The following is a 111,066-nucleotide window of genomic DNA, read 5'->3' on the forward strand; positions in this document are numbered from 1 at the left end:
GCCGTGACCACCGCGTAAAACCAGGTCGCCGTGACCATCGCGCCGTTCAGCCGCCGAGCCGATACTCGCCGCCGCGCTGCAGCGCGCGCTGGTAGGCGGGCCGCGCATGGATGCGCTGCAGGAAGGCGGACAGCCGCGGATGACGTGCATCCAGCCCGCCGCGCGCAGCGAAGGCTTCCAGCGGAAAACTCAGCTGGATGTCCGCCACGCTGAAGCGGTCGCCGACGAACCAGTCGCGCTGGCCCAGCTCGCCTTCCAAGTAGTCGAGATGGAGTTTCAGTTGCGGATCGACGAAACCGCGCTGCGCCGTGCGCGCGATGCGCTTCGCCACCGGCCTGGTGTAGAACGGCATCGGCGCCGCCTCGACGCGCCGGAACACCAGCTTGAGCAGCAGCGGCGGCATCGCCGACCCTTCGGCGTAATGCAGCCAGTAGTTGCAGCGCAGCCGTTCGGGCGTGCCGTGCGCGGGAATCAGCGTGCCGGCGCCGTGGCGATCGGCCAGGTACTCGACGATCGCGCCGGATTCGGCCAGCGTGAGTTCGCCGTCCGTGATGACGGGCGACTTGCCCAGCGGGTGCACCGCGCGCAGCTCCGCCGGGGCCAGCATGGTCCCGGGATCGCGCAGGTAACGCTTGATCTCGTATGGCAGGCCGAGCTCTTCCAGCAGCCACAGGATGCGCTGCGAGCGCGAGTTGTCGAGATGATGGACGGTGATCACCCGTGCATCAGAACGTACCGCACCGCCAGCTGCAAGCTCGGGGTTCCGGCACCGCGATCCGCGACAGCCCCGACCCCCCGCGTTCGTCGGATGCCTCCGCCGTCACCACGTACGTCGCGCCCTTGTTCAGTGCGTGCAGTTCCAGCCGCGTCGGCGGGCCCGCGAAGCGCTGATTCGTCTGGTGCTGGCGATCCGCGGAGATCTCCCGGCTCGCGATCAGTAGATCTCGCCCACGCAGCAGCGCAGGCTGCCGCCGGCCTTCTCGATCTCGCCCAGTTCCACTGCGCCGATGGTGAAGCCGTAACCGGCCAGCGCCGCGCGCTGTGCGCCGGTGAGCGAGACGGCGGCGCGGGCGCTCATCCACACGCGCTCGTCGGAGAGCGTGATGGCGTTGCCGGCGAACGCCTGCTTCTGTGCCGGCGTCAGCCAGATCGCGCGATCGCCATACGCCGTGGCGATCGCCTGTGCCGCGGCCGGATCGCGGAAGCCATCGGCCGCGATGATCGCCGCGCGGCTGGCGAGCAGAGTCAGCAACACGTTGGTGTGGTATTCGGCGTCGGCCAGCTCGAAACAGTAGGTCAGGCGCAAGTCGAAAGCCTTGTGCATGGCTTGCGCGCCAGCCATGTCGCAGCGTTCGCTGAGGCCGCAGTAGCCGACGCCGCGGGCGCGGTCGATGACCAGCGAGCCGGTCAGTTCGGCGACCAGGCCCTCGCAGCCGGACAGGTCGATCTCGTCATAGCCCAGCACCTCGCCGAAGAAGGCGCGGATGTCGTGGCGTTCGGCCTCGCGCTGGCGCACCGGATGGCGCATGCGGCCGACGATCAGCCGCCCCGGCGCGGTGGCGAACACATTGTTGGGGAACACCGCGTCAGGCGTTGCCGGATCGCCGGGGAAGGTGATCACCGGCACATCCGCGCGCAGTGCCTGCGCCAGCGCTCCGTGCTGGGCCAGCGCCTTGAGCGGGTCGACCGCCAGGTTCATGTCCATGTAGCGGTTGTCGCGTGCCGATTCCGCCGCCAGGGCGAACTCTGCCGGGGCCACCAGATAGGCGGCGCGCGCCGTGGCGGCGGCGCCGTCCCGTGGCGCGAGTGTGGCGAAGGCGTGCAGGAATTCGCTGGGCGACGTGGTGATCAACGGGACGGCTCCATGGGTTCTCGCGGGCTGGCAGCATATCCGTTCCCGTCCCCGGGCGCGCTTCGTTGACGCGCCCTTGCCACGGGCGCGGATAGGGTCGGGCTTCCACTGGTCAGTGAGGGCTGTCGCATGGGCCAAAACGCACCCAGCGTCCTCGTCCGCGAGGACGACATCGATCGACTGGAGGCACTGGTGCACCAGCTGCCTGCCAATGGCCACGTGGTGCTGTTGCTGAGCGATGGCAGCAGTTGCGACGGCGTGGTCAGCATGCGGCCCAGCGTGCAGGTGTTTCGCGACCCGCAGGGCCGCGAAGGCATCAACGCCGAGGTGCAGCTGGAGCGCCCGGATGTTCCGACGTGGCACCAGCGGGTATGGCTGGATCGGATCAGGCGGGTGGAGCACGTCGATTCGATCATGGCCAGCGAGAGCTGAAAGCATCCCGCGCGGTTGCACCGCGACCGCGGATCGTTCCAAGCTAGCCGCTGCCCTTCGCCTGGTATGCCGTCGATGAATCGCGTCCTGCTCCGTTGTGCCCCGCTGGTTTTCTGCGCCGTGCTGTTCGCCGGCTGTTCGCAAGGCCCGGGCACGCCCGAGCTCACCGCGCAACAGCAGAAAGCCGCGGCCGATGCCGCCACCGCGGCGCGCAACCTCGACACCTATCGCCAGTTGCTGAAACTGCACAACGACGAGATGGTGGTGACGATGGGCAAGGACATCGTGCAACGCTTCCCGCACAGCGATGCGGCGAAGGAAGTGATGCAGACGTTGCCCGCGATCGAGAAGCGCTACAAGGAAAACAGCGAAAAGAACCGGCTGGCCGCGCTGTGGACCTACCAGGTCGCGCCGATGGCCGGCGGCACGCAATCGACCGCCAGCATCTACAGCCAGGGCGACGACGGCGAGCCGGTGCGGCTGGTGCTGCGCCGGCATACCAGCTGGGGCCAGAGTGCCTTCCTCTATGGCAGCAAGCCCGGCTTCGTGTGCCGCGGCAACTGCACCATCACCGGCCAGGCCGACGGCAAGCCGGTGCGGATCAAGGCATTCGCCCCCGACGGCGGCGAACCGGCGCTGATGATCCGCGACGACAAGGCCTTCATCGCGCTGCTGGAGAAGACCCGCAAGCTGCAGCTGGACGTCACCCAGGTGGAGGGCACCAGGGATCGTCACCTGGTCTACGAAGTCGGCGGTTTCGACCCTGCCAGGTGGCAGCCGGTGCGCAAGGCGGGCAGGCGCTGAGCGTCGCGCGGTACACGTCACTGCGGGTTGGCGCGTTGTCCGTGATGTCTTTCCGTGGAGGATTCGCCATGTCCACTGTTCGTTCCTGCCTCGTTTTCGCGCTGGTTGCCGTGCTGGCCGCCTGCTCCAGCGTGCCCCTGGCGCAGCGCGAACGGCAGCGCGAGGCGGCATACGCCAGCGCGGCCGGTGCGCCGGTGCGCAGTTTCCATTTCTTCACCCTGTGGTCGTGGGAGCCGCTCGGCGACCACCAGGTGGTGGTCTACACCCGGCCGAGTCAGGCCTGGCTGCTCGACCTCGACGGCCCCTGCCAGAACCTGCCGTTCACGCAGGCGATCGGCCTTACCTCCAGTTCCGGCACCGTGTTCAGCCGCTTCGACAAGGTGCTGACCGGCGGGCCGTACGCGCCCTGCGTGATCTCGCAGATCCGGCCGATCGACGTCAGGCAACTGCACATCGCGCAGGAGACGCAGCGCCAGATCGACGCCAAACCGCGCGAGACGCCGGCGGCCGACCACTGAGAAAACCGCTGCCGTCAGCGCACGATCGTCACCGGCACGTGCGCGCGCGCCAGCACGTTGCCCGAAACCGAGCCCAGCAGCCAGCGCGCCAGTGCACCGCGTTCGGTGTGGCCGATCACGATGTGATCCACGCCGTGCTCGTCGACCTGGCTGAGCAGCACGTCGCCGGGGCTGCCGTGGGTCAGCTCGATGTCCACCAGCTGGGCCGAGTCCGGCACGATCGTGGCCAGTTCGGCCAGCAGTTCCTGCGCACGCTGGGTGCCGGAGTCGGCCATCATCAGCGCGCAGGCGTCGGCGCCGCCTTCGCTGACCTGCAGCACCCACACCACGCGCACGCGGCCGCCGGTGCAGCGGGCCAGCTCGACCGCGAACCGGAATGCCCGTTGCGACGCATCCGAGCCGTCGTAACCCACCAGGGAATACTTGATCATCTCGATCTCCTTGCGCTGCGAGGCCCACCCTACGGCGAGCGCACGCCGCGAGGCAACCGTCACGCCGCGGTGCGCCTGCAGATGAACGGTGGTTCATGACCCTGCACGCGATTGTCACGCCGCGATGCACACGATTCGCACGTCGTTGCCGCAGCGCAACGAGCGGGCGGCCGCCGTGGCCAGAGTTCGGTGCCGCCTTCCATCCCTGCATTACAAGGAGCAAAGTCCATGATCAAGTCCACCTTTGGAATGGCCGCCCTGGTGCTGGCCTGCGCCGGCGCGATGACCGTGCTGCCGGCCGGCAACGCCCATGCCGCCGACGCCAGCGTGAAATGCGACATGGTCTACAACCTGTCCGGCTGGTCGTTGCTGTACAAGCACGCCGAAGGCACCGGCAGCGTCACCTGTGACAACGGCCAGCACGCCAACGTCAAGATCACCGTGGTCGGCGGCGGTCTCACCGCGGGCAAGTACCGCATCAACAACGGCAAGGGCGAGATCAGCAACGTGCACGGCATCGCCGATGTCTTTGGCGACTACGCCCAGGCCGGCGCCGAGGCCGGCGTGGTGAAGAGCTCGCAGGCGCAGGTGCTGACCAAGGGCACCGTCTCGCTGGCGCTGGCCGGTACCGGCGAGGGCGTCAACCTGGGCGTCTCGGTGGGCAAGTTCACCATCAGTCGTCCCTGATCGTTTCCGCCAGGAAAGCCGCGAGGGCGCCCGTCGGGCGCCTTCGTCTTTTCAGCGGCGCTACACTGCGCAGGTCGCCCCGTTTTTCGTCGTGGAGAAACCGCCATGCGCCGCCTCGCCCGCCTCGTCATCCTGTCGCTGTTGTGCGCATTCGCGGCTCCGGTGTTTGCCGCCGGCCCGCAGGTCGGCCAGGCCGCCCCGGCGTTTCGCCTGCAGGACCAGGCCGGCCATTGGCGCAGCCCGGCCGACTACCACGGCCACTGGCTGGTGCTGTACTTCTATCCCAAGGATTTCACCCCCGGCTGCACCACCGAGGTATGCACTTTCCGCGACGACATCGCCAAGCTGCGCCAGGCCGGTGCCGACGTGGTCGGCGTGAGCCTGGATGACGTCAAGTCCCACGCCGAGTTCGCCGAGAAATACCACGTGCCATTCCCGCTGCTGTCCGACGCCGAGCGCACGGTCGCCACCGCCTATGGCGTGCTGACCTCGCGCATGGGCATGCACTACGCCAGGCGCACCACCTTCCTGATCGATCCGCAGGGCCACATCGCCAAGGTCTACACCGACGTCGACCCGGAGAAGAACTCCGCCCAGGTGCTGGCCGACCTGGCCACGCTGAAGGCGGCATCCTGATGCCGGTGGCGATGCGCGCGGAGCCGCTGTCGCGCGGTCGCCGGTTCATGCTGTGGCGTGTGCTGGTGTGGCTGTTGCTGCTGCTGGCGGCGTTCGGTTGCGTGCAGTATCTCAGCCACGCGCAACTGCTGTGGAGCCAGCGCCACGCCTACGCCGCCGACAGCGCCGCCCTGCGCACGCTGCACCGGCTGCTGGCCTGGGATATCGCCTACCTGCTGGCCGCTTTCACGTTGATCGTGCTGTGCGCCGGCTGCATCCTGCGCCAGGCCTGGGCGCGCCCGGCGATGCGCGTGGCCGCCGCGGTACTGGCGCTGTGGATGCTGGCCAGCGGCGGCGCCATGCTGGCGCAATGGCCGCAGCTGCTGCAGGCCAGCCGCGACGCCCTGGGCCAACTGCACGACCAGGCCGCCCTGCAACAAGCCGTGCTGCACGCGCGCCGCAGCTACCTGCTGGCGCTGGTGCTGAAAGGCCTCGCCGTGCCGGTGCTGCTGTGGCTGAGCTGGCGGCTAGGCACGCCGGCGGTGCGCATGCAGTTTCACGCGCGGCGCTGAGAAGTCCGGCTGCGCAAAAGCCACGGAAGCATCTTCGGGCGAAACAGGCTGCCCGACAGCCAGGGGGAGAAACAATGAAGCGCTGCATGCTTGTCTTGTGCTGCATGATGTTGGCTGGCGTGGCCTTTGCGAACGGGCGCGACGACCTGCGCGACCGCGTGCAGGCGAGCATGCTGGTCACCGGCACGATCGAAGTCGCGCCGGACGGCAGTGTCGTGACATACACGGTCGATCACCCGGACAAGCTGCCACCGGTGGTGAAGGACTTGCTTGCCAGGGCCGTCCCGGCGTGGAGGTTCGAACCGGTGACGCGTGACGGCAAGGCGGTCGGAGCCAAGGCACCGATGGGGCTGCGCGTCGTGGCGAAGCCGGTGGGTCATGGCGGCTACGCCCTTGCCGTGGCCAGCAGCTGGTTCGGGCATTTGAACGACGAAGGCAGGCACGAGGCCGCGGCGGACGACTTCACGTACAAGCATCGGTTGTCGGTCGCGTACCCTTCCGATGCGGCGAGCGCCGGCGTATCCGGCACGGTGTATGCGCTGCTGAAAGTGGGCCGCGACGGCAAGGTCATCGACGCGGCGGCGGAGCAGGTGAATCTCCGCATTCGTGCCAGCGAGAGGGACATGGCGACATGGCGGAAAAAGCTGGCGGATGCTGCCTTGCGTGCCCTGCGACGCTACACATTCCATGTCCCCACGACGGGCCCGGATGCCGCCGAACCTTATTGGCTGGCCCGCGTCCCCGTGGATTTCGCCCTCCATGGATTCCATGCGCCGAAAGTTGCGCGGAAAGCGGATTACGGCCAATGGCAGCCCTACGTCCCGGGCCCGCTGCAGGAGCCGGACTGGGCCGACAAGCGCCGTCTCGCGGGGAGCCCGGATGCCACGCCCGAGGATGGGTCGCTGCTCGCCGACATGTCATTGCACCTGCTTGCACCGCTCGGTGGCAGCTGACCCGTTGCGCGGCGTGCGAGGCGTGCTGGCGAAGGCGCCTGAGCGGCGCGGTATTCCGTTCAGCACGGGTTGGCGGGTAGCTCGGTATCCATGCAGGTTGTCGTTTAAGGAAGATTGCCGATGCGCGTCCTGCTTTCAGCAGTGATCGCTGCCGCCGTGCTGGCGGCGATGCCCGTGCAGGCGCAGGACCTGGCGGCGACCTGCCACGCCAGCAGCAGCTATGACGTGACCCTGCAGCCGCAAGGCGTGCTGTTCGACCGCTCCACGCCGGCGCCGACGCGGGTGGAGCTGCACGACGGCAGCCTGCGCACGGATGGCGTGGCGGTGGTGTTGACGCCGCCGCAGCAGGATCGGCTCAGCGTGTTCCAGCGCGACCTGCAGGCGCTGGCGCCGCGGGTCCGCCAGGTGGCGCAGAGCGGCGTGGACATGGCGGCGCAGGCGTTGCGCGAGGAAGTGGCCGGGCTGGGCTTGGCGGCGGCGACCCGGGCCGAGTTCGACCGCCGGCTGGCCGCGCACGCGAGCGAACTGAAACAGCGCATCGCGCGCAGCCAGAGCACGCACGACTGGCAAGGCGACCTGATCCAGCAGTATGCCAACCAGGTCAGCGCCGACCTGATGCCGCTGGTCGCCGGCGATCTCGGCCAGCAGGCGATCGACGCGGCGCTGGCCGGCGACCTGCAGAGCGCGGCAGACCTGCGCGATCGCGCCGGTTCATTGGTCACCACCTTGCAGCCGCGCCTGCAGCAACGCATGCAGGCGCTGCGTCCGCAGATCGAGGCGCTGTGTCCGTCGATCCAGCGCCTGGCGCGGTTGCAGCAAGGCTTGCACGACGCGCACGGCCAGCCGTTGAACCTGCTGCATGTGGACGCGACCTCCGGCGCATCGGCGGCGGCGCCGGCGGATTGAATCGCCGCGCCGGCTTGCCCGTCGCGTGTCGCCACGTGAAGATGGACGTCCTTCATCGCAGGCTTCGGGCGAGGTGCGCATGGCCGTGCAACCGCGGGACGTTCTTGATTTCTGGTTCGACCTGGCGCATGCCGCGCACTGGTTTGCGAAGGATACCGCGTTCGACGAGCAGATCCGTCGACGCTTTGCCGTAGCGGCCGACGACGCCGCGCAGGGGCGCCTCGATGCGTGGGCCAGCAACCCCGCTGACTGGCTGGCGCTGCTGATCCTGCTCGACCAGTTTCCGCGCAATCTCCATCGCGGCGATGCGCGGGCCTGGGCGGCCGACGTCAAGGCGCAGCGCATTGCCTTGTCGGGCCTGGCCGGCGGTTTCGATCAGGCACTGCCGCCGCTGCAGCGGGTGTTCGCCTACCTGCCACTGGAGCACGCCGAGGACATGGGCTTGCAGCAGCGCGCGGTGACCTTGTTCGAGGCGCTGCACGCGCAGGCGCCCGTCGCGGAGCGCGCCCGCTTTGCCGAATTCCTGGACTATGCTCGGCGCCATCGCGAGGTGATCGCGCGCTTCGGCCGCTTTCCGCATCGCAATGCCGTGCTGGGCCGCGACAGCACGGCCGCGGAACGGGAGTATCTGGCGCAACCGGGCGCAGGCTTCTGACCGATCTGCGCGAGCACAACCTCCATCACCGACCAGGGAGCAGGTCATGCGCAAGATTCTCATCGTTGTCCTCGGGTTCGCCCTCGGCACGGCCGCGCAGGCGTCCAGCACCTTGCGCGTCGGCAGCCAGGTGCTGGTGGCTGGCGACAGCCAGGAGCGGGTGGTCGAGCTGCTGGGCAAGCCCTCCTCGAAAGTGCATCCGCATCGCGCGCGACACTCGCGCCGGCGCGTGCAAGTGCTGGAGCGCACCGACGGCGGCGAGCGCTGGCGCTATCGGCGCGAGGGTCACATCACCGTGGTCACGATCGTGGATGGCCGCGTGGTCGACATCGACGACCGCAAACTCTGACGCGACGAGTCGCAAGCGTTTCCCTGATGGCCGATTTGCTAGGCTGTCGCGGCCTTGTCGCAACGAGTCGATGTCATGCACGATTTTCTGGAGCAACTGCTGGGCAGCACGCTTTCCGAGGGCGTCATCCAGGCCGGGCTGAACCTGCTGGTGGCACTGGTGATCCTGCTGGTCGGGATCTGGCTGGCGGCGCGGCTGGCCAATTTCAGCCAGCGCGCGCTGCAGCGCGCCGCGGTCGACGTCACGCTGGCCGGTTTCCTGCGCAACCTGATCTACGGCGTGCTGGTGGCGGTGCTGATCGTGATGGCGCTGACCAAGGCCGGCGTGCCCTCGGCACCGCTGGTGGCGGCGCTCGGCGCCGGCGGGCTGGCGATCGGCCTGGCCCTGCAGGGCTCGCTGAGCAACCTCGCGTGGGGCGTGCTGCTGGTGGTGTTCCGGCCGTTCCGCGTCGGTGACTACGTCAGTGCCGGTGGCACCGAAGGCACGGTGCAGAGCATCAACCTGATGCATACCCTTGTTCTGTTGCCGGACAACCGCGAGGCCACCTTGCCGAACGCGAAGATCGGCAGCGACGTCATCGTCAATTTCAACCGGCGCGGCACGCGGCGTTTCGAACTCAAGCTCGGCATCGGCCATCGCGACGATACCGACCAGGTGATGGCAGGGATCGTGCGCCTGCTCGAAGCGGACGCGCGCGTCCTGAAGGACCCCGCGCCGGGCGTGTGGATCGACAGCCTGGCCGGCCAGACGGTGAACCTGGTGGTGCGCGGCTGGACCTCGAGCGCCGACGGCTGGAACACGCAAACCGACCTGCTGCGTGCGATCAAGCGGCAGATCGACGCCGGCCAGATCAGCATCCCGACCGCGCCGCTGGATGTCCGGCTGATGGGCGATGCGGCGGCGTCCGCGCGGGACTGAGCGCGGACGCTACTGCAGCGTCACCGCACGCCGGTTGTCACTGGAGACCTTGTCGATCAGCTTGTTGTACGGGTCGATGCCGGCCACCGCGGGCTTGCCGTCGACGGTGACGGTGACGGTGCTGTCGCCGTCACCGACCATCCGTTTCTCCAGGTACAGCGGCTTGCCTTCGATGCCGGCGCCTGCGGGCGCGGCGAACACGCCGACCTCGATCGGGAAGTCGATCTTCCCGCGGGTTTCCTTGCCCTTGCCGTCGACGTGGATCTTGCCGGCGTGCAGCTTCATGGTCACCTCGTACTTGCCGTCGGGCAGTTTCTTCGCGGTGGCGTCGGTCATGCGGTTGTCGAACAGGGTGATCTTCCAGAAGAAGTCGCCCAGCATCGGCTGCCACGTCGGGCCGAGGTACTTGCCCAGCGCGTCGACGAAGATCTTCGAGGTCACGTAGGGCGGCTGCTGGAAGCCGTAGTCGACGAGGAACTGCTTGAGGAAGGCGTCGAGCCTGTCCTCACCCACGTAGTCCTGCAGCGCGTAGAAGATCAGCGAGCCCTTGCGGTAGTGGATGTAGGGCTGGTTCTCCACCTTGGCCAGCGGCTCCTCGGCCACCTTCTCCGTGGCGCGTCCGGTGAGGTACATGTCCAGCTCGTACTTGAGGAACTTGCGCATGTGGTCGGCGCCGTACTTGTGCTTGAGCACCATCAGCGAGCTGTACTGCGACAGCGATTCGCTGAGCATGGTCGAGCCCTGCATGTCGGCGCCGATCACCCGGTGCGCCCACCACTGGTGCGCGATCTCGTGCGCGGTGACGTCATAGACGTAGTCGATGCGGCTCTTGTCGCGCAGGTCGGCGATGAATCCGATGGATTCGGAGAACGGAATGGTGTTGGCGAAACTCTGCGCGAACGCCATGTAGCCCGGGAACTCCAGGATGCGCAGCTGCTTGAACTGGTACGGCGTGTAGTGGCTGTCGTAGTAGGCAAGCGAATCGCGCGCGCTCTCCAGCATGCGGTCCACGTTGAAGGCATGCGCGGGGTCGTGATAGACCGACACCTTCACCCCGCCGACATCTTCGCTCTTCACGGCATAGCGCGCGGAAAGATAGGCGAAAAAGTTCAGCATCGGCTGCTGCATCACGTAATGGAAGTAGCGGCGATCGCCCTGCACCCACTCCTTCTGCAGCGTGCCCGGCGCCAGCGCGATCTGGTCGGCGGCCGTCGACACCGTGGTGTCGAAGCTGATCCAGTCGGCGTCGTGGCTGATGTAGGTGTTGGCGCGCGCGGCCTGGTCGCCCAGCGGCGGCATGCGCGGCACGTCGAGCCTGAGGCCGTACTTCCTGCGGTCATTGCGGTCGGTGAGCTGGAACCGACTCTGGTAGCCGAACTGGGGCAGCGTCTGGTTGTTGAAGAAGGTGCCGTTGTGCACCAGGAAGGTTTCGCCCGAGTCGTTGGTGAAGCCCCTGGGTGCGTAGTCGAGGGTGAAGTCGAAGGACATCGACGCGCCCGGCGCCAGCGGCGTCCTGAGCCGGTAGATGGTCACATTGAGGCGCTTGTCCTGCTTCACCGTGTCGTGCGGCGCGAAGTCCAGCGTCGTGGGCGCGAAGCCGTCGGCATGGTTCACGAACAGCTCGGTCACCGGTACCGCGAGCTTGTTGGTGAGGGTGTAGTGCCCGCGGATGAGCAGCTTGCGCTGGTAGGGGTAGATGTCCACGTCGGCCTTGACTGCCGTGATGCGCGGCTGCGGCATCGTGGCGTATTCCGCATAGCGCTTTTCGTAGTCGGCCTGTTCGCGTTTCTGCTCCGTGCTGCTGGTGTAGGTGTTGAGCACGTGGGTGTTGTAGTAGATGAAGCCGCCCAGCCCGGCGAAGCCGAGCAGCGACAACGTCAGCACCGCGGCCAGCGCCGGGTTCGCCCGCGCGCGCGCCTCGCGCAGGCGGCCGCGCCAGCCGGCACCGGTGCCGCGCACCCACAGCAGCGCGGCGAGCACCAGCAGGGCCAGCGCCAGGCAGCCCCAGTACGCGTTGAACCACAGCGCGCCGACGATGAAATGGCCGAAGCCGTTCATGTCCGAGTACGGCACGCTGGGCGCGCTGCCGTAGTTGTAGAGGTTGTCTTCCCAATGCAGCAGGCTGAAAGCCAGTGAGCTGACCAGCCACAGGATGCTGAGCAGATACGCGGCGAACTTGTGGTTGCAGACCACCTGCAGGAACAGCGCCAGCGCCGCCACCAGCACGAACGGGATCGCGTACAACCCCAGCATGCGCAGATACAGCCACGGTTCGATATGCGTGTAGCCGTGGGCGAGTTGCCAGCCCATACCGACCAGGGCGCCGGCAAGAAGCATCAAGACGATCACCGCAAGCAGCGCGCCGAGCTTCGCCAGCATCGCCACCCAGTCGGGCGCGGGGAAGGCGTCGCTCACTCCGGCCATGCCGTGCGTGCGTTCGCGCCACACCAGTTCGCCGGCGTAGAAGATCACCACGATCATCAGCGACAGGCTGAAACTGCCGTTGATGGTGGCGAGCACCTGGTGGGTGACCGGCCATACCGGCGTGCCGTAGACCAGGCCGGCCGTCGACAGCGAGACGAACATCACCGCCAGCGCCAGCAGCAGCAACACCAGGAACGCGGCGCCGCGCAGCACGCCCAGCGTGTCGAACACGAACTGTGCACGCAGCTGCGCCAGTCGTGCGCGACGGTCGTTGCCGATGGAAACTTTCGGCAACGCGAGCGCGCTGCTGCCGGCCTGCGGGCGCAGCATCGGCGGCTCCGCGCGTTTCTTGCGCCGCGGCAGCTTCAGGCCTTCGCGGTCGGTGCGGAACAGCGCGAACGCGGCCACCAGCAGCAGCGCCGACACCGCCAGCCACAGCAGGCGGTTGAACAGCAGCACGCCATCCAGCGCGGGCAGCAGGTGGTTGGTCTGCTCGGCCGTCCAGTAGCGGGTGACCAGGCCAACGGTGCGCCCGCCGAAGGGATCGAGCATCGCCGCGAGCCAGCGGTTGTCGAGGTCGCGGCTGAGTGCGCCGACGATGCCTTGCAGCACGAAGTAGGCGATCACGCCGATGTAGCTGGCCAGCAGCGAGCGCGTGACCGTGGCCAGCAGGAACAGCAACGCGGCGATGAACAGCAGATTGGGCAGCACCAGCACGCCGAAGCCCCAGGCGTAGCCGCGCCAGTCGGGCGCGCCCATGCGCGCGGCGTCCACCCACGGCATCGCGCCGCCCAGCGCAATGGCCAGCGCGCAGGCGGCGAGGATCGCCACCAGCACCAGGTAGCCGGCCAGGAAGCGCCCGCCGAGGAAGGCCTTGCGGCTCATCGGCGTGGCGAACAGCAGCTCCGCCGTGTTCTGCTCGAAATCGCGCGTGGCGGCGGCGGCGATGAACACCACCACCAGCAGGATGCTGAACACCGTCATCACGTCGAGCAGGCGCGCGATCACCAGTGGCGCGTTGCGCGTCACGTTGCCGGTGGCGCCGGCCACCACGATGGCATCGGTGCTGGCCAGTGCGAAGGCGATGCCCACGGCGGCGGCGAGGATGACCCAGAACAGCGGCGCCCTGAGCTGCTGGCGCCATTCGAAGCGGAGGATTTCGAGCAACATGGCTTCCTTCCCGATGGGCGACGTCAGGCGGCGCGCGCGGTGGCCTGCGCGCGCAGGCGGCCGAAGTAGACGTCTTCCAGGTCCGGCGCCACCGGTTCGAAGCCCGCTTCGGGCCGCTCGTCGGCGAGCACGTGCAGCAGGGTGCGCCCCGCGGCGAGGCGCGTGGAGAGGATGTTCATGCGCGCGCGGTAGCCGTCCAGCTCGGCCTTGTCGATGCTGCGCCGCCAGACCCTGCCCTCCAGCGCACGGATCGCCTCGTACGGTTCGCCGGTCAGCAGCACCTGGCCCTGGCCGATGATCGCCATGCGCGAGCACAGGTCGGTGACGTCCTCCACGATGTGGGTGGACAGGATCACCACCATCCGCTCGCCCAGCTCGGCGAGCAGGTTGAGGAAGCGGTTGCGTTCTTCCGGATCGAGGCCCGCGGTGGGCTCGTCGACGATGATCAGGCGCGGTTCGCCGATCAGCGCCTGGGCAATGCCGAAGCGCTGGCGCATGCCGCCGGAGTAGGTGCCGAGCTTGCGCTTGCGCACGTCCCACAGATTGACCTGGCGCAGCAGCGCCTCGACCAGCTCGCGCCGCTCGCCCTTCACGGTGACGCCCTTGAGCACGGCGAAGTGCTCCAGCATGGCCTCGGCCGAGACTTTCGGATACACGCCGAACTCCTGCGGCAGATAGCCAAGCAGGCGGCGGGTGGCCTGCTTGTCGGCGAGCAGGTCCATGCCGTCCAGCGTGATGGTGCCTTCGTCCGGGTCCTGCAGCGTGGCGATGGTGCGCATCAGCGAGGACTTGCCCGCGCCGTTGGGACCGAGCAGGCCGAACATGCCGGCCGGGATGTCCAGCGACACGCCGCGCAGCGCCCGGACGCCATTGGCGTAGGTCTTGGAAAGGTCACGCAGGATCAGCATCGAGAAGGTTCCTGTGCCGCGTGCTGCGGCTTGTCATGGCATCAGGGTAGGGCACGAACGCGAACGCCGCGCCCGCTCAAGGTAATGCATACGCCTGCGAATGGAAGGTGCCGTTGGTATGGCCCGGCATGGCGCCGCCCGGGCGCACCGCGCGCGCCTTGGTTATGATTGACGTCTTGACTGGCGCCGCGCCATCCCCGAGCGCCGCACCAAAAGCCTTGCAGGAGTCATCATGGCCGACCTCAAAGAAGCCCGCGTCCCCGACATCGGCCACGACGGCGTGCCCGTCATCGAAGTACTGGTCAAGGCCGGCGACAGGGTCGAGAAGGACCAGAGCCTGGTCACGCTTGAATCGGACAAGGCCACGATGGAAGTGCCCGCGCCGTTCGCCGGCACCATCAAGGAGATGAAGCTCAAGGTGGGCGACGAGGTTTCCGAGGGCGCGGTGATCGCCCTCATCGAAGCCGACGGCGCAGCCGCCGAAGCGCCTGCCGCCAAGCCCGCCGCCGCAGCGCCGGCGCCGGTGGCTCCCGCGCCTGCCCCGGCCCCCGCCGAACCGAAGCCCGCCCCCGTCGCCGCCCCGGCCGCCCAGCCGGGCCACGCGCCCGAAGGCGACGTGTCGCCGCAGGCGCGCCCGCCGATGGATGCCAGCATCGTGATGCCCGGCGACGCGCCGTACGCCAGTCCCGCCGTGCGCGCCTTCGCGCGCGAGCTGGGCGTGGACATCCGCCAGGTCAAGGGCAGCGGCCGTGGTGGGCGCATCCAGCGCGACGATGTCAGCGGCTATGTCAAGCATGCGCTGGCCTCCGGCGCGCGGCCGTCGAGCGGGGCCAGCGCTGCGGTCGGCGGCCTCAGCCTGCTGCCGTGGCCGAAGGTCGACTTCGCCAAGTTCGGCGCGATCGAGGAGAAGCCGCTGTCGCGCATCCAGAAGATCTCCGGCGCGAACCTGGCGCGCAACTGGGCGATGATCCCGCACGTCACCCAGCACGAGGACGCCGACATCACCGAGATGGAGGTGTTCCGCAAGCAGCTCGGCGCCGAGAACAAAGACCTCAAGATCAGCCCGCTGGTGTTCCAGATCAAGGCGGTGGTGGCTGCGCTGAAGGCGTTCCCGCAATTCAACGCCTCGCTCGACGAGTCGGGCGAGAAGCTGATCCTGAAGAAGTACTTCCACATCGGCATCGCGGTGGACACGCCCGACGGCCTGGTGGTGCCGGTGATCCGCGATTGCGACAAGAAGGGCCTGCTCGACCTGGCCCGCGACCTGGCCGAGATCTCGAAGAAGGCGCGCGACAAGAAGCTCGGCCCGGCCGAGATGTCCGGCGGCTGCTTCTCGATAAGCTCGCTCGGCGGCATCGGCGGCACCTACTTCACGCCGATCGTCAACGCGCCGGAAGTGGCCATCCTCGGCGTCTCCAAGTCGGTGACCAAGCCGGTGTGGAACGGCAAGGAATTCGCGCCGCGGCTGATCCTGCCGCTGTCGCTGTCGTACGACCATCGGGTGATCGACGGCGCGCTCGCCGCGCGCTTCGCCAGCTTCCTCGCCAATCAGCTCGGCGACATCCGCCGGCTGCTGCTCTGACGGGGGCGATGACCATGGCGAACACGATCGAGATCAAGGTTCCCGACATCGGCGGCCACGACAGCGTGCCGGTGATCGAAGTGCTGGTGAAAGTCGGCGACACGGTGGCGACGGAACAGAGCCTGATCACGCTGGAGTCGGACAAGGCGACCATGGAGATTCCTTCCAGCGCCGCCGGCGTGATCAGGGAGCTGAAGCTCAAGGTGGGCGACGAGGTTTCCGAGGGTGCGGTGATCGCCGTATTGGAAACCGACGGCGCAGCCGTCTCGCCGTCCCCCTCTCCCGCTTCGGGAGAGGGCAGGGGTGAGGGTGCGGGGTCGCCGGGCAGCCCCAACGAAGAAGCGACCAAGAGCAGCCAGCCTCCTGCGAGCACCCGCCCCTCACCTCAATCTTCTCTCCAGGGGAGAGAGGAAGCGAAGGCGCCGCAGGCGGCAGCGGCATCGTCCAAGCCCGCCGACATCGAGTGTCAGCTGGTCGTGCTCGGCTCCGGCCCCGGCGGCTACTCGGCAGCGTTCCGCGCCGCCGACCTCGGCGTCGACACCGTGCTGGTGGAGCGCTATGGCACGCTCGGCGGCGTCTGCCTCAACGTGGGCTGCATCCCGTCCAAGGCACTGCTGCATGCCGCCGCGGTGATCGACGAGGCCGCGGCGATGGCCGCGCACGGCGTCAGCTTCGGCGCACCGAAGATCGACCTCGACAAGCTGCGCAGCTTCAAGAGCAAGGTGGTCGGCCAGCTCACCGGCGGCCTCGCCACGATGGCGAAGCAGCGCAAGGTGCGCACGCTCGTGGGCACCGGCATGTTCGTGTCGCCGCACGAGATGGAAGTCCAGACGGCCGAAGGCACGAAGCTGATCCGCTTCGAGCACGCGATCATCGCCGCCGGTTCGCAGTCGGTGAAGCTGCCGGCGTTCCCGTGGGACGACGAGCGCGTGGTGGATTCCACCGGCGCGCTGGAACTCAAGGACGTGCCGAAGAACCTGCTGGTCGTCGGCGGCGGCATCATCGGCCTGGAAATGGCCACGGTGTACTCGGCGCTGGGCAGCGCGGTGACCGTGGTTGAGTTCATGGACCAGCTGATCCCCGGCGCCGACGCCGACCTGATCAGGCCGCTGGCCAAGCGGCTGGGCAGCAGGCTCAAGGGCGTGCACCTGAAGACCAAAGTGGTCAGCGCCAAGGCGACGAAGAAGGGCATCGAGGTCGGCTACGAGGGCGACAGCATCCCCGAGACCACGCTGTTCGACCGCGTGCTGGTCGCGGTGGGCCGCTCGCCGAACGGCAACAAGATCGGTGCGGACAAGGCCGGCGTGGCGGTGAGCGAGCGCGGCTTCATCAACGTCGACACGCAGATGCGCACCAACGTGCCGCACATCTACGCCATCGGTGACCTGGTCGGCCAGCCGATGCTGGCGCACAAGGCCACCCACGAGGCGCACGTCGCGGCGCAGGCCGTGGCCGGGCAGAAGAGCCACTTCGACGCGCGGGTGATCCCGTCGGTCGCCTACACCGACCCGGAAATCGCCTGGGTCGGCGTGACCGAGCGCGAGGCGAAGGAGAAGGGCCTGAAGGTCGGCGTCGGCAAGTTCCCGTGGGGCGCCTCGGGCCGTGCCATCGGCATCGACCGCACCGAGGGTTTCACCAAGCTGATCTTCGACGAAGACACCCACCGCATCGTCGGCGCCGGCATCGTCGGCGTGCACGCAGGCGACCTGATCTCCGAGCTGGCGCTGGCGATCGAGATGGGTGCCGAGGCGGCCGACATCGCGCTCACCATCCATCCGCATCCCACTCTGGGCGAGTCGGTCGGCATGGCGGCGGAAGTCTACGAAGGCACCATCACCGACCTGTACCTGCCGAAGAAGAAGTAGGCAGGGCGGTGGCGGAAAGCGGAAGCCCGGGGTGATCCGGGTTTTTCCGCGGGCAGATCCGAAGGTAGCGCGAGCGCCGGGCGCTCAAGGCAGCGAGGCCGCCATGTCATTGAAGGTATGCGTCGCCGGCGCCACGGGATGGGCCGGCTCCGAACTCGCCCGTGGCATCGCCGCGGCCGGGGACCTGGCACTGCTGAGCGCGGTGTCGCGTCGCCATGCCGGGCAGCTGCTCGGTGACGTGCTGGGCGAACCGCGGCTGGCGGCGCCGGTGTTCGCCACGACCACCGAGGCACTGGCGCAACCCTGCGACGTGTTCGTCGAGTACACCCATCCGGACAGCGCCAAGGCGAACATCCTCGCTGCGCTGGAGCAGGGCGCGCACGTGGTGGTGGGCACCTCGGGCCTCACCGACGCGGATTACGCGCAGATCGACGCGCTGGCGCGCGAGCGGCGGCGCGGCGTGCTGGCCTGCGGCAACTTCGCGCTGACTGCGGTGCTGCTGATCAAGTTTGCCGAGATGGCGGCCAAGCTGATCCCGCAGTGGGAACTCATCGACTACGCCGGCGCCGGCAAGCCGGACGCGCCCAGCGGCACCGTGCGCGAGCTGGCCACACGCATGGGCAAGGTGCGCCAGCCGCAGCTGGAGGTGCCGCTGGAGCGGACGGTCGGCCTGCGCGAGACGCGTGGCGGCACGCTGGCCGGCAGCCAGGTGCACGCGTTGCGCCTGCCCGGTTTCGTGCTCGGCGCCGAGGCGATCTTCGGCCTGCCGGACCAGACCCTGACGATCCGCCACAACGCCGGCGGCAGCGCCAAGCCCTACGTGGACGGCGCGCTGCTGGCGATCCGCAAGGTGCCCGGCCTGCTCGGCCTGCACCGCGGGCTGGACGCCGTGCTGGATCTGTAGGAGCCCGCTGGCGGGCGATGCTTTTACGTCACGCGACGAAGAGCATCGCCCGCCAGCAGGCTCCTGCAAGCCGGGTGGAAGGGCATCGTGGCCGGCTCAGTTTGGCCGCTTCCCTATCTGCCGCTGCCATAGTCCCAGCAGCCACGACGCGCCGAGGCAGCCGCCCAGCGCCAGCAGCCAGTGCGTGGCCGGGGCGTGCGGGGCCGGCAGCAGCGCCGCGAACGAGGGCAGCCAGGTGCCGCCGTAGATCGCCACCACCGCGCCCGCGGCCACGGCCAGGGCAATCGCCAGCGCCAGCGTCAGCAGGGATTCGACCGAGCGACCGGCGGGACCGGCCGCGACCCGCGCAGCCAGCTGTCGCGCGAAATCCGCCGGCAGCGCGTCCGGCAACGGTTCGCGCAGGGTGCGCGCGAGCAGGCGGTAGCGTCGGCTGCGCGCATCGTCGCCGGTGGAGTCGAGCTGCAGGCGCTCGCGCCGCATGGCGTTTTCCTGCGCCAGCCATTCGCGCTCCTGCGCGGCGTCGTCGAAGGGCGGGATGTGGTCGTCGATGTGCTGGATCATGCTGCAACTCCGGTCCGTGTTTCGAGCGCACCGCGCAGGCGCAGGCGCGAGCGGAACAGGTGGCTCTTGATGGTGCCGTTGGCCAGTCCTGTCATCCGGGCGATCTCCGGAATGGTGGCCTCTTCGAGGTAGTACAGGGTCAGCAGCGTGCGCTGCAGGGGCGGCAACTGCTCGATCGCGGCGTGCAGGTGCCGCGCCGTTTCCTCATCCGCGCAGGCCGCCTCCAGGTCGAAGCCGTCGCCGATGTTTTCCACCAGCGCGTAGTCGTCGCTGTCGTCGCTGGGCTCGACCAGCGCAATGCGCTTGTGCTGCAGGTGGCGCAGCGCGATGGTGTACGCGACGCGGCCGATCCAGGATTTCAGCGCGCTCTCGCCGCGGTACTGGTGCAGGCACTGGTGCACGCGCAGGAAAGTGTCCTGGCACAGCTCGCGCGCGTCCTCCGGGTTGCGCACCATGCGCTGGATGATGTGCCAGCACAGTCCCTGGTGTTCGCGCACGAGGCGTTCGAACGCGCCCGGCCGGTTGGCCAGCACGGCGTCGACCAGCTCGCGGTCGGGGCTGCTGCGGATGTCATCCATGGGCAATGGATACGTGCCGGCGGGAAACGGTTGCGGCGATCTTGCTGCAACCGTCCGGTGAAAGCCCGTATCCAAGGTCACGAAGGTCCACCATCCGCCACCGAGGAGTCACCCCATGAATTTCGAAGCCCTGATCCCGATCAGCCTGTTCGTCTGCATTGCCTATGCCATCAAGGTCGTGGTCGACGCGCGGGTGCGCCAGCGCATGGTCGCCGCCGGTGGTTCGGCGGATCTGGTCGACTCGGTGCTGCGCGACGAGGAGCTGCGCCGGCGCCATTCCTCGTTGCGCTGGGGCATCGTGCTGGTCGCGCTGGCGCTCGGCTTCGGCCTGATCCAGTGGTTCGGCTGGCAGGACGTCACCCCCGGCATGGTCGCCGTGCTGGCCGGCGCCACCGGCCTGGGCAACCTGGCGTTCTTCGCGATCTCGCGCAAGCTCGCCTGAAGCTGGTTCAATGGCGGGCATCGCCGCGCTGTCGGCATGCCCGCATGAGCCGGTCGCGTGAACGAACAACTGCTGTTCAACCTGGTGGACCTGGCCGGCACGTTCGCGTTCGCGATCAGCGGCGCGACCGCAGCCAGGCGCGGCAACCTCGATCTGTTCGGCATCCTGGCAATCGCCTTCATCACCGCGTGCGGCGGCGGCATCGTGCGCGACCTGTGCATCGGCGCGATCCCGCCGGCCGGCCTGTCGGACTGGCGCTACCTGTTCACCGCCGTGGTCGCCGCGCTGCTGACCATCGTGGCCTATCCGTGGGTGGAGCGGCTGACCTATCCGGTGCGGCTGTTCGATGCGATGGGGCTGGGCCTGTTCGCGGTGTATGGCGCGCACAAGGCGCTGGCGTACGGCAACAACGCCGAGGTCGCGATCCTGCTCGGCATCGTCACCGCGGTCGGCGGCGGCATGGCGCGCGACGTGCTGCTGACCCGCGTGTCGATCGTGCTGCAGCGGGAGATCTACGCTTCGGCGGCGCTGATCGGCGCCGCACTGACGGTGCTTGGCGAACATCTCCACTGGCCGGCGGTGTGGGCGACCTGGCTGCCGATCCTGGTGTGCTTCGGCCTGCGCTTCCTGTCGCTGCGCCTGCACTGGAACCTGCCGCGCTTCGGACGCAGCAAGCCGCACTGACGTGCCGCTCTTCCTCCCGTGCGCGACACGCACTGCCATTGGTCACCTTTGCCCGGTTGGCATCGCATGCTAGTTTTCCGGATTCGGGCGGGGAGCCCGTCATTCCAGGGAACTGCTACATGACTGCAGCGAGCGTGCGCATCGAGTCCGTCACCAAGCGTTTTTCCGGGCACACGGCGGTGAACCGCCTGTCCATGGAAATCCCCGGCGGCGGCATCTTCGGGCTGCTTGGCCCCAACGGCGCCGGCAAGTCCACCACGATCCGCCTGATCATGGGCATCCTGGAGCCGGACGAAGGCAGGATCGTGCTGTTCGACTCGCCGCACAACAGCCGCGCGCTGTCCCAGCGCATCGGCTATCTGCCGGAAGAGCGCGGGCTGTACAAGAAGATGAAGGTGCTCGACCACCTGATCTTCCTGGGCGAGACCAAGGGCATCGGCCGCGCCGACGCGCGCAAGCGCGCGCAGGCCTGGCTGGAGCGGCTCGGCGTCAGCGACTGGGCGCAGAAGAAGGTCGAGGACCTGTCCAAGGGCATGCAGCAGAAGGTGCAGTTCGCCGGCGCGCTGCTGCACGAGCCCGAGCTGGTGATCCTCGACGAACCGTTCTCCGGCCTCGACCCGGTCAATGCGCAGGTGATGAAGGACATCGTGGTGGCGATCGCCGCCGAGGGCCGCACCGTGCTGTTCTCCACCCACGTGATGGAGCAGGCCGAGCGCATGTGCGACCGCATCGCGATCATCGCGCGCGGCGAGATGGTGGTGAACGGCACGGTGGCGCAGGTCAAGGAGGATTTCGGCGGGCGCCACGTGGCGCTGGGCTTCACCCACGACAAGGCGCGCGCCGCGAACATCCTGGCCGATCGCGCGCTGATCGCCCGCGTCGACGATTATGGTGCCTCCGCCGAGCTGCAGATGGCCGATGGCGCCGACCCCGAACAACTGCTCGCGGCGCTGGTGCGCGAAGGCGTCGGCCTGCGCCGGTTCGAGGTGGTCGAACCGTCATTGCATGCCATTTTCATCGCCAAGGTCGGCGCCGAAGCCGCCACCGCCCACGCCGGAGTCGCCGCATGAAGAAGATCATTGCCGTTGTCCGCCGCGAGTTCGTCGAACGCGTGCGCACCAAGGCGTTCGTGATTTCCACCGTGCTGCTGCCGGTGTTCATGGTGGCGATGGTGCTGTTGCCCGCGCTGATGATGAGCGGCGGCGACCGCACCAGCCGCGTGGCGCTGGTGGACGCCTCCACCACGAATCTCGGCCAGCGCGTCAGCCAGGCACTCGGGTCGGAAAAGATCGGCAAGGGAGCCGACGCCAAATCGCGCTACACCGTGCAGGTGTTTCCGGCTACCGGCGATGATCTTGCCAAGGTGCGCGACGGGCTGATCGCCGAGACCGGTTTTTCCAGCAGCAAGAAGAAGGATGGCTGGAACGGCGTGCTGGTGCTCACCGACGAGACGCTGGCCACCGGCAAGCTTGCCTACTACGGCGGCAATGTCGGTTCGCTGGAAGCCATGAGCAAGTTGCAGCGCGTGGTGTCGAGTGCGCTGACCGGCGTGCGCCTGGCCAAGTCCGGCGTGGATACGGCTCTGCTCAAGGAGGCGATGAAGCCGGCCGACATGGACACCACCAAGGTCACCGACGGCAAGCAGACCGGCCAGAGCGGCACCGAGTCGTACCTGATCGCGTACTTCATGGGCTTCATCCTGTACATCGCGATCCTGATCTACGGCCAGCAGACGATGACCTCGGTGATCGAGGAAAAGACCTCGCGCATCATGGAGGTGCTGACCTCGTCGCTGACCCCGTTCCAGATGCTGCTGGGCAAGGTGCTCGGCGTGGGCCTGGCCGGGCTGGCGCAGATGGGGATCTGGGGCGGCACCGCGCTGGTGCTCAGCAGCCAGCGGTTGCCGCTGGCCGGCATGTTCGGCATGAGCGCCGATGCGGCGCAGAGCTTCCCGATCCCGAGCATGCCGCCGGGGTTGCTGGTGGTGTTCCTGCTGTATTTCGCGCTGGGTTTCATGCTCTACGGCGCGCTGTACGCGGCGATCGGCGCGATGTGCAACACGATCCAGGAGACCCAGCAGTACGCGATCTTCGTCACCGTGTTCATCATCGTGGGCTTCTTCGCGGTGTTCGCCCTGATCAAGGACCCGACCGGTCCGCTTGGCGTGACGATGTCCTACGTCCCGTTCTTCGCGCCGTTCACGATGCCCGTGCGCTGGTCGCTGACCTCGGTGCCGCCCATGGAACTGGTGTTGTCGCTGACGCTGATGGTGCTCGCCCTGCTGGCCTGCGTGTGGCTGGCCGCGCGGATCTACCGCACCGGCATCCTGATGTACGGCAAGAAGCCGTCGTGGGGCGAGCTGTGGCGCTGGATCAGGGCGTGATGCGGGTTCAGATGCGGTAGGCGACGGTCTTCATCAGCATCGAGCTCACGTGCATCAACTGCGGCAGGGGAAATGGCAGCTCGATGCCGCCACGCTGCTGCGCGGCTTCGGCGTGGCGGATCTCGTCGGCCTGCATGGTGGTCAGCACCGCGCGCGAGCGCGCATCCTGCGGCGGCAGCTTTTCCAGGTGTTCGGCCAGGTGGGTTTCCACCTGACGTTCGGTTTCCACCACGAAACCGAGGCTGAGCGGGTCGCCGGCCAGTGCGGCGGCGGCACCGATGGCATAGCTGCCGGCGTACCACAGGGGATTGAGCAGGCTGGGGCGGCTGTGCAGTTGCTGCAGGCGTTCGGCGCACCAGGCCAGGTGGTCGGTCTCCTCGCTCGCGGCGTGCAGCAGGTGTTCGCGGTTGTCGGCGTCGCGCGCCAGCGCGGCCTGGCCCACGTAGAGCGCCTGGGCGCAGACCTCGCCGGTGTGGTTGACCCGCATCAGGCCGGCGGCGTGGCGGCGCTCGGTCTCGTCCAGGTCCGACTCGGCGATGCCGGCGGCGGGCGAGGGGCGTGTGGCGGGCGGCGTGCCCGCGATCGCTTCCAGGGCGCGTTCGCCGGCCATCAGCAGGCGATCGAGGCGGCTCAGGTGACGGATGCTCATGGTCTTCCAGGCGGCGGGCAGGGGCGGGACTTCTCAAGCCCGCCGGCGTTCATGCTATCATTGCCGACTCACAGCTCGCCGGCCGGTGGGCTTGCGCCCTGGATGACAGCTCCGCTATCATCTTGCGCCTTTGTTCCACCGAAGCATGCTTCCCATCATGGGTACCGCCTCCCGGCGGTCGACAGGTATTTGAAATGAAAACGTTCAGCGCCAATGCCGACAACGTCAAGCGCGACTGGTTCGTGGTCGATGCCACGGACAAGACGCTCGGTCGCCTGTCGACCGAGATCGCCCGTCGTCTGCGCGGCAAGCACAAGCCGGAATACACCCCGCATTGCGACACCGGCGATTATATCGTCGTGGTCAATGCCCAGAAGGTGCATGTCACCGGCGCCAAGCTGGACGACAAGATGTACCACCGCTTCACCGGCTACGTCGGCAACCTGAAGACCATGAGCCTGAAGGACCTGCTGGCGACCCACCCGGAGCGCGTGATCGAGATCGCCGTCAAGGGCATGCTGCCGAAGAACCCGCTGGGCCGCGAGATGTACCGCAAGCTCAAGGTGTACGGCGGCGCCGAACATCCGCATACCGCACAGCAGCCGCAGGCGCTGGAGATCTAAGGAAATGAGCATGACGACCCAGCAGAATTACGGCACTGGCCGCCGCAAGACCTCCGCCGCCCGCGTGTTCCTGCGCAAGGGCAGCGGCGCCATCGAAGTCAACGGCAAGTCGCTCGAGCAGTTCTTCGGTCGCGAGACCTCCTGCATGATCGTGCGCCAGCCGCTGGAACTGACCGAGAGCACCGGCAAGTTCGACATCAAGGTGACGGTCGCCGGTGGCGGCATCACCGGCCAGGCCGGCGCGATCCGCCTGGGCATCGCCCGCGCGCTGGTCGAGTACGACGAAAGCCTGAAGTCGCCGCTGCGCAAGGCCGGTTTCGTGACCCGCGACGCCCGCGAGGTCGAGCGCAAGAAGATCGGCCTGCACAAGGCCCGTCGTGCGACCCAGTTCTCCAAGCGCTAAACTGAAGCTCTACAGCCCCGTCGCCAAGCGGTAAGGCACCTGACTCTGACTCAGGCATTCGGTGGTTCGAATCCATCCGGGGCTGCCAAATCCGATCGAAAGCCCGCCTTCCGGCGGGCTTTTTCGTTGGCGCGGCCGGTTGTGGCAGCGATACGCAAATTCGCAGAAAATTACGTGATCTGGCGCGGCCTTACCCTTTTTTTCTGCATTGCAGCAGCGTAAAATTCCCGCTTTCCACGCTGTGAAACCTCGATGACGCCAGCCACTGACGATCCTGTCGGGCACGCCGACGTGCGCACGGTCGGCAGCACCGACGCGCTGCCGATCGCCCCCGCCCTGGGGCTGTCGCTGGATGCGGCGCGGATGCCGCGCAAGTCCACCCTGGTCAACCACCGCATCCTGCTGATCAGCGTGCTGGCGGTGATCCTGGGCGTGGCCTCGGCCTACGTGGCGCAGCTGCTGATGCTGCTGATCAACCTCATCACCGACCTGTGCTACTACGGCCGCATCTCCGACGTGATCGGGCCGAACGCGAGGCCAGGTTCGTTCGTGTTGTCGCCGGCCGGCACTGCCATCGGCGCCTGGGTGATCCTGATGCCGGCCATCGGCGGCCTGACTGCCGGCATCATGGCGCGCTGGGGCTCGCGCGCGATCCAGGGTCACGGCATCCCCGAGGCAATGGAGCAGATCCTCACCAACGAATCGAACATCCCCGCGCGGATGACCTGGCTCAAGCCGGTGTCCTCCGCCTTCGCCATCGGCACCGGCGGCCCGTTCGGTGCCGAGGGCCCGATCATCTCCACCGGCGGCGCGCTGGGTTCGCTGATCGGGCAGTTGCTGCGCGTCACCGCCAACGAGCGCAAGGTGCTGCTGGCAGCCGGCGCGGCGGCGGGCATGGCGGCGGTGTTCGGTGCGCCGGTGGCCTCGCTGGTGCTGGCCGTGGAGCTGCTGCTGTTCGAATTGCGCCCGCGTTCGCTGATCCCGGTGGCGCTGGCCACGGTGACCGCGGTGGGCGTGCGCTACGCCAGCTACGGCGCGGCGCCGGTGTTCCCGATGCCCGACGTGCCCGAGCCCGGCAGCCTGGCGCTGGCGGGTTTCGTGCTGATCGGCGGGCTGGTCGGCTACGCCTCGATCTGGGTGACCCGCGCGGTGTACGGCGTCGAGGACCTGTTCGAGAAACTGCCGATCCATTGGATGTGGTGGCCCGTCATCGGAGCACTGGTCGCCGGTTTCGTGGGCTGGATCGACCCGCGCACGCTGGGTGTGGGCTACGACAACATCGACGCGCTGGTGCAGGGGCATTTCGGCCTTGCCGTGCTGCTCAGCTTCGGCGCGCTGAAATTCATCTCCTGGGTGATCTCGCTGGGCAGCGGCACCTCCGGCGGCACGCTGGCGCCGCTGTTCATGATCGGCGGTTCGCTCGGCGCGGCGCTGGCCATCGGCTTCAACTACGCGCTGCCGGCATTCCACATCGACCTGCGCATCGCGGCGCTGGTGGGCATGGCGGCGATCTTCGCCGGCTCCTCGCGCGCACTGCTCACCGCCGTGGTGTTCGCCTTCGAGACCACGCGCCAGCCGGCGGCGCTGTTGCCGCTGCTGGGCGGCTGCACGGCGGCCTACCTGATCTCGGCGTTGATCATGCGCAACACCATCATGACCGAGAAGATCGCCCGCCGCGGCGTGCGCGTGCCCTCGGAATACGCCGCCGACTACCTGGAGCAGGTCAGCGTGGGCACGGCCTGTTCGCGCGACGTGGCCACGCTCAAGACCACCCAGGCGCTGGCCGAGGTACGTCGCTGGCTGAACGACGAGGCGCCGCACTCGCACCACCAGGGTTTCCCCGTGGTGGACGAGCGCGGCCGCGTGCAGGGCGTGCTGACCCGACGCAGCCTGCTCGATCCGCAGTGGCATTACACGCTGACCCTGGGTGAGCTGATCACGCGGCCGCCGGTCGCGGTGAACGAGAACCACTCGCTGCGCGAAGCGGCCGACCACATGGTGGCCGAGAGCGTAGGCCGCGTGGTGGTGGTGAGCAAGGACGACCCGCACAAGCTGGTCGGCATCCTCACCCGCGGCGACATCCTGGCCGCGCACGGCAAGCGGCTGCGCGAGGCGCGCTACGCCGGACGCCACATCAAGCTCGGCAAATCGAACAAGCCAAGCCCCGCCGCGTAGGGCAGGCACGGTCCGCCGCCCTCCCGCGAGCACCGACGACAGCGGCGCGCCGTGGGTGCCGCTCCGACTTACATCTCGCGATCGCCGACCAGCACCACGTCGGCCGGCCGGCGCGCGAACAGGCCGACGGTGACGATGCCCGGGAGCTGGTTCAGCTGCTCCTCCAGTCCTACCGGGTCGGTGATCTGCCAGCCGTGCACGTCGATGATCCAGTTGCCGTTGTCGGTGACCACGCCATCGCGCCATACCGGATTGCCGCCCAGCTTGACGATCTCGCGGCCGATCAGGCTGCGCGCCATCGGGATCACCTCGATCGGCACCGGGAACTTGCCGAGCAGCTCGACCCGCTTGCTGGAATCGATGATGCAGACGAACTTGTCGCTGGCCGCGGCGACGATCTTCTCGCGCGTGAGCGCCGCGCCGCCGCCCTTGATCAGCCGCTTGTGCCCGTCGCACTCGTCGGCGCCGTCGATGTAGATCGACAGCGGGCCGGTCGCGTTGAGGTCGAGCACCGGGATGCCGAGCTTCTTCAAGTGCGCGGTGGATTGCTCCGAGCTGGACACCGCACCCTGGATGCGATCCTTCAGGTCGGCCAGTGCGTCGATGAAGAACGCCACGGTGGAACCGGTGCCCACGCCGACGATGGCGCCATCCTCGACATAGCGGATCGCGGCTTCGCCGGCCTGGCGTTTTTCGTTGGCGTTGCTCATGGGGGTGCGGTCCCGAAGAAAACCGCATTATGGCGGTCAGCAGTCCGCGCGGCGAGCACGGCTCTTGCGGCTCCCGATTCAGAGGGCGGGCAATGCCACCCTGCGAGCGGAGCCCGGTGGATGCGGGTCATCACTCGAGAGCGAGGATGTACTCCCAGTGCGCCGCCTCCACCGGCATCACCGACAGCCGGTTGCCCTTGCGCAGCAGGGCCATGCCCTCCAGCGCGGGATCGCCCTTGAGCTCGTCCAGGCTGATCGTGCGCTTGAGCTTCTTCACGAACTTCACGTCGACCAGCATCCAGCGCGGGTTGTCGCGCGAGCTGCCGGCGTCGAAGTACTTGCTCTTGGGATCGAACTGGCTGGGATCGGGGTAGGCGTCAGTGGCCACTTCGGCGATGCCGACAATACCGGGTACGGCGCAGTTGGAGTGGTAGAAGAACACCTTGTCGCCGGGACGCATGCCGTCGCGCATGAAGTTGCGCGCCTGGTAGTTGCGCACGCCGTCCCAGGGTTCGCGCTTCTTGCGTTTCAGGTCATCGATCGAGAAGGCGTCCGGTTCGGACTTCATCAGCCAGTGGTTCATGCGGCGTGCTCCGGCGAGTCAGGATGGTCGGGACCGGTGCGGTTGCAGTCGATCAGTTCGCGTTCGGTGGCGACGAAATCCAGCGGCACGTCCCAGTCCTGCTCATCGATCTCGGGCAGTTCCTGGAACGCATAGGCGATGCCGACCAGCAGTGGTTCGGTGGGGCGCACCTGTTCATTGAGGAAGGCGAAGCCGCGGTCGTAGTAGCCGCCGCCGTGGCCGAGCCGGTTGCCGCGGCGGTCGAAGCCGAGCAACGGGACCAGCACCAGGTCTAGCTGGAACGGTTCGAACAGTTCGCCCGGCTGCGCCGGTTCGGGAATGCCGTAGCGGTTGGCCTCCACCGCGTCGCCGGGCTTCCAGGCGGCAAAGCGCAGCTGCCGGCCCGGGCCGGTCACCGGCAACAGAAACTGCTGCCCGCGCGTGGCCAGCGGCGGGATCACCAGGTTCAGCGGCAGCTCGCCGTGGCTGGCCCAGTAGCCGGCGACCCGCTGGTCGGTGAAGTACTCCGGAAGTTGTTCCAGGCTGCGGCGCAGACCCTGCGCGGCCGCGATGCGTTCGGTGGGGGGCAGTGCGCGGCGCCGCTCGGCCAGGCGCTGGCGAAGCTCGCGGCGTTGGGCGGGGGCGTCCACGTGTCGCTCGGCTCCGTCATGGGTGCGCCCTGTTCGTCATCCGGCAATCCGGATGACGAACAGGGCGGGAATCAAGTGGCGTAAACCGCAATGCCGCTGCCCACCAAACGACCTTGATCCACGATGGATCAGGTGGGAGGGCAACATGGCCTCGAGGCTTTCCGCACGCGGCGGACATGCACAACAGCCGATGTAGAGCCGACCCGGGGCCGTATTTAGGAACAAGGCAAATGTAAGAGTGTGCTGGCGAACACCGCAGAAAACGCCGAGGTCAATTCTAGGCGCTTGCCCGGAAATGTCCACCGTTCGCCACGGCGCGGCGCGCGCCGTTCAGGACTTGGCCGGGTCGCCTTCGAGCGCCGCGCTGAGCTTGCTGCGCAGGCTGGCCAGCCCGTCGCTGAGGCGCTGGTTCTGCCCCTCGTGCTGCTTGCGCAGGATGATGAACTCGTGCGCGACGCTGATCGCCGCGAGTACGGCAAGGCGCTCGAAGCCCGGTGCCTTGGCGTGGGCGCGCAATTCGCGCATCTTGCGGTCGAGGTATCCGGCCGCTTCCAGCAGGCCTTCGCGTTCTTCCGGCGCGCAGGCGATCAGGAATTCGCGATCGATGAGTCGCAGCGCGACCGGTTCAGTGCTGGACATGGGTTCGGTCAACCGTTGCTCTCAAGCGATTTCAGCCGCTGGATCATCGCCTCGACCCGGCTGCGTGCCTGCTCGTTGCGTGCCAGCAGGCCGGCGCGTTCGCCGGAAAGCTGCTCCTGGCTCTGGCGCAGGCTGCGGTTCTCCTCGCTGAGCCGGCGCACGGTATCGAGCAGGCGATCCATCTGCTGGCCCAGGGCGGCCAACTCTTGCTGGACAGGGTCAACATGGTCTGGCGTGCTCATGCGCGAAACTATAGCAGGACGCCGGCGGATTTCCGCCTCGTGGCGCACGCTGCCGGCAGCGTGCGGCGGCTGCATTAAACTTGGCTCACTGACCGCAGGACAAGCGCCGTGACCGATACCGACGAGATGGACCACGAGAAGCTGCAGGCACTGGTCGTGCGGCTGCGCCTGGGCACCAGCGCCAGCGAATTGCATGGCTCGCTGACCGGCTACCTGGCCGGTGGCGGGGCGGTGGGCGGCGATGCGCTGCTCGGCGTGCTGGAACTGGATGGCGAGGCAACCGAACCCACCGCCGCGGACCGCGCCGAACTCGATGCACTGGCACGGCAGAGCCAGGCGGCGCTGGTCGATGCCGAGCTGGGCTTCGAGCCGCTGCTGCCGGCGGACGACCGCCCGCTGCACGAACGCGCCGACGCCGTGGTGGAATGGTGCCGCGGCTTTCTCGGCGGCTTCGGCCTGGCCGGCGCCGCCGTCCAGGCGTCGCTGTCGGGCGAGGCGCAGGAGGTACTGCGCGACCTGGGCACGATCGCCGGCTCCTCGTTCGATTTCGGCAACGAGAGCGAGGACGAGGACGCGCTGATCGAGGTGCACGAATTCGTGCGCATGGCGGCGATGCTGCTGTTCGCCGAGTGCGGCGCGCGCGATGGCGTTGGCGGGAACACCGTGCATTGAATGCTCCCACGGCCAGCCTGGCGGGGCTTGCGATCGCCGCCGAGGAGTTCGCGCGTCGCCGCCGCCAGCTGATGCAGATGGCCGGCCCCGACGCGGTGCTGCTGGTGGCCGCCGCGCCCGAGCGCATGCGCAACGCCGATGCGGCGTGGCCGTATCGGCAGAACTCCGACTTCCACTATCTGGCCGGCTTCCCCGAGCCCGATGCCGTGCTGGCGCTGCTGCCCGGACGCGCGCATGGCGAGGCGGTGCTGTTCTGTCGCGAGCGCGACATCGAGCACGAGCGCTGGCACGGCCCCAGCATCGGCACCGAGCAGGCGGTGGCGGCCTGGGGCATGGACGATGCGTTCCCGATCGACGATATCGACGACATCCTGCCCGGCATGATCGAGGGCCGCGCGCGGGTGTACTGCCACTTCGGCCACGAGCCCGCGTTCGACGCGCAATTGCTGGGCTGGATGCGCCGCCTGCGCCAGTTGCGCGGCGGCGGCGTGGTGCCCAAGGAGTTCGTCGCGCTGGGCCACTTGCTGCACGATCTGCGCCTGTTCAAGTCGCGCGCCGAACTCAAGCTGATGCGCGCTTCTGCAGCGATCGCGGTGGAGGCGCAACTGGCCGCGCTGCGGCTGGCGCGGCCGGGTCGTCACGAGTACGAGGTCGAAGCCGAACTGCTGGGCACGATCCGCCGCCACGGCGCGGTGCCCGCGTTTGCGCCCACCGTGGCCGGCGGCGCGAATGCCTGCGTGATGCACTACCAGGGCAATCGCGCACCGCTGCGCGAGGGCGAGCTGCTGTTGATCGACGCGGGCGCGGAACTCGATTGCTACGCCTCGGACATCAGCCGCACGTTTCCGCCCAACGGTCGCTACAGCCGCGAGCAGCGCGCGCTGTACGAGGTGGTGCTGGCCGCGCAGCTGGCGGCGATCGAGCAGGTGCGGCCCGGCCTGCCGTTCAACGCCGCGCACGGTGCGGCGGTGCGCGTGCTGAGCGAAGGCCTGTGCGCGCTCGGCCTGCTCGACGGCGATGCGGACGCGGCGGTCGCCAGCGGCAGCTACCGGCGGTTCTTCGCCGCCAAGACCGGCCACTGGCTGGGCCTTGACGTGCACGACGTGGGCGACTACCGCATCGACGGCGAATCGCGCCTGCTCGAACCGGGCATGGTGCTGACGGTGGAACCGGGGCTGTACGTGGCGCCGGACGATCGCTCGGTGGCCGAGCGCTGGCGCGGCATCGGCATCCGCATCGAGGACGACGTGGCGGTGACCCGCGACGGCCACGAGGTGCTGACGGCGGCGATGCCGAAGGACCCGGTCGAGATCGAGGCGCTGCTCGCGGGGCGCTGATCCCCACGCGGCGAAACGCCACGCGGCGTACCGCCGCGCACCACGAGGCGTGCACGTTTGCCGGCTTATAGTCGGGCGATCCAAGCCGCAGGCGATGACGATGACGGCCGAGTTCCTGTCGCGGATCCAGTTCGGTTTCGTGATGTCGTTCCACATCCTGTTTCCCGCGTTCACCATCGGCCTGGCCAGCTGGCTGGTGTTCCTGGAGGCGCTGTGGCTGCGCCGGCGCAGCGAGATGTTGCGCGACCTGTACTTCTTCTGGCTCAAGGTGTTCGCCGGCTCGTTCGGGCTGGGCGTGGTTTCCGGCATCGTGATGAGCTTCCAGTTCGGCACCAACTGGGCCGGCCTCTCCACCGTGGCCGGCAACGTGCTCGGGCCGCTGCTCAACTACGAGGTGATGACGGCGTTCTTCCTGGAGGCCACCTTCCTCGGCGTGATGCTGTTCGGCTGGAATCGCGTGGGCCACGGCACGCATTTCTTCGCCACCTGCATGGTCGCGCTGGGCACGCTGATCTCCAGCTTCTGGATACTGGCGGCGAACAGCTGGATGCAAACGCCGCAGGGCTATGCGGTCGTCGACGGGGTGATCCATGCCACCGACTGGTGGGCGGCGATCTTCAACCCGTCGTTCCCGACCCGGCTGGTGCACATGGTGCTGGCGTGCTTCCTGAGCACGGCGCTGGTGATCGGTGGCGTGGCGGCGTGGTATCTGCTGCGCGGCATCTGGCAGGACAAGGCGCGGCTGATGCTGCGCTGCGCGCTGGCGCTGGTGGCGTTGGTGATCCCGTTGCAGATCTTCGTGGGCGATCTCTCCGGCCTGGTGGTGCGCGAGTACCAGCCGGCCAAGCTGGCGGCGATCGAGGCACGCTGGACCACCGGGAAAAGCGTGCCGCTGACCCTGTTCGCGTGGCCGGACGAGAAGGCCGAGCGCAACGATTACGCGCTCGACGTGCCGCACCTGGGCAGCCTGATCCTCACCCACAGCTGGAGCGGCGAAGTGCAGGGGCTGAAGGATTTTCCCGTGCACGACCGCCCGCCGGTCGCCGCGCCGTTCTTCAGCTTCCGCATCATGGTCGGCCTCGGCGTGCTGATGTTGCTGCTGGCACTGACGGGCGTGCTGCTGTGGTGGCGCCGGCGCCTGTTCGAGCACCGCTGGTACCTGCGCTGCTGGATCGCGATGATGCCGGCCGGTTTCATTGCCCTGCTCACCGGCTGGTACACCGCCGAGATCGGCCGCCAGCCGTGGGTGGTCTACGGCGTGATGCGCACCGTCGACGCCGCCAGTCCGGTGGCAGCCTCCAGCGTGCTCACCTCGCTGGTCGTGTATTTCGTGACCTACATGATCCTGTTCGGCTTCGGCAGCTGGTACCTGTTCAAGGTGCTGCGCCACGGTCCGGAGGCGGCACCGCCGCGATTCGGCGCCGAGGCCACCGCGGCGCGGCCGCTGGCCGTGGTCGACGATGGCGGGGAGGACTGAGCATGGAACTTTCCACGACGCTGCCGGTGGTGTGGTTCCTGATCATCGGCTTCGCGATCATGATGTACGTGCTGCTGGACGGTTTCGTGCTCGGTATCGGCATCCTCACCCCGTTCGCCGATGACGAGGCGCAGCAGGAGCTGATGATGAACACCGCCGCGCCGATCTGGGACGGCAACGAGACCTGGCTGGTGATGGGCGGCGCCGGGCTGATGGCGGCGTTCCCGCGCGCCTATGCGGTGATCCTGTCCAGCCTGTACCTGCCGGTGCTGGCGATGCTGATCGCGCTGATCTTCCGCGGCGTGGCGTTCGAGTTCCGCTTTCGGGCGCATACCTCGCGACGCATCTGGGGCGTGGGGTTCCACCTGGGCTCGGTGGTTGCGGCGTTTGCGCAAGGCCTGATGCTGGGCGCCATCGTCGAAGGCATGCCGGCCGAAGGCGGCAAGTACCTGCACGGCGCGTTCGCCTGGTTCAGCCCGTTCGCGGTGATGACGGGCATGGCGCTGGTGTTCGGCTACGGCCTGCTCGGCGCGACCTGGCTGGTGCTCAAGACCGAAGGCCGGCTGCAGCGCATCGCGCGCGACCTGACCCGCCCGCTGATGCTGGCGGTGATCGCGTTCATGGTGATGGTGAGCGCGTGGCTGCCGTTCCTCGATTCGCGGTTGATGGATCGCTGGTTCGCCTGGCCGAACTTGCTGTATCTGTCGCCGCTGCCGATCCTCACCGTGGCAGTCGCCGCCTGGTTGTGGCGCGCGGTGCTGGCCAATCGCGAGGTGGCGCCGTTCGTGCTTGCGCTGAGCTTCTTCGCGCTGGGCTTCCTCGGCCTGGTGGCCGGCATGTGGCCGAACATCGTGCCGCCCGACATGAGCATCTGGGACGCCGCCTCGCCACCCTCCAGCCAGGGTTTCGTGCTGGTCGGCGCGGCCGTCATGATCCCGGTGGTGTTGTTCTATACCGCGTACTCGTACCGCGTGTTCCGCGGCAAGGTGCGCGCCGGGGAGGGGTATCACTGACTCGCGGGTGAGGTCACGCGGCGGCGAACGCGTTGCGGGTGAGATTCTCCGGCTCGCCCTCGGTGCACACCACGTCGTCCTCGATGCGGATGCCGCCGTACTGCTTGAACGCCTCGACCTTGTGCCAGTCGATGTCCTTCGCCAGCGGCTTGTCGCGCAACTCGGCCAGCAGCATCTCGATGAAGTACAGGCCGGGCTCGATCGTCACCACCATGCCGGGCTCCAGCGTGCGGGTCATGCGCAGGTACGGGTGGCCGTCCGGCCGCGGTACGGTGTCGCCGCGGTCGTTCCTGGCGAAGCCGCCCACGTCGTGCACCTGCAGGCCGATCGAATGGCCCAGGCCGTGCGGGAAGAAGGCGCGGGTGACGCCGCTTTCGAGTGCTGATTCGGCCTCCATGCGGATGAAGCCGTGGTCCTTCAGCAGCGCGGCCAGTTGCCGGTGCGCATGCAGATGCAACTCGGCGTAGGGGCGACCGCTGCGCACCATCGCGGCCTGGCTTTGCTGGTTCGCGTCCATCGCGTCGATCAGCGCCTGGAATTCGCCTGCGTCGGCGGCGGCGTGGGTGCGCGTGATGTCGCTGGCGTAGCCCGAGGCGCTGGCACCGGCGTCGATCAGCAGCGAACGCGGGCGTGCCGGCGGTTGCCGGGTGAAATCCATGTAGTGCAGCACGGCGCCATGCTCGTTCAGCGCCACGATGCTTGAGTAGGGCAGTTCGGCGTCGATCTGGCCAGCCGCCGCCAGGTAGGCCTGATGGATGCCCAGCTCGCTGGCGCCGGCACGGAATGCCTGTTCGGCCGCGCGATGCGCGCGCGTGCCGATGCGGCTGGCCGCGCGCATCAGTTCCAGCTCGTACGGCGTCTTGTACGCGCGGTGGTAGTGCAGGTAATCCAGCACCGCGGGAGGGTTGTTGAACGCGATGCCGGCGACGGCGGCGTTCGCTTCGCCGATGCTGGCGCAGCGACCTTGCGGCAGCTCGGCCACCGCTTCCTCGGCGGTGCGCACCACGACGATCTCGAAGCCGTCCACCCAGTAGCCGGCGGGCGCATCCGGCACCACGTGCCAGTAGTCGCGCGGCTGCAGGAAGATCAGCTTGGGCTTGCGGCCCGGGGTGTACGCGATCCAGCTGCCCGGCGCGTCGGTCAACGGCAACCAGTGCTTGAATGGCGGGCTGACGGCGTACGGGTAGTGATTGTCGTCGAGGAACTTGACGCCGGGCATGCCGGCGGCGATCAGCAGGTGGTCGAAGCCGCCGCGGGCGAGCGCCTGCTCGGCATGGTGCTGCACCGTGGCCAGGTGCGCGGGATAAAGCGTGGCGAGTCGATCATGCATGGAGAACTCCCGGCAGGCGCACGGGAAAGGCCCGGCGAATCAGCAAAGACGAATCGCCATGATGACGCCCGCAGGTCGGCAGTTCCAGTGGAGGTGATGCGGCCAGTCGCGCCTACGCCTGCGCCAGCCAGCTTTCCAGGCGCGCTGCGTCGATGTCGGTGATGGCGATGATCCGGTAGCCGGCCCAGATCTGGCCGGAGCTGGCGGCGTGCTCGTGCCATTGCTCCTGGATACCCACCTCGATCGGCTGCGACTGCACCAGCGCGCGGCCGGTGGCGGGCAGGTCGATGCGTACCTGGTACAGCGCCTCGCTGCGCGGTGCCTGCGAGGTGATCAGCAGCAGGCCGGTGCTGGACAGGTTGCCCAGGTGGCCGATCGGCTCGCCGCGGATCACGTCGGTGACGATGGCGTTGCCGGGCGCCCGCTTGCGCGGCGCACGACGCTGGTTGGCGGGGCTGTTGGGCGGATTCATCGGTGGCGGAACTCCGCGGGTTTGCCGCTGCGCCCGCTTGCGGCGGCCTGGCGCAGGCTGCCGGTGAGGCCGCGCCACGCGCGGTCGAGCAGGCTTTCCGGCTCGGCCGGCACTTCGCAGACGCGGCCGCGGGCAACTTCGTGGGCGAGCTGGGCCATGGTCATCTCCTCGCCGCGCTGGCCGCGCCGGCTGACCAGCAGGCAGCGTCCCGACATCGGCGAATACCAGGCCAGCTTGCGTCGCGCGATCTGCCCGCTGGCGGGGTCGATGAACTCGAACCAGCTGCCGAACGGCAACTTGCGCAGATGCTGCTCGATGCGCGCCTCGCGCGGATCGACCGCCGGTGGTCGGGTCGATGTCGCCGTTGTCGTTGCGGGCCGAGGCGGCGTCGGCTTGACGATCGGGCTGGCGATCGCGGCTTCGTGGCTGGCCTGCTGTTCACCCAGGCGCTGGTGCTGCTTCAGTCGCAGCGCGAGATCGGTGGCGCTGGGCAGCTCGCTGGCCGGATCGGGCGTACCGACGCCGAGCAGGCGTTGCGCCACCTGCACCGATTCCTCCGCGTGCATGCCGATCTGCTGCAGGCCGCTTTCCACTTCCTGCTGCAGCTGCCGCGGGTCGGGCACCGGCAGGCGGCCGAGCAACTGGTCGGTGATCGCCAGCTGCGCCTTGAACGCGGGGCTGTCCTCGCCATGACGCAGCAGGGTCAGCGCGAGCACGTCGGACCAGGCGCGGTCCAGCAGGGCGCGCAGCAGTCCGCGCGGCGGCGATTGCGCGAAGCGGTCCGCCATCAGTTCGCCGGCGCGATGGCGCGCCTGGTCCAGCCGTTCGCGGCCCTGCGCCGCTTCGACGTGGCGCCGTTCGGCGGCCTGCGCCTTGCGCGTCAGCAGCGCCAGATGGTGTTCGATATCCGCCAGCAGCGTGGTGTAGAGACCGGCGCTGGGCGGCTCCTGGTTGGCGCGGCTGACCAGTTGCTCCAGCTTGCTGGCCAGCGGACGGTTGCTCTCGTCGTCGCTGCCGTCGAGCCAGTCGTTGGCGGCGGCGGCGACGGTGTCGAGCAGCTTGCGCGCGGGATGGTCGCGCTGCTCGAAGAAGTCGTGGTCGGCCACCGCCACGCGCAGCACCGGCAGCTGCAGGTTGCCGAGCAGGCCGCGGGCGTTGCTGCCCTGCTGCAGTTGCTGGCCCAGTTGCTCGAACAGTTCGGCGACCAGCTCCACCGTGTCGCCCTGTTCGCTGGTGAGCTGGGTGCGCGGCGCGCCGGCAGGCTTGCCGAGGTTGAGCTGGGTCAGCAGCTCCTCGCGCAGGCGCGCGGCACTGCGCAGTTCGCGGCTGGCGTGGTCGGTGACCTTGGCCAAGTGTTGTTGCAGCGCACCCAGCGCCGATTGCAGTTCTTCCTCGCTGGCGGCCGGCCCGGCGGCTTCGCCGCTGCCCGTGCCCTGGCCGGCGCGCCGCTGCGACAGCAGGTCGCGCAGCGATTCCAGCACGTGGATGGAATCTTCCGGGGCGCCGCCGGTCGCCGGCTTGGCGGCAGCTTCTGCCGGCGCGGCGGGGGTTTCGCTGGCGGCGCCGATCTCGCCCGTACCCTGCCGCGGGCGCTTGTTGACGTGGCGCGGTGCCGGCACGCTGCGCAGCTGCGGCAGGATGCCGTCGGACTGCCAGCGCAGGTTGATGGTGCCGTAGAGCTCGCTCAGCGCAGGGAGCACGCACTGGTCGAAGTGCTGCAGCAACAACAACTGGTGCTTGAGTGGCAGCTCCAGCGCGGCGCTGGCCTGGTGGAATGCCTTGGCCAGCGCATGCGGGCCAAGTGGCAGCGATGCGCCTTCCAGCGGCGGCGCGCCGATCAGCACCGCCAGGCGATGGCCCAGTTCGTACAGCGCGCGACCATGGCGTGCGTCGCCGCGGGCGCCGAGCTGGTCCAGCGCCATCGTCATCTCCTGCACGCCGGGGTCGAGCAGTTCCAGCGTCTGCCACGGACTGGCGGTGGCCGCGGTTTCCGCATCGGCGGGCCGGTGCGCATGGCGGTCAAGCTCATTGAGCGCCTTGCCCAGTTCTTCCATGAACGCCTGCACCAGCGCGTTCTGCCCCTGCAGCACGCGTTGGCGGCTGGCGAAGCACTCGTGCTGCTCGTCGGATCGGTGCGCGTGGTCGGCCAGTGCGAAGAGCTGCTTCTCGAATTCGCCGATGCAGCGGCGCACGGGTTCGTGGAGACCTTCCACGCACAGGGTGTAGGCGGTCTCGATCAATTGCTGGGCACGCGCCGGCCACCGCCCCTGGTTGAACTGGGCCGTGCCGCGCGATGCCGACATGCGTCGCCGGTCTTGTCCGACGTCCATGCAAAACCTGTGATTTCCCCGGGTTGGCCAAGTCTATGCTGCTTGCCGGGGCTATGCCATCGCCGCGAACGCGTCAGTCGAGGAAGCTTGCGATCACGTCGTTCAGGAAGCGCTGGCCCAGCGCGGTGGTCTGCAGGCGTTGCGCGTCGCCGTGCAGCCAGCCGCGGTCGCGGGCGGCGGCCAGCGCCGCGGCGATCGTCTCCGGCGCCAGCCCTGTGCGCGCGGGGAAATCGGCCATCGGCACGCCGTCGATCAGGCGCAGCGCGTTGAGCATGTACTCGAACGGCTGCTCGGCGGGGGCGACCACGTGGTCGCCCCCGATCCGGCCCGCGCCGCCGGGTTCGCCCATGTACGCGCGCGGGCCGCGCGTTTTCCAGCGCCGGTGGATCTGGTTGCTGCCGGCGTCGCTGAGCTTGCCGTGGGCCCCGGCGCCGATGCCGAGGTAGTCGCCGAACCGCCAGTAGTTGAGATTGTGTGCACAGCGCCGGCCGGGCTGCGCGTAGGCGGAGATTTCGTACTGGCCGTAGCCGGCTTCGGCCAGGCGCGTCTCGCAGGCTTCCTGCATTGCCCAGGCGTGGTCGTCGTCGGGCAGCGGTGGCGGGTTGGCGGCGAACACCGTATTCGGCTCCAGCGTGAGCTGGTAGTGCGAGATGTGCGTGGGCCCCAGCGCGATGGCGCGCTCGACGTCGGCCAGTGCGCCGTCCAGTTCCTGCTTCGGCAGCGCGTACATCAGGTCGAGGTTGATGTTGGCGTAGCCGGCGTCCTGCGCGGATTTCACCGCGGCTTCCGCCTCGCTGGCCGAGTGGATGCGGCCGAGCCGCTTCAGCTTGTCGTCGTCGAAGCTCTGCACGCCGAACGAGATGCGGTTCACGCCGGCGGCGAGATAGCCGTCGAAACGGCCATGCTCGACCGTGCCGGGATTGGTTTCCAGGGTGACCTCGGCGTCCTCGGCCAGCGGCAGGCGCTCGCGCACGCCCTCGAGCAGGCGCGCGATCAGCTCCGGCGCGAACAGGCTGGGCGTGCCGCCACCGAAGAACACGCTGATGACCGCGCGGCCCTCCAGCGCCGCGGCGAAGTCGGCGCGGTCGGCGTCGAGATCGGCCAGCAGGTGGTCGATGTAATCGGCGTACGGCGGCGGCTCGCTGCGCAGGCCGTGCGAGTTGAAGTCGCAGTACGGGCACTTCTTCACGCACCACGGCATGTGCACGTACAGCGACAGCGGCGGCGCGACGAGGCTCATGGGCGAAGTTCGCGCAGGCGGTCGTGCAGTTTCGCCAGCGCCTGGCCGCGGTGGCTGAGGCGGTTCTTCAGCGCCGGCTCGAGTTCGGCGGCGCCGAGGGTCTGCCCGTGTGGCAGGAACAGCGGGTCGTAGCCGAAACCTTGCGTGCCGCGCGGCGCGTCGAGCACGCGACCGTGCCAGCGGCCTTCTGCGATCAGCGGCGAAGGGTCGTCGGCGTGCTGCAGCAGCGCCAGGACGCAGATGAAGAACGCGCCGCGTCGTTCCGTCGGCACGCCGTCCAGTTCGCGCAGCAGCTTCGCGTTGTTGGCGGCGTTGTCGCCGTGGTTGCCGGCATAGCGCGCCGAGTACAGGCCGGGCGCGCCGCGCAAATGGTCCACGCACAGACCGGAGTCGTCGGCCAGCGCGGGCAAGCCGCTGGCGCGGGCGGCGTGGCGTGCCTTGAGCACGGCGTTCTCCACGAAGGTGAGGCCGGTTTCCTCGATGTCGTCCACGCCGAGGCTGGCCTGCGGCACCACCTCGAAGCCGGCGTTGGCGAGCAGGGCATGGAACTCGGCGAGCTTGCCGCGGTTGCTGCTGGCGAGGACGATGCGCCGCATGTCAGAGTGCGAGCGCCGCGCGCTGCGCGGCGACCAGTTCGCCGATGCCTTTTTCGGCCAGCGCCAGCATCTGGTCCATCTCGTCGCGGCGGAAGGCGTGGCCTTCGGCGGTGCCCTGCACTTCGATGAAGCCGCCGCCGTCGTTCATCACCACGTTCATGTCGGTGTCGCAGTCCGAATCCTCGGCGTAGTCGAGGTCGAGCACCGGCACGCCCTGGTAGATGCCGACCGAGACCGCGGCGACCGCGCCCACGATCGGGTTGCGCTTGAGGTTCTCGCGCTTCATCAGCAGGTTCACCGCATCGACCAGGGCCACATAGGCCCCGGTGATCGCCGCCGTGCGGGTGCCGCCGTCGGCCTGCAGCACGTCGCAGTCCAGCGTGATCACCCGCTCGCCCAGCGCCTGGCGGTTGACGCAGGCGCGCAGGCTGCGGCCGATCAGCCGCTGGATTTCCATGGTGCGGCCGCCCTGGCCGCCGCGGGCGGCCTCGCGCTGGGTGCGGGTGTTGGTGGCGCGCGGCAACATGCCGTATTCGGCGGTGATCCAGCCCTCGCCTTTGCCGCGCAGCCAGGCCGGCGCGCGATCCTCGATGCTGGCGGTGCACAGCACGCGGGTGTCGCCGAAGCTGACCAGCACCGAGCCTTCGGCGTGGCGGGTGTAATGACGTTCGAGGCTGACGGTGCGCAGCTGGTCGCTGGCGCGGCCACTGGGGCGGCTGGGATTCATGAAGGGTGGCCGGATTGGGCAAGGGGGACCGGAGAGTTTACCATTGCGTCCTTTCCCCGATGTCCGGAAGGCGCCGATGATCCGCAGCATGACGGCCTACGCCAGTGCCGAAACCACCGGCCCCGCGGGCACGCTCAGCTGCGAGCTGCGCACGGTCAACCATCGCTACCTGGAGCTGAGCCCGCGCTTGCCGGACGACCTGCGCGCGTTCGAATCGCAGTTGCGCGAGCGGGTGGCGGCGAAGCTGTCGCGCGGCAAGCTGGACCTCACCGTGCGTCGCGCGGGCGAGGGGCGCGGCGAGGCGTTGCAGGTGAACGGCGCACTGCTCGCGCGGCTGTCCGAGCTGAACCTGGACATGGCCGCGCTGTTCCCCGGCCTGCAGGTGCAGTTCACCGAGCTGCTGCGCTTTCCGGGCGTGATGCAGCAGGCCGAGGTCGATCCCGAAGCGCAGCAAACCGCGCTGTTCGACGTGCTCGACCGCGCGCTGGATGCGCTGGCGGCCACCCGCGAACGCGAGGGCGAGAAGCTGGGCGCGATCCTGCACGAGCGGCTCGACGCGATCGAGCGCGTGGTCGCCGAGGTGCGCGGCTGGATGCCGGAGATCCGCACCGCGCTGCGCACCCGGCTGGAAACCCGGCTGGCCGACCTCAAGCAGCCGGTCGAGCCGGGCCGGCTGGAACAGGAGCTGGTGCTGCAGATCACCCGCAGCGACGTGGACGAGGAGCTGGACCGGCTCGCCACCCACATCGCCGAGACGCGCCGCGTGCTGGGCCTGGCCGAACCGGTCGGCCGCCGGCTGGATTTCCTGATGCAGGAGTTCAACCGTGAGGCCAACACGCTCGGCTCCAAGTCGGTCGACGCGCGCAGCACCAACGCGGCGGTCGAGCTCAAGGTGCTGATCGAGCAGATGCGCGAACAAGTGCAGAACATCGAATGACTGAAGCAGGCACCCTGTTCGTGGTCGCCGCGCCATCGGGCGCCGGCAAGTCCACCCTGGTCAACGCGCTGCTGGAGCGCGAGCCGGGGATCGCGTTGTCGATCTCGCACACCACGCGGCCGCCGCGGCCGGGCGAGACGTACGGGCGGCATTACTACTTCGTCGAGCGTGCCGCGTTCGAGCGGCAGATCGCCGAAGGCATCTTCCTGGAGCATGCCGAGGTGCACGGCAACCTCTACGGCACCTCGCGCACCATCGTGCAGGAGCTGCTGGCGCAGGGTCGCGACGTGCTGCTGGAGATCGACTGGCAGGGAGCCCAGCAGATTCGCGCGAGCAAGCCCGATTGCGTCAGCGTGTTCATCCTGCCGCCGTCGCGGGCAGAACTTGAACGGCGCCTGCGCGGCCGCGGCTCGGACAGCGCCGAGGTGATCGAGCGCCGGCTGCACAATTCGCGCGGGGAGATCGCGCATGCCCACGAGTTCGATTTCATCCTGGTCAACGATGCCCTGGACCAGGCGTTGGCCGACCTGCAGGCGATCGTGCGCACCGTGCGCCTGCGCAGCACCTTGCAATGGCGGCGGCACGAGGCCTTGATCGCCGAACTGCTGGCCCCGTAGGTGCCCGCTCGCGGGCGATGCTTTTGCTATTGCGAATCCGGAATCCGAATCCCGAACCTCGACAAAGGCATCGCCCGCGAGCGGGCTCCTGCCCGGGCAGGGCGGGTTTGCGTGGCGTTGCCGGCGTGGTTCCATTACCTTGTTCTTTTCCGTGGTTGCCGCCTTCATGACTCCATCCGTCCGCCCGCCATCCGATGACGCCACCCTGGTGCGCATCCGCGGCTTGACCACGGTGCTCAACGGCAAGACCATCTTCGACACGCTGGATCTCGACATCCCGCGCGGCAAGATCACCTCGATCATGGGCCCCAGCGGCACCGGCAAGACCACCCTGCTCAAGCACATCACCGGGCAGATGCGCGCCGAAGCCGGCAGTGTCCACGTCGATGGCCACAATGTCGCCGAGCTGTCGCGCGAGGAGCTGTACAAGCTGCGCGAGGGCGTGGGCTACCTGTTCCAGAACTCCGCACTGCTGACCGATTTCGACGTGTTCGAGAACGTGGCGTTCCCGCTGCGCCAGCACACGAAACTGCCGGAGGTGCTGATCCGCAACCTGGTGCTGATGAAGCTGCAGGCGGTGGGTTTGCGCGGCGCGGCGCGGCTGATGCCGAACGAGCTGTCCGGCGGCATGGCGCGGCGAGTGGCGCTGGCGCGGGCGATCGTGTTCGACCCGCAGCTGATCCTGTACGACGAGCCGTTCGTGGGGCTGGACCCGGTGGCGCTGAACCAGGTGCTGAAGCTGATCCAGACGCTGAACCAGACCCTCGGCATCACCAGCGTGCTGGTCTCGCACGAACTGCCCGCGGTGCAGCGCATCGCCCACCATGTGGCCCTGCTGTCCAACGGCAAGGTGGTGGCACAGGGCAACCCGGCGACGATCGCCGACGACGGCTCGCCGTGGACGCGGCAGTTCTTCGGCGGCGAGGCGGACGGCCCGATCCCGTTCCGCTACCCGGCTGGCGACTACGCCGCCGCGCTGGGCTTTGCCGAGGCAACGAAATGAACGCGCACGCCCCGCAACCCCGCAACGTGTTGACCCAGTCGCTGGCGCAGATCGGCGGCTGCGGCCTGTTTCTGCTGACCCTGCTGGCGGCGATCCCGCGCAGCTTCCGCTACCTGCGCGAAACCGTCCGTCAGCTGTGGTTTGTCGGTGCCATGAGCCTGACCATCATCATGGTCTGCGGCCTGTTCGTCGGCATGGTGCTGATGCTGCAGCTGTACCACGTGCTGTCGATCTTCGGCGGCACCTCGGCCAGCGGCATGGTGGTGGCGCTGTCGGTGTACCGCGAGCTGGGGCCGGTGGTCACCGCGCTGCTGTTCGCCGGGCGCGCCGGCACCGCGATCACCGCCGAGATCGGCCTGATGCGCGCCACCGACCAGATTTCCGCGATGGAGATGATGGCGGTCGACCCGATCGCCTACGTCGCCACGCCGCGCTTCCTGGCCGGCCTGATCGCGATGCCGCTGCTGTGCTGCGTGTTCTGCGCGATGGCCATCTTCGGCGGCCACCTGGTCGGCGTGACCTGGCTCGGCATCGACAACGGCACGTTCTGGTCGAACATGACCGCCCAGGTCGACGTGCACACCGACATCGTCAACGGCGTGCTGCTGAAGAGCCTGGCGTTCGGCGCGGTGGTATCGCTGATCGCGGTGTTCCAGGGCTTCACCACGCCGCCGACCAGCGAGGGCGTGGCGTACGCCACCACCCGTACCGTGGTCGCCTCGTCGATCGCCATCCTGGCGCTCGACTTCGTCCTCACCGCCTTCCTGATGTGACTGCCATGACCCATCGTTTTCCGAGGATTCTGCCGTGAGCCAACCGAGAAGTTCCTATGCCGTCGGCACCGGCCTGTTCATCGTGCTGGGCTTCGCCGCGCTGGCCTACCTGGCGACGCAGACCAGCTCGGTGGCCAACAACGTGCGCCAGGGCGACAGCTACGACGTCACCGCGCAGTTCACCAACATCGGCCAGCTGAAGGAGCGCGCGCCGGTGAAGATCGCCGGCGTGCGCGTGGGCCAGGTGCAGGCGATCACGCTGGCGCCGGGGCGCGACGCGGCCGAGGTGAAGCTGTCCATCGACAAGCGCTACGACCACATCCCGCAGGATTCGGTGGCGACGATCTTCACCAGCGGCCTGCTCGGCGACCAGTACGTGGGCATCGACTACGGCAGCGCGAAACAGATGGTGGCCGCCGGCGGCACGCTGGCGCGGACCAAGTCGTCGCAGCCGCTGGAGGAGATGCTGGGCAAGTTCTTCGGCGCCGGCGGCGTGGTCGACAACATCGGCGGCAGCTACACGGTCAAGGCCGATTTCACCAACGTGGGCACCTTGTCGGCGGGCGCGCCGGTGAAGATGGCCGGCGTGGTGATCGGCAGCGTGCAATCGGTGCGCGCCGACCCGACCAAGCTCAACGCCGAGGTCATCCTGGCGATCGACAAGCGCTACGACCAGATTCCCGACGATTCGGCCGCCGCGGTGTTCACCAGCGGTTTGATCGGCAGCCAGTATGTTGCGATCCAGCCGGGCGGCTCGCCCGACGTGCTCAAGAACGGCGACGAGATGATCCTGACCCAGTCCGCGATGCAGCTGGAGGATCTGATCGGCAAGTTCCTGGTCAACGGTTCGCCCGGCGACAAGAAGGACGCCGGCAGCGGCAAGCAGTAGAACCCCATCGAATCCCCGTCGGCGGCGCCTGCCGCCGGCCATGCCCCAAGGAGTAACCCCATGCTGCGCAGACTGGCCCTTGCCACCGCCCTTGCGTTCGCCACTGTTGTGGTCGGTGCCCCGGCGTTCGCCCAGGATGCGGCCACGGCCGCCGCGCCGGCGGCCGTCCAGCAGACCCCGGTGCAGATCGTGCAGGGCATCGCCGACCAGCTGGCCACCGCGATCGAGGGTCACCGCGACGAGCTCAAGCGGGACAAGGAAAAACTGATCGCCATCATCGACGACGTGTTCCTGCCGCACTTCGACATCGACTACGCCTCGATCCTCGTGCTCGGCCGGCATGCACGCGAGGCCACCCCGGCACAGCGCGACCGCTTCGCCAAGGCGTTCTACAACTCGATCACCCATCGCTACGCCGAGGGTCTGCTCAACTACACCCGCGGCAAGGTCAAGGTGCTGCCGTTCAACGGCGACCTCAACGACAAGCGCACCGTGGTGCGCACCCAGGTGGTGCTGGACGACGGCAAGCTGGTGTCGATCGACTACGCGTTCCGCAAGAGCCGCAGCGGCGACTGGAAGGCGTACGACGTGATCATCGAAGGTATCTCCTACGTCACCAATTACCGCAACCAGGTGGACGCGGAGATCCGCAAGGTCGGCATCGAGCAGCTGATCACCAACCTGGAAACCCAGGGCGAGAAGGCACTCGACACGCTCGACAAGGACAGCAAGGACAGCCAGTGAATGCGCCCACGGGTTTCCGCCTGGACATCGTGGCGCCGACTGTCCTGGCGGTGAACGGCGTGCTTGATTTCGGCACCGCCGCGGCTGCGCTCGCAGCCATGCGCGCGGCGCTGGATGGCGAGGTGGCGCAACTGGACCTGGCGGGCGTCAGTCATTGCGACAGCGCCGGCCTGGCCTGCGTGCTGGCTGCCGCCGCGGAAGCGAACCGGCGAGGTCGTCCGTTGCGGGTGGTCGGGATGCCGGCCAGCATGCAGGCGCTGGCCCAGGTCTGCGAGGTCGATACGCTGCTGGCGTGAGTCGTGCCCGCAGGGCTCAGTGCTGGTCGTCCTGCTTGGGGTGACCCTTTTCCCAATCGTGCTGCTGTTCCAGCAGCTCGTCCGGGTCGAAGCCGGGCGTATCCAGTCCCTGCATCCGTTCGATCAGCGCCGCCGGCGGGTTGCCGTCGTAAAGCTTGTACAGGCGCTGTTGCCGGTAGGCGTCGCGGATGAACACGTACGGGTCGTAGGCCGATTGCAGGAAACTCTCCGCGTCGATCGCGCGCGAGCGCAGCGTGATCAGATACATCGCCTGCGGCGCGTACTGCAGGCCGTTGTAGTGGTGGTTGGCGGCGTACAGGCTCAGCGGATCGAAGAAATAGCTGTCCACTGGCATCCGCCACATGTCGCGTGCGGTGCTGGGGCCGAACAGCGGCAGCATCAGGAAATCGCCTTCCGGCGCACCCCAGCGTGCCAGCGTGATGCCGAAGTCGTTGTCCTCGATCGGCAGTCCCAGTTGGCTGGCCGGGTCGAAGAAACCGCCGATGCCCAGGGTGAGGTTGACCAGGAAACGGGCAGTGCTCTGCAGGGCCTGCTTGGGCCGCGCCTGCAGCAGGTCGTTGGCGACCGTGACCGGGGTGCGGATATTGGTGAAAAAGTCGCTGAACGAACGCCGCACCGGCGGGTTGGTGACCTTGCGGTAGACCAGCGCCACCGGCCGTATGGCCACTTTGTCCACTGCAGTATTGAACTGGTACGCCTCGCGGTTGTACTTCTCCAGCGGGTCGTCGGTGCGCGGCTTGGCAATGGCGCAGCCCGCCAGCAAGGCGATCGCGAGCACCGCCAACCAGCGGCTCATGGAATGGGGGCGAGGCAATGAGGGCATCGTGCGGTGGGGATTCGCGTCGGGGACAGTATAAGTGTACTGTCTGGTTTTATATCTTGCACGGCTTTCGGGCCGCTTTCGTGAATGCAGCCGTATTCGCGGCCAGCCCACCATGATACGCGTCGCCCGCATTGCCAGCAAAGCACCTGCTGGCTACACTGGTCGACCGTATAAGTCACTATTCTCCGAAGGATTTCACATGGCACGCATTACCGTGGAGGACTGCCTCGAGGTGGTCGACAACCGATTCGAGCTGGTCCTGATGGCCACCAAGCGCGCACGACAGCTCGAGAAGGGTGCCGAACCGGCGGTCAACCCCGACCACGACAAGCCCACGGTGCTGGCGCTGCGCGAGATCGCGGCCCGTCGCATCGACCAGGCCACGATCGACCAGATCGACAAGGCCGAGCGCGAGCGCGCCGAGCGCGAAGCGCTGGAGTGGGCCGCCGCGGAAGTCGACGACGACCTTTCCAAGGGCGGCGACGACTGATGGGCGATGACTGCCGGCGCTGCCGCAATCATGCCTTGCAGGGCATGAGCGAGCGCGCGCGCCCGACAGTCTCCGGACACCTCGCTTCCGGGGTGGGCGCCTGAGCCGGCGCCAGGCACCGATGCCCGCGACCGCTCCACCGGCTCCGGTCGATCCGGCCGCCTGGCCACCCTACGTGCTGGCGCTGAAAGAGCGCATCGCTTATCTGCCCCCCGCACAAGTCACCCTGGTGTTGCGTGCGTACGCCGTCGGCGCACAGGCGCATGCGGGGCAGGAGCGCAAGAGCGGGGAGCCGTACATTACCCACCCGGTGGCAGTGGCCAGCATCCTGGCCGAGCTGGGGCTGGATGCCGAAACAATCATCGCGGCCATCCTGCATGACACGCTGGAAGACACCGAACTGAGCCGCGAAGCGCTGGCCGGCGAGTTTGGCGAGGTGGTGGCCGAGCTGGTGGACGGCGTCACCAAGCTGGACAAGATGCGCTTCGGCACGCGCCAGGAAGCCGATGCGGAAAGCTTCCGCAAGATGCTGCTGGCGATGGCGCGCGACATCCGCGTGATCCTCATCAAGCTGGCCGATCGCCTGCACAACATGCGCACGCTGGGCGCCAAGGACCAGGGTTCGCGCCGCCGCATCGCGCGCGAGACGCTGGAGATCTTCGCGCCGATCGCGCAGCGCCTGGGCATGAACAAGTTCAAGGCCGAGCTGCAGGATCTAGGCTTCCGCGCGCTGTATCCGGACCGCTACCGGGTCATCAGCGAGCGCATCCGCGCCGCGCTGGGCAACCGCCGCGAGGTGATGAGCAAGATCGAGACCGCGCTCACCACGCAGTTGGCGTCCGAGCATCTGAGCGCCCACGTGGTCGGGCGGATCAAGTCGCCGTGGAGCATCTACTCGAAGATGCGCAACGAGCACAAGACGTTCGCGCAGCTGATGGACGTGTACGGTTTCCGCGTGGTGGTCGACAGCGCCACCAGCTGCTACGTGGCGCTTGGTGCGGTGCACGCGCTGTACAAGCCGGTGGACCGGCGCTTCAAGGATTTCATCGCGATCCCCAAGGCGAACGGCTACCAGTCGCTGCACACGGTGCTGCTCGGGCCGTTCGGCGCGCCGATCGAGGTGCAGATCCGCACCGCCGAAATGGATTCCGTGGCCGAACGCGGCGTGGCGGCGCACTGGGCCTACAAGACCGATTCGGGCCCGGCCAACAGTGCCCAGGTGCGCGCGCGCGAGTGGCTGGCGTCGATGGTGGACAGTTCGGCGAACACGGTGTCCTCCTCGGAGTTCATCGAGAACGTCAAGATCGACCTGTTCCCCGACGAGGTCTATTTGTTTACCCCCCGCGGCGACATCCTCTCGCTGCCGCGCCATGCCACTGCGCTGGATTTCGCCTACGCGGTGCACACCGACGTGGGCGACCACGCGGTGGCCGCGCGCGTGGACAAGAAACTCACCCCGCTGCGCAGCCGGCTCGAATCGGGCCAGCTGGTGGAAATCATCACCGCGCCCTCGGCCGTGCCCAACCCCGCGTGGCTGGAGGTGGTGGTCACCGGCAAGGCGCGCACCGCGATCCGCCAGTACCTGAAACATCTGCAGCACGAGGACGCGGTCGATTTCGGCCACCGGATGCTGGATCGCGCGCTGGATGCGCTCGGCAGCAGCCTCGACGCGATCGCGCCGACGACGCTCGACCGCTTCCTGAAGACCTCCAAGTTCAAGCGGTTGGAGGAGCTGCTCTCCGACATCGCGCTGGGCAACCGCATGCCTGACGTGGTCGCGCGCCAGTTGCTGGGCTCGCGCTGGAAGAAGGCCGCCGGCTCCAAGGCAGGCGTGGCGCTGGCGCAGGAGAAGATCCGCATCAGCGGCGGCGAGCGCGGCGTGCTCAGCTTTGCCAACTGCTGCCACCCGCTGCCCGGCGACGACATCGTCGGCTACCTGTCCTCCGGCAAGGGCATCGTGGTGCATCGCGTGGAGTGCCCGAACGTGGTCGAGTTGCGCCGCTCGCCGGAACGGCTGGTGGCGATCGAGTGGGATCGCGACGTCAAGGGCGACTACCGCGCGCAGTTGCACATCGAGGTGATCAACCGCCCGGGCGTGCTCGCCACCGTGGCGGCGGCGATTGCGGCGGCCGATTCCAACATCGAGAACGTCGAGTACGTCGAGCGCGATGCCTCGGCGGCCACGCTGCTGTTCTCGATGGAAGTGAAGAGCCGCAAGCACCTGGCCGACGTGATCCGCCGCGTGCGCCGCACCGGCGTGGTCAGCGCGGTGCGGCGGTATCCGCTGTAACCCGGGAATCGGTGATCGGGAACGGTTCGGGCGTTCCGGGGTGTTTGCTTTCCTCCGGTGCGGCGATAGTCTTCCCGAATCCCGAATCCCGAATCCCGAATCCCGAATCCCGAGACCGCCCATGTCCCGCAGCATCATTTCCACTGGCCAGGCACCGGCCGCCATCGGCCCGTATTCGCAGGCCGTGCGTGCCGGCAACACCGTCTATTTTTCCGGCCAGATCCCGCTGGACCCGACCACCGGCAGCCTGGTCGACGGCGACATCGGCGTGCAGACGCGACGGGTGTTCGACAATCTCGCCGCGGTGGCGCAGGCTGCCGGCGGCTCGCTGGCGCAGATCGTGCGCGTGGGCATCTATGTCACCGACCTGGCCAACTTCGCCGCCGTCAACGCGGTGATGGCCGAATACTTCCAGCAGCCGTATCCGGCGCGCTCGACCATCGAGGTTTCCGCGTTGCCGAAGGCGGCGCAGGTAGAGGTCGATGCGATCATGGTGCTGGACTGATCCACGTCGCGGCTGTCGCCGACAGCCCGCAGCGGCGGCATCCTTACGACTGACGGGGATGCTCGGTTAGGCTTGGGTTTCATGGCCACGCGCAACGCCCGTCCCGTTTCTCCCGCCATTGCCGACCCCGGCATCGCGCCGCTCGCCACGTTGCCCGGCGTGGGCCCGGCGCTGGTCGCGTCGCTGGGCAAGCTCGGCCTGACGCGGGTGCAGGATCTGTGGTTCCACCTGCCGTTGCGCTACGAGGACAAGACGCGCATCACCGCGATCGCGGACTTGCGCGCCGGGGAACGCGCGCAGGTCGAGGGCGTGGTCGAGGCCGTCGAGCGCGGCTTCCGCCATCGCCCGCAACTCAAGGTGGCGATCGGCGACGCCAGCGCGCAGACCCTGCTGCTGCGCTTCTTCCATTTCAATCGTGCGCAGGCCGAACAACTGGTGCCGGGCACGCGGCTGCTCTGCTACGGCGAGGTGCGCCATGCCGCGCAGGGGCTGGAGATGGTGCACCCGAGCTACCAGCGCCTGGGTGACAGCGAAGCCTCGGTGGTCGACGAGCAGCTCAGTCCGGTGTATCCCACTACCGAGGGCCTGGGCCAGAAGCGCCTGGTCGCGGTGATCGGCAAGGCACTGGCCCTGCTGCCGCCGGCCGGGCAACTGGAGCTTATTCCGCCGGCGCTGTGCCGCACGCACGGGCTGACCTCGCTGCGCGATGCGCTGCTCTACGTGCACCGGCCACCGCCGGACGCGCACCTGGGCCAGTTGCTGCTCGGTCGCCACCCGGCCCAGCAGCGGCTCGCCTTCGAGGAGTTGCTGACCCAGCACCTTAGCCTCAAGCGCCTGCGCGCCGTGGTGCGGCAACGCCGTGCGCCGGTGCTGGGCGCACCGCGGCAGCTGCATCGGCAATTGCTGCGCGCATTGCCGTTCCGCCTCACCGCGGCGCAGCAGCGCGTGAGCGAGGAGGTCGCGCGCGACCTGGCGCAGGCCCAGCCGATGCTGCGCCTGGTGCAGGGCGACGTCGGCAGCGGCAAGACCGTGGTGGCCGCGCTGGCCGCGCTGGCCGCGGTGCACGCGGGCTACCAGACCGCCCTGATGGCACCGACCGAATTGCTGGCCGAGCAGCATCTGCGCAACTTCCGGCAGTGGTTGCAGCCGCTGGGCATCGAGGTGGAATGGCTGGCCGGCAAGGTCACCGGCAAGACACGCCGGCAGGCGCTGGCCCGCGTGGCCGACGGCGCGGCGGTGGTGATCGGCACGCACGCCTTGATGCAGGAGGGCGTGGCATTTGCGCGGCTGGGCCTGGTGATCGTCGACGAGCAGCACCGCTTCGGCGTGCAGCAGCGGCTGGCATTGCACGAGAAGGGCCGCCAGGACCGACTGGTGCCGCATCAACTGGTGCTCACCGCCACGCCGATTCCGCGCACGCTGGCGATGAGCGCGTATGCCGATCTCGACGTCTCGTCGATCGACGAATTGCCGCCCGGACGCACGCCGGTGCAGACCATCGCGGTATCCAATGCGCGCCGCGCCGAAGTGATCGAGCGCATCCATGCCGCCTGCGCCGAGGGGCGGCAGGTGTACTGGGTGTGCACCCTGATCGAGGAATCCGAGCAGTTGCGCGCGCAGGCGGCCGAAGTCGCCCACGCCGAGTTGTGCGCGGCGCTGGAGGGCTTTGTCGTGGGTCTGATCCACGGCCGCATGAAGGCAAAGGACAAGCAGGCGGTGATGGACGCGTTCAAGGCCGGCGAGCTGGCCGTGCTGGTGGCCACCACGGTGATCGAGGTCGGCGTCGACGTGCCCAATGCCAGCCTGATGGTGATCGAGAACAGCGAGCGGCTTGGCCTGGCACAGCTGCACCAGTTGCGTGGTCGCGTCGGCCGCGGCGCGGTGGCCTCCAACTGCGTGCTGCTGTATCAACCGCCGCTGGGCCAGCTCGCGCGCGAGCGCCTGCAGGTCATGCGCGAAACCAGCGACGGCTTCCGCATCGCCGAGAAGGATCTGGAACTGCGTGGCCCCGGTGAAGTGCTCGGCACCCGCCAGACCGGCCAGCTCGCCTTCCGCATCGCCGACCTGTCGCGCGACGCGCACCTGCTGCCCGCGGTGCAGGCGGTGGGCGAGCGCATGCTGGCCGAGTTCCCCGACCAGACCAGCCGGTTGATCGAGCGCTGGATCGGCGGCGCCGCGCGGTTCGCAGATGCGTGAGCGGTCATCGGCAGTCGCCCCCCGCCGTTTCATCCCATAAACTGGACGGCTGGACAGGAACCCGATGCACATGACCAAGCCGCAACTCCTGATCGACACCGATCCCGGCGTCGACGACGCCCTCGCCATCCTGATGGCCGCCGCGCATGCCGACATCGCCGGCCTCGGCATTGCCGCCGGCAACGTCGGCCTGGAGCACACCCTGCGCAACGCACGCACGCTGGTCGACCTGCTTGGCCTGGCCACGCCGGTGTTCGCCGGTTGCGCCATGCCGCTGGTGCGTGCGCCGGAGGAAGATGCCGCGTTCGTGCATGGGCGTGACGGTTTCGGCGACGTCGGCTTCGCCGAGCCCGCCGCCGCGGTCGCCGCCGAGTCCGCTGCGCTGGCGCTGCTGCGCCTGACCCTCGAGCGTCCCGGCGAGCTGACCCTGGTGGCACTGGCGCCACTGACCAACCTGGCGCTGGCGTTGCGGCTCGACCCCGGCCTGCCGCAGCGGGTGAAGCGGCTGGTGGTGATGGGCGGCGCGGTGACCGGCCACGGCAATACCGGCAAGGTGCCGGCCGAGTTCAACATCGGTTTCGACCCCGAGGCTGCGCACGTCGTGTTCGAGGCGTTCCCGTCGTTCGACCTGGTGGACTGGGAGGCAACCCTGCGCCACGCCTTCGACGACGCGGAGTTCGACCGCTGGCTCGCTGCCGGTGACCGGCGCGCGGCGTTCTTCGGCAAGATCGCGGCGACCGCGCGGGGCTACAACGCCAAACACGACCGCCACGGGCTGGTGGCGGCCGATGCGCTGGCGATGGCGGTCGCGCTCGACCCGACCATCGTCACCCGCAGCGAACGCCGCGCGGTCGCGGTAGAGCTGGACGGCCGCCTGACCCGCGGCGCCACCGTGGTCGACTGGAAAGGGCGCCTGGGCCGGCCGGCGCAGGCCAACATCGTGCTGGAGGTCGACCACACCCGCTTTGCCGCGATGGTGCAGCGCGCGCTGGGGGTGCCCGGCTGAACCCCCCGTGCTTGCGCGTTCCCGGCGTTGCCCGCTACAATGCCGCTCTTTTCACCGCCGCATTCAGAGTCTGTCATGAAAGCCGATACCCATCCGAACTACGCCCCGGTGGTGTTCCAGGATCTGTCGTCCGATTTCTCGTTCCTCACCCGGTCGACCATGTCCAGCAAGGAAACCGTCAAGTGGGAAGACGGCAATGAGTACCCGCTGATCAAGGTGGATATCTCCAGCCATTCGCACCCGTTCTACACGGGCAAGCAGAAGACCCTGGACGTGGGTGGCCGCGTGGACAAGTTCCGCCGCCGCTACGCCGGTTCGGTCAAGGAATAAACCCTTTTACCTCCGCTCCCTCCGGGTTGCGGGCGGTTCGAGACACGGGGCAGGCGCAGGCTTGCCCCGTGTCTTTTTCGTGCCCGGCGTACGACCATTCGCCATCGAATGCGCGACCGCCGTTGTGCGATAATGGGCAGTGGCCCGATGCCTGCAGCAGAGTGGCGCAAGTCTTCGCGGAGCTTGTTCCAGCCGGTTTCCGGCATCGGTTGCGTCGCGTGCTTTCCCCGGCTGCCGACATCCACCCTTTCCCTTGCCGTGCGATGACGTCCCCACCGTCGTCGCCGGCGACGAACCACATGCGAGGAGGTTTCCGTGTCCGACCCCAAGACCGTCAAGCTGGTCGATGAATCGAGCCACAAGAGCAGCGAACTGCCGCTGGTTTCCGGCACGCTCGGTGCCGCGTGCATCGACATCGGCACGCTGTACAAGGACACCGGCCATTTCACCTATGACCCGGGCTTCGGCAGCACTGCCAGCACCAAGAGTGCCATCACCTACATCGACGGCGACAAGGGCGTGCTGCTGTATCGCGGTTACCCGATCGAGCAGCTGGCCGAGAAGTCCAGCTTCCTCGAAGTGGCCTATCTGTTGCTCAACGGCGAGTTGCCCAATGCTGCCGAGTTCGACACGTTCGAACATGACATCACGCATCACACGATGATGCACGAGGCGCAGAAGAACTTCTTCCAGGGCTTCCACCACGACGCGCACCCGATGGCGATGCTCGCCGCGGCAGTGGCGTCGCTGTCGGCGTTCTACCACGACAAGCTGGACGTGGAAGACCCGGCCGACCGCAAGATGGCGGCGATCCGCCTGATCGCCAAGATGCCGACCATCGCGGCAGCCTGCTACCGCTACACGATCGGCTGGCCGGTGCGCTACCCGCGCAACAACCTCGAGTACGTCACCCGCTTCCTGCACATGATGTTCGAGGTGCCGAGCGAGCCGCTGCAGATGAACCCGGTGGCGGCCAAGGCGCTGGACCTGCTGTTCATCCTGCATGCCGACCACGAGCAGAACGCGTCCACCTCCACCGTGCGCCTGGTCGGTTCCACCGGTGCCAACCCGTATGCCTCGATCGCCGCCGGCATCACCGCGCTGTGGGGCCCCGCCCATGGCGGCGCCAACGAGGCGGTGCTCAAGCAGCTGGAGGAGATCGGCAAGCCGGACAACGTCGAGTCGGCGATCCTGCGCGCCAAGGACAAGAACGACAGCTTCCGCCTGATGGGCTTCGGCCACCGCGTCTACAAGAACTTCGACCCGCGCGCCAAGATCATTCGCGAGATGTGCCACAAGGTGCTGGACGAGCTGGGCGTCAACGATCCGATGCTGGACGTGGCGATGAAGCTGGAAGAGGCGGCGCTGAAGGACGACTACTTCGTCGAGCGCAAGCTGTATCCGAACGTCGATTTCTACTCCGGCATCATCTACAAGGCGCTGGGCATCCCCACCGAGATGTTCACCGTGATGTTCGCCATCGCGCGCACCGCCGGCTGGATCGCGCACTGGATCGAGCAGCACGAAACGCCCGGATCGCGCATCGGCCGTCCGCGCCAGGTCTACACCGGCGCCGACGTGCGTGATTACGTGCCGGCCGGCAAGCGCTGATTCACCGCTTGGGCTGATCCTCGGTTTCGCGCAGAACGCCCCGGCCCGGCCGGGGCGTTCTGCATCTGGCGCTCGGCGCGGTCAGCGCAACGCGGCGCGCAGGCGCTGTTCGAAGCCCTCGTCGGCATCGTCCTCGGCCAGCAGCATCTCCACCTGGGCCAGCGCGGCGCGGCGCATCGGCCGGTCGTCGGTGCGATCCAGCGGCGCCTGGCGCAGCGCGTTGCGCGGCAGCACGGTGAGGTCGAACGGCACGGCGTCGGCGGCGAACAGCAGCACCGGGTACTCGGGCTGCTCGGTGCGGCTGTAGCGCAGGCGGCGCACCTGCATTTCCAGCGGCACGCCGTGCTCGCGCAGGAAACGCACCACCGCTTCGGCATCGTCGCTGTACACGTGCAGGCACACCGCCGAATGCATGTCGGCGGTGCCGTCGAGCACGGCGCCGACCAGGCGCGGTTCGAACGGGGCGAGGAAGGTCATCGCCTCGACCGCCGCCTCGCGCCGCTGGCGCAGCAGCTGGGGTTGGCTGTCGCCGAGGAACAGGCGCTGGTGTTCGCGCAGCGCCTGTTCGATCTCGAGGTTGCGCGGCAGCGCCTGGCTGTCGAGTATGCCCAGCCGTTCGGCGGCCTTGAGCTTGGCATGGTGGAAATTGCGGATGCCGTGCTCGCTCATCAGCCGGGCCGCTTCCTGGGCCACGCGCAGGCGATTGCGTTGCAGCCGGTCATGGGCGTGGATGCGGTGGTGTTCGCCTCGGGACATGACGCACTCCTCGACATTGGATGGCGGCGTCCGGGAGCGGCGTCGCCTGCCCCCGGGTCAGAAGATCTCGTAGGCGTGCTGCTTGTCCTGCTCCTTCTGCTGGGCGGCCTGGCTGCGCAGGCGGTCGACGTCTTCCACCTTGAACATCTCGTTCATGCCGTTGGGGTCGTCCGCACCGGTCGGCAGGCCGCTTTCGCGGTTGATCCATACCGTACTGATTCCGGGCGGCATCGGCAACGTGCTGGGCGGCAGCCCCTTCAGCGCCGCGCCCATGTACTGCATCCACACCGGCAGGGCCGCCTTGGCGCCGAATTCGCCGCGGCCGAGCGAGCTGTAGTCGTCGAAACCCACCCAGACCGCGGTGGACAACTCGCCGTCGAAGCCGACGAACCAGGCATCGCGATGGTCATTGGTGGAGCCGGTCTTGCCGGCCAGGTCGGGGCGCTCCAGCGCGCGCGCGGCCGAACCGGTGCCGCGCAGGATCACGTCCTTCATCAGCGAGGTGATCAGGTAGTCGTTGCGCGGACCGATCACCCGCGGGGCGAGTACCGGTGCATGCCGGGCGCCGTCGTGGATGTCGGCCGGCAGCACCGCATCGCCGACACCGTCGACGCTCTCCGACTCGGCGGGCGCGTCCGTGCTGCCGGCGGTCGCCAGGCGATTGGCCGGCGGCCGGGCCATGTCCGGCGGCGGCGGGCCGGGCGGGCGCGTGTCGAGCAGGCGTTCCTGGCAGTTGCGGCAGGCGCGGGCGGGATTGGCCAGGTACACCGGCTTGCCGTCGCGGTCGTCGATCTCGTGAATGAAATACGGCGTGACCAGGTAGCCGCCGTTGGCGAACACGGCGTAGCCGCGCGCCATGCCCATCGGCGAGACCGAGGCGGTGCCCAGGGCCATCGACAGGTTGGCCGGGATCGCGTCCTGCGAGAACCCGAAGCGGGTGGCGTATTCGCGCATGTAGCTCACCCCGATGGCATCCAGCAGTCGCACCGAGACCAGGTTCTTCGATTGCACCAGCGCCTCGCGCAGGCGCATCGGGCCGGCGAACTTGCCGTCGTCGTTGGACGGCGTCCAGATGCCGTTGGGGCGCGAGGGGTCGGGCAGCGCCAGCGGTGCGTCGTTGACGATCGAGGCCGGGGTGAAGCCGCGATCGAAAGCGGCGGAATAGAGGTACGGCTTGAAACTCGAACCCGGCTGGCGCGCGGCCATGACGGCGCGGTTGAACTTGCTGCGGTTGAAGTTGAAGCCGCCCACCAGGGCCTCGATCGCGCCATCTTCCGGATTGAGCGAGACCAGCCCGCCCTGCACGGCGGGTATCTGCGCCAGCTGCCAGTTGCCCTTCTCGTCGCGGGCCAGGCGGATGACGTCGCCGCGCTTGAGCACGGCATCGACCCGCGTGGGCGCGGCGCCGACGCGGCTGTCGCTGATGTGCGGCCGAGCCCATTTCACCGCGTCGAGGTCGAGCCGGGCGCTCTCGTGACTGGACAGGTACACGCTGGCATGGTCGGCGTCGCTGCTGATGACCAGTCCCGGCTGCATGCCCGAGACGCTGCCGTAACTGGCCAGCACCTGGTCGAAATCCGCCTCGCTGGCGCCCTCGGCCAGCTCCTTGTGCGCCTCCGGCCCGCGCCAGCCATGGCGGTGGTCGTAGGCGACCAGGCCGTCGCGCAGGGCGTCCACCGCCTCCTGCTGGCGCATGCTCTGCACCGTGGTGCGGACCACGTAGCCTTCGGTCAGGGCGTCATTGCCGAGGCGGTCGAGCACCTGCCGGCGCACCATCTCGGCGAGGTAGGGCGCGTCGACCTCGATCGGCTGCTCGTGGGCAAAGGCGCGATTCGGCTCGGCCACCGCCTGTTCGTACACTGCCTGGGTGATGTAGTTGTGCCGCAGCATCTCGCCGAGCACCCAGTTGCGCCGTGCCATCTCGCGCTTGGGGCTGTTGATCGGATTGACCGCCGAGGGCAGCTGGAAAGTGGAGGCGATCGCCGCGCACTCGGCCACGGTGAGCTGGTCCAGCGTCTTGCCGTAGTAGTACTCGGCCGCCGCCGCCACGCCATAGGAACGATGGCCGAGGAACATCTTGTTGAGGTAGAGCTCCAGGATCTGGTCCTTGGTCAGCTCGTGCTCGATGCGCAGCGCGATGAAGATCTCGGTAAGTTTGCGCGAGTACAGCTTTTCCGGGCTCAGGAAGAAGTTGCGCGCCACCTGCTGGGTGATGGTGGAGCCGCCGGGTCCCTTGTCGCCGCCGGTGATGATCACGTGCCAGCCGGCCCGGGCGATGCCGCGCCAGTCCACGCCGGGGTGGTGGTAGAAGTCGGCGTCCTCCGCCGACAGCACCGCGTGCTTGAGCCGGTCGGGCACCTCGGCGATGTCCACCGGGATGCGCCGGGTTTCGCCGAAAGTCGCGATGAGCTTGCCATCGGCGCTCAGCACGCGCAGCGGCACCTGCATGTGATAGTCCTTGAGCACCGCCACCGAGGGCAGCCGGGGAGCTATCAACCAGTACGCCACGCCTGTCGCGAGCACTGCCAGAAGCAAACCGGAAAAGGCCAGGAGCAGTGCCCAGCGCAACAAACGCTTGAAAATTCGCATGGTGTGGATAGCGAGACCTGAGTCAAAGCATGACAGAGTATAGATGTAGCAACATGCTCGTCAGGCAACCGAGGACGGCTCCGCAAAGCAAGAGGCGCGCCAGCCGGGCAAGCTCTGCAAATGTGGTGGACATCACGCCAATTACTTGAGAAAGTTCCTGTAGACCGTTGCCATTGCGTTAATTTTTAGATTTAATGCCACTGCGCATCCCGCCAGAACTCTGGTCAGGGCGTCAGCGGCAAGGGGGACACACCGTGGGGCTCTTTACACCGAAGAAGCCGGCGCTGATCGGCGTCGACATCAGTTCGACCGCCGTCAAGCTGCTGCAGCTGAGTCAGGCGGGCGGGCGCTATCGCGTGGAGCACTACGCGGTGGAACCGCTCCCGCCCAATGCGGTGGTCGAGAAGAACATCGTCGAGGTCGAGGCGGTGGGCGACGCGATCCGCCGCGCCCTGGCCCGCTCGGGTTCCAAGCTCAAGCACGCCGCCGCCGCGGTGGCCGGGTCGGCGGTGATCACGCGGATCATCCCGATGACCAGCGAGCTATCCGACGATGACCTCGAGGGCCAGATCCAGGTCGAGGCCAATCAGTACATCCCGTATCCGATCGACGAGGTCAGCCTCGATTTCGAGGTGATCGGCCCGGTACGCGACAACCCGGACATGAACAACGTGCTGCTGGCGGCCTCGCGCACCGAGAACGTCGACATGCGCGTGGCGGCGTTGGATCTGGGCGGCCTCACTGCCGGCGTCATCGACGTGGAGGCCTTCGCGATGGAGAACGCCTTCGCGATGGTCGCCGACCAGCTCAACGTCGGCCGCGACGCCCTGGTGGCGGTGGTCGACATCGGCGCGACCATGACCACGCTTTCCGTGCTGCGCAACCAGCGCACCATCTATTCGCGCGAACAGGTGTTCGGCGGCAAGCAGCTCACCGACGAGATCATGCGCCGCTTCGGGCTCTCCTACGAGGAGGCTGGCCGCGCCAAGCGCAAGGGCGGCCTGCCGGAGTCCTACGAGACCGAGGCGCTGGAGCCGTTCAAGGAGTCGCTGATCCAGCAGATCAGCCGCCTGCTGCAGTTCTTCTTCGCCGGCAGCGAATACAGCAAGGTCGACCAGGTGGTGCTGGCCGGCGGCTGCGCCTCGATCGAGGGACTGGGCCCGATGCTGGAAGAGCAGCTCGGCGTGCCTTGCGTGGTCGCCAACCCGCTGGCCCGCATGTCGTTGTCGCCGCGGGTGCAGGCCCAGGCGCTGGCGCAGGATGCCCCGGCCCTGATGATCGCGGTCGGCCTCGCCCTGAGGAGCTTCGACTGATGGCACACGTCAACCTACTTCCGTGGCGCGCGGAGCGGCGCAAGCAGCGCGAACGCGAGTTCTACATGCAGCTGGCCGCCGCTTTCGTGGCCGCCGTGCTGCTGCTGCTGCTGTGGATCTTCTGGATGGACCAGCGCATCGACAACCAGAACGACCGCAACGCCTACCTGCAGACCGAAATCAAGCAGCTGGACGTGCGCATCGCCAAGATCAAGGATCTGGAAAAAGTGCGCGAGCACCTGCTGGCGCGCAAGCAGATCATCGAGCAGTTGCAGGCCGATCGCTCGCAGATGGTGCACCTGTTCGACGAACTGGTGAAAACCATCCCGACCAGTGCGCGGCTGACCGCGCTCAAGCAGAGCGGCCAGTCGATGTCGCTCGACGGCGTGGCGCAGTCCAACGCCAGCGTCGCCGAGTACATGCGCAACATCGAGTCCTCGCCGTGGATGGGCCATGCGGACCTGCGCAAGACCGAAAACACCCATGATGCGACCCGCATGCCCTACCAGTTCGGCCTCAACGTGACGCTGAGCCGGCCCAAGACCGACGAGGTCGACCCGACCAAGGCGCAGGTGGAACCGACTACCTCCACGGCCACGCCGGCCGTACCTGCAGCGCTCAACGCGCCGCCGGCCAGCGCGACCTCCGCCACGGCCAGGTCAACGCCGGAAGTCACGCCCACCCCTGCCGCCGCTGCCAAGGGAGGTGCCGGATCATGAGTTTCTTCAGCGATCTGCAAAACCTCGACAAGAACAACGTCGGCGGCTGGCCGCAGTCGGTCAAGATCTTCTTCACCGTGCTGGTCCTCGCGGTGGTGCTGCTGGTGGGCTGGTACTTCATCGTCAGCGACCAGCAGGACAGTCTCGACACGCTGGCCACCAAGGAGAACAGCCTCAAGCAGGAGTTCTCCACCAAGCAGGCCAAGTCGGTCAATCTCGAGGCGCTGGAGCAGCAGCTCAACGAGATGCAGGACATGCTGCGCCAGTTGCTGCGCCAGCTGCCCAGCAAGACCGAGATGCCCGAGTTGCTGATCGACATCTCGCAGACCGCGCAGGCCGCGGGGCTGGAGAGTGACCTGTTCGTGCCAGGCGCGGAAACGCCCAAGGACTTCTACGCGGAGAGACCGATCGCCTTGAAGTTCACCGGCACCTACCATCAGTTCGGCACCTTCATCAGCGGCGTGGCTTCGCTGCCGCGAGTGGTCATCCTCACCATGCACGACGTCTCGCTGACGCCGAAGGCGCCGACCAAGGCGGGCACGGCTGGCACCGGACAACTGGTGCTGGAGGGCACGGTCAAGACCTACCGTTATCTCGATGACGACGAAAGCGCTGCCGCGGCAACCAAGGCGGGGGCGAAGAAATGATGAACAAGTCGATTGCCCGCAAGTCCGCCGGCGTGACGCGGCTGCTGCTGATCCTGCTGGCTGTGCTGGTTCTGGCCGGTTGCACCCGCGGCATGTCCGACCTGCGCACCTGGGTCGCGCAGGAGAAGGCCAAGAAGGGTGCGCCGATTCCGCCGCTGCCCGTGATCAAGACCTTCGAGACGTTCAAGTACGAAGACCAGGACAAGCGTGATCCGTTCAGCCCCAGCACGGCCGAACTGCAGAACGACAACGCGACCAGCGGACCGCGGCCGGACGCCAACCGGGCCAAGGAGCCGCTGGAGATGTTCGCCCTCGACAGCCTCAAGATGGTCGGTACGGTTGGTGTCGGTCCGAAGATGGAGGTCCTGATCAAGGACCCGGGTGGTGTCATCCATCGCGTCCATGTGGGGGAATACATGGGACAGAACTACGGACACATCACCGCCATCAGCGAAGACCATGTCGATCTGGTCGAGTTGGTATCCAACGGCAATGGTGGCTGGATGGAACGTCCCGCCAGCGTCGCACTCGGCGAGCAATAGGTACACAGGGGCAGATGCAATGACCAACCAATTCCAATCCGTGCGGGGCCGAGTCATGCGCCATGCGAGCCGTTACTTCCTGATGGGCCTGCTGATCGTCGGTGCCACCTGGGCCAGTGCCGCCATCGCGGCCACCACCACGCTGAAGAACATCAGCTACGACGCCTTGCCAGGCGGCAGCGTCCAGCTGCACCTGAACTTCGGCGACGGCCCGGTGCCGGAGCCGAAGATCTTCACCACGGACAATCCGCCGCGCATCGCGGTCGACCTGCCCGATACGACCAATGCCGCCGGGCGGCACATGGACATCGGCAAGGGTTCGACCTCCGGCGTCTCGGCAGTGTCTGCCGGTGGGCGCACCCGAGTGGTGGTCGAGCTGATGCGCGCGTCGAGCTACCGCGCCAGCGTCGATGGCAACAGCCTGGTGCTGACGATCAACAACGGCACCGCCGACCAGGCGGTCACCACCGCCTCCACGATCGACCCGACCAAGCGGCTGCCGTCGTCCTCCGATGGCCCGGCGATCTCCAACATCGACTTCCGTCGCGGCCCGAACGGCGAGGGCCGCGTGCTGGTCAGCTTCAGCGGCAGCGGCGCGCAGCCGGAAATGACCCGTCAGGGCGACAAGGTGGTGGTCACCATCGATCACGCCAACCTGCCGGCCAACCTCGCGCAGCGCCTGGATACGCTGGACTTCGCTACCCCGGTGCAGTCGATCACCAGCCGCGTCGGCAACGGTGGCGGCGCGCGCATCGAGATCGACACCAAGGGGACGGTCGAGACCTCGGCCTACCAGACCCCCGACCAGTACGTGGTCGAGGTGGCACCGAAGAAGGCCGCCGCCAAGGATGAGCGCCTGGCCAAGCTGGACGCGCAGCCCAATTACAACGGCAAGCGCGTCACCTTCAACTTCCAGGACATCCCAGTGCGCTCGGCGTTGCAGCTGATCGCCGATATCTCCGGGCTCAACCTGGTCGCCTCCGACAGCGTCGGCGGCAGCGTCACCCTGCGCCTGGTCAACGTGCCGTGGGATCAGGCGCTGGACGTGATCCTGCGCGCCAAGAGCCTGGACAAGCGCCGCAACGGCAACGTCATCTGGGTCGCGCCGCAGGCTGAGTTGGCCAAGTACGAACAGGATCTGGCCGACGCCAAGCTGAAGGCGCAGGACACCGCCGAGCTGGTCACCGACTACGTGCCGATCAGCTACGGCAAGGCCTCCGACATCGCCAAGCTGCTGACCACCGGCAGCATGCAGGGTGGCGGTGGCGGCGGCGGCGCCAACGCCCAGCGCGGCTTCCTCTCGCCGCGCGGCAGCGTCTCGTTCGACCAGCGCACCAACACCCTGCTGCTCAACGACACGCCGGAGAAGATCAAGCAGTTGCGTGAGCTGATCGCCGTGCTGGACAAGCCGGTGCAGCAGGTGCTGATCGAATCGCGCATCGTGGTGGCCACCGACGACTTCACCCGCGAGCTGGGCGTGAAGTGGGGCGTGTCGGGCAACCAGACCAACAACAACAACATCATCACCACCGCACCGACCGGCGATGGCGCGCTGAAGTACGGCACCGGCGTGCACAACAACATCGTCAACTACAACAACGCAGTCACCGACTGGGTGGCCAACGGCAGCCAGGGTGCTCCGCCGCATCCGGGTGCGGTGACCTTGCCCGGCGGCTTCAACGTGAACATGCCGGTGAACGGCGGCAGCACGCTGGGCTTCGCCATCCTCGGCGCCAACTACGCGATCGACCTGGAGCTCTCCGCAGCGCAATCCGAAGGCCGTGGCGAGGTGATCTCCAGCCCGCGCGTGATCACCGCCAACCAGCAGGAGGCCGTGATCCGCCAGGGCCAGGAAGTCGGTTACGTCACCTACCAGAACCAGGGCTCCGGCACCGGTGGCGCACCGACCGCCTCGGTGCAGTTCAAGGACGCCGTGCTGGAGCTGAAGGTGACCCCGACGATCACCGCCGACAACCGCGTCTACCTGGCGATCAACGTGAAGAAGGATGCGCTGGCCGGCTTCCTCAACACGCCGAACGGCCAGGTGCCGCAGATCGACACGCGCGAGGTGAACACCTCGGCGCTGGTCGACAACGGCCAGACCGTGGTGCTCGGCGGCATCTACGAGGTCAACAAGAGCAACACCGTCTCCAAGGTGCCCGGGCTGGGCGACATCCCCGGTCTCGGCGCGCTGTTCCGCAACACCAAGCGCAGCACCACCAAGGCGGAGCTGCTGATCTTCGTGACGCCGCGCATCCTCAGCGACACCTTGCAGTAAGCCGCCACGCAGCGGCGAAGAAAAGGGGCGGCTTCGGCCGCCCCTTTTTCGTGCGCGCCGGCCGCCGGCGCACGTCACATTAAACTTCCCGTGCCGATGATGGTCTGAAGCACGCCGACGCGTCCGCTCTCCAAGGATGCCGCAGGCCTTGCCCCGTAACTGGAACTGCCCATGGACATGCCCGAAAACCCGCCTCTCGGCGCGCTGCAGCAATCGTTCGCCCGCCTGCGCGAGGAGCTGGTGGATTGCATCATCGGCCAGCCGAAGCTCATCGATTGCCTGCTGGTGGCGCTGCTGGCCGACGGCCACCTGCTGGTCGAAGGCGCGCCCGGCCTGGCCAAAACCACCGCGGTGAAGGCGCTGGCGGCGCGGATCGAGGCGGATTTCCACCGCGTGCAATTCACCCCCGACCTGCTGCCGGCCGACCTCACCGGCACCGACGTGTTCCGGCCGCAGTCGGGCAGTTTCGAGTTCGAGCGCGGGCCGCTGTTCCACAACATCATCCTGGCCGACGAGATCAACCGCGCGCCGGCCAAGGTGCAGTCGGCCCTGCTCGAGGCGATGGCCGAGCAGCAGATCACCGTGGGCCGCAGCACCTGGAAACTGCCCGAGCTGTTCATGGTGATGGCCACGCAGAACCCCATCGAGCAGGAGGGCACCTTCAGCCTGCCGGAGGCCCAGCTCGACCGGTTCCTGATGCACGTGACGATCGGCTATCCCGATGCCGCGGCGGAGCTGGCGATCCTCAAACTGGCGCGCGAGCAGGCCAGCCGGCGCGCCCACCCGGCCGCGCCGCCACGCGCGCTGCTCAGCCAGCACGAGGTGTTTGCCGCGCGCGATGCGGCGATGGCCGTGCACATGGCGCCGGCGCTGGAGGAGTACCTCGCGCAGCTGGTGCTGGCGACGCGCGACGCCGGCCGTTATGGCGCGGAATTGAAGCGCTGGATCGCCTGGGGCGGGAGCCCGCGCGCCACCATCGCGCTGGATCGCTGTTCGCGGGCGCAGGCCTGGCTGGCCGGCCGCGCCTACGTGTTGCCCGAGGACGTGCATGCAATCGTCCATGAGGTGCTGCGCCATCGGGTGCTGCTCAGCTACGAAGCGCAGGCCGAAGGCATCACCCCCGACCAGGTGGTGGCGCGCCTGCTGGATCTCGTGCCGCTGCCGTGAGTGTCCTGGCGTCACAAGTCGCGGATGGCAATGGCGCAAGCGAGGTGTCGCTGGCCGAGCTGATCGCGTTGCGTGCGCGCGTCGGCCCCGTGCGCATGGCGCCGCTGAGCACGCGCGCCGCCCGCCACGGCCAGCAGTCCAGCCGTCTGTACGGCCGCGGCATGGATTACGCCGAGTCGCGCGTCTACCAGGCCGGCGACGATGTGCGCCGACTCGACTGGCGACTCACCGCGCGCAGCGGCAAGCTGCACACGAAGCTGTTCCAGGAGGATCGAGAAGGCTGTCTGCTGATCCTGCTCGATACCCATGCCAGCATGCATTTCGGCACGCGGGCGCGTTTCAAGTCGGTGCAGGCGGCCCGCGCGGCGGCACTGGCCGCGTGGTTTGCCACCCGTGCCGGCGAGCGCGTGGCGATGCTGGGCTTCGGCGGCGCCGACCAGTGGTTGGCGCCGCAAGCCGGCGCGCATGGTGCACTCGCCGTATGCGGTGCGCTGGCGCGATGGCACGCGGCGGATCGCGCCGACCAACAACAGCCGCTCTCCGATGCGCTGACACGCGCGGCACACGTGGCGCGGAGTGCGAGCCGTGTCCTGCTGCTCAGCGACGGCTTCAGTTGCGACGCCGCCGCGCGCCAGCGACTGATTGAACTGACCCGGCACGCGGGCGTGGCCGTGCTGGTCACGGCGGATGCGCTGGAGCTGGAGCTCGCGCCGCCGGGGCGCTATCCGCTGGAGCATGCAGGCGAGCGTCGCGAGGTGCGGCTGCAGTCGGCGCATCAGCGTGCAGATTTTCGCCAGGCATTGGGTGCAGGCGCCCGACGGCTGAGTGAGTTGGCCGGCTCGCTGGGTCTGCGCCACGCCACCATCGATACCGCGGCCGATCCGCTCGATGCCGTGGCGGGCCTGATCGGTCGCAAGAGGTCGCCGCGATGATCGCGGCGGCGACGCCGCCGACGGCCGCTGCGCCGGGGCCGGTACTGCGCGACATCCACCTGCCGGCCGAACCCTCGTGGTGGCCGCCCGCACCCGGCTGGTGGCTGCTTGCCGTGCTCGCGCTGCTGGTGTTTGCGGGCCTCGCGTGGGTTTGGCAACGCCGTTGCCGCGTGCGGCAACGGCAGCGGCGCATTCTCGGCGAGCTGGAGAACCTTGTCCGGCGGCACCGCGAGGACGGCGATCGCGCGGCCCTGCTCGGCGGCCTGCATCAACTCTTGCGGCGCGTCGCCCGCGAACAGGACGCCGCCGCGGTGCATCTGCGTGGCGATGCCTGGCGGCACGTCCTGGCGCGGGTGCCGGTGGACGCGGCCACGCAGGACAGCCTGCATCGGCTGGAGCAGCTCATCTACCAGCCACCCCGCAGCGGCGACGAAAACGATCTCGTCGAGGCCGCACGGCGGTGGCTGCGTTTGGCCGTAAAGCCGTCCACATGGAAGCGGAAGAAGCCCTCCTCGGAGCCAGCCGATGCCTGAATTCGCCTGGCCCTGGGTCGTACTGCTGTTGCCGTTGCCGTGGTTGCTGCGCTGGTGGTGGCGTGCGGCCGCCCCGGGCGTCGCGCTGCATCTGCCACAGCCGGGTGTGAAGCTGGATTCGGTGGCTGATCGGCGCAACCACGGTGCCGCGCCGTGGCTGCTCGGGCTGGCCTGGTTGTGCCTGCTCGCCGCCGCGGCGCGGCCGCAGTGGCTGGGTCCGCCGCAGGCGCAGCAGCGCAGCGGGCGGGCGATGATGATGGCGGTGGATCTCTCCGGCAGCATGCGCACGCCGGACATGCAGCTGGCCGGCCAACCGGTCAGCCGCTTCGGCGCGGTGGAGGCGATCGCCAGCGACTTCATCAGCCGGCGCCGCGGCGACGAAATGGGCCTGATCCTGTTCGGCAGCCAGGCCTATCTGGTCACGCCGCTGACCTACGACCTCTCGGCCGTGCGCGCGCAGTTGCAGACCGCGGCGGTGGGCCTGGCGGGCGACCAGACCGCGATCGGCGACGCCATCGCCGTGGCGGTGAAGCGATTGGCGGGCCTGCCGGAGGCAGCGCGCGTCCTGGTGTTGCTCACCGACGGCGTCAACAACGCCGGCGGCATCGCTCCGCGCGAGGCGGCGCGTGCCGCCAAGGCCGCGGGCGTGCGGATCTACGCCATCGGCATCGGCGCCACCGCGATGCAGGTGCCGGGATTCTTCGGCCTGCAGATGGTCAACCCCTCGGCCGACCTCGACGCCGACATGCTCAAGGCGATCACCGCCGAAACCGGCGGGCGCTTCTTCCGTGCCACCGACAGCAGCGAGCTGGCCGACGCCTACCGCACCATCAACGCGCTGGAGCCGATGCCGCGGCAGGGGCCGGCGTTGCGGCCGCGCCACGAACTGTTCCGCTGGCCGCTGCTGGCTGCGCTGGTGTTGCTGCTGCTGGCGATCGTGCCCACCCGGCTGCGTGTGCGGGAGCAGGCGGCATGAGCGAGCTGCTGCAACAGTTCCATTTCCTGCACCCCTGGTGGTTGCTGGCACTCCTCGGCCTGCCGCTGCTGGCGCTTCCGTGCTGGCGGCGCGACAGCGGCCAGCTGATCCTGTCGCGACTGGTCGACCCGGCTTTGCTGCCACGGCTGCTGCGCGGACAGCCGCGCCAGCGCCAGTTGCCGCTGTGGCTGTTCGCGCTGGCCTGGCTGCTGGCCACGCTGGCGCTGGCCGGGCCGACCTGGAACCGCGTCGAGCAGGCGCTGTACGCCAACCGTCCGGCGCAGGTGCTGGCGATCTCGCTGTCGCGGCACATGCTGGCGCGCGACGTGGCGCCGAGCCGGCTCGATCGCGCACGGCTCAAGGCGCACGAGCTGCTGGCGGCCAACCGTGCCGGCCTGAACGCGCTGATCGGCTACGCTGGCGAGGCCTTCGTCGTCGCGCCGCTGACCTCCGATGCCCACAGCCTCGACGATCTGCTCGACGCGATGGCGCCCGACACCATGCCGGTGGACGGCAACGACGCGGCCGCGGCGATCGACCGCGGCGTGCGCCTGGTCCAGCAGGCGAATGCCGACGGCGGCACGCTGGTGCTGATCACCGACCAGGCGGATGCCGCCGCCGACGCGGCCGCGCGCAAGGCGCTCGCCGCCGGCGTGCGCGTCTCGGTGCTCGGCGTGGGCAGCGTCCACGGCGGCCCGGTCCCGCTGCCCGAGGGCGGCTTCCTGCACGACGCGCAGGACCGCATGGTGCTGGCCGCACGCGACGACGCCGCGCTTGACGCGCTGGCGCGCGCAGGCGGCGGCGTCTACGTGGCGATGAGCGCCGACCACGGCGACATCGACGCCCTGCACGCGCAACTGCGCAGCAGCGGCGCCGCCCAGGCCAGCGGCCAGCACGGTGCGCAGTGGCAGGATCGCGGGCCGTGGCTGTTGCTGTCGCTGCTGCTGGTGGCCGCCACGGCGTTTCGCCGCGGCTGGATCATGCTCGTGCTGCTGGTCAGCCTGCCGCTGCTGCCGCGCACGGCGCAGGCCGGCACCTGGCAGGACCTGTGGCAACGCCCCGACCAGCAGGCCGTGCAGGCGCTGCGCGACGGCCATGCCGTGCAGGCGCAGCAACTCGCCCGCGATCCCGCCTGGCGCGGCGTGGCGGCTTACCGCGCCGGCGACTATGCCGCGGCGGCGGACGCGCTGCAGCACGCTCCCGGCAGCGATGCCGCCTACAACCGCGGCAATGCGCTGGCGAAAGCGCAGCAGTATCGACAGGCGATCGAGGCCTACGACCAGGCGCTGCAAATCGATCCGGCCAATGCCGACGCCAAGGCCAACCGCCAAGCCGTGGAAGAGTGGCTGAAACGGCAGTCGAAGCAGCAAAAATCCTCGCCGGACAGCGCGGGCCAGAACAAGTCCGAGCAGGACAAGTCGGGCGACGACAAGTCGGGCCAGGAGAAATCAGGCCAGGAAAAATCGGGTGGGAACAAATCGGAGCAGGACAAGTCGGGGCAGGGCAAATCCGACAAGAGCCAGTCGCCTTCCGGTGCGGGCGAACAGGACAAGCCGTCGAACGGTTCGCAGCAACCCGGCGACGCCAGCACCCACGATCAGCCCGCGCCACGCAGTGCGCGGGAGCGCGCCGAGCAGAAGGCGCAGGCCGAGCAGGCGCAGCGCGCCTTGAAGCAGCAGATGGACCAGGCGCTGGCCGCCGGCCAGCCCGCGGACGCGAAGTCGCCGGCCACGCACCAGCTCGGCACGCTGGACCGGGATGATCCGCAGTCGAAGCTGCCGGCCGACCTGCGCCACGCGCTGCAGCGCGTGCAGGACGACCCCGGCGGCCTGCTGCGGCGCAAGTTCGAACTGGAATATCGCGAGCGCCACGGTGGCGGCGCGCAGGAGGACGACCAGCCATGAGTCACGCACGCATCATCGTCTTGTGCCTGTTCGCGCTGATGCTGGTGCCGGTCGCGCACGCGGCGCAGGTGAGCGCGACGCTGGATCGCGATCACGTGCAACTGGGCGACACGGTCACGCTCAATATCCGCGTCGAGGGCGCCGCCGCGTCCGCCGCGATGCCCGACCTGCAGGCGCTGCAACAGGATTTCAGCATCCTCGGCACCTCGCAGAACAGCAGCCTGTCGGTCGAGAACGGCAAGGCGACGTCCAGCCTCACCTTCGGCATCGCGCTGCGGCCTCTTCGCGCCGGCAGCTTGCAGATCCCGTCGCTGCAGGTCGCCGGCGAACGCACGGCGCCGCTGTCGCTGCAGGTCGACGCGCAGGGGCCCGTGGCGGGTGCCGCGCCGAATCGCGACGTGTTCATGGAGGCGACGGTGGAGCCACAGCGCGGCTATGTCGGCGAGCAGTTCAGCTATGTGGTGAAGCTGTTCTACGCGGGCAACCTCAGCGGCGGCTCGATCGACATGCCCGATGTCCACGGGGCGACGCTGCAGCCGCTGGGCAAGGACATCGGCTACGACACGCAACGCGGCGGCCGCAGCTACCACGTGCTGGAACGGCGCTATGCGCTGATCCCGCAGCAGGCCGGCCGGCTGGAAATCCCTGCAGCGAGTTTCCAGGGCAGTGCGGTTGACCCGTACGACCCGGGCAGCTTCTTCGGCGCCACCAACAACGTCTCGGCCAGCGCCGCGCCGGTGGCGATCGATGTGCAGGCGGCGCCTGCGGATTGGGGCAACAAGGCGTGGTTGCCGGCGCGGGCGTTGAGCCTGACGATCGACGGCTGGCCGGACGCGCAGCAGCCGGTGCGCGTGGGGCAGCCGCTCAACCTCACCATGACGTTGCGCGCCACCGGCTTGTCCGACGACGCGCTGCCGAGCCTGAGCCTGCCGCCGCTGGACGGCGCCACGGTCTATCCCGACAAGCCGGTCAGCCGCAACCATGTCGCCGGGCAGTGGACCGTGGGCGAGCGCGAGCAGGCGTTCGCCATCGTGCCCGAGCGCTCCGGCCCGCTGACGATCCCGGCGACCACGGTGACCTGGTGGAACGTGCTCACCGACCGCCAGGAGGTGGCACAGATCCCCGCGCGCAGCATCGAGGTGCTGCCGGCGATCGGCGGCAGCACGGCATCACCTGCAGGCGCGGTGCCGGCGGCGACGACTGCGCCCGCCACGACCGCACCCGTGCCCGCGCCCGCCGGTGCCATGCCATGGCGCTGGATCGCGCTGGCCAGTCTCGCGCTGTGGTTGCTCAGCGTGCTGGCCTGGTGGTGGCAGCGTCGGCGGCGCGCCATGCCCAAAGCTTCCCCGGCGCCCGCGGTTGTGCCGGACAGCGCGCGCCGGGCGCGACAGGAGTTCATCAGCGCCGCGCGCGGCACCGACGCCGCACGACAACTGCACTGCCTGATGGCCTGGGCGCGCGCCGAGCGACCGCATGTCCAGCATCCGGGCGAGTTGTCCGCTGCCCTGGACGATGCGGCACAGCGCGCGGTGATCGACGACTTGCAGCGTCGTCGCTACGCCGCCGGTACGGCGGCGGGCGACGTCGGCGGCACGGCACCGGCGGAGGCGTTCAAGCGGGGTTTCGCCTGGCGCCAGACTGGCACGGGCCATCACTCGGACGACGCGTTGCCGCCGCTGTATCCGTTCAAGCTGCGTTGAAGGGTGTGCCGTCGTCCGGCGTGGCGTCGCGCACACGCCGGAAGATATCGGCCACGCTGTTGCTGAAGCAGCATACGGTGATGCTGACGCGATCGTCGCGGGCGAGTTCGTCGCGCAGGCTGGCCAGCGCCACCGCGGCCGCCTGCGCCACCGGATAGCCGTACACGCCACAGCTGATTGCCGGGAACGCGATCGTGCGCAAACCGTGCTCGCGCAGCAGCCGCATCGCGTTGGCGTGGCAACTTGCCAGCAGTCGCGCCTCACCCTGCGTGCCGCCCTGCCACACCGGGCCGACGGTGTGGATCACGTGTGCCGCCGGCAACGCGAAGCCCGGCGTGATGCGCGCCTCGCCAGTCGGACAGCGCACGCCCGGACGCACCGACGGAAGCTGCCGGCAGGCCTGCAGCAGCGCGGGGCCGGCGGCGCGGTGGATCGCGCCGTCGACGCCACCGCCGCCGAGCAGGCTGGCATTGGCGGCGTTGACGATGGCATCCACGTGCAGCGTGGTGATGTCGGCAATGACGATGTCCAGGGGCATGGCTTTGCAGGAGGCGGGCGGCTTATGCTGGCCTCAGGTTTCGGGCGGCCGGGGGCAGCGCATCATGGCGAAAACGGAAGACCTATCCTTCGGGTATCTGCTCAACGACGTGACCTTGCTGTTTCGCAAGCATTTCGATCGGCGCGCGGTGAGATTCGGGCTGACCCGCGTGCAGTGGCGCGCCACCAAGATGTTGTACCACCGCGAGGGCTTGCGCCAGACCGAACTGGCCGAATCGCTGGAGATGGAGCCGATCGCGGTGGGCCGGGTGATCGACCGGCTGCAGGCCGCGGGCTTCGTCGAGCGCCGCGCCGATCCGCGCGACCGCCGCGCCTGGCGACTCTACGTCACCGACCGCGCACGCGTCGTCATCGGCGACATGGAGCTGATCGCGCGCGACCTGCGCAAGGATGCCACCGCGGGCATCGAGTACGCCGAACTCGAACACGCGCTGGGCGTGCTCAACCGGATCAAGGAAAACCTGCAGGCGCTGGATGCGGGCGAGAACCCGGGCGCCTCCGACTGATCCGCGCGATGTCATGTGCCATCGGTCCTGCACGGGTTGCCGGCGCGCGGGCGCAGAATGGAGCGTCGCCGGTACCGGGTGGGCCCCTGGCCCCCACGGCCGGGCAAAAGCATTGAATGTCGTGGTCAAGCCGCGTGTCGCCCACGCGCCGGTTGACCCGGCGTGGCCGGAGCGAGCATGCCGCAGAACAAATCCGGGAAACTGCTGCTGATGGCAGCTGCGCTGCTGCTCGCCGGTTTCGGGGCGCAGCAGTTCTGGCGCGGACGCGATGGCGCGGCGAGCGCGCAGGCGACCCCACCCGCCCAGGCCGTGCCGGTCAGGGTCGCCACGGCGCAGCGCGGCGACATCGATCTTTCGTTGAAGGTGATCGGCAGCGCGCAGGCGTGGTCCACGGTGACCGTGCAGTCGCGCGTCAGCGGCCAGTTGCAGGCGCTCTCGTTCAAGCCCGGCGGCCATGTCGCCAAGGGCGACACCATCATCCGCCTCGACCCCAGCCTGCTGCAGTCGCAGCTGGACGAGGCGAAGGGCAACCTGGCCCGCGACCAGGCGCAGTACGCCAACGCACAGGCCCTGCTGAAACGCTACGGCCCGCTGCTCAAGGACGGCTACGTGGCCAAATCGGCCTACGACGAGGCCAAGGCCAACGCCGGCCTGTATGCCGCCGCGATGAAGGCCGACCAGGCGGCGGTGGAACTGGCACGCACGCAACTGGGCTATGCCACGATCCGCGCGCCGTTCGACGGCATCGCCGGTGCGCCGCTGGTGTATCCCGGCGCGCAGGTCAGCGCCAACAGCACCGATCTGGTGGTGCTCAACCAGGTGCAGCCGATCCACATCCGTTTCGCCGTGCCCGAAGCCGAACTGGCCGGGCTCAAGGCCGCGCATGCCCGTGGTGCGGTGCCGGTGATCGTGCGCTTGCCGGGCAAGGCCGCGTCGATGCAGGCCACGCTGGACTTCATCGACAACGCGGTGGACGCCAGCACCGGCACGATCCAGCTCAAGGCCCGCTATGCGAATGAGGACGATGAGCTCACGCCCGGCCAGTTCGTCGAGATCACCCTGCCCACCACGCGGCTGACCCACGTGGTGACGGTACCCGCGGTGGCGCTGCAGAACTCGCCGCGCGGCAGCTTCGTGTTCGTGGTCGATGCGGGCGGCGTGGTGCACCAGCGAATGGTCACGATCGGCAGTGGCGCGGCCGACCGCGTGGTGGTCAGCAAGGGTCTGGACGGCGGCGAGCGGGTGGTCACCGATGGCCAGTTGCTGCTGGTCGACGGCGCGCGCGTGCGCGTGCTGAGCGGCGGTTGAGCGGGCCATGAACCTGCCTGCGCTGTGCATCCGCCGGCCGGTGATGACCGTGCTGCTGATGGTTGCCCTGGTGGTGTTCGGCGTGGTGGCTTATCCGAAGCTGCCGGTGAACGAGTTGCCGAACGTGGATTTCCCCACCATCTCGGTCAGCGCCAAGCTGCCCGGCGCCTCGCCGGAGACGATGGCCACCGCGGTGGCCACTCCGCTGGAGAACGAGTTCTCCACCATCGCCGGCATCTCCACGATGACGTCGACCAGCGCCTTGGGCTCGACCTCGATCACGCTGACCTTCGGCCTGGACCGCAACATCGACGCCGCCGCGCAGGACGTGCAGGCGGCGATCTCGGCGGCGCAACGGCAATTGCCCACGACCATGCCGACCCCGCCCACGTTCCGCAAGGTCAACCCGGCGGACAAGGCGATCCTGTATCTCACCCTGAGCTCGGACACCTTGCCGCTGTCGACGGTGAACGAGTACGGCGAGACCCAGCTGGCGCAGCGGCTGTCGATGGTCGACGGCGTGGCCCAGGTGAACGTGTTCGGCTCGCAGAAGTACGCGGTGCGCATCAGCGTGGATCCGAACAAGCTGGCCGCCAACGGCATCGGCATCGACACGCTGCAGCAGGCCATCGCCGACGCCAACGTCAACCTCGCCACCGGCTCGCTCAACGGCAGTCGGCAGTTGCTGCAGGTCAGTTCGGACGGCCAGCTGCAGCGCGCCGCGCCGTACAACGACATCGTGGTGGCCTATCGCAACGGCGCGCCGATCCGGCTGTCCGCGCTGGGCCACGCCAGCGACGGCGTGCAGAACGACCAGGTCGCCAGCTGGTTCGACGGCAAGCGCGCGATCGTGCTGGCGATCGACCGCCAGCCCGGCTCCAACACGGTGGCCACCGTGGACCGCATCCGCGAGGTGCTGCCGCAGTTCCAGGCCAGCCTGCCGCCGTCGGTCAAGCTCGGCGTGCTGTACGACCGCTCGGAATCGATCCGCCATTCGGTCGACGACGTGCAGTACACCCTGCTGCTGGCCGGCGTGCTGGTGATCCTGGTGATCTACCTGTTCCTCGGCAACGCCTCGGCCACGCTGATCCCGGCGCTGGCGCTGCCGGTCTCGGTGATCGGCACCTTCGGCGTGATGTACGCGCTGGGCTACAGCCTGGACAACCTCTCGCTGCTGGCGCTGACCCTGGTGGTCGGCTTCGTGGTGGACGACGCGATCGTGATGCTGGAGAACATCGTGCGCCACGTCGAGCAGGGCATGGAGCCGTACGAGGCGTCGCTGAAAGGTGCCGCGGAGATCGGCTTCACGATCTTCTCGATGACGATCTCGCTGGTGGCGGTGTTCCTGCCGGTGATGTTCATGGGCGGCATCGTGGGCCGGCTGTTCCACGAGTTCGCGGTGACCATCAGCACCGCGATCCTGATCTCCGGTTTCGTCTCGATCACCTTGACGCCGATGCTGTGCAGCCGCTTCATCAAGCATGGCGGGCACGCGGAGAAATCACGCGTGGTGCGCTGGTTCGACCAGGGCTTCAACCGCGTGCGCGACGGCTACAACCGCTCGCTGGCGTGGTCGGTGCAGCGCCCGCGCGTGGTGCTGGGGGTGTTCTTCGCCAGCCTGCTGGCCACCGCGGCGCTGTTCGTGCTGGTCGACAAGGATTTCATCCCGGCCGGCGACACCGGCCAGCTGATCGTCAACGTCGAAGGGCCCGACGACATCTCGATCACCGCGATGAAGGCGCGCCAGCAGGAACTGGCTGCGATCGTGGCGCAGGACCCGAACATCGACAGCTTCATGTCGTCGGTGGGCAGCGGCGGCTCGCGCGCGACCACCAACAACGGCACCATGTTCCTGCGCCTGAAACCCGCCTCCGAGCGCGCACTCGATCCGGCGCAGATCATCCAGGAGCTGCGGCAGAAGTTCGCCCGCATCCCCGGCATCCGCGCCTACATCCAGAACCCGCCGGCAATCCAGGTCGGCGGCCGGCAGTCCAAGGCGCAGTACCAATACACCTTGCAGTCGGTCGACCTGGATGCGCTGTACGCGGCGTCCGGCAAGGTGGAGCGCGCATTCGGCGCCTTGCCCGGTTTCCAGGACGTCACCAGCGACCTGGACCTCAACGGCCCGGCGATCGCGGTGCAGGTCGATCGCGCCCGGCTGGCGCCGCTGGGCCTCACCATGCGCCAGGTGCAGAAGGCGCTGGGTGCGGCGTTCGGCGCCAACCAGGTCTCCACCATCTACGGCTCGGCCACGCAGTACTGGGTGATCCTGCAGGTCGCCTACGCGCTGCAGGATGATCCGGCGGTGTTGTCGCAGCTGTACGTCACCTCCGGCAGCGGCGCGCTGGTGCCGCTCAGCGCGGTGGCCAGCTTCCAGCGCACGGCGCGCCCGCTCACGGTCAACCACCAGGGCCAGCTGCCCGCGGTGACGATCTCCTTCAACCTGGCGCCCGGGGTCAGCCTGAGCCAGGCGGTGAGCCGCATCGACGGCGCGATGGCGCAGTTGCACCTGCCGGCGACGATCACCGGCAGCGTGCAGGGCACCGCGCAGGCGTTCCAGGATTCGATGCAGGGCATGGGCCTGCTGCTGGTGCTGGCGGTGTTCGTGATCTACCTGGTGCTGGGCATCTTGTACGAGAGCTTCATCCACCCGCTGACGATCCTGTCCGGCCTGCCGGCCGCCGGCGTCGGTGCGCTGCTGACGCTGATGATCTTCCGCGCGCCGCTGGACCTGTTCTCCTTCGTCGGCATCGTGATGCTGATCGGCATCGTCAAGAAGAACGCGATCATGCTGATCGACTTCGCGCTGGAGCGGCAGCGCGTCGAGGGCATGGCGCCGATGCAGGCGATCGTCGAGGCCTGCCACGTGCGCTTCCGCCCGATCATGATGACCACCATGGCGGCATTCGCCGGCACCTTGCCGATCGCGCTGGGCATCGGCGCCGGCGCCTCGGCACGCCGACCGCTGGGCCTGGCCGTGGTCGGCGGCCTGCTGGTGTCGCAGGTGCTCACGCTGTACCTGACGCCGGTGATCTACCTGTACATGGATCGGCTGCAGCAGCGCTTCGGGCGAAAGCGCAAGGCGCCGCAACTGGCTGCCGACTGAGGAGCGGTCTCCCCCGCCGTTGCGGCGGGGGAACCAGGCATCATTCGCCGGTGCCGTCCTCGGCGAACGCACCCGGCGCCGAACCGAAGTCGCCATCGGCCTGTGCCGCCATGTACACCCACGCCGCGTAGACCGCCACGTTCTGCGCCAGGTCGGCCGGGTCGATCTTGTCCAGCGTGTCGTTGGCGGTGTGGTGCCAGTCGAAGTAGTGCGTGCCGTCCTGGGTCAGGCTCAGCGCGGCCATGCCGCGGGCGTGCATCTGCGACAGGTCCGAGCCGCCGCCGCCGGGGCGGCTGGCGTCGTAGGCCACGCCCAGCGGCGCCAGCACGCTGGCGATCTGTGCGATCGCGCCGCGCGCCTCGGGTTTCACGCTGGCGCTCATGCGCCAGATCCGGCCAGCGCCGAAATCCGAATCGGTACCGAGCTGGAACTTCGCCACCTCGCCGGCATGCTTCTGCGCATAGGCGCGCGAGCCCCACAGGCCCATTTCCTCGTTGGCGAAGGCGATCACGCGGATGGTGCGGTCGGGGCGCTGCGGCAGGTCGCGGATCAGCTTGGCCGCGGCCATGGTGATCGCGATGCCGGCGCCGTCGTCGATCGCGCCGGTGCCCGGGTCCCACGAATCGAGATGGCCGCCGATGGCCACTACCTGGTCCGGATGCTTGCGACCGGTGATCTCGCCGATCACGTTGGCGCCGGTGTATTCGCCGACGATGCCGCAATCCAGATCCATCCGCACCGTCACCGGCTTGCCGTAGGCGAGCACGCGATCGAGCTGGTCGGCATCGGGGTTGGACAGCGCGGCGGCGGGAATTGCCCGGGCTTTCGGGTCGCGGAAGCCGGTGACGCCGGTGTGTGCGATGCGCTGGTGCTCATCCGTACCGGCCGAGCGCAGCAGGTAGCCGGCGGCGCCCTTGGCCGCGGCGATCACCGCGCCAGTGGTGCGCACGGCCGAGCCCATGCCGTAGTCGTGGCCATCCTTCTGGCGATGCATGCGGTAGTCGACGTAGACGATGCGGTCCTTCACGCTGGCCGGGTCGGCCGCCTTGAGCGCGTCGAGGCTGTCGAACTTCACCACCTGCGCGGTGAGTCCGCCCGCAGGCGTGGCAGGCGAATAGCCCAGTGCGGTGAGCACCAGCGGCTGCGGAAACGGGGCCACGATGGCACCGCTCTCGCTGCGGCGCTGCCACAGCGGAAACGTCACCGGCTCGCTGTAGACCTTGTCGAAGCCCAGCTCCCTGAACTTCGCCAGCGCCCATTGGCGCGCGCGCAAGTCGGCTCCGCTGCCGGCCAGGCGCGGCCCCACCTCGGTGGTGAGCGAGGTCACCACGGCCATGGCGGTGCCGTCGTGCAGCGCCTGGTCGCGCAACTGTTCGGCCGTCTTTACGGCCGTGGCGGGAATCGTGGTGGCGGCGCTGGCGATGCCGCCGGCCAGCAGCAGGCCGGCAGCGAGCAAAGTGAGGGGGAGACGGCGCATCGGGGCACTCCGCGGAGGAAACCCCGATTATGGCGTGGCGGCCGGGTCGTGCTTAGGCCAGAAGTCATGGGCGGCGGCAGCGACCAGGGCCGCTACCGCCGGCGGGTCACGGCTGTCTGTTCTTCAGCAGGTCGCGAATCTCGGTGAGCAGGGCGACGTCGGCCGGCGGCGCGGCGGGCGCCTCCTCCTGCTTCCTCTGCATGCGGTTCATCGCCTTGATCACCATGAAGATCGCGAACGCGATGATGATGAAGGTGATGATGGTGTTGATGAAGCTGCCGTAGCTGATCGCCACCTCGGCAATCTTGTGTGCCGGATCGCTGTCGTCGGCCGGCTTGATCACCCACTTCAGTTTGGAGAAGTCGATGCCGCCGGTGATCCAGCCGATCGGCGGCATGATCACGTCGCTGACCAGCGAGCTGACGATCTTGCCGAACGCACCGCCGATGACGATACCGACGGCCATGTCCATCACGTTGCCGCGCATCGCGAACGCCTTGAATTCCTGCAGCATGCTCATGCGTTTCTCCCCGGGTTTTGCCAGATGGCAGGGGGGACTTTAGCGCAGCGTGAGGGCGCAGGACAGGCGGCGAAACGCGGTTTCAGACGATCTGTCCGGCCAGTTCGGCCACGCCGACCAGCTCGGCGTGAAAGCGGTCGCCGCGCTGGAGCGCCGCCACCCCGGCGGGCGTGCCGGTGAATACCAGGTCGCCGGGTTTCAGTTCGAACAACCGCGACAGCGCGGCGAGGATGTGCGGCACGTCGTGGATCATCTCGCCCAGGCGCGCCTGCTGGCGCAGCTCGTCGTTGACGTGCAGGCGCAGCACGGTATCCGCGTCGACGCTCGCCTGCGCCGCCGGGCGCAGCGCGGAGACCGGCGCGGAATGGTCGAATGCCTTGGCTACGTCCCACGGATGACCTTTCGCCTTGGCCTGCGCCTGCAGGTCGCGCCGGGTCAGGTCCAGCCCCACGCCGTAGCCCCACACCAGCGCGGCCGCGGCAGCCGGTTCAAGTTCGCGCCCGCCCGCGCCCAGCGCCACCACCATCTCCACTTCGTGGTGCAGGTCGGCGGTCGCCGTGGGGTAGGGCACGTCGGCGCCGTCGGCAACCACCGCATCGGCCGGCTTGCAGAAGAACATCGGCGCGGCCTTGTCCACCGTGGCACCCATTTCGCGCGCATGCTCGGCGTAGTTGCGGCCGATGCAGAACACCCGGCGGACCGGAAAGCGCTGGTCGCTGCCGATGACCGGCAGGCTGGGGATGGCGGGTGCGGCAAGGATGTAGTTCATGTCGGCAAGCGTAGCAAAGCCGGGCGGCGCAATGGCGGGGGAACCGCAGCAGGGCCGCTGCGACAGTGCTGCAGGGTGTCGATTCCACCCGACCTCGTTCGTCAATGCTTGATGGCGCCGGTCTCGGCACGGTGGCAGGTGACAGCTGTCACCAACGATGATTGATGCTGTGCCATGGCAGGGCGCAGCCACGTCGTCCATGCTGGAAGTCGTCACTGGGCAGCCGTAAAAGACGGGGATGGATGTGGATAACGATGAACTGTTGAAAGAACTGCGCATCGAACGCCACCAGCGCGAGGACCATGGTGATGGTCGTGGCCGCTGGCCATGGATCGCCGGAGGGCTGATTGCGGTGCTGGTGCTGCTCGGTGGCGCGGGCTGGATGCTGCTCGGGCATCGTGCGGTGGCCGTGCAGACGGCCACTGCGGTCGCGCCCACGGCCAACAGCGAAGCCGGCGCGGTGCTGCAGGCCACCGGCTACGTCACCGCGCGGCGGCAGGCCACGGTGTCGGCGCAGATCACCGGCACGCTGACCGCCGTATTGATCGAGGAAGGCGATCACGTGACGCAAGGCCAGGTGCTGGCCCGGCTGGACGACAGCGGCTACAAGGCCAACCTGGCGGCCGCGCGGGCGCAGGCGGACGCGGCCCATGCACTGGTCGCGCAGAACCGGGCGCAGCTGGCGCAGAGCGTGCACGATGCGGCGCGGCTGCAGTCGCTGGCCGCCCGCGGCCTGGTGTCGAAACAGAGTGCCGAACAGGCACAGACCCAGGTCAACAGCCTGCGTGCCCAGCTGGATTCGCAGCGGCAGCAGGCCAGGTCCGCCGACGCGCAGGCCCATGTGGCGAAGGTGAACTTCGACTACACCGTGGTACGCGCGCCGTTCAGCGGCGTGGTCACCACCAAGGACGCGCAGGTGGGCGAGATCATCTCGCCGCTTTCCGCCGGCGGCGGCTTCACCCGCACCGGCGTGGGCACCATCGTCGACATGGGTTCGCTGGAGGTCGACGTCGACGTCAACGAGGCGTACATCGGCCGCGTGAAGCCGGGCATGTCGGCCGAAGCGGTGCTGGATGCGTATCCGGACTGGCGCATTCCTGCCCACGTGGTCGCCATCGTGCCCACCGCGGATCGTGGCAAGGCCACCATCAAGGTGCGCGTGGCGCTGGAAAGGAAGGATGCGCGCGTGGTGCCGGACATGGGCGCGCGGGTGTCATTCCTGGAAGAAAAGCAAAGCGCCAGCGCGCCGCTGCCGCAGGGCGTGCTGGTGCCGGCCACTGCAGTCGCGCGGCGCGATGGCCGCAGCGTGGTGTTCGTGGTCGACGGCGAGGCGGTGCGCCAGCGCACGGTGAGCCCGGCGGCGCAGGCCTATGGCGAGTTCCGCCTGTTGCCGGCCGCGGTGAAGCCGGGCGACAGCGTGGTGGTTTCGCCGCCGGCCGAACTGCACGATGGCTCGGCCGTCCAGACGAAGAAGCCGTAATTCGATTCACAACTCCTGCAAGCATGTTCACTGGAGATCCACCATGGGCGCATTGATCGAGATCCACGACCTTGCCAAGACCTACACGCGCGGCAAGCAGAAAGTCGAAGTGCTGCACCACGTCAACCTGGACATCGCCGAAGGCGATTTCCTGGCGCTGATGGGGCCATCGGGCTCCGGCAAGACCACCTTGCTCAACCTGATCGGCGGGCTCGACACGCCCAGCGCCGGCAGCATCCGCGTGGGCGGCCAGCGCATCGACCAGCTCGGCGGCGGCGCGCTGGCGAAATGGCGCGCCTCGAACGTGGGCTTCATCTTCCAGTTCTACAACCTGATGCCGATGCTCTCGGCCCAGCGCAACGTCGAGTTGCCGCTGCTGCTGACGAAGCTTTCGGCCGCACAGCGCAAGAAGAACGCGGCCATCGCGCTGCAACTGGTCGGCCTTTCCGACCGCGCCAGCCACAAGCCGAGCGAATTGTCCGGTGGCCAGCAGCAGCGCGTGGCGATCGCACGCGCGATCGTTTCCGACCCGGCCCTGCTGGTCTGCGACGAGCCGACCGGCGATCTCGACCGCCAATCCGCCGAGGACGTGCTCGGCCTGCTGCAGCAGCTCAACCGCGAACACGGCAAGACCATCGTGATGGTCACGCACGACCCGAAGGCGGCCGAATACGCCAGCCACACGCTGCATCTGGACAAGGGCACACTGGTCGAACAGGCCGCGGCGTGAGGAGACGGCGATGAAATACTTTCATCTGATCTGGGCTGCGCTGTTCCGGCGCAAGACCCGCACGATACTCACCCTGGTGTCGATCATTGCCGCGTTCCTGCTGTTCGGCATGCTTGACGCCGTGCGCACCGGGTTCGACCAGGCCGGCAACAGCGCCAACGGCGCCGAGCGGCTGCAGACCGGCTCGCGGCTGTCCTTCATCCAGACCCTGCCGCAGTCGCTGGAGGCGCGGATCGCCCAGGTGCCGGGCGTGAAGATGGTCACCTATGCGAACTGGTTCGGCGGCGCCTACCAGGACCCGCACAACCAGGTCTTCAGCTTCGCGGTGGAACCTAACTACCTCGACCTCTATCCGGAGATGGAAGTGAGTCCGGCCGAGCGCAAGGCGTTCGAGACCACCCGCACCGGCGCGCTGGTCGGCGAAAAACTGGCCCAGCGGTTCCACTGGAAGGTGGGCGACAAGATCCCGATGCAGTCGACCATCTTTCCCAACCATGAAGGCAGCAAGAACTGGACCTTCGACATCGTCGGCATCCTGCATTCGAAGGACAAGAAGTCCGGCGGCTTCTACGACCAGATGTTCCTGCTGAACTGGAAGTATTTCGACGAGACCACGCCATACAACCGCGGCCAGGTTGGCTGGTACGTCACGCGCGTCACCGATGTGAACCAGGCTGATCGCGTGGCCAAGGCGATCGATGCCATCTCGGCCAACTCCGATCACGAGACGCGCACGCAGACCGAAGCCGCCGCCACCGCATCGTGGATGAAGCAGCTGGCCGATATCGGCCTGATCGTCACCTCGATCATGGGCGCGGTGTTCTTCACCCTGCTGCTGCTGTCGGGCAACACCATGATGCAGGCCGTGCGCGAACGGACGTCCGAACTGGCGGTGCTGAAGACGATCGGCTTCTCCAGCCGCAGCGTGCTGGCGATGGTGCTGGCCGAATCGGTGCTGCTGTTGCTGCTCGGCGGCGTGCTGGGTCTGGCGCTGGCGATGCTGGTGGTCGGTGGCGTGCATGCGGCGATGGGCGGCGCGATTCCGATGGCGCCGGTGGATGCCGGCATCTGGCTGCGCGGCTTGTTGTTGATGATCGCCGCCGGCCTGCTGGTCGGTGCCTTGCCCGCGATGCGCGCGATGCGCCTGAACATCGTCGACGCATTGGCTGGCCGCTGAGGAGAACGACCATGTTCCTGCATTCCCTGATGTTGTTTTTCTCCGCACTCACCGTGTTTTCGGTCGTGTTGCTCGCCGTGTGGATGCTGTTCGCCCGCCAGGGCAGGCAGGCCATCTCGGTCACCGCGGTCGGCATCGGCACGCTGCGCCAGCGGCTTGGCATGTCGTCGGTGATCGTGATCGGCATCGCCGGCGTGGTGGCGGTGCTGGTGGCATTGCTGGCGATGAGCGATGGCTATCGCGAGACGCTGAGCAAGACCGGCAGCACGGATACGGCCATCGTGATGCGCGGCGCATCCGCCTCCGAGGTGATGTCGGTGCTCGACCATGACAGCGTGACGCTGATCCCGCAGACCGCCGGCATCGCCAAGGACGCCAAGGGCCAGCCGATCGCCTCGCCCGAGCTGGTGGTGGCCGCGAACCTGCCGATCAAGGGTGGCCAGCCGGACGAAGAGGGCAGCGTGCAACTGCGCGGCGTCAGCGACCAGGCCTGGGCGGTGCGGCCGAACCTGAAGATCGTCGAGGGCCGCAAGTTCACCCCAGGCATGCGCGAGCTCATCGTCGGCAAGGGCGCCGCGCGGCAATTCGCCGGGCTGGAGCCAGGCCATCAGGTCCGTCTCGGCAGCCAGCTGTGGACCGTGGTCGGCGTGTTTGCTTCCGGCGACTCGATGGATTCGGAAGTGTGGGGCGATGCCGGCGTCGTGGCCGATACCTACCGCCGTGGCAGCAGCCGCGCATCGGTCACCGTGAAGCTGGCCGATCCTGGCGCATTCGATGCCTTCAAGGCCACGCTGGAAGCGAATCCGCAATTGAAGGTGGACGTCAGCACCACGCTCGACTATTTCAGCAAGCAGTCCGAAGGCATGAGCAGCTTCCTGACCATCATCGGCATCGTGGTCGGCTCGATCATGGCGATCGGCGCGATCTTCGGTGCGCTCAACTGCATGTTCGCCGCGGTCGCGGCACGGGCGCGCGAGATCGCCACGCTGCGGGCGATCGGCTTCCGCGGGCTGCCGGTGGTGGTGGCGGTGATGCTCGAAACCATGTTGCTTGCGCTGCTCGGCGGCCTGATCGGCGGCTTGCTGGCGTGGCTGGTGTTCAACGGCTACAGCGCGTCCACACTCGCGGCCGGTTCGGTCGGCAAGCTCAGTTTCGAGCTCAAGGTCTCCGCCGAACTGCTGTGGGTGGGGCTGTTGTGGGCGCTTACCATCGGCTTCATCGGCGGACTGTTCCCCGCGGTCCGCGCGGCGCGATTGCCGGTGACCACGGCGTTGCGCGAGCTATAGCGTCGATGGCGGGAGCGCATGGCGCGCTCCCGCCCTGCCGGCTACGGCATCACCGGCGGCACGTAGTCCAGCGTCATGCCCAGCAGCCACAGCATGCCCAGCACCAGCGGCACGTGCACCACCAGTTGCACGAAGGTGTAGCCGACCACGTCGCGCGCTTTCAGCCCCAGCACGCCGAGCAGCGGCAGCATCCAGAACGGGTTGATCAGGTTGGGCAGCGCCTCGGCCGCGTTGTATACCTGCACCGCCCAGCCCAGGTGCACGTGCAGGTCGTTCGCCGCCTGCATCACGTACGGCGCCTCGACCAGCCACTTGCCGCCACCGGAGGGCACGAAGAAGCCGAGGATCGCCGAGTACGCGCCCATCACCGCGGGGAAGCTTTCCTGCCCGGCAACGTGCACGAACAGGTTCGACAACCGGTGCGCCAGGGTGGAGCCGTCGGCGCCGGGCACGTGGGTGAGCAGGGCGGCGATGCCGCCGTACAGCGGGAACTGGATCAGCACGCCGGCGGTGCTCGGCACGGCGCGATGCACCGCGTCGAGGAAGCTGCGCGGGCGCCAGTGCAGCAGGAGCCCTGCGGTCAGGAACAGGAAGTTGTAGGTATTGAGGTTGGCGATCGCGGTCACCGCCGGCTTGGTCGCGAACTCGTGGCCCAGCCAGCCCAGCCCCAGCAGGCCGATCGCCAGCGCCAGCAGCGGGCTGTATTCCAGCCATTCGCCGGGGCGCGTGCGCGGCGGCAACGCGGGCGTCGAGCTTTCGCCGATGTCGAAATCCTTCGAGGTGCGCGCGTTCGCATCCGACGGCGCGGTGAACCAGCACACCAGCAGCGACACCACGATCAGCACCGCGGTCAGCACGATCGACTGCCACAGGAAGATGGTCTGGCTGAAGGGCAGCACGCCGGTGATCGCCAGCAGGCCCGGCGGCATGCTGGCCGGGTTCGCCTGCAACTGCGCCGCCGACGAGGACAACCCCATCGCCCAGATCGCGCCCAGGCCGAGATACGCCGCCGCACCCGCCGCGCGGTAATCCATGTGCAGCTCGTCGCGCCGCGCCAGCGCGCGCACCAGCAGCCCGCCGAACACCAGCGAGAAACCCCAGGAAAGCAGCGACGCGAGCATGCTTACAAACGCGACGTACACGATCGCGCCGCGTCCGGTGCGCGGCGCGCGCGCCAGCACGTCGATGAAGCGCGCCACCACCGGCGCAGTGGCCAGCACGTAGCCGCCGATCACCACGAAGGCCATCTGCATGGTGAACGGGATCAGGCTCCAGAAGCCGTCGCCGAAGGCGTTGACCGTGGCCACGGGCGCGGCGCCGAATGCGAACGCGGCCAGCGCCACCAGCACCACGCCCAGCGCCGCGAACACCCAGGCATCGGGGAACCAGCGCTCCGCCCACGCCGCGCTGCGCAGGGCAGCGCGCGCCATCCAGCCGTCTTGCGATGCGTTCATGCCGTTCTCCGCCGTGGTCGGGTCATCGTCGCGCCGCGGCAGCCGTGCCGGCAAGCCGACCATGGTCGAGCGCACCATCAGGGGTAGGAGCCCGCTTGCGGGCGATGCTCTTGGGGCAGGGATTCGGGATTCGCCAGAGCAGGAGCATCGCCCGCGAGCGGGCTTCTACGGTTTCGCCACGCGCCGTGTCCTGGCGAGCGTGATCACCGCCACGCCGGCCAGGATGATCGCCATGCCGGCCAGGTCGAACGGTCCCACGTGCTCGCCGGCCAGCAGCACGCCGAACAGCACGGCCACCGGCGGGTTGACGTAGGCGTAGCTGGTGGCCAGCGCCGGGCGCGCGTGCTTGAGCACGTACAGGTAGGCGCTGAACGCGATGATCGAACCGAACACCGCCAGGTAGACCAGTGCCAGCGTGGCGCGGGTGCTCGGGTGTGCGGGCAGGTGCTCGCCACTGGCGAAGCCCACGACGAGCAGGGCGAGGCTGGCGCACAGCATCTGCGCGGCGGTGTTCATCGGGCCGGGCGGCATCGTCTGGCGTCGGCTCCACACCGAGCCGAACGCCCATGCCGCCGCGGCCAGCAGCAGGGCGGCCGCGCCCAGCGACGAGCCTGCCAGGCTGCTGCCCAGGTTGAGCACGATCACGCCGGCGAAGCCGATCGCCAGGCCGATCGACTCGCGCCGGTGCGGCCACTCGCCGTACATGCCGGAAAACAGCGCCGCGAACAGCGGCATGCTGGCCACCGCCACCGCGGCGATGCCCGAGCTCACCCGTTCTTCGGCGAAGCACACCAGTCCGTTGCCCATGCCGAGCAGCAGCAGGCCGGTGATTGCCGCGTTGCGCCACTGCAGCGGTGTCGGCGGCGCCATCCCGCGCCAGCGCAGGAAGCCGTACAGCGCGATGCCGGCGCCGAGGAAGCGCACGCCGGCGAGCAGGAACGGCGGGTAGCTTTCCAGCGCGAAACGGATGCCCAGATAGGTCGAACCCCAGATCACGTACAGCGCGAACAACCCCAGCGGGATCAGGACGCGGGGATCGGTCAGGCGGCGCGGCGCGTCGGCCGCGAGGGAGGCGGGGATCTCGGACATGGGGAAGGATCGGGTGGGGGAGCCGCATTATCCCCGTGCCGCGGGTAAGCGCGCACGTGCGCCTCAATGCGTGACGGGACGCCCCTGGCGGATCACCCGGAACTCGCCTTCCAGCACCGCCGGCTGGGGTTTCGCCGAGCCCTGGGTCGGCACGCCGGCGGGTGCCTGCGCCTGCTTCCACTGGCGAATCGCCAGCACGATCACGCCGCCGATCAGCAGCACGCCGGCCACCACCAGGCCGAACACCAGCAGCACGCCGATCACGGCCAGACCCAGCAGCAGCGACAGGAAGCGCGCCAGCGGATGGCGTGGGCGACGCATGGAATGCAGGTAGAGGCGCATGTGTTAAAAACTCGTGTGGTAAAATCAACGACTTACGCTACCACGATGGGGCCTCGCGAACCGCGAGGCAAGTGCCGATGGATACAGTGAACGAGACCGGATCGTCGCAGGCGCATGCCGTATGCGCACTGGAGCAGGTACCCGATGGCGGCGCCACCGCGGTGGACGCGATGCTGGCCGATGGCGAGGAGAGCCTGATCCTGCTGCGCCGGGGCGAGCAGGTCAACGGCTATCTCAACATCTGTCCGCATGCCGGCAACCGGCTCGACTACGCGCCGGGCAAGTTCCTGCTGAAGAACGCCAGCCTGATCTGCGCGGTGCACGGCGCGGTGTTCAACCAGGCCGACGGCCTGTGCACCGGTGGTCCCTGCCGCGGCCAGTCGCTGCGCGCCGTGCCGCTGCGGGTGGTCGACGGCTTCATCTGCCTCGATCCCGCCGCGCTGCCCTGAAGTTCGCCGACTCCCGAATCCCGGCTGCTCAGCGGAACATCAGGTTCACCATCAGCAGCGTCGCCACCAGCATCAGAACCGTCAGCGGCGCGCCGACGCGCAGGAAATCCTTGCCCTTGTAGCCACCGGGGCCGGTGACCATCATCAGCGCGGGGTGGCCGGCGCTGATCAGGAAGGTGTTGGAGGAGGACACCGCCACGATCAGCGCATAGGCCGCCGGATTGGCGCCGGTGGCTACCGCCACGCTGATCGCCACCGGCACCATCATCACGGTGGCGCCCACGTTGGACATCACCTGGGCAAAGAGCAGGGTGAGCAACGCCACGCACAGTTGCAGCACCCACGGCGCGACGCCGCCAAGATGCGTCAACACCAGCTGCGCAAGCCAGGCGGCGGTGCCGGTGGCGTCCATCGACCAGCCCAGCGGGATCAGGCAGGCGACCACGAAGATCGTCTTCCAGTTGATCGCCTTGTACGCCTCGTCCATGTTCAGCACGCCGGTCAGCAGCATCGCGATCGCACCGGCCATCATCGACAGCGACAGGTCGAGCGGAGTGAACAGCGCCAACCCCTGCGCCATCAGGAAGAAACCCACCGCCTGCCAGATCTTGCCGGGGCGCTGCTCCTCCTTGGGGATGTCGGTGACCACGACCAGGTCCTTGTCCTCGGCGGCCAGCGCCAGGTCGCGCCAGTTGCTGTGCAGCACCACCGTGTCGCCGGCGCGCAGGCTGACCCCGCGCACGTCGTCGCGGAACACCTGGTCGCCGCGGGTAATCGCCAGCACCGAGATGCCGAAGCGCTTGCGCAGGCGCAGGTCGGCCACGGTCTGCTTGATGAAGCGCGACACCGGCGGAATCACCACTTCGGAAATGCCCGCGCGGGTGGGGTTGAACAATTCGCCCAACTGACGCATGCGGGTGGACAGCCGGCACAGCTGGTTGTTGGCGAACCGGTTCAACTGCTCGCGCGGGCCGAGCACGCCGAGTACCGAGCCGACCCAGATCACGTGATCGGCCGGCGGCGCCATGCGTGACTCGTTGCCGCTCTTGATCGCCAGGATCAATGGCGCCTGGTGCAGCGCTTCGGCCTCGCCGATGCTCATGCCCACCAGCGGGCTTTCCGCGGTGACGGTGAGCTCGGCGGTCTCGCCGCCGATGCCGTAGGTCTCGGCGAAGTAGCTTTCGGTGCGCCCGGGGGTCACCTTCAGGCGTTCGTCCTCGTGCCCGGGCAACAGCTTGTGTCCGAAGAAATAGAAATAGGCCACGCCCACCGCGGCCAGCACCAGGCCTATCGGCGTGACACTGAACAGGCCGAACTTGGGGATCGTGTGCGCGCCCGGCGGCAGGTTGAGGTTGGCGCTGGCGATCAGGTCGTTGAGGATGATCAGCGGCGAGTTCGCGATCAACGTGGTGTTGGTGGCGGTGAAAATGCAGAACGCCATCGGCAGCAGCAGCCGCGAGATGGGTACGCCGGTGCGCGCGGCGAGTCGGCTGCTGATGGGGATCATCAGGGCCGCCAGCGCCTGGCTGGGGATCACCGCGCTGAACAGGCTGGCCACCACGTTGATGACCAGGCTCAGGCGCGATTCCACGCCGTTGGCCATGCGCATCATGACGCGCGCGGTATAGGTGAGCACGCCGGCGCGATCCAGGCCTTCGCCCATGATCATGATGGCGATGATCGAGATCACCGCGTTGCCGGCGAAGCCGTCGAACACCTTGTCCGCGGGAATCAGCCCGATCAGGCCGATGGCCACCACCACCAGCAGCGCCACCATGTCGGCGCGGATCCAGTCCAGCACCAGCATCAGCATGGTGAAGCCCGCCAGGCCCAGCACCAGGATCATTTCCGGGGTGAGCGACAGGCCCATCAGCGCAGGTCTCGCGGGGGCGACGCGCGCAAGTGGTCAGGCGATGGCAGTGGAAGCTTCACGCTGCGACGATTCGTCCCTGGATGGATCGCTTGAGTATAAGCGGGCCCGCGCGCGAGCTGGTGAATCGGAGGGCAAGAGCGGCACAGGGAGGATGCGGCGCGGCGGCATGGGCGTACCGATTCTGGCTCCTCCCCCTGCTGGCAGAGGGAGGCTGGGAACACCGACGCCGGGTGCCGCCTTGGGTACTTCCTGCGCCGCCGCCACCTGGCCGGCCACGAGTTCCGCTGACAACAAATATCCGCTGGCCGGCCACAGCGCGGATCTCGTCTGCATCCCGGCGCGCCTGTTGCACTTCCTCCCTCGCGAAGCAGGGGAGGGTTGGGGTGGGGTCAAGCCTTTCGGTACAGCAGATCCCGCACCCCGTGCCCCAGCTTCAAGCCACGCCGTTCGAAGTGTGTCTCGATGCGCCACTCGGGTTTGTCGGCGTATGCGCCGGGGGCGATGGCGTTGCGCCAGCCGGGCGCGGCTTCCATCACCTCCAGCATGTGCTCGGCATAGGGCTGCCAGTCGGTGGCCAGGTGCAGCAGGCCATCGGAGGCCATGCGCGAGGCGAGCAGGGCGACGAATCCGGGTTGGATCAGGCGGCGCTTGTGATGGCGCTTCTTGTGCCAGGGGTCGGGGAACCAGATGCGCGCCTCGGCCAGCGTCGCGGGGGCGATTTCGTGCTCCAGCACCTCGACCGCGTCGTGCTTGTAGATGCGCACGTTGTCGGCGTCGCGCGCGGCCAGTGCGTTCATCAGGCGGCCGACGCCGGGCCCGTGCACTTCCACGCCGAGATAGTCGCGCGCCGGGTCGTGCTCGCTGGCCCAGGCCAGCGCCTCGCCGTTGCCGAAGCCGATTTCCAGCACGCGTGGCGCATGGCGGCCGAAGCTGGCGTCCAGGTTCCGCGGGGTGCCGGCGTAGTCCAGGCCATAGCGCGACCACAAGGTGTCGAAGGCGCGCTGCTGCGCCGGGGTCATGCGCCCCTCGCGCAGCACGAAGCTGCGGATGCGGCGCAGGTGCGCCGGCAGGTTGTCGGTGTCGCCAGCGGTCATGCGAGGGTCCAGGGGCCAGCAGGTGGCCGGCGCCACGAGGCCGCCGGCAGGAGCGGGCGAAGGCGCGCGCCCGCCGCGGGCGGCAGACTTTAGCAGGTCGGCGCGGGCGGGCTTTCCATCGCCCGTCGTGGCCGTCATCGGATCAGCTCAGCGCTGGTGATCCTTGCGGGGGTCGGCTTGCCGCAAGCGTTGCGCGTCGGCGCGCGCCGGCGGCGGCGCCTCGCGCCGCGGCGGCGGCGTGTAGCGCGGTGTCGGCGCGGGCGGCGGCGCTTGTCGCTGCATCGGCTGCGGCCGTGGTTGCTCGCGCGTGAACGTGGGGCGGGCGATCTCGCGCGGTTGTTCGCGATTGAAGGTCGGGCGGGCGATCTCGCGCGGTTGTTCGCGATTGAAGGTCGGGCGGGCGATCTCGCGCGGTTGTTCGCGATTGAAGGTCGGGCGGGCGACTTCGCGCGGTTGCTCACGCTCGAAGTTGGGGCGGCTCATCTGCGCACGCTCGATGCGCGGCTCGGGGCGCGCGCGCGGCGGGTTGTCCACCGACTCCGGCATGCGGGCGCGGCGTTCCGGCATGGCCTGCCCGTCGGCATCGGCGCGGCGGATCGGCGCCACCCGCGGCAGCGAGGGTTCGCTGCGCGCGGCCGGGCTGATGTAGCTGACCCCGGGTCGCGGCATCGCCGCCGATTCATCGCGCCGACGCTCCTGCGGGTGGGCGTAGCGTGCCGAGCGCAGTTCCTCGCGCGGCATCGGCGTGGCGCGGTTCACGCGCTCGGGTACCGGCAGCGTGGCGGCGTCGTCCGCGCGGCGCGCCGGCAGCCGGGGCCGATCGGCAACCGCCGTCGCGGACATCTCGGCGCGGCGGGGATTCAGCACGCGCACATTCGATACCGGTCGCGGCTGCACTCGCCCGTCGCCTGGCCGGTGGGCGAGCTCGGCGGCCACCATGGGCGGCGCGCGGCGGGCGACCACCTCGCGCTGGAAGCCGCCGGTGGGCAGCTGGCGCACGTGCCCGCTGCGCTGGTCGATCGCGTTGCGCGGCAGCGGACGGATCATGTCGACGCCACGCGGTGCCACCCGGGTCGACGCCAGCCGGGCCGGATCGAGCTTGACCTGGTGGCGCTGCACGCCGGCACCGGCGGCAAACTCGCGTGCCGACATCGCGGTAATGCCTCGCGGCGCGTAGCGGTTGGCGTAGTGCTCGTCGAATGGCCGGTTGTTGCGGTAGCGGTCGTAATGGCTGGCGACGCGATCGTCGACGATCACGCGGGTGATGTGCTGGGTCACGCGGATGTTGTTGACGTTGACCCGGCGGTAATAGTCGCGATCGCAGCGGTACCACGGGTTGTAGACCTCGCCCGGGCCGAGCGGGAACCAGCCGACCGGACCACTGCCGATGCCCACCGAGAAACCGCCGCCGCCGATGAAGGCGACCAGTGCCGGTGCGTAGATCGGCCGCGCGTAACGCGGCCCGGGGATCCAGCCCCAGCCGCGATGGGTGTGCGCCCAGCGGCCGTAGTGGTACGGCGCGTAGCCCCAGGGCATGGCGTCGATCCAGGTCCAGCCCCACGGCGCGATGTAGGCCCAGTGGCCGTCACGGTACGGCGCCCAGCCCACGGCGACGTTGCTCGGATACCACACGGCGCCGTAGTCGCTGTCGTCCTGCCATTCGCCGTACTGGTCCAGGTCCTGGTAGCCGACCACCTCGGGCGAGACGTACTGGCCGCTGCGCGACTGCGCATAGCGCTGGTCGCGCTGGTCCACCCAGGCGTCGAAATCGTCGCCGCCGTCGATGTCGCTGATCGCGATGGCGGCCAGGTCGGAGTCGACGAAGCGGTAGCTGCGCCCGGCGAACACGTCGCGCTGCGTGTTGTTCTCGCCGTACACGGTGGCCTTGCCGTCGAACACGGTGACGCGGGTGGCGCCGCGGTCGATATCCACGCGTACGCGGCCGGGCCGGTCGATCACCAGCGCCACCGTCGGCGTGTCGATCTCGTAGCTCTGGCCCTGCTCGAGCTGGCGCACACTGAGGCTCAGCGTGCCTTGGGTCAGTTCGATCTGCGCCAGTTGCTCGTCCAGGTCGAGCAGGCCCATGTCGGTGCGCTGGTCGAGCCGCAGCGTGGCGCCGCCCAGTTCCAGCTCGGCGCGCGCGTCGTCGCCGCTGGAGAGCTTGTCGCCGGTGGTCAGCGGGCGGTTGACGCTGGCGTCGCTCCAGTCGCGGGCACCGGCCGGCAGCAGGCCGAGGTCGCCGCTGGACCATGACAGCCGCGCCACCCGGCTCGGCGGCGCGTAGCCGTCGTCGCCAGCGGCCGTCTGCGCATGGGCGGCGCCGATGCCGGCGAGCAGCAGGCCGAGCGCGAGCAACACGGCATGTCGCGAAGGTGAAGCGAACAGTCTGGCCAAGATCCGCATGACGGTCTCCCCTGTGAACGGTGGGCGCCGGTGCCCGATGCGGGGGCGCATCGGCGGTCGCGTGTGGATTATGTGCATGGACAACGTTAGGCCAACCTTAGGCGCAGACGCGGCGACCGCTGCCGGTTCAGCCGCCGGCCATTCGCGGTTAAGCCGCCATTGGGCCGCGCCGGCAGTTCCAAAGCACGCGGCGCACGGGTTACCATGCGCCGACCCACCGGCGGGTGTAGCTCAATGGTAGAGCTGTAGCTTCCCAAGCTACTGACGAGGGTTCGATTCCCTTCACCCGCTCCAGTTTGAGCAGATATGGCTCGCAAAGCCTTGTCTAGACTCATTCTTAGGCAAGAAACGAAAACCGAAACGACCGTCCCTGGGTATCGTTTTAGGTATCGTTTTCATGCCAAAACCCCTGTTTCTGGACCGTCCCGCCGGGCTCTACGTCCGCTTCCGGGTGCCCACAGATTTGCGTTTCATCGTGGGTGCCCGATTCGTAGTGCGTCCGCTGCGGTTGCCCTTGGGTGATCAGGCTCGGCTCGCCGCTGCCTGCATGGGTGTGGCACTCTCCCAAGCATTCCAACGTTTACGGCAGGGGGATGCGGTGGACATCAAGAAGGCATTGGAAGCCGCTCGAAGCGGAATGGATCTGATGGTGGGAGTGGTCGAACTTCCCAACGGCGTTATTTTCCGGGATGTCCGGGTGGATACCCCCGAGGACGAGCGCCAGCTCAAATCCTTGATGGAGGTGTCTCGGGTTAGAGCGCAGCCACCGGCAAAGCCAAAATCCGGCAAAGAGGAGTTGCTCTCCCATCAGACGGACGTGCACTTGGCTGACTTGACCCGTGCTGGACGTGCTGGGAAAACGGCGCTGGAAAGTCGTCATTCGTTGACGCTGCTCCTGGGCATTGTGGGCGACCGGTCGGTGGCCGCCATCACGGGGGATCATTACCGGCTGTTTTTCGATGAAGTCGCGCACTGGCCCAAGCACGCCTCACTGAGGCCGGAATATGCCGGGATGGACGTTCAAGCGATTATCGCCAAGTCCAAGGCGCAGGGTGAGCCGACGCCCGCACAGGCCACGCTCAACAAACACCACCAGCGGTTATCGGCGTTCTTCAACTGGCTCAAGAAGAACAAGCTCATCACCGACAACCCGCTTCTGGGCTTGGTCAGGCAGAAGAAAGACGATGCCGAAGAAGAAACCGGACGGCCTTTTACCCAAAGCGAGTTGAACAACGTCTTCCAGCCCGCCGCGTTCGAGGCTTGGGCTCAGGAGCATCCGCACCGGTGGTGGGTGCCGATGTTGGGGCTCCATTCCGGCGCGCGCGTTAACGAGTTGAGCCAGCTGTATGTGGACGACATCGAAACGGTGGCAGGCGTGCCGGGGTATCACATCAACAAGCGGTTCACCGGTCAGAAGATCAAGACCAATGCGTCGCGGCGTTTCGTGCCGCTGGCGCAGCCCTTGTTGGACGTGGGGTTCCTGACCTATGTCGAGGACATCCGGAAGGCGGGGCATCAACGCCTGTTCCCCCACCTGCCGAACAATGACGGCAATGGCTTCGGCAAGCAGATGAGCAAGCAGTTTGCGGCCTACATCAAAAAGCGGGGCGTGAATGAGGAAGGTTTGGGCATGCATGCGTTCCGCCATACCTTGGCGACCCGCTTGGATCGTGCCGGCGTATCGGAAAGCACCATCGCCCGGATTACCGGGCACCAGGCCAGTGGCGGCATCCTGCCGAAGTTCTACATCGACGCCCCAACCTTGCCTGAGCGCGTGACAGCCTTGGCGAAGTTTCAATCGGGTGTGGTCCTGCCGACCTATGAGAGGGGCCAGTTCAATGCCGCTTTGAAAGAAGCGCACGAGCTTCCCGCCAAGTGGGCGGCGGAGAAGAGCAAGCGGGAACGGAAGGCGAAGGGGAAGAAGGTATCTGTTCGGCCGCGCTAGGAGGACGACGTTCAGCACCAAGCATCACCCCGCTAATGGCCTAAATTCGGGCTTCAGGGAATCCAAAGGGGATAGTCGTGAAGATCACTCCGGTCACCACTGCGGCGGCTGTCCGCAAGCGACTCTTGAAGCTCATTGACGAGTGTAAAAGCTTTCATTGGGCAACGGCATGGGCGAGCGAATCGGATGTTCTCGATGCCGCCCTTGCGTCAGACAAGATGACTTTCATGGTCATCGGCACACACCAATACTTCACCGCGCCCGAAGTCCTTGACCAGTGTTTGGATATCCACGAAGTCAGGGTGATGCATCCGAATGGGGGTTCTACCCCGATTCCGCGGACACTTTCACTAAGCCCCATACTGGGCCAGAGGAGTGTTCATGTCCAAGCGCAAGCGTTACAGCCCTGAGTACAAACAAGAGATCGTCGAACTGGTTCGGCGGTCGAAGTCGAGCTGCCGCCAGGTCGCCCTGGAGGTCGGCGTCAATCCGAACATGCTGACCCGCTGGGTTCGGGAGGCCGAGGCGGGAGGCGGCAAAGCTTTCCCCGGGGGTGGTACCCCGCGTGACGAGGAGCTCGCTCGCCTTAAGCGCGAACTGGCACGGGTCACGAAGGAACGGGATTTTTTAAAAGACGCGGCAGCGTACTTCGCGAAGCAATCACCGAACGGTACGCGGTGATTGAGCGCTGCCGCAGCGACTATCCCGTCGGGATGATGTGCCGCTGCCTAGAGGTTTCAACGAGTGGTTTCTACGCTTGGGTCGGGCGCAAGCCGGGCCCGCGTGCGCGGGCCAACGCGGGCCTGCTGGAGCGCATCCGGGAGATCCACGAGGACAGCAAGGGCGTGATCGGCGCCCCACGCATGCAAGAGGACCTGGTCGATGAGGGCATGCATGCCAGCGTCAATCGGGTGGCTCGCCTGATGGCCCGCGCTGGCCTGCAGGGCTGGCCACGGCGGACCAAGCGTCGCTTCGGCGGCAAGCCGGGCGCCCGGCCCGTGGGGATCGAGAACCGGCTGGAACGGGACTTCCACGCCAGCGAGCCGGAGACCAAGTGGGTCACGGACATCACCGAGGTCGTGACGCAGGAAGGCAAGCTATATCTGTGCGTCGTGGTCGATCTGTACAGCAAGCTCGTCGTGGGCTGGTCGATGCATCACCGCCAGGATCGCCACATGGTCGTGCGGGCGGTGCAGATGGCGGTGTGGCAGCGGCAGGAAAGCTCGGAGGTCATCCTGCACTCCGATCGCGGTGGCCAGTTCATCAGCGGCACGTATCAGAAGTTCCTGGGCGGGAACGCCTTGGTGAGCAGCATGAGTGCGGTCGGCCACTGCGCCGACAACGCAGCCTGCGAGGGCTTCTTCGGGATGCTCAAAAGAGAGCGGGTGCACCATCGCTGCTACCGGACTCGCGACGAGGCGCGGGCCGATCTGTTCGATTACCTCGAGCGGTTCCACAACCCGCGCATGCGTCGTAGAGTTGCCCGGCGCGACCGGGAGTTTTCAGCCTTAATCAAACCGTCCGTGGAAACGGGGTAGAACCCTAGGGCGGATCAGGCCCATTGGTCCTGTGCCTGCGGAAACGGACTTGGCCGCTTTCTCAAGATTTGAGATCAACGGCCGGCAGCATGGGTTGGGTGGAAAGCCTATGGGGGATGCCTGTGTCGTATGAAAACAAGATGTATCTGCGCTTGGCGCTGCCTGGTTTGGCTGCCGCGGGTGTGACCTGTCTTCTCATCTGGATGACCAGCACCTTTGCTGGCATTGCTATCACGCCGGGTGGGCCACCACTCTTGCCTGACGTGTCCGGCTACGTGGCTCTGGCTGGTGTGGCCGTGTGCTTAGTCGCGTTCGGAATCCAGATGTTCAGGCTGTGGCGGTGGGCACGCGGAGAGGCGGCGGCGTGTTTCGTCTGTGGCTGCTTACTGGGGCCGCTGCGGCAACGTCGATACACCCGCTGCCGACAGTGCCTAGGGTGCGAAAAATATTACCCAATCGATGCTGTTTGATTGATCGAATCGGGAGAGGCACGTGCAGCGGAACGATGATCTCATTCGAAAACTGATGCTCGACCTTGAAGGTGCAAACGACTTCGTAACCGACAGGCATACCGTCGAAGGATTTAGCCGGGATGAGGTTGCCTACCATCTGGGGCTTATCGTGAGGGCGGGGCTGGCCGAAGGGCCGACACCCCAATACTCGAATACGGGCAGCGACCCGACCATTCCTAGGGCTGTGATCGTGAAACGGTTGAGTCCGGCAGGCCATGACTTCATCGCAAATCTTCGCGACGACACGGTTTGGAAGAAGGTCAAGGAGCGGACGGCCAAAGCAGGGGGCTCGGTGAGTCTGGATCTGCTCGGACAGATTGGCGGCGCGGTCATCAAACAAATGCTGGGCCTGAGCTGAGCGGGTTGTCCTACAAGGCGTCGACACCGCCCGTGCTGACATCACCTGTCGGCATTCCCTGATAGGCGAAGCGAAGCAGGGCGTTCAATCTGCGCATGCACCGCAAGTCAGGCCAAGAACCGACTGGACGTCAGGCCATGCCGACATCGGAAAGTCAGGTGGAACGGACGAACGGCGCTTTGGTTAGCTTATGCCCCTGAGCGAAAAGGCACCCTTGCGGGTGCCTTTTTTATGGCTGACAGGCATCGAAACACGCAAGCCAGGAGCGGTTTCGTCTTTGACCTTACGCCGCCTTCTTGGCCCTTTTCACGGGCTTCTTGACGGCCTTTCCGGCTTTCTTGGCGGCTTTCGGCGCACCGTCAATCAGCAAGCTTTCCGCCGTCACGCCGCGCTTCTTCAAGGCCTCAGCAAACCATACGGGCTGACGACCACGACCTGACCAGGTTTCCGAGGCATTGGACGGATTGCGATACTTCGGGGCCACCGAACCCGTGCCTTTCTTGCTGGCCGTTTTCTTGCTCCCACGCGTCGGATAGACGTCGTTGATGGTCAGGCCCGCTCCTTTGAGCAGCGCATCAATCTCTTCCCGGACGGTGCGGACCTGGGTCACGCGGGCTTCCTGCATCTGGGCGTTGGCGTTTTCGATGAGCGCTTGGAGCTCTTTCGGGGACAGTGCTTTCAGATCGATGGCCATGAATTTTCCTTCAGAAGGGTTGAGCCAGGAATACGCTCGATGCCAAGTCTACAGGCTGTTGAAGATTGGGCACTCACTACTTAGCGATAGGAAGATAGATGCCCGCGCCCGCAGACGGGTCCGGGGTGTTATGGTTTGAGTTAGAATCGAACTGCGCTCAAGTGATTCGGTTGAGCAGTCATGGTCCATAAAGGAGCAGCTCGTGAGCGAGCAAAAGCACTTCGTAGAATTCTTAGAATCTAAGGCAAAGGAGATGTGGGAGGAGAGACGATCTCCTTACATGCTCAGTTCAATTGCGGTCGACTATAATCGGGATGGGTATGACTACCATCAAGTTTTGGGCAATGAAAAGCTCAAAACGGGCGTAAAAAGACTTGGTATCGCAGCGAATTTCGATGTTGTTGAGCATCCTACGCAGCGTGCCAAGATAGGCTTGGTGCCGAAAGACGTCGATTTTGACTTTGGTGCAATATCCCCGGTTGAACAAAATCCAGCTGGTGTGAAAACATCTCGGCGCTCAGGTATATCAAACGAGCGGGTTCTCATTAATTTTCTTCGCGTAATTCGTTCACTTCCTGACGATATGACGAAGGACGTGATTATTCCTTTAAATGTATTGGCACGCTTTGTTTCTGAATAATGAGAATGCTCGTTGCTCTTATTGCATCGGATGCTAGCTTAGTGAGTTTTTTTGGGGAGCAGAAAGAAAGAATTGTTCCTCGCGACTCACTTAAAAGGAGCATCTTCGAGGAGGTCACGCCGTGCGTTGTAACGGCAGGGCTTTGCTATAAATCGGAGCAAGGCGAGGCAGCGATTAGCGCGCTTCTCAAAATATTAGAAAGTAGAAAGATCGACGCCTGTATAGTCTTGGCTGAGGCGCGGATGCAGTCAAATTTGGCCATTGCAAATGGATCTATATTTCCGATTTTCTTTGATAGTGAATTAATTGGGGCAAGTAGATTAAATTTCTTTCATAAACTTATCTCGAAAATTCTTCGCTCATTTTCTTATTTGCTTGCTCGCAAGGAGCATCATCTAATTCGGTTGCCTTTTCGGAACTTTAATGGTGCTGAATTAGTAGAGCTCCGAGCTTTATGCTGGTCGGAAACGGAGGAGCCTACATTTTCAGACTTGCTGGATGCAAAAATTGCGACGCTAGGAGCGCGCGTGCGTCCACGTCGTAAATCTAAATTTAATCGTAAATATGTGGTGGATGATAACAATCGTTTTTTTGATTACGGTCACGAGAACCACGCTCGCTTTGATACCGCATCACCGCATGTTGACACATGCGTTCTGGCCGGAAAGTTTCGGTTCGGCATCCGCGTTGAGGAATTACGTCACTACAACGTGTCAGAGGGAGAAGGGGATCATACAAGTGTTGATGGAATTTTCACGAATTGTCACGGAGAACCTACCAAGGCGCTCTCTACCACCCACTTGAACATGTTTTGCAATGACTTCTTTTAAAAAAGACGGAGGTTCCGCTGAGCGGAACCTCCGTCTTAGTTGTAAGTTTGCCTATCCCAACTCTTCCGCTGCGGCAGTTGGTCAGCATCGCTCTCTAAAACTCACGTTTCTGGAGCTATCCGACGGTCCCGTCCTGCATTCTAGCGAGCTAATGTCCGAGTGTCGGTTTCCATCGGCGCGCACGAACAGTCTCGTAGGCAAGTGCCTACTATAGATTGACTCACGGTTCAAGTCAAGCTCTGAGATTCGATTAGAGAACATCCGGATAATTAACCCCTAGTGCTACCTGGATCGCATTGCTGATCTTGCATGGCTACGCGCGTCGCCCAAATCTTCCAAGCATCTTTTGGTGACTCGCTGTCTATGTCGTTCGCCCAAATGCCACGACATTGTTCGAAACTTCTTGTGGGCTGATCATCAGCAGGTCCGAAACAAGCGAAGGAGAAACGCTTAGCGTTCGGGCGACTGCTGCCAGTGGCATGCCGAAATGCTCATGGAGCATGCTCAGGCTTTCGGGAAGCAACTCAGGTTCTTCAGCGGGCACAAGGTCGTCTTCCGTTTCCTGTAGTGCTTCTCCGTGACGCTTTAATCCTATGTAGCCAGAGCGCGCTTGTTCTTCGGACAACATTCCAAGTTGCCGACCGCGGAAAATTAGAGCTGCTTTGGAGACGCCCCAGCGCAGTTTCAGCTGTGACAGCCCAGGCCAATTCAGGCGGCTGCCACGAAGGGCAAGTCGGCATTCCGCGGCAAAAGTGGTGCGGGGTAATAGCAGCGCGCTAGCGAAGCGATTGGCTTGCGTTTCAGTGAGGCGGTCACCAGTCAACACGCCTACATGTAGAGCAAAGTGCCCCAATTCATGTGCGACACCAAATCGTTGACGGCATCCAGAGCGTCCATCGCCATTCAAAGCAATGAGCGGCCGCTTAATGGCAAACGAAATGGCATCAATATCGGAAGCCAACCCCTTAATGCGCATCACCATGGCCCCAGCGTTCTCGGCCACCCGGGTCATGCTGCTCAAGGGTCCGCGGCCGAGACCAAATATGTCACGAAAACGCTCGGCGGCTCGCTCGATGGCCTCAGGGGAGTCGGGTTCTGATGACTCTATGGCGTAATTGGGTAGCCGAAGATGCCTCTCTAAAATAGCAATCAGTCGCTTCAACATTTCGCCGCGAGCACGAGCGTTCTGCCGCAAGCTGACCTTCGTGGTCAGATGGCTGCGAAAATGACATTCTTCCTCAGCAATCGCCTGCTCATCAGGCAAGAAGAAAAATTGCGGTAGCACGTTGAGACGCTCAGCCAATGCATTGGCTAAGCCATCAGAAATAGTTTCACCGCCAGTTTCAAGCCGACTCAGAAACTGCTTAGAAGTGCTGACCGACTCACCCAAGTCGGCCAGCGAGAGGTTGTGGAACAAGCGAATGAGACGAAGGTTTGCGCCGTTGAACTGCTTCATGGCTCAGGGCTTGATGTGTCTGCTGCCTCGCTTTGAGCCTCTGTAGCACCATCGTTGGCTTCCGTGGCGTCGGTCTCGGGCTGGCGCGGTGTGACCGAAGGTTTTCCGACCTGAACGGTGGGTGCTTGTTGGACGCTCTCCGCGTAAAGCACGCGTGGGGTATCAGAAATCCACCGGCACACGAGCGCACCGGTAGCGTCGAACCCGTGAAGTTCGACGTGGGGCTCTCCCGCGCCATCCAACCCGCGATCGATGACGAAGCAGAAACGGCTGGGGCCTTCGGTCCCTGCGAACTCCTGGAATGACAGCTGATAACCGTTGCCTTCCAAGACTGCTTTCTTGGTTGGGTTGATCGGGTCATCGTTGCTGAAGCGACAGGGCACGCCGCCGACGGTGAATACGAGATCAAACGTGGAATTGAGTGTTCGCAGCCACGGCCAGTTACCAGAAATGGCCTCAAGCCGAATACGGTTGCGTTGCCTATCGAACGTCGTGCATCCACGCCCATAGCCGCTATCGGTGTTTCGCGACAGGTCGTCCTGGGTGCTATAGAACTCATCGAGCAACCAGTTCGCAACGATCTGGAGCCGGTCGGATGACAGTTCGGGGCGGAACGAAGACGGGTGCGGCAGGCTCATTCTGTGCAGATCCAAGGTTTCGTCAACCGGGATGTTCGTGCATATTTTGAAGATCGTCAACTACTTTATGCGACGTCTTCTGAACCCCCTCTATGCACGTCTTTTGCCTACTAGCCTGAAAGAGGCGCTGGACGGTGGCACCTTTCCTTGGCCGGCTGCTAAGCTATCGAGGTATCGTTTTAGGTATCGTTTTTCCGCTACGGTTTTTGCCAAGAGTGAGTCTAGGCAAAGGCTAGGCGGGTGAGGTGGTCGATTCCCTTCACCCGCTCCACTCCCCGATCCCGCGATTTGCGAACTGTCTCGAACCATGGCGGATCCGATCGCTGCACGGCTGGTGATCCTGGGTTGGCGCGAGCGACTCGCCCTGCCGGCGTTGGGTATCGCGCGGCTCAAGGCCAAGCTCGATACCGGGGCGCGCAGCAGCTCGTTGCATGTCGACACGCTGGAACCGTTCCGGCGCGACGGCGAGGTGTGGCTGCGCTTCTCGCTGCATCCCGGACGACGCACACCGGTGGTGCACGCCGAGGCCCGCGCCGTGGACCGGCGCATGGTCACCGACACCGGCGGGCGCCGCTCCGAGCGCTGGTTCATCCGCAGTGAGGTGGAGCTGGCGGGGATGCGCTTCATTGTTGACATCAACCTCACCGATCGCCGCCATATGCTGTTTCCGCTGCTGCTCGGGCGCACCGCGCTGGCCGGGCGTTTCGTCGTCGACCCCTCGCTTTCCTATACCCAACCCTCGCCGTGGCCGACACCCGCCACGGACGTCGCGAGCCCCGCATGAAGATCGCCATCCTGTCGCGCAACACCCGGCTGTATTCGACCAAGCGCCTGGTCGAGGCGGCCCGCGAGCGCGGCCACGTGGTGCGCGTGCTCGATCCGCTGCGCTGCTACGTGCGCATCGCGCCCGGCGCGGTGGCGATCCGCTACAACGGCAAGCCGCTGCGCGACATTGACGCGGTGATTCCGCGCATCGGCACCTCCACCACGTTCTACGGCACCGCGGTGCTGCGCCAGCTGGAGATGATGGGCGTGTACACGCCCAACCCGTCCGATGCGGTGCTGCGCGCGCGCGACAAGCTGCGCTGCCTGCAGATCCTCGCCGCGCAGGGTATCGACATGCCGGTCACCGTGTTCGGCGACAACCCGGACGACACCGCCGACGTGCTGGCCCTGCTCGGCGAGCCGCCGCACGTGATCAAGCTCAACGAAGGCAGCCAGGGCACCGGCGTGGTGCTGGCGGAGAAGCGCAGCGGCTCGCAGAGCGTGATCGAGGCGTTCCGTGGCCTGTACGCGAATTTCCTGGTGCAGGAGTTCATCGCCGAGGCGAACGGGAGCGACATCCGCTGCTTCGTGGTCGGCAGGAAAGTGGTTGCAGCGATGCAGCGCGAGGCCAGCCCGGGCGATTTCCGCGCCAACCTGCACCGCGGCGGCAGCGCGGTGGCGGCGAACCTGAGCGCGGAGGAGAAGCGCCTCGCGGTCAAGGCCGCCGCCGCGCTGGGCCTGGGCATCGCCGGCGTCGACCTGCTGCGCTCCCGGCGCGGCCCGCTGCTGCTGGAGGTCAACGCCTCGCCCGGCTTGGAAGGGATCGAGGCCGCTACCGGCGTGGATGTGGCGGGATTGATCGTGGAACTGCTTCAGTCACGCGTCCGTCACCTGGCGGGAGTAGCGCCGCCCGGCTAAGACAGCCGCAAAGGACGTTAGTACGAAACTTTTCGTTGACAGTTCCGAATGGGCCTTTCTATGATCCCGGACAGGGCGATCTCGCGACGGGCAACCCACCATGGGATGCGGCTTGATTGGGGAGAGAAAGACATGAAGCTGAACGGTTGGATGATCGGCATCATCGTTGCTGTTGCGCTCATGCAGGTTGGTATCGTGCAAGCCTCCAAGACAAAGGTGATCGTGAAGGCGGAAACCAGGGATGACTTCGTGGCGGTGGTTGCCGCGGTACATCAACAGATGCAGCCAGGCGGTCAATATGAGCATGTCAGCGCGAGTGAGCGTGCCAGCATCGATCAGCACTTCAACGATATGCAGGGGATATTCGACAAATACGGCACGGTCGCCCAGATGGACGAGAAGGCGAAGATCCGGCTGTTCAACGATCAGGAGTTCGTGAATGCAACGCTTACGAAGCGCGACAACAAGCGCTTGGTGTGCGAGCACGTTGCGCCGGTGGGATCAAACATTCCCCGGACCAGCTGCCGCACTTACGGCGACATCATGCGGTCGCAACGGGACACGAACCGAATGTTGAACGATATGAGGCGAGTTCAGGAAACGAGGGGCGGCGGCGGCTGAGGCATCCGTCAACGGCCGGTGCCCGAGGCCAGTTTCGAAGGAGATGTCAGCTGGCCTCCCACGCGGATCAGCGGCTGCCTGTCTCACCACGACCCCGTGTGGAGCATGCATTCAGATGAAAAAAATTGCCGAGGACATGCGGAAGCCGACCAAGGCCGAGATGGAAATCCTGAACGTCTTGTGGGCGCGCGATGCCTGCACGGTTCGTGAGGTTCATGACGTATTGCGCCTGGGCGATCGTACCGGTTACACGACGGTGCTGAAGCTGCTTCAGCTCATGCACGCCAAGGGGCTGGTGGAGCGGGACGACTCGCAGCGCGCCCACATATACCGTGCAGCGGCCAGCAAGAAGCGCACACAGAAATACCTCTTGATGGATCTTGTGCAACGGGTATTCGACGGCTCGTCCTCGCAGTTGGTATTGCAGGCCCTGGGCAGCCAGCCAACCAGCCGCGAGGAACTGGATGCGATCCGCAAGCTGCTGAACCAGCTCGACAGGGAATCGCCGTGATGGCCACGCACATGATCTGGTTCACGCTGATCCGGGTGATTGGATGGACTCTGGTGCATTTCCTGTGGCAAGGCACCTTGCTTGGCCTGGTGTATTTTTCCGTGAGATCGATCCTTCCGCGTGGCACGGCACGCTATCGCTTCGGGATGGGGATTCTGTTCGCGCTGGCCGCGTGTCCATTGGTCACGATGTGGCAATTGCTGGACACCGTGTCCTTGACGTCCGCGGCGGGTCAAGCGCCCGCCATGTCGTTGGTCGTCGGTGAACCGGTCGCTGGCGGCGCCGGGCATGCGGTTTCGGGATTCGATGTCTTGCTGCCGTGGCTGGTGCTGGCCTGGTCGATCGGGGTACTGCTGCATTCGGTCCGCGCCTGCATGCAGTGGCGTGCGTTGAAGATGCTGGTGCGCAAGGCCGAGCAGTTGCCGCAATGGCAGCAACGGATTGCCGACATGGCCGGGCGTTTCGCCCTGCATCGGCGCATCACGGTACTGGGCAGCCGCATCATCAGTTCGCCGGTGCTGATCGGCTGGATTCGCCCGGTGATCCTCCTGCCCATGGCCGTCGTGTGCGGCTTTCCCGCGTCCCAGGTCGAGTTGATCCTGGCTCACGAACTGGCCCATTTGCGCCGTTGGGATCCGCTGGCCAACCTGTTCCAGGTCGTGCTGGAAACTGTGCATTTCTATCATCCTGTGGTGCGGTGGATATCGCGGGACGTCAACAACGAGCGCGAAATCTGTTGCGACCGGTTGGCTCTGGCCCTGGGCGGCGGCAGTCGTCGGGAGTTTGTTGCGGTGCTGGCCGAACTCGGTGACCTGCGTATGCGGCAGAAGAGCCTGGTGCTGGCGGCCAATGGGGGCGTGTTGCTGGATCGCGTGCAACTGATGGTGTTGCCGCAGCAGCAGGTTGGCCGCTTGCGCAAGGGCGGATATACGGTGGCGCTGGTGCTCTGTGCGGCGATGGCCATGCTGACCGTGCGCTTGCAATGGATCCAGGCTCAAATGAACGACGGCATGAATGTCGCGATCAGGCAGTTGCACGAACTGGTGATGCCTGCCGCCCTGCCTCTGATGAGTCCCCCTTCGACGTGGCAGGTGCCCAATCTTCTGCAGATCCCGTCAGGGGCGATCCGGCTGGTCGAGGCAAAGGTCACCGCTGATGCTCCCGGTGCCATGGCGTTCGCTCGGCCTGTCGATTTGGGCCGGCCGGCAGCGGTTTCGCTGGTCAATCTCAGGTCGGACGCGTTTGACGTGCTGGCGATGAGGCCGATGGAGGCCATCGCCGACCCAGCGGTCACCGTGGTTACGCCGACCCCGGTGCGGGTCCGTCAGCCGGTCTATCCCCGGCGCGCGCTCAGCGATGGCATCGAGGGCCGGGTCGTGGTGGAGTTCGCCTTGGGCAGGGACGGCGGCGTGCGCGATTTGCGCCTGGTCAGCTCGGTCCCGGTTGGGGTATTCGACCAGGCTGCCCTGGACGCCATGCGCTCCTGGAAATATGCCGTGCCGGCGGGGGTGGCGTCGACCCGCTATCGACAGATTCTCTCGTTTACGCTCAAGAGCGCGAGCGCCGGACGCCAAGACGGGCAGGCGGCTGCCACGGAGAATATCCAGGCCAAGTCGGTGTGCCAGATTCCCACGGGCACGCATATTTGCCGTTGGCCGGACAATGAAACCACGCCCGACAAAGTCGCTCCCGGCGCCGTCTCCCGATAGCCTGGTCGGTCCCCGTCATGTGGCGCCCGCGTGCCCCGAAGGATTTCGCCCGCCTTTCCGGTCTGCCACGAGGGAAGCGCGGCGGCGCCCCCTGTTCTCGTCATCGGCAGAGCGCAGAAACCGGGTAACGGAGTGACGCGTGGCCTGCCGGCCAGGTGGTTAACCGGCATCTAACCTGAGTCTCGCTATAAGTTCCGCGTTGTCTGTCGGCGGGTGAGCCCGTGATGGATGGCAGGTGATGGTAGCGGGGCAGTTGTTTGGGTCCAGGTGGGCGACGGCGAGTCGTGCATCTGGGCCTTTTTCTTGGAGACCCCGGGAAGAAGGCCACTTCCCGTGGCTTTCTTCTGTCGCAAGCCCGGTACGAGCCCGGACTTGCTCACGCGAACCAGGCACCGGTGTGCCCGATCCGCGTGCGGCCATCGGGCCACTGCTCCGGCGTTGCCTCAACTCGGGCATCGGGCAATTGCTCCATGCATTGCCTAAACTCGGGCATCGGGCAATTGCTCCATGCATTGCCTAAACTCGGGCATCCATGCCCTCGCCATGCCCTCGCCATGCTCTGGCCGTGTCCTCGCCATGGCCGGGAGATTGAAAGTCGCCATCTTTCAGCGCCGCGTTCACGCAAGCTTGTTAAGCTGGCAATCCCACCGGCCCGGCGCCGGTTGTGCAGGAGTGGCACATGCGCGTATTGGTGATAGAAGACAACAGCGACATCGCCACCAACATCGGCGATTACCTGGAGGACCGCGGCAACGTGGTCGATTTCGCCGGCGACGGCGTGACCGGACTGCACCTGGCGGTGGTGCACGATTTCGACGTGATCGTGCTGGATCTGACCCTGCCCGGCATGGATGGCCTGGAGGTGGCGCGCAAGCTGCGCCACGAGGCGCACAAGCAGACCCCGATCCTGATGCTCACCGCGCGCGATGCGCTGGAACAGAAGCTCACCGGCTTCGAGTCCGGCGCCGACGATTACATGACCAAGCCGTTCGCGCTGCAGGAGCTGGCTGCGCGGCTGGAGGTGCTGGCGCGCCGCGGCAAGGGCCCGCAGAGCCGCGTGCTGAAGGTGGCCGACCTTACCTTCAACCTCGACACGCTCACCGTGAATCGCGAGGGCAAGTCGATCCAGTTGAACCCGATCGGCCTGAAGCTGTTGCAGGCGCTGATGGAAGCGAGCCCGTCGGTGGTCACCCGGCAGGACCTGGAACAGCGCGTGTGGGGCGAGGAGTTGCCCGATTCCGACTCCCTGCGCGTGCACATCCACGGCCTGCGCGCGGCGATCGACAAGCCGTTCGGCAAGCCGCTTATCCACACGCGGCACGGCATTGGCTACCGCATGGTCGAGCCGGATGCAGTCCAGGCGTAAGCTTCGTTACCGCTTGATCGTCTCCTTCGCGCTGTTCGGCTTCGGCCTCAGCGCGTTGTTTGCCGTGGCCTCGCTGTACGTGCGCGCCAAGGTGGAGGATCAACTGGTGGTGTCGGCGCTGCAGCACGACGTGGACCAGGCGGTCGACAAGGTGATCGCGCACCCCGACCAGCAGGCCAGCTCCGAACTGATCGACGCCTGGTTGTGGAGTGACCGCACCATCTACAAGGCACCGCTGGATTGGCAGGGGCTTTCCACCGGTGTCTACGACATGAACGACGTGGACGAACAGGGTCGCCCCCGGCACTACAAGCTGGCGGTGCGGCGCAAGGACGGCATCATAGGTTTCGTGCGCTACGACGTGAGTCGCGAGGAACTGGGCAAGCGTCAACTCATCACCGCGCTGGTGCTCGTGGTGTTCCTGTTCAGCGTGCTCTCGCTGGCGATCGGCGTGTGGCTGTCGCGCAAGGTGCTCAAGCCGGTCAGCGAACTGGCCAACCGCCTGCGCGATTTCCGCAGGGCCGGCAAGGCCGAGCCGCTGGCGCCGCATTTCGCCGACGACGAGGTGGGCGAGCTGGCGCATGCGCTGGACGAGTATTCGGCGCGGCTCACCGCGATGGTCGAGCGCGACCGCGAGTTCAACTCCGACGTCAGCCATGAACTGCGCACGCCACTGGCGGTGATCGCCAGCACCACCGAGCTGCTGCAGGGTTCGCCCGACCTCACGCCCAAGCTGGCCGAACGGCTCAAGCGGATCGAGCGCGCCTCGCGCCAGGCCACCGAGCTGATCGAGGCGCTGCTGCTGCTGTCGCGCGCCGAGCGGCGCGGCCCCACCCGCGGCGAGACCACCGACGTCGGCAAGGTCGCCGCCGACGTGATCGAGAGCCAGCGCCCGCAGATGCGCGGCAAGCCGCTGACGATCGAGTTGGACGTGCGCGGCGCGGTCAGCGTCAACGCGCCGGCCTCGGTGCTGGCGGTGGCGCTGACCAACCTGATCGGCAACGCGATCAAGTACACGCTGGAGGGCAGCGTGCAGGTGGTGGTCGGCGATGGCGGCGTCGAGGTGATCGACACCGGCCCGGGGATCAAGCCGGAGGAAGCCGAGCGCTTGTTCCAGCGCGGCGTGCGCGGCGAGGGCGCCGGCGGCAGCGGCGCCGGCCTGGGCCTGGCGATCGTGCGCCGCCTGTGCGAACTGTATGGCTGGGATGTCGCGATGCGCCCGCGCACCGACGCCAACGGCGCGATCGCCAGCATCGCGTTCTCCTAGGCGCAACTCCCGCGATCCCGTTAGCCGCTCCCGCGTGCGGGTCAGGACGTGGCGGTGTCGAACAGGTCCGTCTGTGCCTGGTAGCTGTCGCGGTCGACGAAACCGGCGAGCCCCACGCCGACCAGCCGATAGCGCGTGGTCGTCGGGCGTTCCACGCGCTCGCGCAACGTGCAGGCGATCTCGCCCAGCTCGCGTGCCGAACGTGGCCGCTGCGGCGGTGTGAGGCTGCGGGTCAGGGTGTGGAAGTCGGCCGTTTTCAGTTTCAGCACGACGGTGCGGGCGACCCGTTCGCGTTCACGCTGATAGCCGCTCCACGCCTTGTCGGCCAGGCGGCGAATGTGCGGCTCCAGCTCGTCCAGCGGCAAGTCGTGCTCGAAGGTGTCCTCGGCGGAGATCTGCAGCGTGGGTCGCTCCGGCTGCACGGGATGCTCGTCGATGCCGTGGGCCAACTCGTGCAGGCGCCGGCCCCAACGCCCGAAACGCAACTCGAGCGTGGCGACGGCGAGCGCGCGCAACTCCCCCACGGTGGCGATGCCCAGCGCGGCGAGCTTGCCCTCCATCACCTTGCCCACGCCGGGCAGGCGACCCACCGGCAGCGGCGTGAGGAAGTCCAGCACCTGGCGCGGGCGGATCACGCACAGGCCGTCGGGCTTGTTCCAGTCCGAGGCGATCTTGGCCAGGAACTTGTTCGGCGCCACGCCGGCGGAGGCGGTCAGTGCGGTCTCTGCGCGGATCGCCGTGCGGATCGCCTCGGCGGTGGCGGTGGCCGAGGGCAGCGCGGTTTTCGTGGTGGTGACGTCGAGGTAGGCCTCGTCCAGCGACAGCGGCTCGATCAGGTCGGTGTGGCGGGCGAAGATCTCGCGGATCTGTCGCGACACCGCCTTGTAGCGCACGAAGTCCGGCGGCACGAACACCAGCTGCGGACACAGGCGTTCGGCGCTGATCGCCGGCATCGCCGAGCGCACACCGAACACGCGCGCCTCGTAGCTGGCCGCGCACACCACCGAGCGCGCGCCGCGCCAGGCCACCGCCACCGGCTTGCCGCGCAACGCGGGATCATCGCGCTGCTCCACCGAGGCGTAGAACGCATCCATGTCGATGTGCAGGATTTTCCGCGGGGCGGACATCTGGGGAGCGCGGCCTGGCGTGCTGGGGGCCTTGGCATTGTACGCAGCCTCGCCCGGGCGTTCAGCGCCAGAACGGGATCACGTACTCGTCGATCGGGTCGCGTTCCGGCTTGCGGCCGGGCGCGGGTGGCGCGTTGGCCACCCGCAGTTCGTGGCGGCCGGGCGCGAGCGGGCGCACGTCGATCATCGCCACCAGCGCCGGCCGTCGTGCCCGCGCGTCGCTGCCGGTTTCGTAGCGCAGGCCGGCCACGGGCTTGCCGTCCAGGGTCACCGCGTGCAGCTTGCCCAGGCAGTCGAGCGTGTGTTCGGCGCGGGCCTGCGCTTCTGTCATGTCGAGCCCCGCCGCGCACTGCCGCCGCAGGGCCGCAGCGTCGCGGCCGGGCTGGTAGGGCACGACCAGCCGGAGATACGGCGAGTCGATGACGGCGCTCTGGATGTAGGGCACGGCGGGGTCGCGGATCAGGTCGCGCTGGTCGTCGTAGTAGGCGGCATTGATCGCATGGCTGCCGTTGGCAAGGTACGGGAAGGCCGCGTACTCGCCCAATCGGTAGGGAGAGCCCGAAGGCAGCAGGGTCAGCGCCCCGAAGATCGCCGTGGGCGCGACGATCAGCCAGACGAGCAGCACGAAGCGGACTTCGCCGATGCGGCTGGAGACCAGCAACCAGACGTACTGGGTGCGGCCGACGCCGATTCGCGCGTAGAACCGCAAGGTCGCCCCCAGAACGCGCCGCAGCCGGCCTGTCGGCGCCAGCCGGCTGCCGAACCGGCGATCGATCAGGTGCGCCACCAGGAACGGAAGCATCACCGCGGCAAAGACGGGGAGCACGAAGTCGAACAGGTCGACGCGGAGGTCGAACGCCCGCTGCAGCGTTCCGGTGACGCCGAACACGACGCTGGCGACGAGACAGATCACCAGCAGCAGG

The 111,066-nt window shown here is 67.4% G+C and carries 108 protein-coding genes, 2 tRNA genes and 1 other RNA gene (1 of these 111 only partly in view); 73 read left to right on the top strand and 38 right to left on the bottom strand.

The annotated features are described in order from the left end of the window. Nucleotides 1–46: 46 nt before the first annotated feature. Together ACFCQI_RS08950 and ACFCQI_RS08955 are read right to left on the bottom strand one after the other, a co-directional pair. Nucleotides 47–718, bottom strand: coding sequence for a glutathione S-transferase family protein (locus tag ACFCQI_RS08950; RefSeq protein WP_395121092.1), 672 nt, complete (start codon nucleotides 716–718; stop codon nucleotides 47–49). Nucleotides 719–934: 216 nt separating this feature from the next. Then, the gene (locus ACFCQI_RS08955; RefSeq protein WP_395121094.1) at nucleotides 935–1,852 is read right to left on the bottom strand and encodes an arginine deiminase-related protein; all 918 of its coding nucleotides are present in this window, start codon (nucleotides 1,850–1,852) and stop codon (nucleotides 935–937) included. A 129-nt stretch (nucleotides 1,853–1,981) separates the two neighbouring features. Between ACFCQI_RS08955 and ACFCQI_RS08960 the strand changes: the two genes are divergently transcribed. The 3 genes from ACFCQI_RS08960 to ACFCQI_RS08970 all read left to right on the top strand — a co-directional run bounded on the left by ACFCQI_RS08960 (nucleotide 1,982) and on the right by ACFCQI_RS08970 (nucleotide 3,606). Further along, nucleotides 1,982–2,284, top strand: a complete 303-nt coding sequence (locus ACFCQI_RS08960) for a DUF3247 family protein (RefSeq protein ID WP_395121096.1) — start codon at nucleotides 1,982–1,984, stop codon at nucleotides 2,282–2,284. A 75-nt stretch (nucleotides 2,285–2,359) separates the two neighbouring features. Further along, on the top strand, nucleotides 2,360–3,088 hold the full coding sequence (locus tag ACFCQI_RS08965; RefSeq protein ID WP_395121097.1) for a hypothetical protein: 729 nt from the start codon (nucleotides 2,360–2,362) through the stop codon (nucleotides 3,086–3,088). Nucleotides 3,089–3,156: 68 nt separating this feature from the next. Beyond that, nucleotides 3,157–3,606 carry a DUF6491 family protein gene (locus tag ACFCQI_RS08970; RefSeq protein WP_395121099.1) on the top strand — a complete coding sequence of 150 codons (450 nt, stop codon included), beginning with the start codon at nucleotides 3,157–3,159 and terminating at the stop codon, nucleotides 3,604–3,606. A gap of 14 nt (nucleotides 3,607–3,620) precedes the next feature. Here ACFCQI_RS08970 and ACFCQI_RS08975 read toward each other — a convergent pair whose 3' ends face one another. Next, the gene (locus ACFCQI_RS08975; RefSeq protein WP_395121100.1) at nucleotides 3,621–4,037 is read right to left on the bottom strand and encodes a universal stress protein; all 417 of its coding nucleotides are present in this window, start codon (nucleotides 4,035–4,037) and stop codon (nucleotides 3,621–3,623) included. 228 nt (nucleotides 4,038–4,265) lie between these two features. Between ACFCQI_RS08975 and ACFCQI_RS08980 the strand changes: the two genes are divergently transcribed. The 8 genes from ACFCQI_RS08980 (at nucleotide 4,266) to ACFCQI_RS09015 (ending at nucleotide 9,692) form a co-directional block, all read left to right on the top strand. After that, the gene (locus ACFCQI_RS08980; RefSeq protein WP_395121102.1) at nucleotides 4,266–4,724 is read left to right on the top strand and encodes a hypothetical protein; all 459 of its coding nucleotides are present in this window, start codon (nucleotides 4,266–4,268) and stop codon (nucleotides 4,722–4,724) included. 105 nt (nucleotides 4,725–4,829) lie between these two features. Next, nucleotides 4,830–5,360 carry a peroxiredoxin gene (locus ACFCQI_RS08985; protein ID WP_395121104.1) on the top strand — a complete coding sequence of 177 codons (531 nt, stop codon included), beginning with the start codon at nucleotides 4,830–4,832 and terminating at the stop codon, nucleotides 5,358–5,360. Continuing rightward, nucleotides 5,360–5,911, top strand: a complete 552-nt coding sequence (locus ACFCQI_RS08990; protein WP_395121105.1) for a hypothetical protein — start codon at nucleotides 5,360–5,362, stop codon at nucleotides 5,909–5,911. Before ACFCQI_RS08985 ends, ACFCQI_RS08990 begins: the two co-directional genes overlap by 1 nt. Before the next feature lie 86 nt (nucleotides 5,912–5,997). Then, complete coding sequence (locus ACFCQI_RS08995) at nucleotides 5,998–6,864, top strand: energy transducer TonB (RefSeq protein ID WP_395121106.1); 867 nt, start codon at nucleotides 5,998–6,000, stop codon at nucleotides 6,862–6,864. A gap of 120 nt (nucleotides 6,865–6,984) precedes the next feature. Beyond that, nucleotides 6,985–7,770, top strand: coding sequence for a DUF2884 family protein (locus tag ACFCQI_RS09000; protein WP_395121108.1), 786 nt, complete (start codon nucleotides 6,985–6,987; stop codon nucleotides 7,768–7,770). A gap of 79 nt (nucleotides 7,771–7,849) precedes the next feature. Next, nucleotides 7,850–8,425 (top strand): DUF924 family protein, encoded by a 576-nt coding sequence (locus ACFCQI_RS09005; protein ID WP_395121110.1) that lies wholly within the window; start codon nucleotides 7,850–7,852, stop codon nucleotides 8,423–8,425. Between the two features lie 46 nt (nucleotides 8,426–8,471). Next, complete coding sequence (locus ACFCQI_RS09010; RefSeq protein WP_395121112.1) at nucleotides 8,472–8,774, top strand: hypothetical protein; 303 nt, start codon at nucleotides 8,472–8,474, stop codon at nucleotides 8,772–8,774. Between the two features lie 75 nt (nucleotides 8,775–8,849). Next, nucleotides 8,850–9,692, top strand: coding sequence for a mechanosensitive ion channel family protein (locus ACFCQI_RS09015; protein ID WP_395121114.1), 843 nt, complete (start codon nucleotides 8,850–8,852; stop codon nucleotides 9,690–9,692). A 9-nt stretch (nucleotides 9,693–9,701) separates the two neighbouring features. Here ACFCQI_RS09015 and ACFCQI_RS09020 read toward each other — a convergent pair whose 3' ends face one another. Next, nucleotides 9,702–13,286, bottom strand: coding sequence for an ABC transporter permease/M1 family aminopeptidase (locus tag ACFCQI_RS09020; RefSeq protein ID WP_395121116.1), 3,585 nt, complete (start codon nucleotides 13,284–13,286; stop codon nucleotides 9,702–9,704). 23 nt (nucleotides 13,287–13,309) lie between these two features. Continuing rightward, nucleotides 13,310–14,194, bottom strand: coding sequence for an ABC transporter ATP-binding protein (locus ACFCQI_RS09025; protein WP_395121118.1), 885 nt, complete (start codon nucleotides 14,192–14,194; stop codon nucleotides 13,310–13,312). Nucleotides 14,195–14,426: 232 nt separating this feature from the next. Between ACFCQI_RS09025 and aceF the strand changes: the two genes are divergently transcribed. From aceF to dapB, 3 genes are all read left to right on the top strand, one after another. Beyond that, entirely contained in the window at nucleotides 14,427–15,776 is a 1,350-nt protein-coding gene (gene aceF, locus ACFCQI_RS09030) for a dihydrolipoyllysine-residue acetyltransferase (RefSeq protein WP_395121120.1), read from the top strand. A gap of 14 nt (nucleotides 15,777–15,790) precedes the next feature. Continuing rightward, nucleotides 15,791–17,641: a dihydrolipoyl dehydrogenase gene (gene lpdA / locus ACFCQI_RS09035; RefSeq protein WP_395121121.1), complete on the top strand. Its 1,851-nt coding sequence runs from the start codon at nucleotides 15,791–15,793 to the stop codon at nucleotides 17,639–17,641. Nucleotides 17,642–17,744: 103 nt separating this feature from the next. Continuing rightward, the gene (gene dapB, locus ACFCQI_RS09040; protein WP_395121123.1) at nucleotides 17,745–18,545 is read left to right on the top strand and encodes a 4-hydroxy-tetrahydrodipicolinate reductase; all 801 of its coding nucleotides are present in this window, start codon (nucleotides 17,745–17,747) and stop codon (nucleotides 18,543–18,545) included. Nucleotides 18,546–18,641: 96 nt separating this feature from the next. Here dapB and ACFCQI_RS09045 read toward each other — a convergent pair whose 3' ends face one another. After that, the gene (locus ACFCQI_RS09045; RefSeq protein ID WP_395121125.1) at nucleotides 18,642–19,106 is read right to left on the bottom strand and encodes a hypothetical protein; all 465 of its coding nucleotides are present in this window, start codon (nucleotides 19,104–19,106) and stop codon (nucleotides 18,642–18,644) included. Then, nucleotides 19,103–19,684 carry an RNA polymerase sigma factor gene (locus ACFCQI_RS09050; protein ID WP_395121126.1) on the bottom strand — a complete coding sequence of 194 codons (582 nt, stop codon included), beginning with the start codon at nucleotides 19,682–19,684 and terminating at the stop codon, nucleotides 19,103–19,105. The genes ACFCQI_RS09045 and ACFCQI_RS09050 overlap by 4 nt, the downstream gene beginning before the upstream one ends. Nucleotides 19,685–19,799: 115 nt before the next feature. On the opposite strand from ACFCQI_RS09050, the gene ACFCQI_RS09055 reads away from it, so the two are divergent. The 4 genes from ACFCQI_RS09055 (at nucleotide 19,800) to ACFCQI_RS09070 (ending at nucleotide 23,193) form a co-directional block, all read left to right on the top strand. Next, complete coding sequence (locus ACFCQI_RS09055) at nucleotides 19,800–20,126, top strand: hypothetical protein (protein ID WP_395121128.1); 327 nt, start codon at nucleotides 19,800–19,802, stop codon at nucleotides 20,124–20,126. Between the two features lie 57 nt (nucleotides 20,127–20,183). After that, entirely contained in the window at nucleotides 20,184–20,810 is a 627-nt protein-coding gene (locus ACFCQI_RS09060) for a trimeric intracellular cation channel family protein (protein ID WP_395121129.1), read from the top strand. Nucleotides 20,811–20,929: 119 nt separating this feature from the next. After that, on the top strand, nucleotides 20,930–21,880 hold the full coding sequence (locus tag ACFCQI_RS09065) for an ABC transporter ATP-binding protein (protein WP_395121131.1): 951 nt from the start codon (nucleotides 20,930–20,932) through the stop codon (nucleotides 21,878–21,880). Beyond that, complete coding sequence (locus tag ACFCQI_RS09070) at nucleotides 21,877–23,193, top strand: ABC transporter permease (RefSeq protein ID WP_136257288.1); 1,317 nt, start codon at nucleotides 21,877–21,879, stop codon at nucleotides 23,191–23,193. Before ACFCQI_RS09065 ends, ACFCQI_RS09070 begins: the two co-directional genes overlap by 4 nt. Nucleotides 23,194–23,200: 7 nt before the next feature. Here ACFCQI_RS09070 and coq7 read toward each other — a convergent pair whose 3' ends face one another. Beyond that, a complete protein-coding gene (gene coq7, locus ACFCQI_RS09075; protein WP_395121133.1) occupies nucleotides 23,201–23,842 on the bottom strand; it encodes a 2-polyprenyl-3-methyl-6-methoxy-1,4-benzoquinone monooxygenase in 642 nt (213 codons plus the stop codon). A 194-nt stretch (nucleotides 23,843–24,036) separates the two neighbouring features. Here coq7 and rplM point away from each other — a divergent pair, with 194 nt between their 5' ends. The 4 genes from rplM (at nucleotide 24,037) to ACFCQI_RS09095 (ending at nucleotide 27,043) form a co-directional block, all read left to right on the top strand. Then, nucleotides 24,037–24,465, top strand: coding sequence for a 50S ribosomal protein L13 (rplM, locus tag ACFCQI_RS09080; protein WP_136258848.1), 429 nt, complete (start codon nucleotides 24,037–24,039; stop codon nucleotides 24,463–24,465). A 10-nt stretch (nucleotides 24,466–24,475) separates the two neighbouring features. After that, nucleotides 24,476–24,868, top strand: a complete 393-nt coding sequence (rpsI, locus tag ACFCQI_RS09085) for a 30S ribosomal protein S9 (RefSeq protein WP_136258847.1) — start codon at nucleotides 24,476–24,478, stop codon at nucleotides 24,866–24,868. 13 nt (nucleotides 24,869–24,881) lie between these two features. Then, nucleotides 24,882–24,956 (top strand) — tRNA-Gln (locus ACFCQI_RS09090). Between the two features lie 164 nt (nucleotides 24,957–25,120). Beyond that, nucleotides 25,121–27,043, top strand: a complete 1,923-nt coding sequence (locus ACFCQI_RS09095; protein ID WP_395121135.1) for a chloride channel protein — start codon at nucleotides 25,121–25,123, stop codon at nucleotides 27,041–27,043. 68 nt (nucleotides 27,044–27,111) lie between these two features. Here ACFCQI_RS09095 and rpiA read toward each other — a convergent pair whose 3' ends face one another. From rpiA to ACFCQI_RS09125, 6 genes are all read right to left on the bottom strand, one after another. Further along, on the bottom strand, nucleotides 27,112–27,753 hold the full coding sequence (gene rpiA / locus ACFCQI_RS09100) for a ribose-5-phosphate isomerase RpiA (protein ID WP_395121137.1): 642 nt from the start codon (nucleotides 27,751–27,753) through the stop codon (nucleotides 27,112–27,114). A 130-nt stretch (nucleotides 27,754–27,883) separates the two neighbouring features. Next, entirely contained in the window at nucleotides 27,884–28,336 is a 453-nt protein-coding gene (locus tag ACFCQI_RS09105) for an EVE domain-containing protein (protein ID WP_395121139.1), read from the bottom strand. Continuing rightward, the gene (locus tag ACFCQI_RS09110; protein ID WP_395121140.1) at nucleotides 28,333–28,965 is read right to left on the bottom strand and encodes a 5-formyltetrahydrofolate cyclo-ligase; all 633 of its coding nucleotides are present in this window, start codon (nucleotides 28,963–28,965) and stop codon (nucleotides 28,333–28,335) included. Before ACFCQI_RS09110 ends, ACFCQI_RS09105 begins: the two co-directional genes overlap by 4 nt. A gap of 78 nt (nucleotides 28,966–29,043) precedes the next feature. After that, nucleotides 29,044–29,230, bottom strand: a non-coding RNA gene (gene ssrS, locus ACFCQI_RS09115) — 6S RNA. Nucleotides 29,231–29,295: 65 nt separating this feature from the next. Further along, nucleotides 29,296–29,604: a cell division protein ZapA gene (locus ACFCQI_RS09120; protein WP_395121142.1), complete on the bottom strand. Its 309-nt coding sequence runs from the start codon at nucleotides 29,602–29,604 to the stop codon at nucleotides 29,296–29,298. Nucleotides 29,605–29,612: 8 nt separating this feature from the next. Beyond that, nucleotides 29,613–29,846 (bottom strand): TIGR02449 family protein, encoded by a 234-nt coding sequence (locus tag ACFCQI_RS09125; protein WP_136258838.1) that lies wholly within the window; start codon nucleotides 29,844–29,846, stop codon nucleotides 29,613–29,615. A 108-nt stretch (nucleotides 29,847–29,954) separates the two neighbouring features. Here ACFCQI_RS09125 and ACFCQI_RS09130 point away from each other — a divergent pair, with 108 nt between their 5' ends. The 4 genes from ACFCQI_RS09130 (at nucleotide 29,955) to cydB (ending at nucleotide 34,345) form a co-directional block, all read left to right on the top strand. After that, the gene (locus ACFCQI_RS09130) at nucleotides 29,955–30,518 is read left to right on the top strand and encodes a UPF0149 family protein (RefSeq protein WP_395121144.1); all 564 of its coding nucleotides are present in this window, start codon (nucleotides 29,955–29,957) and stop codon (nucleotides 30,516–30,518) included. After that, nucleotides 30,515–31,855 (top strand): aminopeptidase P N-terminal domain-containing protein, encoded by a 1,341-nt coding sequence (locus ACFCQI_RS09135; RefSeq protein WP_395121146.1) that lies wholly within the window; start codon nucleotides 30,515–30,517, stop codon nucleotides 31,853–31,855. Before ACFCQI_RS09130 ends, ACFCQI_RS09135 begins: the two co-directional genes overlap by 4 nt. 100 nt (nucleotides 31,856–31,955) lie before the next feature. Next, on the top strand, nucleotides 31,956–33,332 hold the full coding sequence (locus ACFCQI_RS09140) for a cytochrome ubiquinol oxidase subunit I (RefSeq protein WP_395121148.1): 1,377 nt from the start codon (nucleotides 31,956–31,958) through the stop codon (nucleotides 33,330–33,332). Nucleotides 33,333–33,334: 2 nt separating this feature from the next. Further along, nucleotides 33,335–34,345: a cytochrome d ubiquinol oxidase subunit II gene (gene cydB / locus ACFCQI_RS09145; RefSeq protein WP_395121149.1), complete on the top strand. Its 1,011-nt coding sequence runs from the start codon at nucleotides 33,335–33,337 to the stop codon at nucleotides 34,343–34,345. 13 nt (nucleotides 34,346–34,358) lie between these two features. Here the strand turns inward: cydB and pepQ are convergent, their stop codons facing one another. From pepQ to rph, 6 genes are all read right to left on the bottom strand, one after another. Then, nucleotides 34,359–35,675 (bottom strand): Xaa-Pro dipeptidase, encoded by a 1,317-nt coding sequence (gene pepQ / locus ACFCQI_RS09150; protein ID WP_395121151.1) that lies wholly within the window; start codon nucleotides 35,673–35,675, stop codon nucleotides 34,359–34,361. Between the two features lie 112 nt (nucleotides 35,676–35,787). After that, entirely contained in the window at nucleotides 35,788–36,147 is a 360-nt protein-coding gene (locus tag ACFCQI_RS09155) for a PilZ domain-containing protein (RefSeq protein ID WP_395121153.1), read from the bottom strand. Further along, nucleotides 36,144–38,477 carry a DUF1631 family protein gene (locus tag ACFCQI_RS09160; protein WP_395121155.1) on the bottom strand — a complete coding sequence of 778 codons (2,334 nt, stop codon included), beginning with the start codon at nucleotides 38,475–38,477 and terminating at the stop codon, nucleotides 36,144–36,146. Before ACFCQI_RS09160 ends, ACFCQI_RS09155 begins: the two co-directional genes overlap by 4 nt. Before the next feature lie 73 nt (nucleotides 38,478–38,550). Next, nucleotides 38,551–39,717, bottom strand: a complete 1,167-nt coding sequence (gene hemW / locus ACFCQI_RS09165) for a radical SAM family heme chaperone HemW (RefSeq protein ID WP_395121156.1) — start codon at nucleotides 39,715–39,717, stop codon at nucleotides 38,551–38,553. Next, nucleotides 39,714–40,313 carry an RdgB/HAM1 family non-canonical purine NTP pyrophosphatase gene (rdgB, locus tag ACFCQI_RS09170; protein WP_395121158.1) on the bottom strand — a complete coding sequence of 200 codons (600 nt, stop codon included), beginning with the start codon at nucleotides 40,311–40,313 and terminating at the stop codon, nucleotides 39,714–39,716. Before rdgB ends, hemW begins: the two co-directional genes overlap by 4 nt. A 1-nt stretch (nucleotide 40,314) precedes the next feature. Next, nucleotides 40,315–41,040: a ribonuclease PH gene (rph, locus tag ACFCQI_RS09175; RefSeq protein ID WP_395121160.1), complete on the bottom strand. Its 726-nt coding sequence runs from the start codon at nucleotides 41,038–41,040 to the stop codon at nucleotides 40,315–40,317. Nucleotides 41,041–41,116: 76 nt separating this feature from the next. Between rph and ACFCQI_RS09180 the strand changes: the two genes are divergently transcribed. The 7 genes from ACFCQI_RS09180 (at nucleotide 41,117) to ACFCQI_RS09210 (ending at nucleotide 46,299) form a co-directional block, all read left to right on the top strand. Continuing rightward, nucleotides 41,117–41,977 carry a YicC/YloC family endoribonuclease gene (locus ACFCQI_RS09180; RefSeq protein WP_395121161.1) on the top strand — a complete coding sequence of 287 codons (861 nt, stop codon included), beginning with the start codon at nucleotides 41,117–41,119 and terminating at the stop codon, nucleotides 41,975–41,977. Next, a complete protein-coding gene (gmk, locus tag ACFCQI_RS09185) occupies nucleotides 41,974–42,594 on the top strand; it encodes a guanylate kinase (protein ID WP_395121163.1) in 621 nt (206 codons plus the stop codon). Before ACFCQI_RS09180 ends, gmk begins: the two co-directional genes overlap by 4 nt. Before the next feature lie 166 nt (nucleotides 42,595–42,760). Further along, nucleotides 42,761–43,597 (top strand): ABC transporter ATP-binding protein, encoded by an 837-nt coding sequence (locus ACFCQI_RS09190; protein ID WP_395121165.1) that lies wholly within the window; start codon nucleotides 42,761–42,763, stop codon nucleotides 43,595–43,597. Further along, nucleotides 43,594–44,370, top strand: coding sequence for a lipid asymmetry maintenance ABC transporter permease subunit MlaE (mlaE, locus tag ACFCQI_RS09195; RefSeq protein WP_395121167.1), 777 nt, complete (start codon nucleotides 43,594–43,596; stop codon nucleotides 44,368–44,370). The genes ACFCQI_RS09190 and mlaE overlap by 4 nt, the downstream gene beginning before the upstream one ends. A gap of 34 nt (nucleotides 44,371–44,404) precedes the next feature. Beyond that, nucleotides 44,405–45,259: an outer membrane lipid asymmetry maintenance protein MlaD gene (gene mlaD, locus ACFCQI_RS09200; RefSeq protein WP_395121169.1), complete on the top strand. Its 855-nt coding sequence runs from the start codon at nucleotides 44,405–44,407 to the stop codon at nucleotides 45,257–45,259. Between the two features lie 60 nt (nucleotides 45,260–45,319). Beyond that, complete coding sequence (locus ACFCQI_RS09205) at nucleotides 45,320–46,003, top strand: phospholipid-binding protein MlaC (protein ID WP_395121170.1); 684 nt, start codon at nucleotides 45,320–45,322, stop codon at nucleotides 46,001–46,003. Then, nucleotides 46,000–46,299 (top strand): lipid asymmetry maintenance protein MlaB, encoded by a 300-nt coding sequence (locus tag ACFCQI_RS09210; protein ID WP_395121172.1) that lies wholly within the window; start codon nucleotides 46,000–46,002, stop codon nucleotides 46,297–46,299. Before ACFCQI_RS09205 ends, ACFCQI_RS09210 begins: the two co-directional genes overlap by 4 nt. Nucleotides 46,300–46,315: 16 nt before the next feature. Here the strand turns inward: ACFCQI_RS09210 and ACFCQI_RS09215 are convergent, their stop codons facing one another. Beyond that, complete coding sequence (locus ACFCQI_RS09215; RefSeq protein WP_395121174.1) at nucleotides 46,316–47,116, bottom strand: VacJ family lipoprotein; 801 nt, start codon at nucleotides 47,114–47,116, stop codon at nucleotides 46,316–46,318. Nucleotides 47,117–47,342: 226 nt separating this feature from the next. Here ACFCQI_RS09215 and rpoZ point away from each other — a divergent pair, with 226 nt between their 5' ends. The 7 genes from rpoZ to ACFCQI_RS09250 all read left to right on the top strand — a co-directional run bounded on the left by rpoZ (nucleotide 47,343) and on the right by ACFCQI_RS09250 (nucleotide 55,571). Continuing rightward, nucleotides 47,343–47,633 (top strand): DNA-directed RNA polymerase subunit omega, encoded by a 291-nt coding sequence (gene rpoZ, locus ACFCQI_RS09220; RefSeq protein WP_007509529.1) that lies wholly within the window; start codon nucleotides 47,343–47,345, stop codon nucleotides 47,631–47,633. 121 nt (nucleotides 47,634–47,754) lie between these two features. Next, complete coding sequence (locus tag ACFCQI_RS09225; protein WP_395121176.1) at nucleotides 47,755–49,923, top strand: RelA/SpoT family protein; 2,169 nt, start codon at nucleotides 47,755–47,757, stop codon at nucleotides 49,921–49,923. Between the two features lie 121 nt (nucleotides 49,924–50,044). Next, nucleotides 50,045–50,428 (top strand): RidA family protein, encoded by a 384-nt coding sequence (locus ACFCQI_RS09230; protein WP_395121177.1) that lies wholly within the window; start codon nucleotides 50,045–50,047, stop codon nucleotides 50,426–50,428. Between the two features lie 81 nt (nucleotides 50,429–50,509). After that, complete coding sequence (recG, locus tag ACFCQI_RS09235; RefSeq protein WP_395121179.1) at nucleotides 50,510–52,624, top strand: ATP-dependent DNA helicase RecG; 2,115 nt, start codon at nucleotides 50,510–50,512, stop codon at nucleotides 52,622–52,624. 70 nt (nucleotides 52,625–52,694) lie between these two features. Then, a complete protein-coding gene (locus ACFCQI_RS09240) occupies nucleotides 52,695–53,630 on the top strand; it encodes a nucleoside hydrolase (RefSeq protein ID WP_395121181.1) in 936 nt (311 codons plus the stop codon). A 75-nt stretch (nucleotides 53,631–53,705) separates the two neighbouring features. Next, a complete protein-coding gene (locus ACFCQI_RS09245; RefSeq protein WP_395121183.1) occupies nucleotides 53,706–53,960 on the top strand; it encodes a type B 50S ribosomal protein L31 in 255 nt (84 codons plus the stop codon). 315 nt (nucleotides 53,961–54,275) lie between these two features. Then, nucleotides 54,276–55,571, top strand: coding sequence for a citrate synthase (locus ACFCQI_RS09250; protein WP_395121185.1), 1,296 nt, complete (start codon nucleotides 54,276–54,278; stop codon nucleotides 55,569–55,571). An 81-nt stretch (nucleotides 55,572–55,652) separates the two neighbouring features. Here the strand turns inward: ACFCQI_RS09250 and ACFCQI_RS09255 are convergent, their stop codons facing one another. Continuing rightward, nucleotides 55,653–56,327 carry a hypothetical protein gene (locus ACFCQI_RS09255; RefSeq protein WP_395121187.1) on the bottom strand — a complete coding sequence of 225 codons (675 nt, stop codon included), beginning with the start codon at nucleotides 56,325–56,327 and terminating at the stop codon, nucleotides 55,653–55,655. Nucleotides 56,328–56,384: 57 nt separating this feature from the next. After that, nucleotides 56,385–58,916, bottom strand: coding sequence for a penicillin-binding protein 1A (locus ACFCQI_RS09260; protein ID WP_395121189.1), 2,532 nt, complete (start codon nucleotides 58,914–58,916; stop codon nucleotides 56,385–56,387). Between the two features lie 254 nt (nucleotides 58,917–59,170). On the opposite strand from ACFCQI_RS09260, the gene ACFCQI_RS09265 reads away from it, so the two are divergent. From ACFCQI_RS09265 to ACFCQI_RS09315, 11 genes are all read left to right on the top strand, one after another. Further along, entirely contained in the window at nucleotides 59,171–60,229 is a 1,059-nt protein-coding gene (locus tag ACFCQI_RS09265) for a pilus assembly protein PilM (protein WP_395121191.1), read from the top strand. After that, nucleotides 60,229–60,948 carry a PilN domain-containing protein gene (locus ACFCQI_RS09270; protein WP_395121193.1) on the top strand — a complete coding sequence of 240 codons (720 nt, stop codon included), beginning with the start codon at nucleotides 60,229–60,231 and terminating at the stop codon, nucleotides 60,946–60,948. Before ACFCQI_RS09265 ends, ACFCQI_RS09270 begins: the two co-directional genes overlap by 1 nt. Next, entirely contained in the window at nucleotides 60,945–61,595 is a 651-nt protein-coding gene (locus tag ACFCQI_RS09275; RefSeq protein WP_395121195.1) for a type 4a pilus biogenesis protein PilO, read from the top strand. The genes ACFCQI_RS09270 and ACFCQI_RS09275 overlap by 4 nt, the downstream gene beginning before the upstream one ends. Continuing rightward, nucleotides 61,595–62,137, top strand: coding sequence for a pilus assembly protein PilP (locus ACFCQI_RS09280; RefSeq protein WP_395121197.1), 543 nt, complete (start codon nucleotides 61,595–61,597; stop codon nucleotides 62,135–62,137). The genes ACFCQI_RS09275 and ACFCQI_RS09280 overlap by 1 nt, the downstream gene beginning before the upstream one ends. Nucleotides 62,138–62,192: 55 nt before the next feature. After that, nucleotides 62,193–64,415: a type IV pilus secretin PilQ gene (pilQ, locus tag ACFCQI_RS09285; protein ID WP_395121199.1), complete on the top strand. Its 2,223-nt coding sequence runs from the start codon at nucleotides 62,193–62,195 to the stop codon at nucleotides 64,413–64,415. Between the two features lie 171 nt (nucleotides 64,416–64,586). Continuing rightward, on the top strand, nucleotides 64,587–65,582 hold the full coding sequence (locus ACFCQI_RS09290) for an AAA family ATPase (protein WP_395121201.1): 996 nt from the start codon (nucleotides 64,587–64,589) through the stop codon (nucleotides 65,580–65,582). Beyond that, nucleotides 65,579–66,514 (top strand): DUF58 domain-containing protein, encoded by a 936-nt coding sequence (locus tag ACFCQI_RS09295; RefSeq protein WP_395121203.1) that lies wholly within the window; start codon nucleotides 65,579–65,581, stop codon nucleotides 66,512–66,514. Before ACFCQI_RS09290 ends, ACFCQI_RS09295 begins: the two co-directional genes overlap by 4 nt. Further along, nucleotides 66,511–67,047, top strand: a complete 537-nt coding sequence (locus ACFCQI_RS09300; protein WP_395121205.1) for a DUF4381 domain-containing protein — start codon at nucleotides 66,511–66,513, stop codon at nucleotides 67,045–67,047. The genes ACFCQI_RS09295 and ACFCQI_RS09300 overlap by 4 nt, the downstream gene beginning before the upstream one ends. Further along, a complete protein-coding gene (locus ACFCQI_RS09305) occupies nucleotides 67,040–68,023 on the top strand; it encodes a VWA domain-containing protein (RefSeq protein WP_395121207.1) in 984 nt (327 codons plus the stop codon). Before ACFCQI_RS09300 ends, ACFCQI_RS09305 begins: the two co-directional genes overlap by 8 nt. Continuing rightward, nucleotides 68,020–69,927, top strand: coding sequence for a tetratricopeptide repeat protein (locus ACFCQI_RS09310; protein ID WP_395116001.1), 1,908 nt, complete (start codon nucleotides 68,020–68,022; stop codon nucleotides 69,925–69,927). Before ACFCQI_RS09305 ends, ACFCQI_RS09310 begins: the two co-directional genes overlap by 4 nt. Then, entirely contained in the window at nucleotides 69,924–71,627 is a 1,704-nt protein-coding gene (locus ACFCQI_RS09315) for a BatD family protein (RefSeq protein WP_395116003.1), read from the top strand. The genes ACFCQI_RS09310 and ACFCQI_RS09315 overlap by 4 nt, the downstream gene beginning before the upstream one ends. Here the strand turns inward: ACFCQI_RS09315 and ACFCQI_RS09320 are convergent. Beyond that, nucleotides 71,614–72,165: an O-acetyl-ADP-ribose deacetylase gene (locus ACFCQI_RS09320; protein ID WP_395116005.1), complete on the bottom strand. Its 552-nt coding sequence runs from the start codon at nucleotides 72,163–72,165 to the stop codon at nucleotides 71,614–71,616. The two genes, ACFCQI_RS09315 and ACFCQI_RS09320, sit on opposite strands and share 14 nt — an antisense overlap. 64 nt (nucleotides 72,166–72,229) lie before the next feature. Here ACFCQI_RS09320 and ACFCQI_RS09325 point away from each other — a divergent pair, with 64 nt between their 5' ends. From ACFCQI_RS09325 to ACFCQI_RS09335, 3 genes are all read left to right on the top strand, one after another. Continuing rightward, entirely contained in the window at nucleotides 72,230–72,691 is a 462-nt protein-coding gene (locus tag ACFCQI_RS09325) for a MarR family winged helix-turn-helix transcriptional regulator (RefSeq protein WP_395116007.1), read from the top strand. Between the two features lie 177 nt (nucleotides 72,692–72,868). Then, entirely contained in the window at nucleotides 72,869–73,999 is a 1,131-nt protein-coding gene (locus tag ACFCQI_RS09330) for an efflux RND transporter periplasmic adaptor subunit (protein ID WP_395116009.1), read from the top strand. A gap of 7 nt (nucleotides 74,000–74,006) precedes the next feature. Next, nucleotides 74,007–77,105: an efflux RND transporter permease subunit gene (locus tag ACFCQI_RS09335; protein WP_395116011.1), complete on the top strand. Its 3,099-nt coding sequence runs from the start codon at nucleotides 74,007–74,009 to the stop codon at nucleotides 77,103–77,105. Nucleotides 77,106–77,145: 40 nt separating this feature from the next. On the opposite strand, the gene ACFCQI_RS09340 is transcribed toward ACFCQI_RS09335, so the two are convergent. The 3 genes from ACFCQI_RS09340 to ACFCQI_RS09350 form a co-directional block, all read right to left on the bottom strand. Then, on the bottom strand, nucleotides 77,146–78,582 hold the full coding sequence (locus ACFCQI_RS09340) for a M20/M25/M40 family metallo-hydrolase (protein ID WP_395116013.1): 1,437 nt from the start codon (nucleotides 78,580–78,582) through the stop codon (nucleotides 77,146–77,148). A 106-nt stretch (nucleotides 78,583–78,688) separates the two neighbouring features. Next, complete coding sequence (gene mscL / locus ACFCQI_RS09345) at nucleotides 78,689–79,102, bottom strand: large-conductance mechanosensitive channel protein MscL (RefSeq protein ID WP_395116015.1); 414 nt, start codon at nucleotides 79,100–79,102, stop codon at nucleotides 78,689–78,691. Between the two features lie 82 nt (nucleotides 79,103–79,184). Then, nucleotides 79,185–79,871 carry a fumarylacetoacetate hydrolase family protein gene (locus tag ACFCQI_RS09350; RefSeq protein WP_395116017.1) on the bottom strand — a complete coding sequence of 229 codons (687 nt, stop codon included), beginning with the start codon at nucleotides 79,869–79,871 and terminating at the stop codon, nucleotides 79,185–79,187. A gap of 238 nt (nucleotides 79,872–80,109) precedes the next feature. On the opposite strand from ACFCQI_RS09350, the gene ACFCQI_RS09355 reads away from it, so the two are divergent. From ACFCQI_RS09355 to ACFCQI_RS09370, 4 genes are read left to right on the top strand one after another with little or no spacing between them, the layout of a single operon-like run. After that, complete coding sequence (locus tag ACFCQI_RS09355) at nucleotides 80,110–81,351, top strand: efflux RND transporter periplasmic adaptor subunit (protein WP_395116019.1); 1,242 nt, start codon at nucleotides 80,110–80,112, stop codon at nucleotides 81,349–81,351. 43 nt (nucleotides 81,352–81,394) lie between these two features. After that, nucleotides 81,395–82,081 (top strand): ABC transporter ATP-binding protein, encoded by a 687-nt coding sequence (locus tag ACFCQI_RS09360; protein WP_395116021.1) that lies wholly within the window; start codon nucleotides 81,395–81,397, stop codon nucleotides 82,079–82,081. 10 nt (nucleotides 82,082–82,091) lie between these two features. Beyond that, nucleotides 82,092–83,258 (top strand): ABC transporter permease, encoded by a 1,167-nt coding sequence (locus tag ACFCQI_RS09365; RefSeq protein WP_395116023.1) that lies wholly within the window; start codon nucleotides 82,092–82,094, stop codon nucleotides 83,256–83,258. An 11-nt stretch (nucleotides 83,259–83,269) separates the two neighbouring features. Continuing rightward, nucleotides 83,270–84,544, top strand: a complete 1,275-nt coding sequence (locus tag ACFCQI_RS09370) for an ABC transporter permease (protein ID WP_395116025.1) — start codon at nucleotides 83,270–83,272, stop codon at nucleotides 84,542–84,544. Between the two features lie 41 nt (nucleotides 84,545–84,585). Here the strand turns inward: ACFCQI_RS09370 and ACFCQI_RS09375 are convergent, their stop codons facing one another. The 3 genes from ACFCQI_RS09375 to ACFCQI_RS09385 form a co-directional block, all read right to left on the bottom strand. Beyond that, nucleotides 84,586–85,974, bottom strand: coding sequence for a short-chain fatty acid transporter (locus tag ACFCQI_RS09375; protein ID WP_395121322.1), 1,389 nt, complete (start codon nucleotides 85,972–85,974; stop codon nucleotides 84,586–84,588). A 189-nt stretch (nucleotides 85,975–86,163) separates the two neighbouring features. Further along, nucleotides 86,164–87,087, bottom strand: coding sequence for a drug/metabolite exporter YedA (yedA, locus tag ACFCQI_RS09380; protein WP_395116027.1), 924 nt, complete (start codon nucleotides 87,085–87,087; stop codon nucleotides 86,164–86,166). Between the two features lie 63 nt (nucleotides 87,088–87,150). Then, nucleotides 87,151–87,429 carry a hypothetical protein gene (locus ACFCQI_RS09385; RefSeq protein WP_395116029.1) on the bottom strand — a complete coding sequence of 93 codons (279 nt, stop codon included), beginning with the start codon at nucleotides 87,427–87,429 and terminating at the stop codon, nucleotides 87,151–87,153. Nucleotides 87,430–87,506: 77 nt separating this feature from the next. Between ACFCQI_RS09385 and ACFCQI_RS09390 the strand changes: the two genes are divergently transcribed. Next, nucleotides 87,507–87,878, top strand: coding sequence for a Rieske (2Fe-2S) protein (locus ACFCQI_RS09390; RefSeq protein WP_395116031.1), 372 nt, complete (start codon nucleotides 87,507–87,509; stop codon nucleotides 87,876–87,878). A 28-nt stretch (nucleotides 87,879–87,906) separates the two neighbouring features. On the opposite strand, the gene ACFCQI_RS09395 is transcribed toward ACFCQI_RS09390, so the two are convergent. From ACFCQI_RS09395 to ACFCQI_RS09405, 3 genes are all read right to left on the bottom strand, one after another. Further along, nucleotides 87,907–89,748 carry an SLC13 family permease gene (locus ACFCQI_RS09395; protein ID WP_395116033.1) on the bottom strand — a complete coding sequence of 614 codons (1,842 nt, stop codon included), beginning with the start codon at nucleotides 89,746–89,748 and terminating at the stop codon, nucleotides 87,907–87,909. A gap of 392 nt (nucleotides 89,749–90,140) precedes the next feature. Next, the gene (gene trmB, locus ACFCQI_RS09400; protein ID WP_395116035.1) at nucleotides 90,141–90,845 is read right to left on the bottom strand and encodes a tRNA (guanosine(46)-N7)-methyltransferase TrmB; all 705 of its coding nucleotides are present in this window, start codon (nucleotides 90,843–90,845) and stop codon (nucleotides 90,141–90,143) included. Between the two features lie 147 nt (nucleotides 90,846–90,992). Next, nucleotides 90,993–93,203 (bottom strand): DUF6600 domain-containing protein, encoded by a 2,211-nt coding sequence (locus ACFCQI_RS09405; RefSeq protein WP_395116037.1) that lies wholly within the window; start codon nucleotides 93,201–93,203, stop codon nucleotides 90,993–90,995. Between the two features lie 265 nt (nucleotides 93,204–93,468). Between ACFCQI_RS09405 and ACFCQI_RS09410 the strand changes: the two genes are divergently transcribed. The 5 genes from ACFCQI_RS09410 (at nucleotide 93,469) to ACFCQI_RS09430 (ending at nucleotide 97,601) form a co-directional block, all read left to right on the top strand. Next, nucleotides 93,469–93,542, top strand: a tRNA-Gly gene (locus ACFCQI_RS09410). Nucleotides 93,543–93,645: 103 nt separating this feature from the next. After that, on the top strand, nucleotides 93,646–95,193 hold the full coding sequence (locus tag ACFCQI_RS09415) for a tyrosine-type recombinase/integrase (RefSeq protein ID WP_395116039.1): 1,548 nt from the start codon (nucleotides 93,646–93,648) through the stop codon (nucleotides 95,191–95,193). A gap of 77 nt (nucleotides 95,194–95,270) precedes the next feature. Next, the gene (locus ACFCQI_RS09420; RefSeq protein WP_395116041.1) at nucleotides 95,271–95,603 is read left to right on the top strand and encodes a hypothetical protein; all 333 of its coding nucleotides are present in this window, start codon (nucleotides 95,271–95,273) and stop codon (nucleotides 95,601–95,603) included. After that, a protein-coding gene (locus ACFCQI_RS09425; protein ID WP_395116043.1) for an IS3 family transposase occupies nucleotides 95,575–96,731 on the top strand; the annotation gives its coding sequence in 2 pieces (ribosomal slippage) (nucleotides 95,575–95,824 and nucleotides 95,824–96,731; 1,158 coding nt in all). The genes ACFCQI_RS09420 and ACFCQI_RS09425 overlap by 29 nt, the downstream gene beginning before the upstream one ends. A 492-nt stretch (nucleotides 96,732–97,223) precedes the next feature. After that, the gene (locus tag ACFCQI_RS09430) at nucleotides 97,224–97,601 is read left to right on the top strand and encodes a DUF2513 domain-containing protein (RefSeq protein ID WP_395116045.1); all 378 of its coding nucleotides are present in this window, start codon (nucleotides 97,224–97,226) and stop codon (nucleotides 97,599–97,601) included. A gap of 283 nt (nucleotides 97,602–97,884) precedes the next feature. On the opposite strand, the gene ACFCQI_RS09435 is transcribed toward ACFCQI_RS09430, so the two are convergent. Beyond that, a complete protein-coding gene (locus ACFCQI_RS09435; protein WP_395116047.1) occupies nucleotides 97,885–98,295 on the bottom strand; it encodes an H-NS family nucleoid-associated regulatory protein in 411 nt (136 codons plus the stop codon). Between the two features lie 202 nt (nucleotides 98,296–98,497). Here ACFCQI_RS09435 and ACFCQI_RS09440 point away from each other — a divergent pair, with 202 nt between their 5' ends. Both ACFCQI_RS09440 and ACFCQI_RS09445 read left to right on the top strand, forming a co-directional pair. Next, nucleotides 98,498–98,935 carry a hypothetical protein gene (locus ACFCQI_RS09440; protein WP_395116049.1) on the top strand — a complete coding sequence of 146 codons (438 nt, stop codon included), beginning with the start codon at nucleotides 98,498–98,500 and terminating at the stop codon, nucleotides 98,933–98,935. 5 nt (nucleotides 98,936–98,940) lie between these two features. Next, nucleotides 98,941–99,765, top strand: a complete 825-nt coding sequence (locus ACFCQI_RS09445) for a hypothetical protein (RefSeq protein WP_395116051.1) — start codon at nucleotides 98,941–98,943, stop codon at nucleotides 99,763–99,765. Between the two features lie 361 nt (nucleotides 99,766–100,126). On the opposite strand, the gene ACFCQI_RS09450 is transcribed toward ACFCQI_RS09445, so the two are convergent. Both ACFCQI_RS09450 and ACFCQI_RS09455 read right to left on the bottom strand, forming a co-directional pair. After that, nucleotides 100,127–101,221 (bottom strand): ImmA/IrrE family metallo-endopeptidase, encoded by a 1,095-nt coding sequence (locus tag ACFCQI_RS09450; protein ID WP_395116053.1) that lies wholly within the window; start codon nucleotides 101,219–101,221, stop codon nucleotides 100,127–100,129. Then, nucleotides 101,218–101,859 carry a hypothetical protein gene (locus ACFCQI_RS09455; protein WP_395116055.1) on the bottom strand — a complete coding sequence of 214 codons (642 nt, stop codon included), beginning with the start codon at nucleotides 101,857–101,859 and terminating at the stop codon, nucleotides 101,218–101,220. The genes ACFCQI_RS09450 and ACFCQI_RS09455 overlap by 4 nt, the downstream gene beginning before the upstream one ends. A gap of 307 nt (nucleotides 101,860–102,166) precedes the next feature. On the opposite strand from ACFCQI_RS09455, the gene ACFCQI_RS09460 reads away from it, so the two are divergent. The 7 genes from ACFCQI_RS09460 to ACFCQI_RS09490 all read left to right on the top strand — a co-directional run bounded on the left by ACFCQI_RS09460 (nucleotide 102,167) and on the right by ACFCQI_RS09490 (nucleotide 109,016). Then, nucleotides 102,167–102,643 (top strand): ATP-dependent zinc protease, encoded by a 477-nt coding sequence (locus ACFCQI_RS09460; RefSeq protein WP_395116057.1) that lies wholly within the window; start codon nucleotides 102,167–102,169, stop codon nucleotides 102,641–102,643. Beyond that, nucleotides 102,640–103,542, top strand: a complete 903-nt coding sequence (rimK, locus tag ACFCQI_RS09465) for a 30S ribosomal protein S6--L-glutamate ligase (RefSeq protein WP_395116059.1) — start codon at nucleotides 102,640–102,642, stop codon at nucleotides 103,540–103,542. The genes ACFCQI_RS09460 and rimK overlap by 4 nt, the downstream gene beginning before the upstream one ends. Nucleotides 103,543–103,674: 132 nt before the next feature. Beyond that, nucleotides 103,675–104,163, top strand: coding sequence for a hypothetical protein (locus ACFCQI_RS09470; RefSeq protein WP_395116061.1), 489 nt, complete (start codon nucleotides 103,675–103,677; stop codon nucleotides 104,161–104,163). A gap of 115 nt (nucleotides 104,164–104,278) precedes the next feature. After that, entirely contained in the window at nucleotides 104,279–104,674 is a 396-nt protein-coding gene (locus ACFCQI_RS09475; protein WP_395116063.1) for a BlaI/MecI/CopY family transcriptional regulator, read from the top strand. Further along, nucleotides 104,674–106,383, top strand: a complete 1,710-nt coding sequence (locus tag ACFCQI_RS09480) for a TonB family protein (RefSeq protein WP_395116065.1) — start codon at nucleotides 104,674–104,676, stop codon at nucleotides 106,381–106,383. The genes ACFCQI_RS09475 and ACFCQI_RS09480 overlap by 1 nt, the downstream gene beginning before the upstream one ends. Before the next feature lie 679 nt (nucleotides 106,384–107,062). Beyond that, entirely contained in the window at nucleotides 107,063–107,749 is a 687-nt protein-coding gene (locus ACFCQI_RS09485; protein ID WP_395116067.1) for a response regulator transcription factor, read from the top strand. Next, entirely contained in the window at nucleotides 107,733–109,016 is a 1,284-nt protein-coding gene (locus ACFCQI_RS09490; protein ID WP_395116069.1) for a sensor histidine kinase, read from the top strand. The genes ACFCQI_RS09485 and ACFCQI_RS09490 overlap by 17 nt, the downstream gene beginning before the upstream one ends. Nucleotides 109,017–109,057: 41 nt before the next feature. Here the strand turns inward: ACFCQI_RS09490 and dinB are convergent, their stop codons facing one another. Both dinB and ACFCQI_RS09500 read right to left on the bottom strand, forming a co-directional pair. After that, nucleotides 109,058–110,143 (bottom strand): DNA polymerase IV, encoded by a 1,086-nt coding sequence (gene dinB / locus ACFCQI_RS09495; RefSeq protein ID WP_395116072.1) that lies wholly within the window; start codon nucleotides 110,141–110,143, stop codon nucleotides 109,058–109,060. A 61-nt stretch (nucleotides 110,144–110,204) separates the two neighbouring features. Continuing rightward, nucleotides 110,205–111,066 carry the 3' portion of a hypothetical protein gene (locus tag ACFCQI_RS09500; protein ID WP_395116074.1) on the bottom strand. Its footprint extends 455 nt past the window's final position, so the window shows 862 of its 1,317 coding nt (coding positions 456–1,317); the start codon falls outside the window, past its right edge; it ends in the stop codon at nucleotides 110,205–110,207.

The organism is Rhodanobacter sp. FW102-FHT14D06, from assembly GCF_043950705.1.
Classification (GTDB): Bacteria; Pseudomonadota; Gammaproteobacteria; order Xanthomonadales; family Rhodanobacteraceae; genus Rhodanobacter.

Coding starts and splice junctions, on each gene's coding strand:
- ACFCQI_RS08960 (WP_395121096.1), top strand. CDS start 1,982: ATGGGCCAAAACGCACCCAGCGTCCTCGTCCGCGAGGACGACATCGAT.
- ACFCQI_RS08965 (WP_395121097.1), top strand. CDS start 2,360: ATGAATCGCGTCCTGCTCCGTTGTGCCCCGCTGGTTTTCTGCGCCGTG.
- ACFCQI_RS08970 (WP_395121099.1), top strand. CDS start 3,157: ATGTCCACTGTTCGTTCCTGCCTCGTTTTCGCGCTGGTTGCCGTGCTG.
- ACFCQI_RS08975 (WP_395121100.1), bottom strand. CDS start 4,037: ATGATCAAGTATTCCCTGGTGGGTTACGACGGCTCGGATGCGTCGCAA.
- ACFCQI_RS08980 (WP_395121102.1), top strand. CDS start 4,266: ATGATCAAGTCCACCTTTGGAATGGCCGCCCTGGTGCTGGCCTGCGCC.
- ACFCQI_RS08985 (WP_395121104.1), top strand. CDS start 4,830: ATGCGCCGCCTCGCCCGCCTCGTCATCCTGTCGCTGTTGTGCGCATTC.
- ACFCQI_RS08990 (WP_395121105.1), top strand. CDS start 5,360: ATGCCGGTGGCGATGCGCGCGGAGCCGCTGTCGCGCGGTCGCCGGTTC.
- ACFCQI_RS08995 (WP_395121106.1), top strand. CDS start 5,998: ATGCTTGTCTTGTGCTGCATGATGTTGGCTGGCGTGGCCTTTGCGAAC.
- ACFCQI_RS09000 (WP_395121108.1), top strand. CDS start 6,985: ATGCGCGTCCTGCTTTCAGCAGTGATCGCTGCCGCCGTGCTGGCGGCG.
- ACFCQI_RS09005 (WP_395121110.1), top strand. CDS start 7,850: ATGGCCGTGCAACCGCGGGACGTTCTTGATTTCTGGTTCGACCTGGCG.
- ACFCQI_RS09010 (WP_395121112.1), top strand. CDS start 8,472: ATGCGCAAGATTCTCATCGTTGTCCTCGGGTTCGCCCTCGGCACGGCC.
- ACFCQI_RS09015 (WP_395121114.1), top strand. CDS start 8,850: ATGCACGATTTTCTGGAGCAACTGCTGGGCAGCACGCTTTCCGAGGGC.
- ACFCQI_RS09020 (WP_395121116.1), bottom strand. CDS start 13,286: ATGTTGCTCGAAATCCTCCGCTTCGAATGGCGCCAGCAGCTCAGGGCG.
- ACFCQI_RS09025 (WP_395121118.1), bottom strand. CDS start 14,194: ATGCTGATCCTGCGTGACCTTTCCAAGACCTACGCCAATGGCGTCCGG.
- aceF (WP_395121120.1), top strand. CDS start 14,427: ATGGCCGACCTCAAAGAAGCCCGCGTCCCCGACATCGGCCACGACGGC.
- lpdA (WP_395121121.1), top strand. CDS start 15,791: ATGGCGAACACGATCGAGATCAAGGTTCCCGACATCGGCGGCCACGAC.
- dapB (WP_395121123.1), top strand. CDS start 17,745: ATGTCATTGAAGGTATGCGTCGCCGGCGCCACGGGATGGGCCGGCTCC.
- ACFCQI_RS09045 (WP_395121125.1), bottom strand. CDS start 19,106: ATGATCCAGCACATCGACGACCACATCCCGCCCTTCGACGACGCCGCG.
- ACFCQI_RS09050 (WP_395121126.1), bottom strand. CDS start 19,684: ATGGATGACATCCGCAGCAGCCCCGACCGCGAGCTGGTCGACGCCGTG.
- ACFCQI_RS09055 (WP_395121128.1), top strand. CDS start 19,800: ATGAATTTCGAAGCCCTGATCCCGATCAGCCTGTTCGTCTGCATTGCC.
- ACFCQI_RS09065 (WP_395121131.1), top strand. CDS start 20,930: ATGACTGCAGCGAGCGTGCGCATCGAGTCCGTCACCAAGCGTTTTTCC.
- ACFCQI_RS09070 (WP_136257288.1), top strand. CDS start 21,877: ATGAAGAAGATCATTGCCGTTGTCCGCCGCGAGTTCGTCGAACGCGTG.
- coq7 (WP_395121133.1), bottom strand. CDS start 23,842: ATGAGCATCCGTCACCTGAGCCGCCTCGATCGCCTGCTGATGGCCGGC.
- rplM (WP_136258848.1), top strand. CDS start 24,037: ATGAAAACGTTCAGCGCCAATGCCGACAACGTCAAGCGCGACTGGTTC.
- rpsI (WP_136258847.1), top strand. CDS start 24,476: ATGACGACCCAGCAGAATTACGGCACTGGCCGCCGCAAGACCTCCGCC.
- ACFCQI_RS09095 (WP_395121135.1), top strand. CDS start 25,121: ATGACGCCAGCCACTGACGATCCTGTCGGGCACGCCGACGTGCGCACG.
- rpiA (WP_395121137.1), bottom strand. CDS start 27,753: ATGAGCAACGCCAACGAAAAACGCCAGGCCGGCGAAGCCGCGATCCGC.
- ACFCQI_RS09105 (WP_395121139.1), bottom strand. CDS start 28,336: ATGAACCACTGGCTGATGAAGTCCGAACCGGACGCCTTCTCGATCGAT.
- ACFCQI_RS09120 (WP_395121142.1), bottom strand. CDS start 29,604: ATGTCCAGCACTGAACCGGTCGCGCTGCGACTCATCGATCGCGAATTC.
- ACFCQI_RS09125 (WP_136258838.1), bottom strand. CDS start 29,846: ATGAGCACGCCAGACCATGTTGACCCTGTCCAGCAAGAGTTGGCCGCC.
- ACFCQI_RS09140 (WP_395121148.1), top strand. CDS start 31,956: ATGACGGCCGAGTTCCTGTCGCGGATCCAGTTCGGTTTCGTGATGTCG.
- cydB (WP_395121149.1), top strand. CDS start 33,335: ATGGAACTTTCCACGACGCTGCCGGTGGTGTGGTTCCTGATCATCGGC.
- pepQ (WP_395121151.1), bottom strand. CDS start 35,675: ATGCATGATCGACTCGCCACGCTTTATCCCGCGCACCTGGCCACGGTG.
- ACFCQI_RS09155 (WP_395121153.1), bottom strand. CDS start 36,147: ATGAATCCGCCCAACAGCCCCGCCAACCAGCGTCGTGCGCCGCGCAAG.
- ACFCQI_RS09160 (WP_395121155.1), bottom strand. CDS start 38,477: ATGGACGTCGGACAAGACCGGCGACGCATGTCGGCATCGCGCGGCACG.
- hemW (WP_395121156.1), bottom strand. CDS start 39,717: ATGAGCCTCGTCGCGCCGCCGCTGTCGCTGTACGTGCACATGCCGTGG.
- rdgB (WP_395121158.1), bottom strand. CDS start 40,313: ATGCGGCGCATCGTCCTCGCCAGCAGCAACCGCGGCAAGCTCGCCGAG.
- rph (WP_395121160.1), bottom strand. CDS start 41,040: ATGAATCCCAGCCGCCCCAGTGGCCGCGCCAGCGACCAGCTGCGCACC.
- ACFCQI_RS09180 (WP_395121161.1), top strand. CDS start 41,117: ATGATCCGCAGCATGACGGCCTACGCCAGTGCCGAAACCACCGGCCCC.
- gmk (WP_395121163.1), top strand. CDS start 41,974: ATGACTGAAGCAGGCACCCTGTTCGTGGTCGCCGCGCCATCGGGCGCC.
- ACFCQI_RS09190 (WP_395121165.1), top strand. CDS start 42,761: ATGACTCCATCCGTCCGCCCGCCATCCGATGACGCCACCCTGGTGCGC.
- mlaE (WP_395121167.1), top strand. CDS start 43,594: ATGAACGCGCACGCCCCGCAACCCCGCAACGTGTTGACCCAGTCGCTG.
- ACFCQI_RS09205 (WP_395121170.1), top strand. CDS start 45,320: ATGCTGCGCAGACTGGCCCTTGCCACCGCCCTTGCGTTCGCCACTGTT.
- ACFCQI_RS09215 (WP_395121174.1), bottom strand. CDS start 47,116: ATGAGCCGCTGGTTGGCGGTGCTCGCGATCGCCTTGCTGGCGGGCTGC.
- rpoZ (WP_007509529.1), top strand. CDS start 47,343: ATGGCACGCATTACCGTGGAGGACTGCCTCGAGGTGGTCGACAACCGA.
- ACFCQI_RS09225 (WP_395121176.1), top strand. CDS start 47,755: ATGCCCGCGACCGCTCCACCGGCTCCGGTCGATCCGGCCGCCTGGCCA.
- ACFCQI_RS09230 (WP_395121177.1), top strand. CDS start 50,045: ATGTCCCGCAGCATCATTTCCACTGGCCAGGCACCGGCCGCCATCGGC.
- recG (WP_395121179.1), top strand. CDS start 50,510: ATGGCCACGCGCAACGCCCGTCCCGTTTCTCCCGCCATTGCCGACCCC.
- ACFCQI_RS09240 (WP_395121181.1), top strand. CDS start 52,695: ATGACCAAGCCGCAACTCCTGATCGACACCGATCCCGGCGTCGACGAC.
- ACFCQI_RS09245 (WP_395121183.1), top strand. CDS start 53,706: ATGAAAGCCGATACCCATCCGAACTACGCCCCGGTGGTGTTCCAGGAT.
- ACFCQI_RS09255 (WP_395121187.1), bottom strand. CDS start 56,327: ATGTCCCGAGGCGAACACCACCGCATCCACGCCCATGACCGGCTGCAA.
- ACFCQI_RS09260 (WP_395121189.1), bottom strand. CDS start 58,916: ATGCGAATTTTCAAGCGTTTGTTGCGCTGGGCACTGCTCCTGGCCTTT.
- ACFCQI_RS09270 (WP_395121193.1), top strand. CDS start 60,229: ATGGCACACGTCAACCTACTTCCGTGGCGCGCGGAGCGGCGCAAGCAG.
- ACFCQI_RS09275 (WP_395121195.1), top strand. CDS start 60,945: ATGAGTTTCTTCAGCGATCTGCAAAACCTCGACAAGAACAACGTCGGC.
- ACFCQI_RS09280 (WP_395121197.1), top strand. CDS start 61,595: ATGAACAAGTCGATTGCCCGCAAGTCCGCCGGCGTGACGCGGCTGCTG.
- pilQ (WP_395121199.1), top strand. CDS start 62,193: ATGCGCCATGCGAGCCGTTACTTCCTGATGGGCCTGCTGATCGTCGGT.
- ACFCQI_RS09290 (WP_395121201.1), top strand. CDS start 64,587: ATGGACATGCCCGAAAACCCGCCTCTCGGCGCGCTGCAGCAATCGTTC.
- ACFCQI_RS09300 (WP_395121205.1), top strand. CDS start 66,511: ATGATCGCGGCGGCGACGCCGCCGACGGCCGCTGCGCCGGGGCCGGTA.
- ACFCQI_RS09305 (WP_395121207.1), top strand. CDS start 67,040: ATGCCTGAATTCGCCTGGCCCTGGGTCGTACTGCTGTTGCCGTTGCCG.
- ACFCQI_RS09310 (WP_395116001.1), top strand. CDS start 68,020: ATGAGCGAGCTGCTGCAACAGTTCCATTTCCTGCACCCCTGGTGGTTG.
- ACFCQI_RS09315 (WP_395116003.1), top strand. CDS start 69,924: ATGAGTCACGCACGCATCATCGTCTTGTGCCTGTTCGCGCTGATGCTG.
- ACFCQI_RS09320 (WP_395116005.1), bottom strand. CDS start 72,165: ATGCCCCTGGACATCGTCATTGCCGACATCACCACGCTGCACGTGGAT.
- ACFCQI_RS09325 (WP_395116007.1), top strand. CDS start 72,230: ATGGCGAAAACGGAAGACCTATCCTTCGGGTATCTGCTCAACGACGTG.
- ACFCQI_RS09330 (WP_395116009.1), top strand. CDS start 72,869: ATGCCGCAGAACAAATCCGGGAAACTGCTGCTGATGGCAGCTGCGCTG.
- ACFCQI_RS09335 (WP_395116011.1), top strand. CDS start 74,007: ATGAACCTGCCTGCGCTGTGCATCCGCCGGCCGGTGATGACCGTGCTG.
- ACFCQI_RS09340 (WP_395116013.1), bottom strand. CDS start 78,582: ATGCGCCGTCTCCCCCTCACTTTGCTCGCTGCCGGCCTGCTGCTGGCC.
- mscL (WP_395116015.1), bottom strand. CDS start 79,102: ATGAGCATGCTGCAGGAATTCAAGGCGTTCGCGATGCGCGGCAACGTG.
- ACFCQI_RS09350 (WP_395116017.1), bottom strand. CDS start 79,871: ATGAACTACATCCTTGCCGCACCCGCCATCCCCAGCCTGCCGGTCATC.
- ACFCQI_RS09355 (WP_395116019.1), top strand. CDS start 80,110: ATGGATGTGGATAACGATGAACTGTTGAAAGAACTGCGCATCGAACGC.
- ACFCQI_RS09360 (WP_395116021.1), top strand. CDS start 81,395: ATGGGCGCATTGATCGAGATCCACGACCTTGCCAAGACCTACACGCGC.
- ACFCQI_RS09365 (WP_395116023.1), top strand. CDS start 82,092: ATGAAATACTTTCATCTGATCTGGGCTGCGCTGTTCCGGCGCAAGACC.
- ACFCQI_RS09370 (WP_395116025.1), top strand. CDS start 83,270: ATGTTCCTGCATTCCCTGATGTTGTTTTTCTCCGCACTCACCGTGTTT.
- ACFCQI_RS09375 (WP_395121322.1), bottom strand. CDS start 85,974: ATGGCGCGCGCTGCCCTGCGCAGCGCGGCGTGGGCGGAGCGCTGGTTC.
- yedA (WP_395116027.1), bottom strand. CDS start 87,087: ATGTCCGAGATCCCCGCCTCCCTCGCGGCCGACGCGCCGCGCCGCCTG.
- ACFCQI_RS09385 (WP_395116029.1), bottom strand. CDS start 87,429: ATGCGCCTCTACCTGCATTCCATGCGTCGCCCACGCCATCCGCTGGCG.
- ACFCQI_RS09390 (WP_395116031.1), top strand. CDS start 87,507: ATGGATACAGTGAACGAGACCGGATCGTCGCAGGCGCATGCCGTATGC.
- ACFCQI_RS09395 (WP_395116033.1), bottom strand. CDS start 89,748: ATGGGCCTGTCGCTCACCCCGGAAATGATCCTGGTGCTGGGCCTGGCG.
- trmB (WP_395116035.1), bottom strand. CDS start 90,845: ATGACCGCTGGCGACACCGACAACCTGCCGGCGCACCTGCGCCGCATC.
- ACFCQI_RS09415 (WP_395116039.1), top strand. CDS start 93,646: ATGCCAAAACCCCTGTTTCTGGACCGTCCCGCCGGGCTCTACGTCCGC.
- ACFCQI_RS09435 (WP_395116047.1), bottom strand. CDS start 98,295: ATGGCCATCGATCTGAAAGCACTGTCCCCGAAAGAGCTCCAAGCGCTC.
- ACFCQI_RS09445 (WP_395116051.1), top strand. CDS start 98,941: ATGCTCGTTGCTCTTATTGCATCGGATGCTAGCTTAGTGAGTTTTTTT.
- ACFCQI_RS09450 (WP_395116053.1), bottom strand. CDS start 101,221: ATGAAGCAGTTCAACGGCGCAAACCTTCGTCTCATTCGCTTGTTCCAC.
- ACFCQI_RS09455 (WP_395116055.1), bottom strand. CDS start 101,859: ATGAGCCTGCCGCACCCGTCTTCGTTCCGCCCCGAACTGTCATCCGAC.
- ACFCQI_RS09460 (WP_395116057.1), top strand. CDS start 102,167: ATGGCGGATCCGATCGCTGCACGGCTGGTGATCCTGGGTTGGCGCGAG.
- rimK (WP_395116059.1), top strand. CDS start 102,640: ATGAAGATCGCCATCCTGTCGCGCAACACCCGGCTGTATTCGACCAAG.
- ACFCQI_RS09470 (WP_395116061.1), top strand. CDS start 103,675: ATGAAGCTGAACGGTTGGATGATCGGCATCATCGTTGCTGTTGCGCTC.
- ACFCQI_RS09475 (WP_395116063.1), top strand. CDS start 104,279: ATGAAAAAAATTGCCGAGGACATGCGGAAGCCGACCAAGGCCGAGATG.
- ACFCQI_RS09480 (WP_395116065.1), top strand. CDS start 104,674: ATGGCCACGCACATGATCTGGTTCACGCTGATCCGGGTGATTGGATGG.
- ACFCQI_RS09485 (WP_395116067.1), top strand. CDS start 107,063: ATGCGCGTATTGGTGATAGAAGACAACAGCGACATCGCCACCAACATC.
- ACFCQI_RS09490 (WP_395116069.1), top strand. CDS start 107,733: ATGCAGTCCAGGCGTAAGCTTCGTTACCGCTTGATCGTCTCCTTCGCG.
- dinB (WP_395116072.1), bottom strand. CDS start 110,143: ATGTCCGCCCCGCGGAAAATCCTGCACATCGACATGGATGCGTTCTAC.